At 68.9% G+C, this 111283-nt stretch carries 115 protein-coding genes, 2 tRNA genes and 3 pseudogenes (2 of these 120 only partly in view); 69 read left to right on the top strand and 51 right to left on the bottom strand.

The window, feature by feature from the left end; translation table 11 throughout:
• From ectA to BKA02_RS05545, 6 genes are all read left to right on the top strand, one after another.
• Nucleotides 1-216: the 3' end of a diaminobutyrate acetyltransferase gene (gene ectA, locus BKA02_RS05520; protein WP_179432035.1), read on the top strand. Its footprint begins 303 nt before the window's first position; 216 of the gene's 519 nt are visible here — the last part of the coding sequence; the start codon falls outside the window, past its left edge; the stop codon is at nt 214-216.
• Between the two features lie 86 nt (nt 217-302).
• Nucleotides 303-1610 (top strand): diaminobutyrate--2-oxoglutarate transaminase, encoded by a 1308-nt coding sequence (gene ectB / locus BKA02_RS05525; RefSeq protein WP_179432037.1) that lies wholly within the window; start codon nt 303-305, stop codon nt 1608-1610.
• Complete coding sequence (locus BKA02_RS05530) at nt 1607-1999, top strand: ectoine synthase (RefSeq protein ID WP_179432039.1); 393 nt, start codon at nt 1607-1609, stop codon at nt 1997-1999. The genes ectB and BKA02_RS05530 overlap by 4 nt, the downstream gene beginning before the upstream one ends.
• Nucleotides 2000-2048: 49 nt before the next feature.
• The gene (gene thpD, locus BKA02_RS05535; RefSeq protein ID WP_179432041.1) at nt 2049-2948 is read left to right on the top strand and encodes an ectoine hydroxylase; all 900 of its coding nucleotides are present in this window, start codon (nt 2049-2051) and stop codon (nt 2946-2948) included.
• Nucleotides 2949-3095: 147 nt separating this feature from the next.
• Nucleotides 3096-3554, top strand: coding sequence for a hypothetical protein (locus tag BKA02_RS05540; protein WP_179432043.1), 459 nt, complete (start codon nt 3096-3098; stop codon nt 3552-3554).
• 339 nt (nt 3555-3893) lie between these two features.
• On the top strand, nt 3894-5003 hold the full coding sequence (locus BKA02_RS05545; protein ID WP_179432045.1) for a 3-deoxy-7-phosphoheptulonate synthase: 1110 nt from the start codon (nt 3894-3896) through the stop codon (nt 5001-5003).
• On the opposite strand, the gene BKA02_RS05550 is transcribed toward BKA02_RS05545, so the two are convergent.
• Together BKA02_RS05550 and folE are read right to left on the bottom strand one after the other, a co-directional pair.
• Nucleotides 4988-6217, bottom strand: a complete 1230-nt coding sequence (locus BKA02_RS05550) for an NAD(P)/FAD-dependent oxidoreductase (protein WP_179432047.1) — start codon at nt 6215-6217, stop codon at nt 4988-4990. The two genes, BKA02_RS05545 and BKA02_RS05550, sit on opposite strands and share 16 nt — an antisense overlap.
• A 25-nt stretch (nt 6218-6242) precedes the next feature.
• Entirely contained in the window at nt 6243-6905 is a 663-nt protein-coding gene (gene folE, locus BKA02_RS05555) for a GTP cyclohydrolase I FolE (RefSeq protein WP_179432049.1), read from the bottom strand.
• 91 nt (nt 6906-6996) lie between these two features.
• Here folE and BKA02_RS05560 point away from each other — a divergent pair, with 91 nt between their 5' ends.
• Genes BKA02_RS05560 through BKA02_RS05575 form a run of 4 tightly spaced genes read left to right on the top strand, consistent with a single transcriptional unit; the run spans nt 6997 to nt 9876 of the window.
• Nucleotides 6997-7698: a helix-turn-helix domain-containing protein gene (locus BKA02_RS05560; RefSeq protein ID WP_179432051.1), complete on the top strand. Its 702-nt coding sequence runs from the start codon at nt 6997-6999 to the stop codon at nt 7696-7698.
• The gene (locus BKA02_RS05565; protein WP_179432053.1) at nt 7695-8222 is read left to right on the top strand and encodes an NUDIX hydrolase; all 528 of its coding nucleotides are present in this window, start codon (nt 7695-7697) and stop codon (nt 8220-8222) included. The genes BKA02_RS05560 and BKA02_RS05565 overlap by 4 nt, the downstream gene beginning before the upstream one ends.
• The gene (gene folP, locus BKA02_RS05570; protein ID WP_179432055.1) at nt 8219-9139 is read left to right on the top strand and encodes a dihydropteroate synthase; all 921 of its coding nucleotides are present in this window, start codon (nt 8219-8221) and stop codon (nt 9137-9139) included. Before BKA02_RS05565 ends, folP begins: the two co-directional genes overlap by 4 nt.
• The gene (locus BKA02_RS05575) at nt 9136-9876 is read left to right on the top strand and encodes a pyrimidine reductase family protein (protein ID WP_179432057.1); all 741 of its coding nucleotides are present in this window, start codon (nt 9136-9138) and stop codon (nt 9874-9876) included. The genes folP and BKA02_RS05575 overlap by 4 nt, the downstream gene beginning before the upstream one ends.
• Nucleotides 9877-9885: 9 nt before the next feature.
• Here BKA02_RS05575 and BKA02_RS05580 read toward each other — a convergent pair whose 3' ends face one another.
• Nucleotides 9886-10524, bottom strand: coding sequence for a TetR/AcrR family transcriptional regulator C-terminal domain-containing protein (locus tag BKA02_RS05580; protein WP_218844459.1), 639 nt, complete (start codon nt 10522-10524; stop codon nt 9886-9888).
• A gap of 25 nt (nt 10525-10549) precedes the next feature.
• On the opposite strand from BKA02_RS05580, the gene BKA02_RS05585 reads away from it, so the two are divergent.
• The 3 genes from BKA02_RS05585 to BKA02_RS05595 all read left to right on the top strand — a co-directional run bounded on the left by BKA02_RS05585 (nt 10550) and on the right by BKA02_RS05595 (nt 11739).
• Nucleotides 10550-11086 carry a zinc-binding dehydrogenase gene (locus BKA02_RS05585; RefSeq protein WP_246285980.1) on the top strand — a complete coding sequence of 179 codons (537 nt, stop codon included), beginning with the start codon at nt 10550-10552 and terminating at the stop codon, nt 11084-11086.
• A 147-nt stretch (nt 11087-11233) separates the two neighbouring features.
• Nucleotides 11234-11485 carry a type II toxin-antitoxin system Phd/YefM family antitoxin gene (locus BKA02_RS05590; RefSeq protein ID WP_179432060.1) on the top strand — a complete coding sequence of 84 codons (252 nt, stop codon included), beginning with the start codon at nt 11234-11236 and terminating at the stop codon, nt 11483-11485.
• Entirely contained in the window at nt 11485-11739 is a 255-nt protein-coding gene (locus BKA02_RS05595) for a Txe/YoeB family addiction module toxin (protein ID WP_179432062.1), read from the top strand. Before BKA02_RS05590 ends, BKA02_RS05595 begins: the two co-directional genes overlap by 1 nt.
• A 22-nt stretch (nt 11740-11761) precedes the next feature.
• On the opposite strand, the gene BKA02_RS05600 is transcribed toward BKA02_RS05595, so the two are convergent.
• From BKA02_RS05600 to dnaA, 12 genes are all read right to left on the bottom strand, one after another.
• Nucleotides 11762-11834 (bottom strand) — tRNA-Ala (locus BKA02_RS05600).
• Between the two features lie 47 nt (nt 11835-11881).
• Nucleotides 11882-11955 (bottom strand) — tRNA-Ile (locus tag BKA02_RS05605).
• A gap of 54 nt (nt 11956-12009) precedes the next feature.
• Nucleotides 12010-12900 (bottom strand): DUF4097 family beta strand repeat-containing protein, encoded by an 891-nt coding sequence (locus BKA02_RS05610; RefSeq protein ID WP_179432064.1) that lies wholly within the window; start codon nt 12898-12900, stop codon nt 12010-12012.
• Nucleotides 12897-13580 carry a LuxR C-terminal-related transcriptional regulator gene (locus tag BKA02_RS05615; protein ID WP_179432066.1) on the bottom strand — a complete coding sequence of 228 codons (684 nt, stop codon included), beginning with the start codon at nt 13578-13580 and terminating at the stop codon, nt 12897-12899. The genes BKA02_RS05610 and BKA02_RS05615 overlap by 4 nt, the downstream gene beginning before the upstream one ends.
• A gap of 52 nt (nt 13581-13632) precedes the next feature.
• Nucleotides 13633-14922, bottom strand: a complete 1290-nt coding sequence (locus BKA02_RS05620) for a sensor histidine kinase (RefSeq protein WP_179432068.1) — start codon at nt 14920-14922, stop codon at nt 13633-13635.
• A gap of 87 nt (nt 14923-15009) precedes the next feature.
• A complete protein-coding gene (locus BKA02_RS05625) occupies nt 15010-15414 on the bottom strand; it encodes a DUF3566 domain-containing protein (protein ID WP_179432070.1) in 405 nt (134 codons plus the stop codon).
• Entirely contained in the window at nt 15411-17960 is a 2550-nt protein-coding gene (gene gyrA, locus BKA02_RS05630) for a DNA gyrase subunit A (RefSeq protein WP_179432072.1), read from the bottom strand. Before gyrA ends, BKA02_RS05625 begins: the two co-directional genes overlap by 4 nt.
• A gap of 28 nt (nt 17961-17988) precedes the next feature.
• Nucleotides 17989-20061, bottom strand: coding sequence for a DNA topoisomerase (ATP-hydrolyzing) subunit B (gene gyrB, locus BKA02_RS05635; RefSeq protein ID WP_179432074.1), 2073 nt, complete (start codon nt 20059-20061; stop codon nt 17989-17991).
• Nucleotides 20062-20180: 119 nt separating this feature from the next.
• Complete coding sequence (locus BKA02_RS05640) at nt 20181-20675, bottom strand: DciA family protein (protein WP_179432075.1); 495 nt, start codon at nt 20673-20675, stop codon at nt 20181-20183.
• On the bottom strand, nt 20668-21852 hold the full coding sequence (gene recF, locus BKA02_RS05645) for a DNA replication/repair protein RecF (RefSeq protein WP_179432077.1): 1185 nt from the start codon (nt 21850-21852) through the stop codon (nt 20668-20670). Before recF ends, BKA02_RS05640 begins: the two co-directional genes overlap by 8 nt.
• A 69-nt stretch (nt 21853-21921) precedes the next feature.
• On the bottom strand, nt 21922-23070 hold the full coding sequence (gene dnaN, locus BKA02_RS05650; protein WP_179432079.1) for a DNA polymerase III subunit beta: 1149 nt from the start codon (nt 23068-23070) through the stop codon (nt 21922-21924).
• Nucleotides 23071-23567: 497 nt separating this feature from the next.
• Nucleotides 23568-25145 carry a chromosomal replication initiator protein DnaA gene (gene dnaA, locus BKA02_RS05655; protein WP_370467848.1) on the bottom strand — a complete coding sequence of 526 codons (1578 nt, stop codon included), beginning with the start codon at nt 25143-25145 and terminating at the stop codon, nt 23568-23570.
• A gap of 118 nt (nt 25146-25263) precedes the next feature.
• On the opposite strand from dnaA, the gene rpmH reads away from it, so the two are divergent.
• From rpmH to BKA02_RS05700, 9 genes are all read left to right on the top strand, one after another.
• Entirely contained in the window at nt 25264-25401 is a 138-nt protein-coding gene (gene rpmH / locus BKA02_RS05660) for a 50S ribosomal protein L34 (RefSeq protein ID WP_036304730.1), read from the top strand.
• 3 nt (nt 25402-25404) lie between these two features.
• Nucleotides 25405-25740, top strand: a complete 336-nt coding sequence (rnpA, locus tag BKA02_RS05665) for a ribonuclease P protein component (protein WP_179432083.1) — start codon at nt 25405-25407, stop codon at nt 25738-25740.
• The gene (gene yidD / locus BKA02_RS05670) at nt 25737-26087 is read left to right on the top strand and encodes a membrane protein insertion efficiency factor YidD (RefSeq protein ID WP_179432085.1); all 351 of its coding nucleotides are present in this window, start codon (nt 25737-25739) and stop codon (nt 26085-26087) included. The genes rnpA and yidD overlap by 4 nt, the downstream gene beginning before the upstream one ends.
• Nucleotides 26088-26090: 3 nt before the next feature.
• Nucleotides 26091-27191 carry a membrane protein insertase YidC gene (gene yidC / locus BKA02_RS05675; RefSeq protein WP_179432087.1) on the top strand — a complete coding sequence of 367 codons (1101 nt, stop codon included), beginning with the start codon at nt 26091-26093 and terminating at the stop codon, nt 27189-27191.
• On the top strand, nt 27188-27670 hold the full coding sequence (locus BKA02_RS05680) for a Jag family protein (RefSeq protein WP_179432089.1): 483 nt from the start codon (nt 27188-27190) through the stop codon (nt 27668-27670). Before yidC ends, BKA02_RS05680 begins: the two co-directional genes overlap by 4 nt.
• A 76-nt stretch (nt 27671-27746) precedes the next feature.
• Nucleotides 27747-28394 carry a 16S rRNA (guanine(527)-N(7))-methyltransferase RsmG gene (gene rsmG / locus BKA02_RS05685; RefSeq protein ID WP_343045358.1) on the top strand — a complete coding sequence of 216 codons (648 nt, stop codon included), beginning with the start codon at nt 27747-27749 and terminating at the stop codon, nt 28392-28394.
• A 416-nt stretch (nt 28395-28810) separates the two neighbouring features.
• Complete coding sequence (locus BKA02_RS05690; protein WP_179432091.1) at nt 28811-29743, top strand: ParA family protein; 933 nt, start codon at nt 28811-28813, stop codon at nt 29741-29743.
• Nucleotides 29743-30714 carry a ParB/RepB/Spo0J family partition protein gene (locus BKA02_RS05695; protein ID WP_179432092.1) on the top strand — a complete coding sequence of 324 codons (972 nt, stop codon included), beginning with the start codon at nt 29743-29745 and terminating at the stop codon, nt 30712-30714. Before BKA02_RS05690 ends, BKA02_RS05695 begins: the two co-directional genes overlap by 1 nt.
• Nucleotides 30715-30748: 34 nt before the next feature.
• Complete coding sequence (locus BKA02_RS05700; protein WP_179432094.1) at nt 30749-31084, top strand: tryptophan synthase subunit alpha; 336 nt, start codon at nt 30749-30751, stop codon at nt 31082-31084.
• A gap of 99 nt (nt 31085-31183) precedes the next feature.
• Here the strand turns inward: BKA02_RS05700 and trxA are convergent, their stop codons facing one another.
• The 5 genes from trxA to BKA02_RS05725 all read right to left on the bottom strand — a co-directional run bounded on the left by trxA (nt 31184) and on the right by BKA02_RS05725 (nt 37309).
• The gene (gene trxA / locus BKA02_RS05705) at nt 31184-31507 is read right to left on the bottom strand and encodes a thioredoxin (RefSeq protein ID WP_179432096.1); all 324 of its coding nucleotides are present in this window, start codon (nt 31505-31507) and stop codon (nt 31184-31186) included.
• 93 nt (nt 31508-31600) lie between these two features.
• Nucleotides 31601-32575 carry a thioredoxin-disulfide reductase gene (gene trxB / locus BKA02_RS05710; RefSeq protein WP_179432098.1) on the bottom strand — a complete coding sequence of 325 codons (975 nt, stop codon included), beginning with the start codon at nt 32573-32575 and terminating at the stop codon, nt 31601-31603.
• 257 nt (nt 32576-32832) lie between these two features.
• Complete coding sequence (locus BKA02_RS05715; protein ID WP_179432100.1) at nt 32833-33492, bottom strand: YigZ family protein; 660 nt, start codon at nt 33490-33492, stop codon at nt 32833-32835.
• Nucleotides 33489-35105, bottom strand: coding sequence for a murein biosynthesis integral membrane protein MurJ (gene murJ / locus BKA02_RS05720; protein ID WP_179432102.1), 1617 nt, complete (start codon nt 35103-35105; stop codon nt 33489-33491). The genes BKA02_RS05715 and murJ overlap by 4 nt, the downstream gene beginning before the upstream one ends.
• Nucleotides 35102-37309, bottom strand: a complete 2208-nt coding sequence (locus BKA02_RS05725) for a DUF6049 family protein (RefSeq protein WP_179432104.1) — start codon at nt 37307-37309, stop codon at nt 35102-35104. The genes murJ and BKA02_RS05725 overlap by 4 nt, the downstream gene beginning before the upstream one ends.
• Nucleotides 37310-37497: 188 nt before the next feature.
• Here BKA02_RS05725 and BKA02_RS05730 point away from each other — a divergent pair, with 188 nt between their 5' ends.
• From BKA02_RS05730 to arr, 3 genes are all read left to right on the top strand, one after another.
• On the top strand, nt 37498-39030 hold the full coding sequence (locus BKA02_RS05730; protein WP_343045359.1) for a class I SAM-dependent methyltransferase: 1533 nt from the start codon (nt 37498-37500) through the stop codon (nt 39028-39030).
• 172 nt (nt 39031-39202) lie between these two features.
• Nucleotides 39203-40255 carry an LLM class flavin-dependent oxidoreductase gene (locus BKA02_RS05735; protein ID WP_179432106.1) on the top strand — a complete coding sequence of 351 codons (1053 nt, stop codon included), beginning with the start codon at nt 39203-39205 and terminating at the stop codon, nt 40253-40255.
• Between the two features lie 239 nt (nt 40256-40494).
• Entirely contained in the window at nt 40495-40917 is a 423-nt protein-coding gene (gene arr, locus BKA02_RS05740) for an NAD(+)--rifampin ADP-ribosyltransferase (protein WP_179432108.1), read from the top strand.
• Nucleotides 40918-40940: 23 nt separating this feature from the next.
• On the opposite strand, the gene BKA02_RS05745 is transcribed toward arr, so the two are convergent.
• From BKA02_RS05745 to BKA02_RS05775, 7 genes are all read right to left on the bottom strand, one after another.
• Nucleotides 40941-42710 carry an alkaline phosphatase family protein gene (locus tag BKA02_RS05745; RefSeq protein ID WP_179432110.1) on the bottom strand — a complete coding sequence of 590 codons (1770 nt, stop codon included), beginning with the start codon at nt 42708-42710 and terminating at the stop codon, nt 40941-40943.
• A gap of 10 nt (nt 42711-42720) precedes the next feature.
• On the bottom strand, nt 42721-44358 hold the full coding sequence (locus tag BKA02_RS05750) for a DHA2 family efflux MFS transporter permease subunit (protein WP_179432112.1): 1638 nt from the start codon (nt 44356-44358) through the stop codon (nt 42721-42723).
• A 12-nt stretch (nt 44359-44370) separates the two neighbouring features.
• Nucleotides 44371-44832, bottom strand: a complete 462-nt coding sequence (locus BKA02_RS05755) for a DUF2871 domain-containing protein (RefSeq protein WP_179432114.1) — start codon at nt 44830-44832, stop codon at nt 44371-44373.
• A 37-nt stretch (nt 44833-44869) separates the two neighbouring features.
• Nucleotides 44870-45484: a response regulator gene (locus BKA02_RS05760; protein ID WP_179432116.1), complete on the bottom strand. Its 615-nt coding sequence runs from the start codon at nt 45482-45484 to the stop codon at nt 44870-44872.
• Complete coding sequence (locus tag BKA02_RS05765) at nt 45481-46821, bottom strand: sensor histidine kinase (protein WP_179432118.1); 1341 nt, start codon at nt 46819-46821, stop codon at nt 45481-45483. The genes BKA02_RS05760 and BKA02_RS05765 overlap by 4 nt, the downstream gene beginning before the upstream one ends.
• Nucleotides 46787-48916, bottom strand: coding sequence for an MMPL family transporter (locus tag BKA02_RS05770; RefSeq protein ID WP_246285981.1), 2130 nt, complete (start codon nt 48914-48916; stop codon nt 46787-46789). Before BKA02_RS05770 ends, BKA02_RS05765 begins: the two co-directional genes overlap by 35 nt.
• 147 nt (nt 48917-49063) lie before the next feature.
• Nucleotides 49064-50287 carry an FAD-dependent monooxygenase gene (locus BKA02_RS05775; protein ID WP_179432120.1) on the bottom strand — a complete coding sequence of 408 codons (1224 nt, stop codon included), beginning with the start codon at nt 50285-50287 and terminating at the stop codon, nt 49064-49066.
• An 88-nt stretch (nt 50288-50375) separates the two neighbouring features.
• Here BKA02_RS05775 and BKA02_RS05780 point away from each other — a divergent pair, with 88 nt between their 5' ends.
• Both BKA02_RS05780 and BKA02_RS05785 read left to right on the top strand, forming a co-directional pair.
• Nucleotides 50376-50996 (top strand): TetR family transcriptional regulator, encoded by a 621-nt coding sequence (locus BKA02_RS05780; RefSeq protein WP_179432122.1) that lies wholly within the window; start codon nt 50376-50378, stop codon nt 50994-50996.
• A gap of 131 nt (nt 50997-51127) precedes the next feature.
• Nucleotides 51128-52555, top strand: a complete 1428-nt coding sequence (locus tag BKA02_RS05785; protein WP_179432124.1) for a CCA tRNA nucleotidyltransferase — start codon at nt 51128-51130, stop codon at nt 52553-52555.
• A gap of 25 nt (nt 52556-52580) precedes the next feature.
• Here BKA02_RS05785 and BKA02_RS05790 read toward each other — a convergent pair whose 3' ends face one another.
• From BKA02_RS05790 to BKA02_RS05805, 4 genes and pseudogenes are all read right to left on the bottom strand, one after another.
• Entirely contained in the window at nt 52581-52973 is a 393-nt protein-coding gene (locus BKA02_RS05790) for a type II toxin-antitoxin system VapC family toxin (RefSeq protein WP_179432126.1), read from the bottom strand.
• Complete coding sequence (locus BKA02_RS05795; protein WP_179432128.1) at nt 52970-53341, bottom strand: FitA-like ribbon-helix-helix domain-containing protein; 372 nt, start codon at nt 53339-53341, stop codon at nt 52970-52972. Before BKA02_RS05795 ends, BKA02_RS05790 begins: the two co-directional genes overlap by 4 nt.
• A 150-nt stretch (nt 53342-53491) precedes the next feature.
• A complete protein-coding gene (locus tag BKA02_RS05800) occupies nt 53492-54562 on the bottom strand; it encodes a hypothetical protein (RefSeq protein WP_179432130.1) in 1071 nt (356 codons plus the stop codon).
• 125 nt (nt 54563-54687) lie between these two features.
• Nucleotides 54688-54996: pseudogene (locus tag BKA02_RS05805) on the bottom strand (PadR family transcriptional regulator); the annotation flags it as partial.
• Nucleotides 54997-55249: 253 nt separating this feature from the next.
• Here BKA02_RS05805 and BKA02_RS05810 point away from each other — a divergent pair.
• The 4 genes from BKA02_RS05810 to BKA02_RS05825 all read left to right on the top strand — a co-directional run bounded on the left by BKA02_RS05810 (nt 55250) and on the right by BKA02_RS05825 (nt 60768).
• Nucleotides 55250-56887 (top strand): ABC transporter substrate-binding protein, encoded by a 1638-nt coding sequence (locus tag BKA02_RS05810; protein WP_179432134.1) that lies wholly within the window; start codon nt 55250-55252, stop codon nt 56885-56887.
• Nucleotides 56888-56958: 71 nt separating this feature from the next.
• Entirely contained in the window at nt 56959-58041 is a 1083-nt protein-coding gene (locus BKA02_RS05815) for an ABC transporter permease (protein WP_179432136.1), read from the top strand.
• Between the two features lie 13 nt (nt 58042-58054).
• Nucleotides 58055-59044 (top strand): ABC transporter permease, encoded by a 990-nt coding sequence (locus tag BKA02_RS05820; protein WP_179432138.1) that lies wholly within the window; start codon nt 58055-58057, stop codon nt 59042-59044.
• Entirely contained in the window at nt 59041-60768 is a 1728-nt protein-coding gene (locus BKA02_RS05825; RefSeq protein WP_179432140.1) for a dipeptide ABC transporter ATP-binding protein, read from the top strand. The genes BKA02_RS05820 and BKA02_RS05825 overlap by 4 nt, the downstream gene beginning before the upstream one ends.
• Nucleotides 60769-60892: 124 nt before the next feature.
• On the opposite strand, the gene BKA02_RS05830 is transcribed toward BKA02_RS05825, so the two are convergent.
• Nucleotides 60893-62041 (bottom strand): hypothetical protein, encoded by a 1149-nt coding sequence (locus tag BKA02_RS05830; protein WP_179432142.1) that lies wholly within the window; start codon nt 62039-62041, stop codon nt 60893-60895.
• A 96-nt stretch (nt 62042-62137) separates the two neighbouring features.
• On the opposite strand from BKA02_RS05830, the gene BKA02_RS05835 reads away from it, so the two are divergent.
• Complete coding sequence (locus BKA02_RS05835) at nt 62138-63049, top strand: cation diffusion facilitator family transporter (RefSeq protein ID WP_179432144.1); 912 nt, start codon at nt 62138-62140, stop codon at nt 63047-63049.
• A gap of 144 nt (nt 63050-63193) precedes the next feature.
• Here BKA02_RS05835 and BKA02_RS05840 read toward each other — a convergent pair whose 3' ends face one another.
• Entirely contained in the window at nt 63194-64168 is a 975-nt protein-coding gene (locus tag BKA02_RS05840) for a hypothetical protein (RefSeq protein WP_179432146.1), read from the bottom strand.
• Nucleotides 64169-64333: 165 nt separating this feature from the next.
• Here BKA02_RS05840 and rpsF point away from each other — a divergent pair, with 165 nt between their 5' ends.
• The 5 genes from rpsF (at nt 64334) to dnaB (ending at nt 67923) form a co-directional block, all read left to right on the top strand.
• Nucleotides 64334-64699: a 30S ribosomal protein S6 gene (gene rpsF / locus BKA02_RS05845; protein ID WP_179432148.1), complete on the top strand. Its 366-nt coding sequence runs from the start codon at nt 64334-64336 to the stop codon at nt 64697-64699.
• Nucleotides 64700-64704: 5 nt separating this feature from the next.
• On the top strand, nt 64705-65202 hold the full coding sequence (locus BKA02_RS05850; RefSeq protein WP_179432150.1) for a single-stranded DNA-binding protein: 498 nt from the start codon (nt 64705-64707) through the stop codon (nt 65200-65202).
• Nucleotides 65203-65250: 48 nt separating this feature from the next.
• Nucleotides 65251-65505, top strand: coding sequence for a 30S ribosomal protein S18 (gene rpsR, locus BKA02_RS05855; RefSeq protein ID WP_071641238.1), 255 nt, complete (start codon nt 65251-65253; stop codon nt 65503-65505).
• Nucleotides 65506-65516: 11 nt separating this feature from the next.
• Entirely contained in the window at nt 65517-65969 is a 453-nt protein-coding gene (gene rplI, locus BKA02_RS05860; protein ID WP_179432152.1) for a 50S ribosomal protein L9, read from the top strand.
• Between the two features lie 574 nt (nt 65970-66543).
• Complete coding sequence (dnaB, locus tag BKA02_RS05865) at nt 66544-67923, top strand: replicative DNA helicase (protein WP_179432155.1); 1380 nt, start codon at nt 66544-66546, stop codon at nt 67921-67923.
• 290 nt (nt 67924-68213) lie between these two features.
• Here dnaB and BKA02_RS14320 read toward each other — a convergent pair.
• A pseudogene (locus BKA02_RS14320) lies at nt 68214-68558 on the bottom strand (transposase); the annotation flags it as partial.
• A 124-nt stretch (nt 68559-68682) separates the two neighbouring features.
• Nucleotides 68683-69881, bottom strand: a pseudogene (locus tag BKA02_RS05875) (IS3 family transposase).
• Between the two features lie 77 nt (nt 69882-69958).
• Here BKA02_RS05875 and BKA02_RS05880 point away from each other — a divergent pair.
• A complete protein-coding gene (locus BKA02_RS05880; protein WP_179432159.1) occupies nt 69959-70126 on the top strand; it encodes a type 2 periplasmic-binding domain-containing protein in 168 nt (55 codons plus the stop codon).
• A 155-nt stretch (nt 70127-70281) separates the two neighbouring features.
• Here the strand turns inward: BKA02_RS05880 and BKA02_RS05885 are convergent, their stop codons facing one another.
• From BKA02_RS05885 to BKA02_RS05925, 9 genes are read right to left on the bottom strand one after another with little or no spacing between them, the layout of a single operon-like run.
• A complete protein-coding gene (locus BKA02_RS05885) occupies nt 70282-71172 on the bottom strand; it encodes an NAD(P)-dependent oxidoreductase (RefSeq protein ID WP_179432161.1) in 891 nt (296 codons plus the stop codon).
• On the bottom strand, nt 71159-71551 hold the full coding sequence (pcaC, locus tag BKA02_RS05890) for a 4-carboxymuconolactone decarboxylase (RefSeq protein ID WP_179432163.1): 393 nt from the start codon (nt 71549-71551) through the stop codon (nt 71159-71161). The genes BKA02_RS05885 and pcaC overlap by 14 nt, the downstream gene beginning before the upstream one ends.
• Before the next feature lie 4 nt (nt 71552-71555).
• Nucleotides 71556-72449, bottom strand: a complete 894-nt coding sequence (locus tag BKA02_RS05895; RefSeq protein ID WP_179432165.1) for an SDR family NAD(P)-dependent oxidoreductase — start codon at nt 72447-72449, stop codon at nt 71556-71558.
• Nucleotides 72433-73260, bottom strand: coding sequence for an N-acyl homoserine lactonase family protein (locus tag BKA02_RS05900; protein ID WP_179432167.1), 828 nt, complete (start codon nt 73258-73260; stop codon nt 72433-72435). The genes BKA02_RS05895 and BKA02_RS05900 overlap by 17 nt, the downstream gene beginning before the upstream one ends.
• Complete coding sequence (locus BKA02_RS05905) at nt 73260-74039, bottom strand: enoyl-CoA hydratase/isomerase family protein (protein WP_179432169.1); 780 nt, start codon at nt 74037-74039, stop codon at nt 73260-73262. The genes BKA02_RS05900 and BKA02_RS05905 overlap by 1 nt, the downstream gene beginning before the upstream one ends.
• Nucleotides 74036-75205 (bottom strand): CaiB/BaiF CoA transferase family protein, encoded by a 1170-nt coding sequence (locus BKA02_RS05910; RefSeq protein WP_179432171.1) that lies wholly within the window; start codon nt 75203-75205, stop codon nt 74036-74038. Before BKA02_RS05910 ends, BKA02_RS05905 begins: the two co-directional genes overlap by 4 nt.
• On the bottom strand, nt 75202-76368 hold the full coding sequence (locus BKA02_RS05915; RefSeq protein WP_179432173.1) for a CoA transferase: 1167 nt from the start codon (nt 76366-76368) through the stop codon (nt 75202-75204). The genes BKA02_RS05910 and BKA02_RS05915 overlap by 4 nt, the downstream gene beginning before the upstream one ends.
• Entirely contained in the window at nt 76365-77780 is a 1416-nt protein-coding gene (locus BKA02_RS05920) for an MmgE/PrpD family protein (protein WP_179432175.1), read from the bottom strand. The genes BKA02_RS05915 and BKA02_RS05920 overlap by 4 nt, the downstream gene beginning before the upstream one ends.
• Before the next feature lie 6 nt (nt 77781-77786).
• Entirely contained in the window at nt 77787-78530 is a 744-nt protein-coding gene (locus BKA02_RS05925; protein ID WP_179432177.1) for a GntR family transcriptional regulator, read from the bottom strand.
• A gap of 324 nt (nt 78531-78854) precedes the next feature.
• Here BKA02_RS05925 and BKA02_RS05930 point away from each other — a divergent pair, with 324 nt between their 5' ends.
• The 12 genes from BKA02_RS05930 to BKA02_RS05985 all read left to right on the top strand — a co-directional run bounded on the left by BKA02_RS05930 (nt 78855) and on the right by BKA02_RS05985 (nt 90096).
• Nucleotides 78855-79811 carry a tripartite tricarboxylate transporter substrate binding protein gene (locus tag BKA02_RS05930; RefSeq protein ID WP_179432179.1) on the top strand — a complete coding sequence of 319 codons (957 nt, stop codon included), beginning with the start codon at nt 78855-78857 and terminating at the stop codon, nt 79809-79811.
• Nucleotides 79812-79880: 69 nt separating this feature from the next.
• Nucleotides 79881-80363, top strand: coding sequence for a tripartite tricarboxylate transporter TctB family protein (locus BKA02_RS05935; protein ID WP_179432181.1), 483 nt, complete (start codon nt 79881-79883; stop codon nt 80361-80363).
• 4 nt (nt 80364-80367) lie between these two features.
• On the top strand, nt 80368-81888 hold the full coding sequence (locus BKA02_RS05940; RefSeq protein ID WP_179432183.1) for a tripartite tricarboxylate transporter permease: 1521 nt from the start codon (nt 80368-80370) through the stop codon (nt 81886-81888).
• Nucleotides 81885-83246: a CapA family protein gene (locus tag BKA02_RS05945; RefSeq protein ID WP_179432185.1), complete on the top strand. Its 1362-nt coding sequence runs from the start codon at nt 81885-81887 to the stop codon at nt 83244-83246. The genes BKA02_RS05940 and BKA02_RS05945 overlap by 4 nt, the downstream gene beginning before the upstream one ends.
• On the top strand, nt 83243-84385 hold the full coding sequence (locus tag BKA02_RS05950; RefSeq protein ID WP_179432187.1) for a thiolase family protein: 1143 nt from the start codon (nt 83243-83245) through the stop codon (nt 84383-84385). Before BKA02_RS05945 ends, BKA02_RS05950 begins: the two co-directional genes overlap by 4 nt.
• 46 nt (nt 84386-84431) lie before the next feature.
• Nucleotides 84432-84836 (top strand): Zn-ribbon domain-containing OB-fold protein, encoded by a 405-nt coding sequence (locus BKA02_RS05955; RefSeq protein ID WP_179432189.1) that lies wholly within the window; start codon nt 84432-84434, stop codon nt 84834-84836.
• Nucleotides 84833-85546, top strand: a complete 714-nt coding sequence (locus BKA02_RS05960; RefSeq protein ID WP_179432197.1) for an enoyl-CoA hydratase/isomerase family protein — start codon at nt 84833-84835, stop codon at nt 85544-85546. Before BKA02_RS05955 ends, BKA02_RS05960 begins: the two co-directional genes overlap by 4 nt.
• A gap of 40 nt (nt 85547-85586) precedes the next feature.
• Nucleotides 85587-86963 carry a 3-oxoacid CoA-transferase gene (locus tag BKA02_RS05965; protein WP_179432199.1) on the top strand — a complete coding sequence of 459 codons (1377 nt, stop codon included), beginning with the start codon at nt 85587-85589 and terminating at the stop codon, nt 86961-86963.
• The gene (locus tag BKA02_RS05970; RefSeq protein ID WP_179432201.1) at nt 86960-88111 is read left to right on the top strand and encodes a thiolase domain-containing protein; all 1152 of its coding nucleotides are present in this window, start codon (nt 86960-86962) and stop codon (nt 88109-88111) included. The genes BKA02_RS05965 and BKA02_RS05970 overlap by 4 nt, the downstream gene beginning before the upstream one ends.
• The gene (locus tag BKA02_RS05975) at nt 88104-88577 is read left to right on the top strand and encodes a Zn-ribbon domain-containing OB-fold protein (protein ID WP_218844464.1); all 474 of its coding nucleotides are present in this window, start codon (nt 88104-88106) and stop codon (nt 88575-88577) included. Before BKA02_RS05970 ends, BKA02_RS05975 begins: the two co-directional genes overlap by 8 nt.
• A 53-nt stretch (nt 88578-88630) precedes the next feature.
• Nucleotides 88631-89224, top strand: a complete 594-nt coding sequence (locus BKA02_RS05980) for a DUF4286 family protein (RefSeq protein WP_179432203.1) — start codon at nt 88631-88633, stop codon at nt 89222-89224.
• A complete protein-coding gene (locus tag BKA02_RS05985) occupies nt 89221-90096 on the top strand; it encodes an amidohydrolase family protein (RefSeq protein WP_179432205.1) in 876 nt (291 codons plus the stop codon). Before BKA02_RS05980 ends, BKA02_RS05985 begins: the two co-directional genes overlap by 4 nt.
• A 287-nt stretch (nt 90097-90383) precedes the next feature.
• On the opposite strand, the gene BKA02_RS05990 is transcribed toward BKA02_RS05985, so the two are convergent.
• Entirely contained in the window at nt 90384-90611 is a 228-nt protein-coding gene (locus tag BKA02_RS05990) for an RNA-binding S4 domain-containing protein (protein ID WP_179432207.1), read from the bottom strand.
• A 250-nt stretch (nt 90612-90861) separates the two neighbouring features.
• Here BKA02_RS05990 and BKA02_RS05995 point away from each other — a divergent pair, with 250 nt between their 5' ends.
• The 5 genes from BKA02_RS05995 (at nt 90862) to BKA02_RS06015 (ending at nt 94267) form a co-directional block, all read left to right on the top strand.
• Nucleotides 90862-92238, top strand: coding sequence for a reverse transcriptase family protein (locus BKA02_RS05995; RefSeq protein WP_179432209.1), 1377 nt, complete (start codon nt 90862-90864; stop codon nt 92236-92238).
• A gap of 51 nt (nt 92239-92289) precedes the next feature.
• Nucleotides 92290-93099, top strand: coding sequence for an alpha/beta fold hydrolase (locus BKA02_RS06000; RefSeq protein WP_246285982.1), 810 nt, complete (start codon nt 92290-92292; stop codon nt 93097-93099).
• A gap of 87 nt (nt 93100-93186) precedes the next feature.
• Complete coding sequence (locus BKA02_RS06005; RefSeq protein WP_179432212.1) at nt 93187-93444, top strand: ribbon-helix-helix protein, CopG family; 258 nt, start codon at nt 93187-93189, stop codon at nt 93442-93444.
• Complete coding sequence (locus BKA02_RS06010; protein ID WP_179432214.1) at nt 93441-93818, top strand: PIN domain-containing protein; 378 nt, start codon at nt 93441-93443, stop codon at nt 93816-93818. The genes BKA02_RS06005 and BKA02_RS06010 overlap by 4 nt, the downstream gene beginning before the upstream one ends.
• Nucleotides 93819-93865: 47 nt before the next feature.
• Nucleotides 93866-94267 carry a VOC family protein gene (locus BKA02_RS06015; RefSeq protein WP_179432216.1) on the top strand — a complete coding sequence of 134 codons (402 nt, stop codon included), beginning with the start codon at nt 93866-93868 and terminating at the stop codon, nt 94265-94267.
• A gap of 3 nt (nt 94268-94270) precedes the next feature.
• Here BKA02_RS06015 and BKA02_RS14480 read toward each other — a convergent pair whose 3' ends face one another.
• From BKA02_RS14480 to BKA02_RS06030, 3 genes are all read right to left on the bottom strand, one after another.
• A complete protein-coding gene (locus BKA02_RS14480) occupies nt 94271-94651 on the bottom strand; it encodes a cupredoxin domain-containing protein (RefSeq protein ID WP_179432218.1) in 381 nt (126 codons plus the stop codon).
• A gap of 80 nt (nt 94652-94731) precedes the next feature.
• On the bottom strand, nt 94732-95655 hold the full coding sequence (locus BKA02_RS06025; RefSeq protein WP_179432220.1) for a DnaJ domain-containing protein: 924 nt from the start codon (nt 95653-95655) through the stop codon (nt 94732-94734).
• 78 nt (nt 95656-95733) lie between these two features.
• Nucleotides 95734-96147, bottom strand: a complete 414-nt coding sequence (locus BKA02_RS06030) for a hypothetical protein (RefSeq protein WP_179432222.1) — start codon at nt 96145-96147, stop codon at nt 95734-95736.
• A gap of 132 nt (nt 96148-96279) precedes the next feature.
• Here BKA02_RS06030 and BKA02_RS06035 point away from each other — a divergent pair, with 132 nt between their 5' ends.
• Nucleotides 96280-96948 (top strand): acyl-CoA synthetase, encoded by a 669-nt coding sequence (locus BKA02_RS06035; RefSeq protein WP_179432224.1) that lies wholly within the window; start codon nt 96280-96282, stop codon nt 96946-96948.
• Nucleotides 96945-97334 carry a hypothetical protein gene (locus tag BKA02_RS06040; protein WP_343045360.1) on the top strand — a complete coding sequence of 130 codons (390 nt, stop codon included), beginning with the start codon at nt 96945-96947 and terminating at the stop codon, nt 97332-97334. The genes BKA02_RS06035 and BKA02_RS06040 overlap by 4 nt, the downstream gene beginning before the upstream one ends.
• Before the next feature lie 30 nt (nt 97335-97364).
• On the opposite strand, the gene purB is transcribed toward BKA02_RS06040, so the two are convergent.
• Complete coding sequence (purB, locus tag BKA02_RS06045) at nt 97365-98756, bottom strand: adenylosuccinate lyase (RefSeq protein WP_179435257.1); 1392 nt, start codon at nt 98754-98756, stop codon at nt 97365-97367.
• A gap of 86 nt (nt 98757-98842) precedes the next feature.
• The gene (locus BKA02_RS06050) at nt 98843-99376 is read right to left on the bottom strand and encodes a low molecular weight protein-tyrosine-phosphatase (RefSeq protein ID WP_179432226.1); all 534 of its coding nucleotides are present in this window, start codon (nt 99374-99376) and stop codon (nt 98843-98845) included.
• Between the two features lie 188 nt (nt 99377-99564).
• Between BKA02_RS06050 and BKA02_RS06055 the strand changes: the two genes are divergently transcribed.
• Nucleotides 99565-99819, top strand: coding sequence for a hypothetical protein (locus BKA02_RS06055; RefSeq protein WP_179432228.1), 255 nt, complete (start codon nt 99565-99567; stop codon nt 99817-99819).
• A 57-nt stretch (nt 99820-99876) separates the two neighbouring features.
• Nucleotides 99877-101160: an alpha/beta hydrolase gene (locus tag BKA02_RS06060; RefSeq protein ID WP_179432230.1), complete on the top strand. Its 1284-nt coding sequence runs from the start codon at nt 99877-99879 to the stop codon at nt 101158-101160.
• A gap of 36 nt (nt 101161-101196) precedes the next feature.
• Here the strand turns inward: BKA02_RS06060 and BKA02_RS06065 are convergent, their stop codons facing one another.
• Complete coding sequence (locus BKA02_RS06065; RefSeq protein WP_179432232.1) at nt 101197-101598, bottom strand: phage holin family protein; 402 nt, start codon at nt 101596-101598, stop codon at nt 101197-101199.
• Nucleotides 101599-101864: 266 nt separating this feature from the next.
• On the opposite strand from BKA02_RS06065, the gene BKA02_RS06070 reads away from it, so the two are divergent.
• The 10 genes from BKA02_RS06070 to BKA02_RS06115 all read left to right on the top strand — a co-directional run.
• Nucleotides 101865-102932, top strand: a complete 1068-nt coding sequence (locus tag BKA02_RS06070; RefSeq protein ID WP_179432234.1) for a histidinol-phosphate transaminase — start codon at nt 101865-101867, stop codon at nt 102930-102932.
• A gap of 139 nt (nt 102933-103071) precedes the next feature.
• Nucleotides 103072-104199, top strand: a complete 1128-nt coding sequence (locus tag BKA02_RS06075) for a thiamine pyrophosphate-dependent enzyme (RefSeq protein WP_179432236.1) — start codon at nt 103072-103074, stop codon at nt 104197-104199.
• Nucleotides 104196-105227: an alpha-ketoacid dehydrogenase subunit beta gene (locus BKA02_RS06080; RefSeq protein ID WP_246285983.1), complete on the top strand. Its 1032-nt coding sequence runs from the start codon at nt 104196-104198 to the stop codon at nt 105225-105227. Before BKA02_RS06075 ends, BKA02_RS06080 begins: the two co-directional genes overlap by 4 nt.
• A 24-nt stretch (nt 105228-105251) precedes the next feature.
• Nucleotides 105252-106598 (top strand): dihydrolipoamide acetyltransferase family protein, encoded by a 1347-nt coding sequence (locus BKA02_RS06085; protein ID WP_179432239.1) that lies wholly within the window; start codon nt 105252-105254, stop codon nt 106596-106598.
• Between the two features lie 74 nt (nt 106599-106672).
• Nucleotides 106673-107695: a metal ABC transporter solute-binding protein, Zn/Mn family gene (locus BKA02_RS06090; RefSeq protein WP_179432241.1), complete on the top strand. Its 1023-nt coding sequence runs from the start codon at nt 106673-106675 to the stop codon at nt 107693-107695.
• A gap of 74 nt (nt 107696-107769) precedes the next feature.
• Nucleotides 107770-108591 (top strand): metal ABC transporter ATP-binding protein, encoded by an 822-nt coding sequence (locus BKA02_RS06095; protein WP_179435262.1) that lies wholly within the window; start codon nt 107770-107772, stop codon nt 108589-108591.
• A gap of 106 nt (nt 108592-108697) precedes the next feature.
• Entirely contained in the window at nt 108698-109552 is an 855-nt protein-coding gene (locus BKA02_RS06100; RefSeq protein WP_179432243.1) for a metal ABC transporter permease, read from the top strand.
• Between the two features lie 166 nt (nt 109553-109718).
• Nucleotides 109719-110141: a Fur family transcriptional regulator gene (locus BKA02_RS06105; RefSeq protein ID WP_179432245.1), complete on the top strand. Its 423-nt coding sequence runs from the start codon at nt 109719-109721 to the stop codon at nt 110139-110141.
• Between the two features lie 7 nt (nt 110142-110148).
• Nucleotides 110149-111198: a permease gene (locus tag BKA02_RS06110; protein ID WP_425487509.1), complete on the top strand. Its 1050-nt coding sequence runs from the start codon at nt 110149-110151 to the stop codon at nt 111196-111198.
• A protein-coding gene (locus BKA02_RS06115) for a TIGR03943 family putative permease subunit (RefSeq protein ID WP_179432250.1) crosses the window boundary here: on the top strand, nt 111191-111283 show its start. Its footprint extends 717 nt past the window's final position; the window shows 93 of its 810 coding nt (coding positions 1-93); its start codon is at nt 111191-111193; its stop codon lies beyond the right edge, outside the window. The genes BKA02_RS06110 and BKA02_RS06115 overlap by 8 nt, the downstream gene beginning before the upstream one ends.

The raw sequence follows: 111283 nt of genomic DNA on the forward strand, positions 1-111283 counted from the left end.
GCCTCGCCCGTCCCGGTGCGCGCCGTCGAGACGACGATCACCGATGACAACGGCGCCTCCCAGCAGCTGTTCCGCGGCTTCGCCCGGCGCTGGGACGACGCCCCCCTGACGGTCGAGCCGCTCTTCGAGAGCGCGCACCTCATCCCAGCGGGCGAGACCGGGGAGCATCACGACCCCGAACGCCTGTACACGATCGGGCCGCACCCCGTGCACTGACCGGTCCGCACATCCCCATGACCTCCGCCCGACCCGGGCGGCGTGCATTCTCCGCACGTGATCACAAGGAGGAGAAACCCCACCCGATGGATATTTTCAGCCAACTGGAATCCGACGTCCGCAGCTACTCGCGCTCCTGGCCGGTCGTGTTCGACCGCGCCGTGGGCAGCATGATGTACGACGAGCGCGGAGGCGCCTATCTGGACTTCTTCGCGGGAGCCGGCGCGCTCAACTACGGGCACAACAACCCCGAGTTGAAGAAGGTGCTCTTGGACTACCTCGGCGACGACCGCGTCATGCACTCGCTGGACATGTTCACCTCCTCGCGCCGCGACTTCCTCGAGGCGCTGCAGGAGGTCATCCTCGAGCCGCGCGGCCTCGACTACAAGGTCGTCTTCCCCGGACCCGGCGGCGCGAACGCCGTCGAGGCGGCGCTGAAGCTCGCTCGCAAGGCGACCGGCCGCGAATCGGTCGTGAACTTCACCAATGCCTTCCACGGCATGACCCTGGGAGCCCTGGCCGTCACCGGCAACTCGCTCAAGCGCGGCGGTGCGGGCGTTCCGCTCGTGCACGCGACGCCGATGCCCTACGACGACTACTTCGACGGCGACTACCCCGACTTCTTCTACTTCGAGCGCCTGCTCGACGACGCCGGCAGCGGTCTGAACACGCCTGCCGCGGTGATCGTGGAAACGGTGCAGGGCGAGGGCGGCATCAACGCCGCACGCGTGGAGTGGCTGCGCCGGCTCTCCGAGATCTGCAAGGAGCGCGAGATCCTGCTCATCGTCGATGACATCCAGATGGGATGCGGACGCACGGGCGACTTCTTCAGCTTCGAGGAGGCCGGGATCGTCCCCGACATCGTGTGCCTGTCGAAGTCGATCAGCGGCTACGGCATCCCCATGGCCCTGACGCTGATCCGTCCCGACCTGGACATCTGGGAGCCGGGCGAGCACAACGGCACCTTCCGCGGCATCGGCCCCGCCTTCGCCACGGCGGCCGCCGCCCTGCGGCGCTACTGGAGCGACGACGGGCTGAAGGCCTCGACGCTGGCCAAGGGGGCCAAGGTGGAGAGCCGGTTCAACGGCATCGTCGCCCGCTACCCGAACCTGAACCTGGTCGCCAAGGGCCGCGGCCTGGCCCGCGGCCTGCAGTTCCCCGACGGGGAGACCGCGGAGGCCGTGTGCCGCGCCGCGTTCACCCGCGGTCTGCTCATGGAGACCTCCGGTCCCGAGGGCGAGGTCATGAAGATCCTGCCGGCGCTGACCATCAGCGATGCCGAGCTGGAGCGCGGACTGGCGATCATCGAGGACTGCGTGCTCTCCGTGCTGGGGCCATCCATACCCACGTCCGAGCTGGTCGGCGCCACGACGAGCAAGGAGGACGACGCATGATCGTGCGCAGCATCGCCGAGATCACCGACACCGACGCCGACATCAAGAGCGAGAACTGGCGCAGCAAGCGCATCGTGCTCGCGAAGGAGGGCGTGGGCTTCTCGGTGCACGAGACCACGCTCTACGCCGGCACGGTGAACCGGTTCTGGTACGCGAACCACATCGAGGCGGTGTTCATCGTGGAGGGCGAGGGCGAGATCACCGACCTGGCCACCGGTGAGACGCATCCCCTCGCGCCCGGGTCGCTCTACCTGCTGAACGACCACGACGAGCACGAGGTGCGGCCGCGCACCGAGATGCGCACCGTGTGCGTGTTCAACCCGCCCGTCACCGGCCGCGAGGTGCACGACGAGAACGGCGTGTACCCGCTGGTGACCGACGCGGTGTGATCGGCGCCCGCCGTTCGCACCGATCACCGAAGAGAAGGGAGAACGATTCATGACGAACGACACGACGACCGCAGAGGACCTCTTCCCGACCCGCGTCGACGAGGTGCGGGACAACATCGCACGCAGCCAGCCCGCCGTATGGGGATCGGCCGAGACCGGCCCGTTCTCAGCCGGCGAGCTGGAGGCGCACGACGCCCGCGGCTACACCGTGCTCGACGACTTCATCACCCCTGAGGAGGTGCGGGCGTTCAGCGCCGAGCTGGATCGTCTCGCTGCGGACTCCGCGCTCAGCGGCGACCCGCGGCTCATCACCGAGCGCACCACGGGAGCCGTGCGCTCGGTGTTCGAGGTCGAGAGGCTCAGCGAGGTGATCGACGCTCTCAGTCGCAGCCCGAAGGTGCTCGATCGTGCGCGGCAGATCCTGGGTTCGGAGGTGTACCTGCACCAGACCCGGATCAACTACATGCCGAGCTTCACCGGCACCGGGTTCTACTGGCACTCCGACTTCGAGACCTGGCATGCCGAAGACGGCATGCCCATCCCCCGTGCGGTGAGCCTGTCGATCGCACTCACCGACAACTACCCGTTCAACGGCGGCTTGATGGTGATGCCCGGCTCGCACCGCACGTTCGTGCCGGCCGTGGGCGCCACTCCGGAGAACAACCACGAGGAGTCGCTCAAGGCGCAGGAGGCCGGCGTGCCCAGCCACGAGGCGATCACCGAACTGGCCGAGCAGTACGGGATCGACCAGTTCACGGGAGCGGCCGGATCCGCTCTGTGGTTCGACTCGAACATCATGCACGGCTCGGGCAACAACATCACCCCCTACCCGCGCTCGAACGTGTTCATGGTCTTCAACAGCGTGGACAACGCCCTCGTCGAGCCGTTCGCGGCCAAGGCGCCGCGTCCGTCGCACATCGCCAACCGGGACTTCACACCCCTGCGCTGACGGGGCACTGCGGCGGTCCGATCCGTTCGGACCGCCGCTTCGTCGCGGAATCGATCAGGATCCGAGAAGCGTCCGTGACATCTCGATTCTTATGCTGAGGATCACGGCCCCGGATCGTCCGGATCGCCGGAAGCCGAGGAGATGGACATGGCGGAGAAGACCGAGACGTTCAGCGCCGAAGAGCGCGCCGCGATGAAGGACCGCGTGAAGGAGAGCCGTTCGCGCTCGAGTGCGAAGAAGAAGGATCCCGAGACGGCCCGTCGCGATGGAGACGCGGAGATCGCCGAGAAGCTCGCGGCGCTCTCCGACGAGGAGCGCGCGCTGGGGGAAGCCCTTCGCACGATGGTCTCCGAGAGCGCACCGCACCTCATGCCGCGCACCTACTACGGCATGCCTGCCTGGGCCAACGAGGCCGGCAAGGTCGTGTGCTTCTTCAAGCCGAAGTCGAAGTTCAAGGTGCGCTACTCGACGTTCGAGTTCGAGGCTCCCGCCACCCTCGACGAGGGCAACGTGTGGCCGACCGCGTACGCCGTGACGGCCCTCGATAAGGCGGATCTGGCTTTCCTCGCCGAGCGCGTGCGCCGCGCCGCGGGGACGGATGGCTGAGTCCCTCCTGTCCGTGGAGGACGGATGGCTGAGGGCCACCCCCGGAATCCGGCGATTTCGACCAGTCTCCGACAGACTGAGCCGTTTCGGTCGGTGGGGCTCAGCCATCTGTCCCGCACGGCGTCGAGGCGTTCATGCATCCGTACCGAGGCGGTTCCGCGATGCGGTAACCTGACGGCATGACAACCCGTTGGTATGCGTATTTCGAGTCGGCTCTGGAGGGGCCGGCGCCCGAGTAGCGCGCACCGACACCTTCAGAGCCGACAAGCCAGAGCATTCGCTCTGGCTTTCGCCGTTTCGGCGGGCTCTGCGGGTCCGCCCCTATCCGGAACAGGACCCATGCACACCCTCACCGCCACGCCCCCCGCCCCCGTCGCCGACGACGCGACCGCCGATCAGCACGTCGCCGGTTTCACCGCCCTGCCGGCGCCGTCGGACCTCGCCGCCGACCTGCCCGTGGGCGCCGAGCGCACGAAGCTCGTGCAGCGCACCCGCGACGAGGTCCGCGCGATCATGTCGGGCGACGACCACCGGCTGCTCGTGATCGTCGGTCCGTGCTCGATCCACGACCCGGAGGCCGGGCTCGAGTACGCGGGCCACCTGGTGCGCGAGGCCGAGACGCACCGCGACGAGCTGCTCATCGTCATGCGCACCTACTTCGAGAAGCCGCGCACGACCGTGGGCTGGAAGGGCCTCATCAACGATCCGCACCTCGACGGCAGCCACGACATCGGCACCGGACTGCGCCTCGCCCGTGCGTTCCTGCGCGATGTGACCGCGCTGGGGATGCCGTGCGCCACGGAGTTCCTCGAGCCGATCAGCCCGCAGTACACGGCCGACCTCATCACGTGGGGCGCGATCGGGGCGCGCACGACCGAGAGCCAGATCCACCGTCAGCTCGCCTCGGGGCTGTCGATGCCGATCGGGTTCAAGAACGGCACGGACGGAGGCATCCAGGTCGCGCTCGACGCCGCGGCGGCGGCATCCGCCCCGCAGGCCTTCCTCGGCATCGGCGGCGACGGCAGGGCGAGCATGGTGACCACGACCGGCAACCCCGACACGGGGGTGATCCTGCGCGGCGGCTCGGACGGACCGAACTACGGCGCCGCCGAGGTGGCCCGCGTCGCCGAACGGCTGCGGGCCGCGGGGCTGCCGCCTCGGCTCGTCGTCGACGCCAGCCACGCGAACAGCGGCAAAGACCACGTGCGCCAGGCCGAGGTGGCTGCCGAGATCGCCGAGCAGCTGCGCACGACGGATGCCGAGCGCCGCGCCATCGCCGGGGTGATGCTGGAGAGCAACCTCGTCGCGGGCGCGCAGACGCTCGATGTGTCGATCGGCGGTGCGGGGCTCGTGCGCGGGCAGAGCGTCACGGATGCGTGCATGGGCTGGGAGGCGACATCGGCCGCCCTCGCGTCACTCGCCGCCGCGGTCGCTCAGAGGTCGGCGTAAGCGATGTCCGGATCGGCGAGGCGCGCGGGATCGACCGAGGTCTTGGCGACGATGAGCGGCTTGACCGCATCCGGCACGTCCCACACGTTCACGTTCATGGCGGCCTGGATGCGGTCTTCGCCGTCGAGCCAGAACGCCACGAACTCCCGGGAGGCCAGATCGCCGCGGATGACGACCCGGTCGTAGGAGCCCTCCGGCGCGTGCCCGATGTACTCCATGCCCAGGTCGTACTGGTCGCTAAAGAAGTACGGCAGCTCGGTGTACGCCGTGTCGACGCCGGTGAGGGTCGCCGCCACGGCGGCGGGCTGGTTGAGCGCGTTGGCCCAGTGCTCCACGCGCACCCGGCGATCCAGCACCGGATGCTCGTGGTTCGCGATGTCGCCGACGGCGTACACGTCGGGGTCGCTGGTGCGCAGCAGTGCGTCGACGAGCACGCCGTCGTCGACCGCGAGTCCGGCCTTCTCGGCGAGCTCCGTCACGGGACGCACCCCGACCCCGACGACGACGGCATCGGCGGGGATGATCTCGCCGTCGTCCATCCGCACGCCCGTGACGGCGCCGTCGGCGCTCTCCAGCGCGGCGATGCGCGCATCCGTGCGCAGATCGACCCCGTTCTCGCGGTGCAGGCCGGCGAAGACCTCGGCGAGCTGCGCGCCGAGCACACGCAGCAGGGGAAGGTGCGCGCCTTCGAGCACGGTCACCTCGGTACCGGCGCCGCGGGCGGCCGCGGCCACCTCGAGCCCGATCCAGCCGCCGCCGATGAGCACGAGGCGACGGCCGGGGCCGAACTCGGCGCGGATCGCGTCGGAGTCCTCGACGGTGCGCAGCACGTGCACGTGCCCGGCGTCGATGCCGCGGATGTCGAGCCGCCGCGGCTCGGATCCGGTGGCGAGCACGAGGGCGCCGTAGCCGAGCGCCGTGCCGTCGTCGAGGTCGACGCGATGAGCGGCGGTGTCGATCCCCGTCGCCCGCACGCCTTCGCGCAGGGTCACGTCGTGATCGCGGTACCAGTCCTCGGGATGCACGATGGCGTCGTCGAAGCCCGCCTTGCCCGCGAGGTAGTCCTTCGACAGCGGCGGGCGCTCGTAGGGCGGATGCGCCTCCGCGGCGACGAGCACGATCTCGCCGACGTACCCCTTCTCGCGCAGCGCCTCGGCTGTCTTGGCACCGGCGAGACCGCCTCCGACGATGGTCACGTTCTGCGGATCGCTCATGGTGTGCTCCTTGTCGTTCGTCAGGTCATGCGGGGGACAGGCCGGCGAGGGCCAGGAACTCCTGCCGCGAGCGCGGGTCGTCGCGCAGGCTCCCGAGCAGGGTCGAGGTGACGGTGCTCGTGCCTGCCGCGAGCGCACCGCGCATGGTCATGCACGAGTGCTCGGCGGCGATCACGACGCCGACAGCGCGCGGGGTGAGGTTCTGCTCCAGCCAGTCGGCGATCTGCTTGGTGAGGCGCTCCTGGGTCTGCGGCCGGCGTGCGAAGTGTTCGACGATCCGCGCGAGCTTCGACAGGCCGACGATCCGCTCCCCCGGAAGGTAGCCGACGCAGGCGCGCCCGGTGAACGGCAGCAGGTGGTGCTCGCAGATCGAGCGCACGGCGATGTCGCGCACGACGACCAGCTCGTCGTACTGCTCGTCGTTGGGGAACGTGGTGAGCGCGAACTCCCGTGGCGTGAGCATCTCGGCCCACGCCCTCGCCATGCGCCCCGGAGTCTCCGCAAGGTGCGGAGCGTCGAGCGACATCCCCAGCGCCGCGAGGAAGTCGCCGGCGGCCAGCTCGGCGCGGGCGAGGTCGGGTTCGCGCCTCGCGCCGCCGACGTGCACGGGCGCGACCGGCTCCGGGCGAAGCGGAACCGGGGCGAGCGGCGGATCATCGAGGTGCCGGGGGATCGTCGATTCCGTCATGCTCATTCCTCTAACGTCAATGAATACTTTCTTTAGATTGACACCATCCCGAGAGTTCGTCAAGATATTCTTGCGTTAGAAAGGGGATGCGATGGATGCCGGCGCTCCCGACCTCGGTCTGGATGAAGTGGGTCTGCTCGCCGACCGCGTGCGCCGCAGGCTCTACGACTACATCGCCGCCCAGCCCGCGCCCGTCTCGCGCGAAGACGCCGCGAACGCCGCGCACCTCAGTCGCAGTCTCGCCGCCTACCACCTCGACAAGCTCGCCGCCGCGGGCCTGCTCGACGTGAGCTACGCGCATCCGGAGGGGCGCGGCGGCCCGGGATCCGGTCGCCCGGCCAAGCGCTACGCCCGCAGTGCGCGCGAGGCCGCCGTCAGTCTGCCGCCGCGCAATTACGTCATGCTCGCGAACATCATCGCCTCGGCCGCCGATGCCGCCGCCCCGCCGGAGTTCCGTACGGCGCTCGCCGAGGCGGCGCGGCGCGAGGGGCGCGCGCTCGGGGAGAACGAGCCCGATGTGGGCATGGCCCTGCGCACGGCTGGCTACGAGCCCGTCACTGACGACGAAGGCGGGATCGTGCTGCGCAACTGCCCGTTCCACAGCGTCGTGCGAGAGCACGCCGAGCTGGCCTGCGGCCTCAACCACGCCTTCGTGGAGGGCACGCTGTGCGGCGCGGGCACGGATCCTGCGCGCGCCGAGCTCGCGCCCGCCGAGGGACGGTGCTGCGTGGTCGTGCATCCGGAGACTGCTGCTCCGTTGGAGACTGCCACTCCCTCCGAGGAACGGGCATGACCGCCGCATCCACCGGCCGCTTCGCCGTCATCCCCGCCGTGTACGTGTACCTGCGCCGCGGAGACGACGTGCTGCTCCAGCTGCGCGCAGGCACCGGATACATGGACGGGATGTGGGCGGCCGGCGCCGCCGGACACATCGAGCCCGGCGAGACCGCTCGCGCCGCCGCGCTGCGCGAAGCCGGCGAGGAGCTGGGCGTCGCCGTCGACGCCGGGGCCCTCACGCCACTCACGGTCATGCAGCGCACCGACGGCACGACCGCGGCGATCGAGCAGCGCGCGGACTGGTTCTTCACAGCATCCGAGTGGACCGGCACGCCGAGCATCCGCGAGCCGGGCAAGTGCGCGGGGCTCACCTGGTTCGCGCTGGATGCGCTCCCCGCGGCGATGCCCGCTTACGAGCGGCAGGTGCTCAACGGCCTGGCCGCCGGGAGCCTCCCCCTCTTCTCCGACTTCGGGTTCACCGCCGATGCCGGCATCCACCCTGCGGACGCTTCCGCGCTCGAGAAGGGAACCGCACGATGACCGACCCCACCGACGCCCCGGGGGGCACGCTGCCGCGTTTCGGCGTGCGGCGGATCGGGCGGCGCGAGTTCGACTTCGATCGTCAGGTCGCGGTCATGGCCGTGGTCAACCGCACGCCCGACTCGTTCTACGACCACGGCAAGACCTTCGCGCTCGATCGCGCGGTCGAAGCGGCGCTGACCGCCGACGGCCAGGGCGCGGACTGGGTCGACATCGGGGGCGTGCCCTTCGGACGCGGAGCGCCGATCTCGCCCGCCGAGGAGATCGACCGGGTCGTGCCCGTGATCGAGGCGATCGTTGCGGCGAGCGATGTCGTCGTCTCGGTCGACACGAACAACGGCGTCGTGGCGCGCGCGGCGATCGACGCCGGCGCCGCTGTCGTGAACGACACGAGCGGGCTGGGCGACCCCGAGATGGCGGGGGTGATCGCGGCGAGCGCCGCGCACGTCGTCATCACGCACAGCGTGGGGCCGCCGCGGGTGGAGAAACCCCCGGCGCGCTTCGACGACGTCGTGCGCGAGGTGCACGACTTCCTCGGGGCGAGGGTAGAGCGCGCCGTGGCGGCGGGCATCCCGCGGGAGCGGATCATCATCGATCCGGGGCACGACCTCGACAAGAACACCCTGCACACGCTCGAGCTCACCCGACGGTTCGCCGATCTCGCCGATCTCGGGCTGCCGCTGCTCGCGGCCGTGTCGAACAAGGACTTCGTGGGGGAGTCGATCGATCGTCCGCAGGGTGAGCGGCTGGCGGGATCCCTGGCCGCCATGGTCGCGTGCATCGAACGCGGGGCGCGCATCGTGCGGATGCACGACGTGGTGCCGTCGGTCGACGCGGTGCGGATGATCGAGGCGATCCTCGGGATGCGGCCGCCCGTCCGCGTGGAGCACAACGCGCATCCGACGAGGAACGTATGAGCGCACGCATCGACCGCATCCTGCCGACGCCCGGCGACGACCTCGACGACGAGGCGATCCTCGCGGCGTACGCACCGACGGCCGGATCGTGGTTGCGGATGAACTTCGTGTCGAGCATCGATGGCGCGGCGACGCACGACGGACGCTCCGGCGGGCTCGGCGACGAGGCCGACCAACGGGTGTTCGCGCTGCTGCGGCGGCAGGCCGACGTCGTGCTCGTGGGCGCGGGCACGATCCGCATCGAGGAGTACGACGGGTTCCGCCTCGGCGACGACGACGCGGCCTGGCGTGCGGCGCGGGGGATGCCCGAGCATCCCGTGCTCGCCATCGTGTCGGGCTCGCTCGACCTCGACCCCGCATCAGCGGTGTTCACGGATGCTCCGGTGCGGCCGATCGTCTACACCGTCGCCGCGTCGGATGCACGGGCGCGCGCCGCACTGGAACCGGTGGCCGACGTCGTGGATGCGGGCGAGCACGACATCGATCCGCGGGCGGTGCGCGACGACCTCGTGGGGCGAGGTCTCGCGCGCATCCATTCCGAGGGCGGGCCGCACCTGTTCGGCAGCTTCATCGAAGCCGGTGTCGTCGACGAGCTGTGCCTCACCCTCGCGCCCTCCCTGCAGGCCGGCGACGCGGGCCGCATCGCCCGCTCGGACACGAGCACTCCGCGCGACATGCGGCTCGCCGCGCTCCTGCGCTCAGGCGACGAGCTCTTCCTCCGCTACCGCACTCGCTGAGCAAGGATCTCACGACGCCAGGCCCGCCGTCGCCCCTGCTCCCCGGATGATCACATCCACGCAGTCGCGGAACAGGTCGTCGGGCGTGCGTCCTCCGCCGAAGTACTCCGAGATCCCCGAGACCACCATCGGGTGGTCCCGCGTGAACGCCTCGATATCGAAACCATGCGCATCCTCGGCACCCGGCCGGCCGGTCTGCTCCTCCAGCACGTGCCCCACCGTGAAGTGCTCCACCGTGAGCACGATCAGTCGCGCATGCCGCAGGGCGACGCCCTGGGCGACGAGCGCGCCGAGCGCGACCTCTGAGATCGCTGCCATGCGCACCGAGAGCTGCGAGATCGAGATGATCCGGGCGCCGTCGGGGTGCGCGAGCAGCGCACCGCGCAGTCGCAGGGCGAGCTCTGCCAACCACTCCCGCCAGTCCGTGCCGGGGGGCGGGGGTGCGAGGTCGGGGAAGTGCTGGTCGAGGATGGCATCCGCGATCTCGGTGACCAGGGCGGCCTTGTTGGGCAGGTGCCAGTAGAGCGTCGGCTGCTGCACGCCGAGCCGGCCGGCGAGCTTGCGCAGGGTCACCCCGTCGAGGCCCTCCGCGTCGAGCAGCGCGACGGCCTCAGCGACGATCTGCTGTTTGTCCAGCGCCACGGGCATCCCTCCGCGCTGACTCTATCAGCGATTGAGAGGCATCCCTATCAGTGATAGATTCAGTCCCGGTCACCGACAGGGATTCGGTGATCGGGCTCCCTGTTTCCCAGACGTCCAGCTGGACGAGCTCCGGGAGCTCGGGGCGGATGCCGTGATCAGCACCGCCGTGTCCGACGACGCGCTGCTGCAGGCCTACAAGAGCACCCGTGGCGAGGGCTTCGACGTGATCGCCGACTACCTCTGGGGCAGGCCGACCGCCGTGCTGCTGCGCGCGCTCATCCCCGACGATTTCTCGGTCGGAGCACGGTCACGGCTGATCCAGATCGGCGAGGTCGCAGGTGCGGAGGTGGCGCTGCCCGCCGCGAGTCTGCGCACGTCGGGGCTGGAGATCGTCGGCGCCGCCAAGGGCCTCACGGCCGAGACCGTGCCCGCGATCTTCGAACAGGTGCTGACCTGGACGCGGGAGGGGAAGCTGTCTTTCCCTGTCGAGAGGGTCGCCCTGAAAGACATCGAGAGCGCCTGGCAGGGCACCGATCTGCGCGGGAGGCGCATCGTCGTGACGGCGTGAGTTCGTGACCGCTCCTGGGTGGGCGATCAACCCTCCGGCGCACCGTGCTGCTCCACGGACCGCTTCCGCAGCGCAGACAGCACAGCACTTCGTCAGACTGGTACAATATTCTGGTACAAGTAATCGGAATGAGTGGAGGAGTCGGCGATGTCTATCACCGCGAGCGAAGCCCGGAAGACTCTCTTCCCGTTGATCGAACGGATCAATGCGGATCGCGAGGCAGTGGAGATCGTATCCCGTAAGGGCAATGCCGTCTTGATGCCTGCAGACGATTACGCGGCATGGCAGGAGACGGCCTATTTGTTCCGATCCCCGGCGAACGCACGCAGGCTACTCGACTCTTATGAACGGGCGCGGGCCAGCCAGGTCGAGGAGCACGAGCTCGACAGAGGCGAGTGATGCGCCTCGTTTGGGACAAGTCCGCCTGGGAGGATTACACACACTGGCAGACTGCCGACCGGCGTGTGCTGAAACGGATCGACAAGCTGATCGAGGAATGTCTGCGCGATCCATTCGAGGGCATCGGAAAGCCCGAGCAGGTGAAGTACGGTGCACAGGGATCCTGGTCACGCCGAATCACCGACGAACACCGCCTCGTCTATCTCGTCGATGGCGATGACCTCATCGTTCTTCAAGCCCGATACCACTACTAGTCAAATTCGGGTCAATCACCTGTGGAGCCTAGGAGATTCGAACTCCTGACATCCGCCTTGCAAAGGCGGCGCTCTACCAACTGAGCTAAGGCCCCGTGCTGCGCCGAGAAACCGACCCGACGGGTGTTCAGTTGTCACGGAGTGGGGCTACCAGGACTTGAACCTGGGACCTCTTCATTATCAGTGAAGCGCTCTAACCGCCTGAGCTATAGCCCCGCGTCAACCTCCAAGACTTTACCGGAGTTCGACGCATTTATGAAATCGATCCGGTCAGCGCTGAGCCTCGATCGTGAGGCCTCCGGCCGACACCTTCGCGGTGATCCGATGCGGCGAAGAACCGTTCGTATCCACCTCGGAATCGAACCTCCCCGCCGACACGTCGCGCTGCAACGCGTACTCACCGCGCGGCACCGTGATGCGCATCGATCCGGCGCTCACCTCCGCATCCAGCTCATCGGGCTGCGCACCCGTGAACAGCGCTGTCATCGTGCCCGCCGACATGGTGAGATCGGCGTCCTTCACCCCATCGAGGGTGAGATCGGCAGCACCCGCATTGACCTCCGCCTCCACCGAGGACGCCTCTGCCTCCACGCGCATGGAACCTGCCGACAGCCGCAGATCGAGCTCGTCGAACGCTCCGTGCACGGTCAGCTGACCGGCGTCGATCCTGAAGTCGGCGTCGAGGACGCCGCTCAGCTCGTCGGGCAGCGTCAACGTCACCCGCGTCTCATCGCCGAACCACCACCCCTGCCCCAACCAGGAGAAGACGCCGCGCGGGCTGGCGACGCGGAGGGTGTCGCCGTCGCGGGCCATCGTCCAGTCTCCCCGCGAATGTCCGTCGACCACCAGTTGGGCATCATCGACATCGGCGAACCGCACCGTGACCTCGGCCCCGCCCGACCTCAGCTCGAGATCGGTCACATGCGCTGCATCCAGCGCGATCCCATGACTGGCGGAATCGTCGACGAACTGCCCGGTCGCCGCGACGGCCGCGCCGCCGGTCGCGCCGATGAGCGCGAAGCCGCCGACCACGGCCGCGACGATCGTTATGACAGTGCCGGCGCCGCCGTGGCCGCCACCGGCGGGCGGGGGAGTGGAGGCGGATGCCGCGGGGGCAGGATCGTTCGCTGCGGCGGGTGGGGTGAGAGGTGTGTTCGTCATCGGATCTCTCCTAGGTTCTCGAGGTGGGCGATCGCCGCGAGCACGCGGCGGTTGCCGGATTCGTCGGGCTCCAGCCCGAGCTTCTGGAAGATGGCGGTGATGTGCTTCTCCACACTCGCCGCCGAGAGGAACAGGAGCCCCGCGATCGCCTGGTTGGACTTGCCCTCGGCGATGAGCGCGAGCACGGTGCGCTCGCGCTCGGTGAGGTCGCGCATCCGGTCGTCGTTCGTGCGCCGGGTCAGCAGCTGCGCCACGACCTCGGGATCGAGCACCGTGGCCCCTGCGGCGATGCGCTCGACCGACTCGATGAACTCGGCGACATCGGCCACCCGATCCTTCAGCAGATATCCGAGCGGTCCGGGGGCTTCTGCTCCGGCCACCCCCGTCTGCGCGGCGATGAGATCGCTCGCGTAGCGCTCCTCGACGTACTGCGACAGCACGAGCAGCGGCAGCTGCGGAATCCGGCGGCGCAGGGCGAGAGCGGCGCGGATCCCCTCGTCGACGAACGTCGGCGGCAGCCGCACATCGAGGATGCAGAGCTCGGGGTCCGTCTCATCCACCGCCTCGTCGAGGCCTGTCGCGTCGGGGAGGGCGGCGACGACGACGTGACCTGCATCCTCCAGCAACCGGATGAGGCCCTCTCGCAGGAGAACAGAGTCTTCACAGATCAGGATGCGCATGTCACGTCCTCGGCAACTCGGTTTCGACGGTGCTGGTTCACAGGCAGACAGATCAGGATGCGCATGGAACGCTCACCTCCAGGCTCGTGGGACCGCCGGTCGGGCTGTCCAGGCGCACAGTGCCGCCGGCGGCGAGCACCCGGTTCGAGATGCCGTCGAGACCGCCACCAGGAACGACCTGCGCCCCACCGAGGCCGTTGTCCTCGATGCGCGCCCACAGCGTGCCGCCGTCGCGCACCCGCACTGTCACGCGGGCCTCGCTGGCCCGGGAGTGCTTGGCCGCGTTGGTCAGCGACTCGGCGATCGAGAAGTACACGGCTGCCTCCGCATCTCTGCTGCACCGGCCGTCGAGGCGCACATCCAGCGCCACCGGGATCGGCGAGCGTCCGGCGAGAGCCGACAGCGCCGCATCCAGCCCGCGATCGTCGAGCACCGAGGCGTGGATGCCGCGGGCCAGCTGGCGCAACTCGGTGATCGCCGCCTTGGTCGAGGTGTGAGCCTCTTCGATGAGCGCCTTGGCAGCGGTCGGATCCGTGTCGATCTTCTGCTGGGCCATGCCCAGGGTCATCCCGACCGACACGAGCCGGGGCTGGACCCCATCGTGCAGGTCGCGTTCGATGCGGGTGCGCTCCACGTCGGCGGCGCGCACCGCCCCTGCCCGCTGCGCGGTGGAGGCCGTGATGCGTTCGTTCAGCTCGGCCTCCCGCGAGGGGCCGGCGATGATCGCGCGGGCGAGCACCCGGTGCAGGCGGGCGATGCCCCACAGGATCGCGAGCGAGGCGAGGACGCCGAGCCCGCCGACCAACGGGGCCCAGGCCACCGGGTAGCGCGTGCCCCATCCCGTGTCGGCATCAGCCGCGGTGAACAGCGGCGAGAACGCCGAGACGACCGACCAGCCGAACCATGATGCGATGCGCAGCACGAGCGCGCCGAGCATCACCGCGAGGGCGAAGTGCGCGAGCGCGCGCCACATCGACCCGTCGATCGCCTGCCGCCCCAGCGACCGCAGCCATCCGCCGAACCCGGGGGAGGTGCGTGGCCGGGGGCGCAGGGCCGAGAGCCCGAACCCGTACAGCCCGTCGACGCGCGCGACCTCGAACCAGGCGAGCCCGTACAGCGCGTAGACGAAGCCGACGAGCAGGATCAGCCCGATGCCGAAGACGAAGGTGAGGCCGAGGCCGGCCGCGAACAGTCCCGACAGCGCGGCGACGATCGCCGTGCCGAACACACCGAGAGCGGCCAGTTCGAGCAGGGTGACGAACAGCCGCAGCGGCGGCTTGTGCTGTGCGCCGGTCGCCGCGTGGTCAGCGACCGCGGGTCCGGGAGGCGTGGTGGTGGTCATGCCTCCACGCTAGAGTGGCGGGGGATCGGACGGTACGGAGGGATCCCTCCGACCGACTTCCGGGTTTCCCTACTCCCGAGGCAGAGGTCAGTTGGAGGTGAAGCCGACGAGAAGGCCGCCGGTCACCTTCACCGCGAGGTTGTAGATGCCCGCGATGATCGCCCCGAGCACCGTGAACACGATGAGGTTGAGGATCGCGACGACCGAGCCGAACGCCATCACCTGCGGCAGCCCCAGCACCTGCACGAGAGAGATCGACCCGTCGGTCACGCCGCTGACGATCTCGTCGGCCTTGCCGACCAGCCCCGTCGCCTGCAGCACGAGGTACATGAGGAAGAACGACACGAGGGTCGCGATCGCCAGCGCCACGGCGCCGAGGAAGGAGAGCTTCAGCGCCGACCAGAAGTCGACGTACACCAGGCGCAGGCGCACCTGCTTTCCACTGGTCCTCTTCGACGACTTCTTCGCCAGCTTGTCGGCTACCGTGCTCATTCGTCCGTGCTTTCCTCGGGGGTCTCGTTCTCGGGGGCCGCACCGTCCGTCTCGTCGGACTCTTCCGTCTCGGCCAGGCCGCGCTCGGTGTTGCGGGCGATGGCCAGGATCCGATCCTCATCGGCGGTCCGGGCGAAGACGACGCCCATGGTGTCGCGGCCCTTCGCCGGCACCTCGGCCACGGCAGAGCGTACCACCTTGCCACTGGCAAGAACCACCAAGACTTCGTCGTCCTCATCCACGATCAGACCGCCGGCGAGAGTGCCCCGATCGTCGTTGAGCTTGGCCACCTTGATCCCCTGGCCGCCGCGGCCCTGCACCCGGTACTCGCCCACCGCGGTGCGCTTGGCGTAGCCGCCGTCGGTGACGACGAAGACGTAGCCGGCATCCGACACGAGCGACGCCGAGAGCAGGCTGTCGCCCTCGCGGAACCGCATGCCCTTCACGCCCTCGGTCGCCCGGCCCATCGGGCGCAGCGCGTCGTCGGTGGCGTGGAAGCGCAGCGACATGCCGCGTCTGCTGATGAGCAGGATGTCGTCCTGCGCATCCGAGAGGAACGCGCTGACGAGCTCGTCGTCCTCCCGCAGTCGTATCGCGATCACCCCACCCTGCCGGTTGGTGTCGTAGTCGGTGAGCCGGCTCTTCTTCACCAGTCCGCCGCGGGTGGCGAGCACGAGGTACTGCGCGGCCTCGTAATCGCGGATGTCGAGGATCTGCGCGATCTTCTCCTCGGGCTGCAGGGCGAGCAGGTTCGCCACGTGCTGACCCTTGGCGTCGCGCCCCGCCTCGGGGATCTCGTACGCCTTGGAGCGGTACACCCGGCCCTTGTCGGTGAAGAACAGCAGCCAATGGTGCGTCGTGGTCACGAAGAAGTGCTCCACCACGTCATCGGAACGCAGCTGCGCCCCCTTCACACCCTTGCCGCCGCGATGCTGCGAGCGGTAGTTGTCGCTGCGGGTGCGCTTCACATAACCCTCGCGGGTGACGGTAACCACCATCTCCTCCTCGGGGATGAGGTCTTCCATCGACATGTCGCCGTCGAAGCCGTGCAGGATGTGCGTGCGACGGTCATCTCCGAAGCGGTCGACGATCGCGGTGAGCTCCGTGCGGATGATCTCGCGCTGGCGCGACTCGTCGGCGAGGATGTCGTTGTAGTCCGCGATCTGCGCCTCGAGCTCGGTGGCCTCGTCGATGATCTTCTGGCGCTCTAGGGCGGCCAGGCGGCGCAGCTGCATCGCCAGGATGGCATCGGCCTGCAGATCGTCGATGTCGAGCAGGCCCTTCAGCCCGTCGCGCGCATCGTCGACCGTGGGGGAGCGGCGGATGAGCGCGATGACCTCGTCGAGCGCATCCAGCGCCTTGAGGTATCCCCGCAGGATGTGCATCCGCTCCTCGGCCTTGCGCAGGCGGAAGCGGGTGCGGCGCACGATGACGTCGAGCTGGTGGGTGATCCAGTGCGTGATGAACCCGTCGATCGCGAGCGTGCGCGGCACGCCGTCGACGATCGCAAGCATGTTCGCGCCGAAGTTCTCCTGCAGCGAGGTGTGCTTGTACAAGTTGTTGAGCACGACCTTCGCCACCGCGTCGCGCTTGAGCACGACGACGAGGCGCTGACCGGTGCGATCGCTGGACTCGTCGCGGATGTCGGCGATGCCGCTGATCTTGCCATCGCGGGCGAGGTCGCCGATCTTCACCGCGAGGTTGTCGGGGTTCACCTGATACGGCAGCTCGGTGATCACCAGGCACGTGCGCCCCTGGATCTCTTCGACGTTGACGACGGCGCGCATCGTGATCGATCCGCGGCCCGTGCGATAGGCCTCGTGGATGCCCTTGGAACCGAGGATCTGCGCCCCGGTGGGGAAGTCGGGCCCCGGGATGCGCTGGATCAGACCCTCCAGCAGCTCCTCGCGCGGAAGACCCGGGTTGTCCATCGCCCACAGCGCCGCCTCGGAGACCTCGCGCAGGTTGTGCGGCGGGATGTTCGTGGCCATGCCGACCGCGATGCCAACCGAGCCGTTGACCAGCAGGTTCGGGAACCGCGACGGAAGCACATCGGGCTCCTGCGTCTGCCCGTCGTAGTTGTCGGAGAAGTCGACGGTCTCCTCTTCGATGTCGCGCACCATCTCCAGCGCGAGCGGAGCCATCTTCGTCTCGGTGTACCGGGGGGCCGCGGCGCCCATGTTGCCGGGGGAGCCGAAGTTGCCCTGCCCGAGCGCGAGCGGATACCGCAGCGACCACGGCTGCACGAGGCGCACGAGGGTGTCGTAGATCGCGGAGTCGCCGTGCGGGTGGTACTGGCCCATGACCTCGCCGACCACGCGTGCGCACTTGGAGAACGACTTGTCGGGGCGGAACCCGCCGTCGTACATCGCGTAGATCACACGGCGGTGCACGGGCTTGAGGCCGTCGCGCACATCGGGGAGCGCGCGGCCGACAATCACGGCCATCGCGTAGTCGAGATAGCTGCGCTGCATCTCCGACTGCAGGTCGACCTGGTCGATCTTGCCGTGCTCGTGGAAGGGCTCGGGGCGTTCTTCGTCAGTCATGTCTGTCTTTCGCGTCTCTGGTCGAGCCTCAGATGTCCAGGAACCGGACGTCCTTGGCGTTGCGCTGGATGAAGCCGCGACGAGACTCGACGTCTTCACCCATCAGCACGCTGAAGATCTCATCGGCCGCGGCCGCGTCGTCGATGGTCACCTGGCGGAGCGTCCGCGTGGTGTGATCCATCGTCGTCTCCCACAGCTCCTTGGCGTTCATCTCGCCCAGACCCTTGTAGCGTTGGATGCCGGCATCCTTGGGGATGCGCTTGCCGTTGGACAGCCCGTGCTCGAGCAGCGCGTCGCGCTCCGCATCCGAGTACACGTACTCGTGCGGCGAGTTCGTCCACTTCAGGCGGTACAGCGGCGGCATCGCGAGGTACACGAAACCGGCCTCGATGAGCCCGCGCATGTAGCGGAACAGCAGGGTGAGCAGCAGCGTGGTGATGTGCTGACCGTCGACATCGGCATCGGCCATGAGCACGATCTTGTGATACCGGGCCTTGTCGATGTCGAAGTCCTCGCCGATGCCCGTGCCGAAGGCCTGGATCATCGCCTGCACCTCTTTGTTGGCCAGGGCCTTGTCGAGCCGCGCGCGCTCGACGTTGAGGATCTTGCCGCGCAGCGCCAGGATCGCCTGCGTGTGCGGATCGCGACCCTGCACGGCCGAACCGCCGGCCGAGTCTCCCTCGACGAGGAAGATCTCGCTGATCGAGGGGTCCTTGCTCGTGCAGTCCTTGAGCTTGTCGGGCATCGCCGCCGACTCGAACACGCTCTTGCGCCGCGCCGTCTCTCGCGCCTTGCGCGCGGCCAGGCGCGCGGTGGCGGCATCGATCGCCTTGCGGATGACGTTCTTCGCCGAGGCGGGGTTGCGGTCGAACCAGTCGCCGAGCTGATCGCCGACGACCTTCTGCACGAAGGCCTTCGCCTCGGTGTTTCCCAGCTTCGTCTTGGTCTGACCTTCGAACTGCGGCTCGCCCAGCTTGATCGAGATGACCGCGGTCAGCCCCTCGCGCACGTCGTCGCCGGAGAGGTTGTCGTCCTTCTCCTTGAGCAGGTTGTTCGCCCGCGCATAGCGGTTGACGAGCGTGGTCAGCGCTGCGCGGAAGCCCTCCTCGTGCGTGCCGCCCTCGTGCGTGTTGATCGTGTTCGCATAGGTGTAGACGTTCTCGGTGTAACCGGCGGTCCACTGCATCGCGACCTCGAGCGAGATCTTGCGGCCGGAGTCCTCCGATTCGAACGAGATGATGTCTTCGGTGACGACCTCGGCCTTGCGCACGCGGTTGAGGTAGTCGACGTAGTCGACGAGGCCGCGCTCGTAATGGAACACATCGGCGCGCTGCCTGGTGACGAGGGTGCCGTCGACCTCTTCCTCCAGCGCGGCGGAGGCGCGATGGTCCTCCAGCCCGATGCGCAGGCCCTTGTTGAGGAACGCCATCTGCTGAAATCGGGTGCGCAGGGTGTCGTAGTCGAACTCGACCGACTCGGTGAAGATCGCGGGGTCCGGCCAGAAGGTGATGCTCGTGCCGGTCTGGTCGGTCGCCTCGCCCTTCTCGAGCTCCTGCTGCGGCACGCCGCCATCGGCGAAGCTGTGCCTCCAGACGAAGCCCTTCTGACGCACCTCGACCTCGAACCGGGTCGAGAGGGCGTTGACGACCGACGAGCCCACGCCGTGCAGACCGCCCGAGACCGCATAGGCGCCGCCGCCGAACTTTCCTCCCGCGTGCAGGATCGTCAGCACGACCTCGACCGTCGACTTGGTCGGGTCGGAGGAGTGCGGATCGACGGGGATGCCGCGACCGTCGTCGACGACCCGCACGCCGCCGTCTTCGAGGATGGTGACCTCGATGTTGGTGGCGTAACCGGCCATCGCCTCGTCGACGGAGTTGTCGACGATCTCCTGCACGAGGTGGTGCAGACCGCGAGGGCCCGTGGATCCGATGTACATGCCTGGCCGCTTGCGCACGGCCTCGAGGCCCTCGAGGATCTGGATCGAGTCGGCGCCGTAGTCGCCGGAGCTCTTCTCTGGCGCGGCACCGGATCCGGGTGTCGTCGAACCCCCTGGGGACCGGGTCGAATCGTGCTCGTCGGAGGGGGTTTCAGGCGTCATCTGAAGGCATGCTCCCTATCGGAAATCTTGGTATCCATCCTAGCGGGAAAGCAAGTGCTTGTCGCCTCTGTGCGGCCCTCTGCGCGTCGGAAATGCATCCGGAGGACTCGGGAATCGTCTCAGCCGTAGGTATCGCGAGGACCCCGGCCTGGAACGGCTCTGGGACCCCATTTCCAGGAGGGGACGTCTGGGCCCACGAAACGCACGTCCTTGACGCCCGCCTCCGGATACCGTCTCTCGATCTCGGTGACGATCACCGCCCGCATGTACTGCAGGTTCTTCGCCCACGCCGTCGAATCGCACTTCACGGTCAGCAGTCCGCCCTCCAGCGACACCGGCTCGGAGTGCTTGGCGGTGTCGGGACCGGCCAGCTCATCCCACTGCCGCACGAGGTCTTCACGGCTCAGCACGGCCTCCCATCCGGCGTCCTTGCTGAGCGTGCCGAGAACATCGCCCAGGGTTCCGGGGTCGCGGCCCTTCGTGAACGGCTGGTTCTCGTCGTCGACGAGGCGCTTGCGCTTCTTCCACGTCTTCGCACTGGGCTTGAGCCCGCGCAGCCGCAGGTACGTGGCGATGGTTTCGGGCACGTCGGGTACGGGTGTCGGGTCAGTCATCCGTCTCACCGTCCTCCGTCTCATCGCGCTCACGCTCGTCGGTGATCGTGCCGGCGTGGATGCGGACGACGTGCTCGTGCAGCACCTCCGGGATGTCCTCCTCCACGGCAGCGGTCACCACGACCTGTTCGTAGCCCGCCGTCAGCGACGCCAGCCGGGTGCGACGGTCGGCGTCGAGCTCGGCGAAGACGTCATCGAGGATGAGCACCGGATCGCCCGCCGGGGACTCGGCGCGCAGCAGCTCGGCCGAGGCGAGGCGCAGCGCCAGGGCGACCGACCACGATTCGCCGTGCGAGGCGTACCCCTTCACCGGCAGGTCGCGCACCCGCAGCACGAGGTCGTCGCGATGCGGACCGACCAGGGTGATGCCGCGCTCCAGCTCGGATGCGCGCTTGGCGGCGAGGGCCGCGCGGAACAGCTCCGCCGTCGAACCCGCACCCTCGGCCGCCTCTGCGTCGACGCCCTCCTCCGGATCCCCGCCACGGATGGACTGGGCCCAGTGCATCCGCGGATCGTGATCGGCACCGGCGATCGCCGCGTACGCCGCGGTGAGCGGCGGCTGCAGATCGGCGGCCAGGCGCGTGCGGGCATCGATGATCTCCGAGCCGAGTGCGACGAGCTTGTCGTCCCACACATCCAGGGTCGACAGTCCCTCGCCCTTGATCCCGCGGGCGCGCGCCGACTTGAGCAGCGCCGTGCGCTGGCGCAGCACCCGGTCGTAGTCGGCGAGGACCCCGGCCATCCGGGGGGTGCGCTGGATGAGCAGCTGGTCGGCGAATCGCCGCCGCGCGGACGGGTCGCCGCGCACGATCTGCAGGTCTTCGGGGGCGAACAGCACGACGTGCGCGTAGCGGGGCAGCTCGTTCGTCTTGGCCGGCGACCCGTTGACCCTGGCCTTGTTCGATCCCTGCCGGTTCAGCTGCACCTCGACGAGCACCCGCCGCTCGCCTACGCCGAGCCGGGCACGGATGATGGCGGCATCGCTGCCGTCGCGCACCATCGGCGCATCCGAAGAGACCCGGTGCGAGCCGAGTGTGGCGAGGAAGACGATGGCCTCGGCGAGGTTCGTCTTGCCCTGTCCGTTGCGCCCGACGAGCACGTTCGGCCCTGGCAACAGGGTGAGATCGGCGGTCGCGTAATTGCGGAAGTCCACCAGGCTCAGGTGCTCCACGATCACCGGATCAGCCTATCCTCGGCCACCGACGCGGCGACATGACGACTCGGGGAGTGCCGGTGCCGAGGGCGATCAGCGCAGCAGCAGGTTGGGCTGCAGCAGGTACTTGAACGAGTCCAGACCGGCCTGGTCGACCGAGGTCTGGCTCGTGATGAGCACGGGGCTGAGCTTGTTCGCATTGTCCGACGAGGTGAACGTCACGCGCACGAACTCGCTCTTGACCGCGCCCAGCGCCTCGAGCAGGTACTGGGGGTTCAGGCCCAGCGTCACCTCCTCGCCGGCGAGATGCGCATCCACCGACTCCGATGCGCGGGCCTGCTCGCTGCCCGAGGCATCCATCGTCACCGTGTCGGCCGAGAAGGTGAACCGCAGCGGCGCGGAACGATCGAGCACGAGCGACACACGGCGCACGGCCTCGGCGAAGTCGGCGGTGTTGACGACGGCGTAGTGATCGGTCTGCTCGGGGAACAGTCGGCGCACGGGCGGGAAGTTGCCCTTGATGAGCAGCGAGGTGACGGTCTTGTCGCCCGCGGTGAACGCGATGATCTCGCGATCGCCGGCACCGGAGAACGCGATCTCGATCGTGCCGGCGTGACCGAACGTCTTGCCGACCTCGACGAGCGTGCGGGCGGGGACCAGAGCGGTCTGCTCGCCGGCCGCCTCGCCGCGCCCCTCCCACGGCACATCGCGCAGCGACACGCGGTAGCGGTCGGTGGCGACGAGGCTCAGCTGCTGGTCGCCGACCTCGAGCTGCACACCGGTGAGCACGGGGGTGACGTCGTCGCGGGAGGCGGCGAAGCCGACCTGCGAGATGGCGGTGCTGAAGTCCTCGGCCGGGACGATCCCCGACGAGCCGGTCACCTCGGGGATCGACGGGTACTCCTCGACAGGCATCGCCGCAAGGGTGAAGCGCGCCGAGCCGCAGCGCACCGCGATGCCTCCGTCGTCGTCGACGGAGATCTCGATGGGCGCATTGGGCAGACGGCTCGCAATGTCGGAGAGCAGACGGCCGTGCACGAGGATCGTGCCCGGGTCATCGACCGTGGCCTCGATCGTCGTACGTGCAGACGCCTCGTAGTCGAAGGCCGACAGGGTCAAGCCCTTCTCGTCGGCCTCGATGAGCACGCCGGCGAGGATCGGCTGCGGGTTGCGCTGCGGCAGCAGCTTCACGACGAACGACACCGCCTCGCTGAAGACATCGCGATTGACCTGGAACTTCACGTGCGCTCCTTCGTCGTTCGTTCCACGGCAAGAGCCGCCCCATGGCGCATGCCACGGGCTCCCATGCTAGCCCCCGATCGGGCGTGATCCGTAAGCGTGCCCCGAGACGCACATGCCGAAGGGGCGTTCCGAACCGCGGATGGCTTCACAGGCATGCATCGACATCGCTCGTCCCCACCCTCGCCCCGTCGAGGTGATCGGATCGGCCTCTCCGGGTTAAGTCCTTAACAGTGTTAACACCTGTGGAGAATGTGGATAACCCTGGGGATTCCATGTCGCTCTAGGGAACTACATCCGTGTGAGATGTGGATTCCCTGCGGAAACAGTGGGATCGGGAGGGATGCCTTCCGGCGGATGCCCTGACGGTTATCCACAGGAGATGGCCGACTCTGGGGATTCCACGCCGTGGCGATTGCGCACTATCCACAGGTTATCCACAAGGGAGCAGAGGCATCGCGACGGGCTCGAAAGCGCTCTGAGGCGCAGAATGACGCGGGTCAGCGGCGACCGAGCTGCGCGGTGATCTCGGTCACCTGGTTGTAGATCGAGCGGCGCTCCTTCATGAGCTCGCTGATCTTCTTGTATGCGTACATCACCGTCGTGTGGTCGCGGTTGCCGAAGAGCTGACCGATCTTCGGCAACGACAGGCTCGTGCGCTCGCGGCACAGGTACATCGCGATCTGACGCGAGGTGGCGATCTGCTGCGACCGGCTCGAGCCGTACAGGTCGTCGACGGTGAGCTTGAAGTAGGCCGCGGTGGCCGTGATGATGTCGGTCGGCGAGACGACGTTGTCCTCGGCCTGGTCCACGATGTCGCGCAGCACGGTCTGGGCAAGCGCCATGTCGAGGTTCGAGCGGTTGAGGCTCGCATACGCCGAGACGCGGATGAGCGCACCCTCGAGCTCGCGGATGTTCGACGAGACGACCGTGGCGATGTACTCCAGCACCTCGTCGGGGATGTGCAGCGCCTCGCTCTGCGCCTTCTTGCGCAGGATCGCGATGCGGGTCTCGAGGTCGGGCGCCTGCACATCCGTGATGAGGCCCCACTCGAAGCGGCTGCGCATCCGATCCTCGAACCCGGTGAGGTGCTTGGGCGCGACATCACTGGTGATCACGACCTGCTTGTTGTGATCGTGCAGCGTGTTGAAGGTGTGGAAGAAGGCCTCCTGCGTCTCGGCACGCCCCTGCAGGAACTGGATGTCGTCGATGAGGAGGATGTCGACGTCACGATAGCGGGTCTGGAACGCGGCCCCGCGGTTGTTGGCGATCGAGTTGATGAAGTCGTTCGTGAACTCCTCGCTCGACACGTACCGCACGCGCACGCCCGCATACAGCGACTTGGCGTAGTCGCCGATGGCGTGCAGGAGGTGCGTCTTGCCCAGCCCGGAGTCGCCGTAGATGAACAGCGGGTTGTACGCCTTGGCCGGAGCTTCTGCCACGGCGACCGCTGCGGCATGCGCGAAGCGGTTCGACTGGCCGATGACGAAGTTGTCGAACGTGTACTTGGCGTTCAGGCGTGATTCGTCGCGGATGGGCGTGGGCTGCTCGATGGGGGACTCCACCCGCGCGGACTCGGCGCGGGTGCCGGTGAAGTCGGGCATCGAGATCGGCATCGTCTGCTGCTCGGCCAACTCGTGGTTCACGACGACGCGGAACGAGGTGACGTCGTCGCCGATCTCGCCGAGCGCCTCCATGATGGGCAGCCGCAGCCGCTTGTTGATCTGCGCCTGGGTGAGGTCGTTGGGAACGTCGAGGTAGAGCGTGGAACCCATGACCCCGGCGGGGACGGCGAGACTGAGGAAGCCGTGCAGCTGAGGAGTGACCCGGTCGTCGGAAGCAAGGGCGTCCAGGAGAACGTTCCAGACGGGGACCTCGGGCTGCGCGGGTGACGACATGGTGCTCCGGATGCTCTCGGAATGGCGGCGGATCGAGGGCGCGATCGGCTGTGGATAACTGCTTGTCCACGCTAGATGAGAGAGGGCTCGCAGGGCAACCTGCGGCGGAACCATGCGGCGCGTGTCATCCGCCGTGTTCGACGCATCCTGTGGATAATGTCGCGGACCGGCCCTGCGCATTTGCGATGCGGGCCGCGACGTCGTAGCCTTAATCGGTTGACTTATGCCTAATCGGCAGTCTTTTGTCCACCGTCTCCGGCCGCAGCGATCCCGGTGACAGCCCTTCCGGAGTATTCCTATGAGCAAGCGCACCTTCCAGCCCAACAACCGACGTCGTGCCAAGAAGCACGGCTTCCGCGCCCGCATGCGCACCCGCGCCGGCCGCGCCATCCTCTCGGCTCGCCGCGGAAAGGGCCGCACCGAGCTCTCGGCGTAAGCCGTGCTCGCGCGCCCGAATCGGCTCGTACGCGGCGACGACTACCGCACGGTGGTTCGTCGCGGGCGGCGATTCGGGGGCGCACGGGTCGTCATCTCCGTGCTCTTCACGGGGGAGAACCGGCCCGCTCGGTTCGGATTCATCGTGAGCAAGCAGGTCGGCAACGCCGTGGTGCGCAACACCGTGCGCCGCCGCCTCAAAGACGTCTGCCTGCGGTGCCTGCCCACCCTTCCCGACGGCACCGATGTCGTCATCCGCGCGAACCCGGCCGCGGCGTCGGCCCCGTTCTCCGAGTTGCTGAGCGACGTCCACCGCGTGCTCGCCCGGAGCACGGCGTGAGCGCGCTGCCCGCATCCGCTCGCGGAACCTCCCACCTGCACGCCCAGGATGCGCTGCGCGCGGTGCCGCTCATCCCGCGCAACCTCGCACTCGGCGTCCTCGCCGCGTACCGCGCCGTGATATCGCCGCTGTACGGCGACGTGTGCGCGTACTACCCGTCGTGTTCCGCCTACGCTGTAGGTGCGGTGCAGCAGCACGGCGCCGTCAAGGGTGCGGCGCTCTCGGCCTGGCGCATCCTCCGATGCAACCCGTGGACGCGAGGCGGCGTCGACGACGTGCGCCCGCACAAGAACTTCCCTCACGCCCTCACACCCCGGGGATTCGTGGTCCCCGCTCGAAAGGACTGATCCGTGGATCTGATCAGCACAGTCATGTGGCCGTTCAAGTTCGTCGTCGAACTGATCCTGGTCGGCTGGCACTGGCTCCTCACCACCCTCGGCATGGCTCCGGATGCGGGACTCACCTGGGTGCTCTCCATCGTGGGCCTCGTCATCGTCATCCGACTGTGCGTCTTCCCGCTGTTCGTGAAGCAGATCAAGAGCCAGCGCAAGATGATGGAAATCGCCCCTGAACTGCGAAAAGTTCAGGAAAAGTACAAGGGAAAGCGCGATCAGCTCTCCCGAGAGGCGATGAGCCGCGAGACCATGGCGCTGTACAAGAAGCACGGCACGACCCCGGTGTCGAGCTGCCTTCCGCTGCTCGTGCAGATGCCGTTCCTGCTCGGAATGTTCTACACGCTCAGCGATGTGAAGAAGCACGCCGAGGCGGGCATCGGCGGCGTCGGCATCCTCAGCACGGAGCTCACCAAGCAGTTCTCCGATGCGACGCTGTTCGGCGTCGCTCCCCTGCACACCAGCCTCATCGACGCGGTCAACACCAAGCCCTCGGGATGGGAGCTCACGGTCGGCATCCTCGTCGTGCTCGTGATCCTGATGATCGGCTCGCAGTTCTACACGCAGCTGCAGATCGTCTCGAAGAACCTCTCGCCCGAGGCGAAGACCGGCCAGGCGTACCAGATCCAGAAGATCATGATGTATGTCCTGCCGCTGGGCTTCGTCTTCTCGGGTGTGTTCTTCCCGCTCGGCGTGGTCATCTACTGGTTCGTCAGCAACCTGTGGACCATGGGTCAGCAGTTCCTCGTGCTCCGCGAGATGCCGACGCCCGGATCGGACGCTGCCAAGGCCCGCGAAGAGCGCCTCGCCCGTAAGGGCAAGGCCATCGACTCCTCGGGCAAGGTCGTTGCCATGGCCGTCTACGAGGCCGAGCAGAAGCGCCTGCTCGAAGAGGCCGAGAAGGCCAAGGCCCAGACGCCCAAGCGACAGCAGCCGATGAGCAAGAAGCGCGCGAAGAAGCAGGGCCAGTCGTCATCGAACGGGGATGGTCAGCAGAAGAAGGACTCGACAGACGACGACGGTTCCACGAATGACGAGTCGAAGGGGAGCGGAGCATGAGCGAGCAGGAGATCACTCGCACGGTCGAGGAGCTCGAGCACGAGGGTGACGTCGCGGCGGACTACATCGAGGGACTCCTCGACATCGCCGACATCGATGGCGACCTCACGCTCGATGTGAAGCAGGGGCGTCCGTACGTGTCGGTCGACGCCGACGACGATGCTCTGCGCACCATCTCCGACCCGGATGCCGTGCAGGCGCTGCAGGAGCTCACGCGTCTCGCCGTGCAGAGCAAGACCGGTGCGTACTCCCGCCTGATCCTCGACGTGGGCGGATCGCGGGACGCGCGTCGCCAGCAGCTGGAGCGTCTCGTGGACGCGGCCATCGCCCGGCTGGACGAGGGATCGACGCAGGCGTCGCTTCCGTCCATGTCGAGCTACGAGCGCAAGCTGGTGCACGACATCGTCGCCGAACGCGGGCTCGTCTCAGAGTCATACGGCGAGGGATCCGGCCGACACACCGTCATCCGCCGCGCGTGACACCGGTCGATGTTTCACGTGAAACATCGACCGGGAGGCACGGGATACGGATGACACCGAGAAGGAAGGTCGTGCGGTGACTCTGCCCAACCGCGAGCCGCAGAACTGTGAGCCGGAACCCGCGGCTGCCGCCGAGATCTTCGGTGATCGGATCGAGCTCGCACGCTCGTTCACCCGCGCCCTTGTGGAGCAGGGGGAGGAGCGCGGCCTGATCGGCCCGGTCGAGCTTCCTCGTCTGTGGACTCGGCACATGCTCAACAGTGCGATCGCCGCCCCGCTCATGCACGGACTCGTCGCCGACATCGGATCCGGCGCAGGCCTTCCCGGGATCGTGCTCGCCATTGCACGGCCCGACGTTCGCTTCACGCTCATCGAACCCATGGAACGCCGGATCACCTGGCTCACCGAACAAGTCGCCGCACTCGGACTCGACAACGTCGACATCGTGCGCTCTCGCGCAGAAGACGTCACGATGAAGGCGTCCTTCGACGTCGTCACCGCGCGGGCCGTCAGTGCCCTGCGCACCCTCATTCCCCTCACCGCTCCGCTCGTCACGCACGGGGGCGAGCTCGTGCTGCTCAAGGGCATCAATGCGGAGAAGGAGATCGCGGCAGCGGAGAAGGTCGTGCGGCGGTTCGACCTGAGTGACGTACGTGTGGAGGTGCTGGGGGAGGGCGTACTCGCGGAGACAACGCGGGTTGTTCGGGCGGTTGTTCGGGCTTAGCGCGGTTCGGGCTTGGTGCGCGGGCTCGAGGTTCTGGGGTCCTGGCTCGAGATTCGGGTCCTGGCTGGTGGTTCGGGGTCCGGGCTTCGGGATCCGTGCTTGTGGTGTAGAGCGGGGCCCCTTCACCCCGATGCACCACAAGAACGGATCCCTGCGCCCTCAGTAACGCGGGGTGCTTGCGCCCTCGGTGACGCGGACGCTTGCGGCCTCGGTGATGCGGGATGCTCGTGCCGTCAGTGAGGCGGGCGGGTTCCTGGGGCGTCGGCTCGTGCCTTTGTGGTTGGTTGGGAGATGTTTCACGTGAAACATGGGGTGTCGGGCGGTCGTCTGTTCTGTGGGGTCGGTGGGCGCGATTAGAGTAGAGGAGCGCATCGCGGCCTCGTTTGTGCCGTCTATCCCCGATCTTCAAGGAGTGGATGTTTCACGTGAAACGGTCCCCGCAGACTTCGACGCCGGGATTCGGTGCGGACACACCTCTCGCTCGTGAACTCGCGGACCTCACCGCACGACGCAAGGCGTTGGAGGGGGTGTCGGTGCGGTTCGATGGGGCGACGCGGGTCTTCACGGTGTCGAACCAGAAGGGCGGCGTCGGCAAAACGACCACCGCGGTGAACATCGCCTCGGCCATGGCGGATCTCGGTGCCACGGTGCTCGTGATCGACCTCGATCCGCAGGGCAACGCATCCACCGCCCTCGGGGTGCCGCACACGGCGGACACCGCCAGCGTCTATGACGTGCTGATCGACGAGATGCCCATCGCTGAAGCCGTGCAGGTGAGTCCGGAGTCAACCAACCTCTGGTGCCTCCCGAGCACGATCCACCTCGCTGGAGCAGAGATCGAGCTCGTCTCGCAGGTGGCGCGCGAGCACCGACTGCGCACGGCACTGCAGGAGTACCTGTCGGAGCACGACGTCGACATCGTCATCATCGACTGCCCTCCCTCGCTGGGTCTGCTCACCATCAACGCGTTCACGGCGGCGACCGAGGTGATGATCCCGATCCAGTGCGAGTACTACGCGCTGGAGGGCTTGAGTCAGCTGCTCGGCAACATCCGCATGATCCAGAAGCACCTGAACCCCACGCTGCGCCTCTCGACGATCCTGCTCACCATGTTCGACGGGCGAACCCGGCTCGCCCAGCAGGTGGCCGACGAGGTGCGGGGACACTTCACCGATGAGGTGCTCGACACCGTCATCCCGCGCTCCGTCCGCGTATCCGAGGCACCCAGCTTCGGCCAGACCGTTATCGCCTACGACGGACAGTCCGTCGGGGCGATCGCCTATCGCGAAGCTGCCGTCGAGATCGCTCGACGCGCACCGCGCACCGACACCGAGGGGAAGGGGAACTGATGGCCGCCAAGCGCACAGGACTGGGGCGGGGGATCGGCGCCCTGATCCCCACGGGAGACCAGGCCGAACGACCCGTCGATGTGTTCTTCCCCGGGGGCAAGATCGGCAAGACCGATGCGGCGGTCGCCGAGGTTCCCGAGGCCGACCTCGCCGCGGTCCCCGGCATCCACCTCATCCAGATCGATCCGCACGACATCGTGCCGAACCCGCGCCAGCCCCGCACGCACTTCGACGAAGACGACCTCGCCGAGCTGGTGCACAGCGTGCGCGAGTTCGGCGTGCTGCAGCCCGTCGTCGTGCGCCGCAACGGCGAGGGCTCGTATGAGCTCATCATGGGGGAGCGGCGCACGCGTGCCGCGCGTGAGGCCGGCCTGACGGCGATCCCCGCCATCGTCCGCGACACGGCCGACGAAGACCTGCTGCGAGATGCCCTGCTCGAGAACCTACACCGTTCCGAGCTGAACCCTCTGGAAGAGGCCTCGGCCTACCAGCAGCTGCTCGACGACTTCGGTATCACCCAGGATCAGCTGGCCACGCGGATCGGCCGGTCCCGCCCGCAGATCAGCAACACCATCCGGCTGCTCAAGCTTCCGGTGCCCGTGCAGCAGCGCGTCGCCGCGGGGGTGCTCAGCGCCGGTCACGCCCGCGCGATCCTCTCGCTCAGCGATGCCGAGCACATGCAGCGACTCGCCGACAAGATCGTCAACGAGGATCTGTCGGTGCGCGCCACCGAGGAGGCGGCGAAGAGCATCGCGTCGGCGGGGTCGACGGGCACCGTGGCACGCCCCCAGGCCGGCGCGCGGCGGGCGTACCTCGACGAGGTGTCGGGCAAGCTCGGAGACCGGCTCAACACCCGCGTCCAGATCACCCTGGGTGCAAGAAAAGGCCAGGTCAAGATCGATTTCGCGTCGATCCAGGACCTCAATCGCATCCTCGGCGAACTGGGCGAGGAGGAGTACGGCACGCGGTGAGTCCACGCCACCCAAGGCCGCGTAGGCTTGTCGGGTGAGCGAATCGACCAGGCGTGCGAGCCTCGAAGTGCTGCGCGCCGAAGCGTCGGATGAACGCTCCGTGCTCGTGCACGAACGGCTGCGCTCCGGCGAGGATCCGTGGGACTTCATGGAAGACCTCCCCACGGTCGATGAGCTCGTCGTGCACTTCTTGCGCGCGGATGCGATCGCGGAGGGCGGGGGAGGGCGCATCGACGCCGCCCGCCACTACGAACTGATGCGACGCATCGGACTCGACTATCCCGAGCTCACCCCGATCGTGTGGCGGCTGCTGGGTCAGCACGAGTCTCACCGCCGCTGGGACCGGATCGTCGGCGAGCGTCCCGCCTGATCGCGCCCGGAGTGGGCCACTCGTGTTTCACGTGAAACGTCGTCAGAAACGCGAAGAACCCGCCGCACCGAAGCGAGACGGGTTCTGCAACGAGTGAGATCAGCTGAGGAACGCGGCGAGATCCTGCTCGAGCGCGAACTTGGGCTTGGCGCCGATGATGGTCGTCGCCACCTCTCCGCCCTGGAAGACCTTCATCGCCGGGATCGAGGTGACCTGGTACTTCATCGCCAGATCCGGGTTCTCGTCGACGTTGAGCTTGAGGATGGTGATCTTGTCGGCGTTCTCGGCCTGGATCTCATCGAGAACGGGCGCCACCATGCGACACGGACCGCACCATGCGGCCCAGAAGTCGACGAGAACGGGGCCCTCGGCCTGGAGCACATCCTGCTCCCACGTGGCCTGGCTGGTTGCCTTGGCGGTCATGACTCTCCTCTTTCGATGAGTTGTTCTGTGAGTGAGTGGTGGTCCGCTCACGGGAGTGCAACGCGGATGCGCGGTGAACTGTTCCCGTGGCGGTCAGGCGGTGATGACCTCGGCGGACTCGGCTGCGGGCTTCTCGACGGATGTGTCCGCGATGTCGGCGAGGAAGTGCTCGGCATCCAGGGCCGCGACCGTGCCCGAACCGGCCGCCGTGATGGCCTGGCGGTAGGTGGGATCGATGACGTCGCCGGCCGCGAACACGCCGGGAACCGACGTGCGCGAGGACCGACCGTCGACCCAGATCGTGCCCTCGGGGGTCAGGTCGAGCTTGTCGTGCACGAGGTGCGTGCGCGGGTCGTTGCCGATCGCGACGAACAGACCCTCCAGCGGCAGCTCCGACACGGTGTCGTCGACCGTATTGCGCAGGCGCACGCCCGTGGTCTCGTTCTCGCCGAGAATCTCCTCGACGACGCTGTTCCACACGAACTCGATCTTCTCGTTCGCGAACGCCCGCTCCTGCATGATCTTCGACGCCCGCAGGGCGTCCTTGCGGTGGATGACGTACACCTTGCTCGCGAACCGCGTGAGGAACGTCGCCTCCTCCATCGCCGAGTCGCCGCCGCCGACGACCGCGATCGTCTTCTCGCGGAAGAAGAAGCCGTCGCACGTCGCGCACCACGACACCCCGTGGCCGGACAGGCGCTCCTCGCCCTCCACGCCCAGCTTGCGGTAGGCGGAACCCGTCGCATAGATGACCGTGTGAGCCTCGTGCGTCGCGCCACTGCCCAGCGTCACCGACTTCACGGGACCGTCGAAATCCAGCGATGTCACGTCGTCGTACAGCACCTCGGTGCCGAACCTCTCGGCCTGCTCCTGGAACTTCGCCATCAGATCCGGGCCCTGGATGCCCTCCGGGAAGCCCGGATAGTTCTCCACCTCGGTCGTGTTCATCAGCTCACCGCCGACCTCGACGGAGCTCGCGATCAGCAGCGGCTGCAGGTTCGCCCGTGCCGCATAGATCGCCGCGGTGAACCCGGCGGGGCCGGAGCCGATGATGATGACCTGACGCATTGCTTCTCCTCGCGTTCTACTGCCTCAACACATGGTAGCCGTGGGGCATTCCTGTGCGGCGTGGACGTCCACAGTGCTCGCTCTTCGGTGTGTGGTCGAGAGCGGGGGTGGGGCGGGTCGGGGGATGCCGGCTGCGCTCGCAGAGCGGGGCCCCGCCCGCTGCGCGGGCACCCCGATGCTCGCTCCGCCGGCATCCCCCGACCCTGACGCCGAGCCTTTGGCCGGCGTAGGTGGGAGGAGAAGTGGCGAGGATGCTGTCAGGTGCGGGAGGAGGGGAGGATGCGGGTGGAGCCGGGCAGGGGAGTGAGCGACCCGGAAGACGCTGACGCCATGGCGGCCGTCAGCGCATCCGTGGTCTGCGCGGGAACCCAGAGGGTGAAGAGGGCCTCGGCCGCGTAGACGGGCGGGTCGAGGAGGGCGTCGTGGGCGGTGGCCCAGTCGCGCAGGATGTTCTCGATGCGGCCCGCCTCGGCGTGCGGAACGGATACCCGCATCTCGCGCAGGGCACGGCGGTGCACGATCACCGCCTCATCCAGCGCGTCGGACACGGCGGTGGAGTAGGCGCGCACGAGACCGCCCGCGCCGAGCTTCACCCCGCCGAAGTAGCGCGTCACCACGGCCACGACGTCGGTAAGCTCGCGGCGGCGCAGCACCTCGAGCATCGGCACGCCCGCGGTGCCCGAGGGCTCGCCGTCGTCGGACGAGCGGGCATGATCGCCGAGAACGCCGGTGATCATGGCCGAGCAGTGGTGCCGCGCATCCCAGAGCCGCTTCTTCTCCTGCGCGATCACGGCATCGGCCTCGTCGACGGACGCGATCGGGGCGATGTGCGCGATGAATCGTGACTTGCGTTCGACGAGCTCGCGCGTCACCGCTGCGGCGATCGTGCTCGGATACGAGCGCTCCCGCGCGCTCACCGTCCGGGAAGGAAGCGCGTGAGAAGCCCCTTCGCGGCGCCGAGCTCCGGGGTGCGGACGAGGGCGAGCACGCCAAGGTACACGACGAGGGTGGCGACGCCGACGATCGCCGCACCGATCGCGCCCGACAGCTGGCTCTGCATCGTCCATCCGCTCGTGCCGCCCAGCAGCAGGAACACCCCCCAGCCGGCTGCTGCGGCCGGCACCGCGCCGAACGCGAACCGCAGCAGACCGCCCAGCCAGTTCGCCGCGCTGACCGTGCCGAGGCGGCGGTGCAGCAGCCATGTCGCCACGATCGTCTGCACGGTGCTCGACAGCGACTGTCCGAGCGCGATCGTGGCCGCGAGCGCCTCGAGCGGGATGACCCCGGCATCCAGCAGACCCTTCGCGCCGAACGCGGTCGCGACGATCAGCACGCACTGGAAGATCGTGAAGAAGAACGGCGTGCGGGTGTCGCCGTAGGCGTAGAAGGTGCGCTGGATGATGAACAGCACCGCCAGCGGGATGAGCCCGACCAGGTATGCGAGCAGCACGAGCGCGGCCGGGGGGGCGTCGGTGCCGAGCACGACGAACACGCGGGATGCCGGGATGGCTGCGGCCACGACGGCCGCCGTCGCCCCCATGAGGAAGAAGCCGAGGATGCGGATGCTGCGGCCGATGTCGGTGCGCACGTCGTCGTCGCGCCCTGCTGCGGCATGCTCGCTGAGCTGGGTGAAGTACGGGGTGCCGATCGAGTGCACGATCACCGAGTAGGGGAGCATGAAGATGAGCCACGCGTTGAGCATCACGGTGATCGAGGGGGCGTCGCCCGAGGCATCCGAGGCCACGTTGTGCTGGATGATGCCGGCGGTGAGGCTTGCGAGCGCCATGAGCATCGTCCAGCCGGCGAGCTTTCCCACGGTGCCGAGGCCCACACCCCGCCAGCGGAAGTCGGGCCGCAGGGCGAGACCGGTGCGCGGCCAGAAGACGAGCAGGATGAGCGCCTGCGCGACGATGCCCAGCGTGGCCGTGGCGCCGAGCCAGGCGATGCGATCGGGCGTCCACTGCCCGACCTGCTCCAGCGGGCCGTGGAACATCGCGTTGATGAGGAGGAACCCTGCGATGGAGATCACATTGTTCGCCACCGGTGCCCAGGTGAAGGGTCCGAAGATGCGCCGGGCATTCAGCGTCTCGCCGACGAGCGCGTAGAGGCCGTAGAAGAAGATCTGCGGCAGGCACCAGTACGAGAAGGCGACGGCGAGCGCCTGCTGCTCGGCGGGACGGTGGCCCAGGGTCAGCCATACGAGAGGACCGGCGGCGAGCATGGCGGCGGCCGTCGCGGCCAGCAGCACGACCGTGCCGAGGGTGAAGAACTTCGAGATGAAGGCGTTGCCGCCGTCCTTGTGCGCGGTGGCCTGCACGATCTGCGGCACGATCACGGCGGTGAGCACGCCGACCGAGATCAGCGAGAAGACGTCGTTGGGCAGCTGGTTGGCGATTCCGAAGGCGTCGGCGGCTTCTGAGGCATTGGCGCCGATGACGGCGACGAGCACGATGGTGCGCAGCAGACCCGTGATCCGCGAGACGAGGGTGCCGGCGGCGAGGAGCGCGCTGGCGCGGGCGAGACCGCTCATCCCGCGGCTCCGGGGCCCTGTTCCGTGGTGACTTCGCCGTCTATGCCGTTATCGGCATGTTCGGCATCCTGCGCGTCGTCGTCGTCGGACGCGACCCGCCGCCGGCGCAGCACGGTGCGCAGAATCCCGCCGCCGATGAGCAGCACGGCCACCGCGCCGAGCACGTTGAGGCCGATGCCCTCCCATTCGGCGCGCACGGTGAGTCGGGCGACCTGCGGGCTGCCGATGGCGATGCCCGTCAGGCTTGTCAACCGCATCTCGAGATCGACCTCGCCGCTGGCGATGCGCGACTCGATCGGCACCTTCAGTTGCGTCGTGCCGCTGGGCTGGCCGTCGACGTCGGTCTCGCTCTGCACGTCGATGCGGGCGTCGCTCGGCTCGGCGTGCAGTCGTACGTGCACGGGGTAGGGGAGGTCGTTGCGCAGCCATACGGGCACGTCGACGTTCGCGCTGATGAGAATGGGGTTCGAGGGCTGCAGGCCCACGGCATCCAGCGTCGTCAGCGTCGTGTCGTGCATGTCTTGCAGCGCCGTCGCGAAGGCCTCGGGTGTGCGGTTCGCGCCGACGGCGAGAAGGCGCAGCCCGCTGATGCGCTGGCGCACGGTGAGCTGGGCGGGATCGTCGAGGATGGTGGCGAACTCGCCGATGCGCTGCTCGTCTTGCAGCAGCCGGCCCACGGCCTCGGCGCGGTCGGCGGCGGATGCGCTGCTCACCTCGAGCGCGACGGGTTCGGCCGCGAGCGCCTCGGCGAGCGCGGCGGGCCGCGCGTCGCCGAACGCCGTGATCGCCGCTGACAGACCCGGGCCGCTGCGCGCCTCGTCGCGGTCGAGGCCCGCGAGCACGGGGCTGGCGGGGTCGGCGAACCACAGCAGCGCCGCGGCCTCGGTGAGAGCCGATCCGCGCGGGGCCGGGTCGGCGGCTCCGGCGGCACGGCTCAGCGCGTCCGACACGGCCGCGTCGGTGACGAGCACGGGGGCGTCTCCCACCTCGCCGCGGCCCGACAGCGCCGCATCCCCGGCGCCGGAGGCGAACGATGTGGAGGGCAGGATCGTCACGGCCGGGCGGTCCGCCTCGCCGTTGTACGCGGCGAGGCGGGTGAGGTCGTCGGCCGAGACGTCGCCGCGCGGCCACAACATGCCCCACGTCGCCGCGCCCATGCGGGTGAGCTGCTCGACGGTGGGGAGGGCGACGTCCGACGGCGCCGTCGACGGGCTGGGGGCGGGCTGGTCGGCGTCGGCGGAGAAGTTCTGCGGGTTCAGCAGCGGGTCGAGGGTGTCGAGCCCGAGCGGGGTATCGAGCCCGGCGGATGCTTGCGCGGCGACATCGGCATCGGCGGCCTGCAGCGCGAACCGGTCGTTCGGCAGCGATTCCAGCCGGTCGAGCCAGGCCGTCGCCTCACCGGGGGCCGTGGCGCCGAGGGCACGGATCGCGGCGGGGATGAGCGGGTCGAGGGCGAGCACGGCGCCCGTGCCGGTCACGGCGTCGAGCTGGGTGGTCAGGGCGCCCCGGGGGCCGGTGAGGGCGGTGAGCTCGTCGGCGGTGAGCAGCGGGCCGGCGGGGGTGGCCGTGATCGGCACGATCGTCGTCACCGCGGGACGGGATCCGCCGACCACGAGCACGCTCGACGCCGTGCTCGAGACCGCCGCGCCGCCGTTGTCGGCAGCAGCGGCGGTGTACGTCGCCCGCAGCGGGTACACACCGGGGGCGAGCTCGCCCACCTCGGCGGCGGGCACGAGGATGATGGCCGAAGAGGTGCTCTGGGGGGCGACGGCGTCGGCATCCGTGAGGCCGAGCGGCGCGAGCACGGGCGGGGCGACGTCGTGCGCGTCGCCGGCGTCGGCCGTATCCGCCTCGAGCCATGCGCGCACGGCGGTCCGGTCGGCGAGCGCCGTGCGGCCCAGTTCGAGGCGCACGGTGCCGGCGGCGAGTTCCGTGGATCCGGTGTTGTCGATGGTGAGGGTGGAGCTCAGCGGCGAACCGCTCGCGTAGGCGCCCAGGGCGTCGGGGACGAGAGTCGTGGTCACGGCCTGGGCGGCAGCGGCCGGCGTGGGGGTGGGATCCGCGGCCGCCGAGACGGGCGAGGCGGCCGCGGGCAGCGCCGCACCGCCGAGCACTCCCGCCCCGACCGCGACGACGGCGAGCAGCGTGCGCGCGACGCGGCGCCGGCGTGCGCGCGTGCGCCGCGCGGGAGGGTTCGCTGTCATGGGTTGTCGTCGGTGCCGTTCGTGGATCGGTGCCCTGGAGGGCGGGCGGCGGCCGCCGGGCGCGAAGGCGCGCGGATGCCGATCCCTGCGATTCTAGGCGTCGCACCCCCGGGAACCCTGGAGGCGTACGGGGGCCGGCCCGGGTGCGCGCGCCGGCCGTGCGCCCGCTCGCCGCGTAGAGTGTCGCCGTGCTCCGACACCTCATCCCCCGGCCCGACGCCGTGCGGGCGGCCGCCCTCGCCGCCGACCTCGACGCCGCCGACCTGCGCTCCGACCCGCTGCGCGCCGCCTGGGGCGCCGAGGCCGACGACGCCCTTGCCCGCGGCATGCGCTCGCCGCTGCTGGCGGCGCTGGGCGAGCGCGACGACCCGCTCGCCGTGCTCGGGCGCTTCTTCGTGCTCGGGATGCCGCAGCCGGCCGACGCGGTCGCCGCAGCGCTGCCGCGCACGGGCATCGACGGGCTGGAGGCTCTCGGTCTCGCCTACCGCGATGGTGCGCAGGTCGTTCCGGCGGCGCTCGTGCGCCCGCAGTCGTTCGTCGATGTCGACGGCGTGGGCGAGTGGTGGATCGCAAGCGATCTCGACGAGACGGCCCTCGGCACCGCGCTGCCGGCCGACCACGTGCTCGGTGTCGGCGGTGCGACGCGCACGCTGGCGGGGCTGGTCATGCCCGCCGCCGTCGATCGGGCGCTCGATCTGGGCACCGGATGCGGCATCCAGGCCCTGCTGGTCGCCCGCCACGCGGGGCGCGTCGTGGCCACCGATATCTCCGCCCGCGCGCTCGCGTACGCCGAGCTGAACGCCGAGCTGGCCGGCGTGCACAACATCGACTTCCGTCAGGGGAGCATGTTCGAGCCGGTGGCGGGGGAGTCGTTCGACCTCATCGTCTCCAACCCGCCATTCGTCATCACCCCTCGCGTCGAGGAGGTGACGGCGTACGAGTACCGTGACGGCGGTCTCATCGGCGATGCGCTGGTCGAGGAGTTCGTGCGGCGGGCGCCCGCCCACCTCAATCCGGGCGGCGCCGCGCAGCTGCTCGGCAACTGGGAGACGCGCGACGGTGTGCCCGGCCGCGACCGGCTGGAGTCGTGGATCGCCCCCGAGTTGGATGCGTGGGTCGTCGAGCGTGAGACGCTCAGCCCCCTGCGCTACGCGGAGCTGTGGATCCGCGACGGCGGCACCACGCCGCGCGAGGAGACGTTCGAACCGCTCCTCGATGCCTGGTGCGACGACTTCGCCGCGCGCGGGGTGACGGAGATCGGGTTCGGATACGTGCTGCTGCGCCGGCCTCCCGCCCCCGAATCCGGGGGAGCGTCCGAGAGGACGCCCGCGCCGCTGCGCCGCCTCGAACACGTCGAGCAGCCCGTGTCGAGCGCCGGGCGCGCCTTCGCCACGGGCCTGCGGGCGCACGATCTGCTCGCCGGCGGCATGCCCGAGCGGCTCGTCGTCGCGAGCGACGTCACCGAGGCTCGGCACCACATGCCCGGGCAGGATGCGCCGAGCGTGATCGAGCTGCACCAGGGCGGCGGATTCGGGCGCACCGTCGCCGTGGATCCCGCGCTCGCCGGGTTCGTCGGGGCGTGCGACGGTGAGCTCACGGTCGCGCAGATCGTCGCGGCGCTGGCTGACCTGTTCGAGGTGCCGCTCGCCGACCTGTGGGCGGAGCTGGAGCCCCGCATCCGCGCCCTGATGATCGACGGCTTCCTTCTTCCGGCGTCGTGAACACGGCGCCCGTGATCCCTCCCCGACTGGACGGCATATCCCCCAGTGCACGGGTTGTTTCCGTGAAGAAGCCGTGCACTCGGCGACAAGCCGCGCACTCGCGATGGATGCGGGTCGGGCTGGCGCGGGCATCCCGGGAATGCGGGATCAGTTCCATGCGTTCGCATAGATCGTGAAGGCTTTCGGATTCCTCTCTTTCGGGCATTACGCGGATATGCCCGGCTCTGCCACTCGTACGGCGGGCGACATGCTGCGTCAGACGATCGAGATCGCGCAGGGCGCCGACGAGATCGGCGTCAACGGCGCGTACGTGCGGGTGCATCACTTCGCTCGCCAGTCCGCGTCTCCGATGCCGTTGCTGTCGGCGATGGCGGCGACGACGACGCGGATCGAGGTGGGTACGGGCGTCATCGACATGCGCTACGAGAACCCGCTGTACTTCGCCGAGGAGGCCGCCGCGCTCGATCTCATCGCCGACGGGCGGATCGCGCTGGGCATCAGCCGCGGTTCACCGGAGACCGCGCTGCGCGGCTACGAGGCCTTCGGGTACACCGGGTCGGAGGATCCGCGGGGAGCGGACCTCGCCCGCGACAAGTTCGATCTCTTCCTCGAAGCGATCAACGGCGCGGGCGTCGTGCAGGGCGATCCGCGTCAGGTGGGCGAGGGTCGGTATCTTGCCGTCGAGCCGCGGTCCGAGACGCTGCGCGATCACATCTGGTGGGGTTCGGGCTCGCGGGCGACCGCCGAGGAGACCGGCCGCAAGGGGCTCAACCTCATGAGCTCCACGCTCGTGACGGAGGCCACCGGCCAGCCGTTCCACGAGCTGCAGCGCGAGCAGATCGACCTGTACCGCGCCGCGTACAAGGAGGCCGGCCACACGGGTGCCCCGCGGGTGTCGGTGAGCCGCAGCGTGTTCCCGCTCGTCACCGATCAGGACCGCGCGTACTTCGGCCTGCGTTCGGCGGAGAGCGGCGACCAGATCGGCGTGATCGACGGGCACCGCTCGACCTTCGGCAAGACCTATGCGGATGAGCCGGATGCGCTCATCGAGCAGTTGAAGAACGACGAGGCGGTCATGGCCGCCGACACCCTCATGATCACGATCCCCAACCAGCTGGGCCCGGAGTACAACCTGCACGTGTTGCAGGCGTTCGCCGAGCACGTCGCCCCCGCCCTCGGCTGGCGGCCGAACACGGAGGGCCCGGTCACCGGCGACCCCGTGTGATGCACCCTGTCGGGAGGACGACGCGGCCTCGGGACGAGCATTCTGCTCCACATCTCCTCCCGAACCGGAGTTCTCCTCCCGAAGTGGTGGCGCAGGACGAGGCGAAGCGCGAGTTCGACAAGGATCCCGATGAACTCCTCGTGCTCGCCATCGAGGTCGGGCACCGCCGCGACATCTATCGGTGAGCGCCGCGCCATCATCCTGCAGCCCCGAGACGACTCCGGTCGTAGGGTGAGACGATGACCGAGGCGCTGGATGAGGGACCGTTCTTCCACGGCACGATCGCCGAGCTGCATCCGGGCGATCTCTTCGAGGCCGGACGGCCTTCGAACTACAAGCCCGAGGTCGTGATGAACCACATCTACTTCACCGCCCTCCGCGACGGCGCGGGACTGGCGGCCGAGGTGGCGGTGGAGCTCGCCGACGGGGCCGGCACGCCGCACGTCTACGAGGTGGAGCCGACGGGCCCGTTCGAGAACGATCCGAACGTGACCGACAAGAAGTTCCCCGGCAACCCCACCCGCTCGTTCCGCAGCAGCGCGCCGCTGCGCGTGATCCGCGAGGTGGACGACTGGACGCGCCTCACCCCCGAGGCGCTGCAGATGTGGCGCGAGCGCCTGGCGGGCATCCGCGCGAACCCGGACGCCGAGATCATCAACTGATCGGACTTTCGCTGACCCCCGCGTCAGTCCCTCGACGGGTCGCCGAACAGCCCCTTGCCCTTCGAATGCAGCAGGTCGTACGCCTCGGAGAAGGTCTGCGGGGCCTGCGACTCGGGCAGTCCCTCGCGCGCCAGCAGCAGTCCGAGCAGACCGTGCGCGGGCGGGGTGAGCGGCTTGTGCTTGTGCAGATGCGCCGGATGCGCCGGCTTGTCCTCGGGGTTGGCCGGCGTGAACGACGGGCTCGTGTCGGGCCAGTCGGCCGGATGCCGGGGCTTGTCGAGGTTGATGACGTTGAACAGGTCGTTCGCCGTGGCATCCCGACGCGTCAGCGGCTTGAGCCCGTGCAGCCGGTTGAGGGTGGCGATCACCGATCCGTGGTGCATCTGGTCGCTGATCACGGTGCCGCTGCGCGTGTACGCCGACACGGCGATGGCCGGCACACGGCATCCGAGCCGGTCGAAGGCGAAGCCCATCTCGCCCGGGCCCGAGTCGTCGGGCGGTGTGGCCGAGGGCGGGGCGACGTGGTCGTAGCATCCCCCGTGCTCGTCGAAGGTGATCAGCAGCAGGGTGTTGACCGCATTCGATCCGTTCTCGCTCTTGCTCTCCCGCACGGCCGTGTAGATGTCGTGGATGAGCTCATCGCCCGCGCGCACATCGGAGTACGCGCTGTTGATGACGGCCGACCCGTCGACGTCGCTCTCGTGCAGGTGCCCGAACGGCGGGTGGAAGTCGTTGTGGTTGTAGATCATCCGCGGCTCGATGAAGGCGTACGCGGGCAGGCGGCCGTGCTCGACGTCGGCGTAGAAGTCGTCCATGGTGCCGAAGTGGTCGGTGCGCCAGAACTTCTCCAGCACGGGGGCGTGCAGCACCCCGGTGAACGACACCATCTGCAGCTCATCGAAGTAGATCTTCCACGGGATGCCGGCGTCCTCCAGCCGGTTGAAGATCGTCGGGGCTTTCGGGGCGTCCAACCACTTGTCGTATCCGCCGCCGTGCTTGTTGGTCACGAAGCCGTGCGAGGTGGAGGCGTGGAAGAACGAGCGGTTGCAGAAGGTCTGCGAGGGCACCGCGCAGAACCAGCTGTCGAACACGGCGAACTCGCGCGCGAGCGTCGACAGCGTCGGCAGCATCTCGGGCGAGAACGAGCCCATGATGTGCCGCGCCTTGTCGGGTTCGGGCGGAGCGCCCTTCGTCAGCCGGGTGTAGTTGCTGATGTAGTCGTCGAGGAACCCGCTCATGGTGGGCTGTTCGCCGTGCTTCGGCCCGTTGTACGGCGGCTTCATCTCGCCGGTCGAGACTCCGAAGTTCTCGGGCGGATCGATCGTGCCGAAGATCTGCGTGTTGACGTGCGGATACTCCTCGCCCGGATCCGGGTCGGGGTAGGTCATGATCCGGTCGGTCGGGCCCTCGTACACGTGCGCGGCGACGGTCGTGCCGTCGGATGCGGTGTTCGCGTAGTCGCCGAACGCGAGGCCGTCGAAGCTCTGCCCCTTGGGCAGGTTCTCCTTGGTGTAGAGGTAGCCGAGCAGGTTGTCGAAGGAGCGGTTCTCGCCCATGACGACGACGATGTGGTCGAAGCCCGGCGCGTGGCGGGGCGAGAGGGCGCCGTAGTCGTCGGCCGCCTCGAGGAATCCCTCGCGCTGGCCCATCGCGAATCCGGCGGCCGCGCCCGCGCCGCCGCCGACCACGGCGCCCGCCGCGGTGAACCCGCCGATGCGCAGGAAGTCTCGACGCGACGTCTTCTTCTTCTCGGCGGCCTGCGCCGAAGCCTTGGTCGGTCTGGTACGCCCCATGCGCTCGATCCTATTCGGGCACTGAGCGCCCCGTCTCGGATGCGCGCCGCAGACGCAGCGCTCCGATGAGTCCGAGCAGCAGGAATGCGGCCGCGATGAGCAGCGACCACCGGGTCGCGTCGGCGAACCCGGCGCTGAGGGCGTTCACGGCGGCGGTGGTCTGATCGCCCAGGGCGCTGGCGTCGCCCTGAGCGCGCAGTTGCGTGATCATCGTGCCGGCCGACTGCCGGGTGCTCTCGGCGAGCTGATCCGCCGCCGTTCCCGTGATGCCTGCCGCATCCAGCGACCTCGGCAGCGTGAGCGCGAGCGCGATCGATAGCGCGGCTCCCGCGAAGGCGGTGCCGAGGGCCGAGCCGATCTGGCGCACGGTGCTCTGGGTGGCTGAGCCCTGCCCCGAGACCTCGACGGGGATGTCGCGCAGCACGGTGCCGGTGAGCTGGGCCGAGGCGAGGCCGAGCCCCAGGCCGTAGACGGTGAGCGGGATGGCGACGAGCCACCCCGGCGAGGACGCGCTGAGCAGCAGCGCCACGGCGACCACGCCGACGACCTCGAGACCGAGCCCGATGAGCACGGTGCCCGGCGAGCCGAACCGCGCGGCGAGGTGCCGGGCCGCCGCGCCGGAGAGGAAGGCGCCCACCGCCATCGCGGCGAGCACGAGCCCTGCCCCCATCACATCGAGGCCGAGCGCGTTGATGAGGTACAGCGGCAGGACGAAGATGATCGCGAACTCGCCGACTGCGACCATGGCGGCGGTGATATTGCCCCACGAGAACGTGGAGTACGAGAACAGGTGGAGGTTGAGCAGCGCCGAGCGGCGCACCTTCTCGCGATGCCGCTCCCAGATCACGAACAGGGTCAGCGCGAGGGCGGCGACCGCGAGCGCCACGGGCACGATCGAGATCGGCGCGTCGGCGGGCCAGATCCAGCCGAAGATCGACAGCTCCGCTTTCGGCGTCCACCATCCGAGATCCGGGCCCTCGATCACGGCGAACACGAGAGCGCCGAAGCCGAGGGCGCTCAGCATCGCGCCGTCGACATCCGCACCGGGGCGCTGCGCGGAGCCGCGCGTCTCGGGCACCGTGAGCAGCGCGGCGACGAGCACGAGCGCCCCGAGGGGGAGGTTGACGAGGAAGATCCAGTGCCACGAGGTCCACTGGGTGAGCGCCCCGCCGGCGAGCGGGCCCACGGCGGCGGCGCCCGAGATCACCGCGCCCCACACGCCGAACGCCGCTGCGCGGTAGCGCCCGCGGAACACCGCGTTGACCGTGGAGAGCGTCGACGGCATGATCAGTGCGGCGCCCACGGCCTGCACGGCGCGGGCCACGATGAGCATCCCGGCATCCGCCGAGAGCGCGGCCATCAGACTGCCCGCCATGAACACGACGAGGCCCGCGAGGAAGAGGCGCTTGCGCCCCCAGCGGTCGGCGAGCTTGCCGGTGGACAGCAGGAGTGCCGCGAGGATCACCGCGTACAGGCTGTTGACCCACTGCGCATCGGTGAGGTCGAGGCCAAGATCGCCGATGATGGCGGGGAGGGCGACGCCCACGATCGTGCCGTCGAGCACGATCAGGCCGAGCCCGATCGAGAGCACGGCGAGCGCGAGCCATTCCCGGCGGGTGGGTGCGGTCTCGGTCGTGGGCGTCGTCACGGCGTCAGGCTCTCATGCCTGCGCGGAGTCCGCCGCAGCGGATCCGGCGGTCACGGCCGGCGTGCGCGAAACCACGGCGCGGCGCAGGGCGATGAACAGCACGATCATGCCGGCGGTGAGCAGGATGTGCCCGACTCCTGCGATGCCGGCGATCATGCCGCTGGATTCCTGGCCGAGCACGGTGAGGCTGCCGTGCCACACGAGCATGCCGGCGGTCACGACGAGCCCGGCGTTGTAGAGCCAGAAGAACCACGCGAACAGCTTCGGGCTGCGCGAGATCGTGAACGCCTTCTCCAGCAGCAGCACGATGAGCAGCACGATGAAGCCGAGGGTCAGCAGGTGGGTGTGCACGACGGCGAGCTGCGTGTACTGGCCCTCGGGAAAGCCGTTGGCCTTGGTGAACTCGCGGTAGAACAGGCCGGAGGCGACGCCGACGAGCATGTAGATGAACGCGGCGTTGAGCAGCTTCTTCATGGTCTTCCTTACTTCGGGACGGGATGGATGACCGGGCTCAGAGGAGCCCGGTCTCTCGGGCGACGTGGATGGCGCGCGAGCGGCTGTCGACGTCGAGCTTGGTGAAGATGTGGGCGAGGTGGCTCTTCACGGTCGCCTCCGTGACGAACAGGGCGCGAGCGATCTCCTTGTTCGACGATCCGTTGGCGAGCAGCCGCATCACCTCGATCTCGCGGTCGGTGAGCCGCGGCGGAGGGTTGCGCATGCCGCGCAGCACGCGGGTGGCGAGGTCGGGGGCGAGGAACAGGTCGCCCGCGGCGGCCCGCTGGATGCCCTCGGCGATCACCTCCGGCGCGACGTCCTTGAGCAGATAGCCCGCGGCACCCGCCTCGATCGCGCCGAGGATCTCGGCATCCCGATCGAAGGTCGTGAGGATGAGCACGGCCGGTGCCGGGTCGAGGGCGCGCAGGGCCGCGGTGGTCTGGATGCCGTCGATGCCGTCGCCCAGACGCAGATCGCACAGCACGACGTCGGGATGCAGGTGGCCGGCGAGGGTGATCGCCTCTTCTCCGGTCGCGGCTTCGCCCACGACCTGCACAGCATCCGACTCGAGCACGGCGCGCAGGCCGCTGCGCACCACGGGATGGTCGTCGACGAGCAGCACGGTGGTCATCGCTCATCCTCCTTCGCGGTGATCGTCGGGTTCCCCGCGGCGCTCGCGGCGGGGTTCGTGGCGGCGTTCGTCGCGGTCGGGTCGGCGTGGAGCGGCAGGTGCACGGAGATCGCCGTGCCCTCCCTGGGGGCGCTCTCGATGTCGAGACCGCCGCCGAGCTCGCGCAGGCGCGAGCGCATGAACCGCAGACCGTAGCTCGACGACGCCGCATCGTCGGCGCCCTCCCAGGCGGCGACGTCGAAGCCGCGGCCGTCGTCGGTGATGTCCAGCCGCACGCTCTGGTCGGCGTCGATGAGGCTCATCACCACGCGGGTCGCCTGGGCGTGCAGCCGCACGTTGGCAAGGGCAGACTGGGCCGTGCGCAGCAGCGCGACCTCGACCTCGGTGGGCAGCAGCGGCAGGGTGTCGTCGACGTGCAGCTCGGCCTGCAGTCCCACCTCGTCGTGCGCGCGGTCGAGCATCCGCCGCAGTGCCGCGGCCAGGGCGTCGTCTTCGAGCTCGGCCGGGGCGAGTGCCGCGACGATGCGGCGTACATCCGCCAGGCTGTCGCCGGCGAGCGTCTCGACCTGGGTGAGGGTGCGCGCCGCCGCCGGGTCGTCGGTGCGGCCGCCGGCGTGGGCGAGCAGGCGGATGGAGGAGAGCGCCTGCGCAATGGTGTCGTGGATGTCGCGCGAGATCCGGGTGCGCTCGGCGATGGCCCCGGACTGGCGCTGTGCGAGGGCGAGCTCGTCCTGCAGCTCGGCGGTCTCCTGCTGTGCGCGGGTGAGCGAGGCCACGAGCCGCTCGCGTTCGGCCGCATCGCGCAGCAGCTGCAGGTAGCCGCGTGAGATGCCGAAGGCGAAGACGCCGCCGATGAGGGGGCCGAAGACGTTGGCGTAGCTGGTCGTGCCGTGATGCAGGATCGGCGCGGCGATGACGACGACGAGAACCAGGGCCGAGAACGGCAGCCCCCAGCGCAGGGGCAGCAGGTGCCCTGCGAGCAGCCACAGCAGAAAGGCCAGCCAGATGAACTCGGGCGACACCGCGACGGCGGCGATCCAGACGACGGCGAACCCCAGGAGCCAGCCCACGACGAGACGGCGCGAGCGGGTCTTCGACGGCAGAATCGTGCCCGCGGTGTGCCAGGCGAGGATCGCCAGGCCCGTGATCACGGCGGTCGGGATGGCCGTGCCGTCACCGATCGCGCGGATTACGCCGATCGCGGTGAGCAGCAGGGCGATGGCGTGCTGGCCGACCTCCATCGCCCGCACGGTGGCGCTCGCCCGCAGGTGCGCGCCTCCGTCGGCGCGGGGTGGGCCCGGATCAGGCCCGGTCAGCGGCGAGTTCACGAGGCTCATGGCTCGATTCTCCTCGGGTCGGCGCGTCGCCGTGCGATTCCGGCACGCCGCGCCGCAGCGATCCGGGCCACCAGATCCGCTCGCCGACGAGGGCGAAGATCGCGGGCACGATGATGGTGCGCACCACGAGGGTGTCGACGATCACGCCCACCCCGACGATGAGCCCGAGCTGTCCGAGGGTCACCAGCGGCAGCACGCCGAGCGCCGCGAACACGGCCGCCAGCACGATGCCGGCGCTCGTGATCACACTGCCGGTGTGCGCGATCGCCTCGACCATCCCGGCCTTCGTGCCTCGAGCGGATGCCTCGGCGCGCGCCCGGTGCACGAGGAAGATCGTGTAGTCGATGCCCAGCGCCACGAGGAAGAGGAAGGCGAGTAACGGCACCTGCAGATCCAGGGCATGCTGGCCGAACAGCACCCGGCTGAGCCACGCGCCCGCGCCGATCGCGGCGACGGCGCTGGCGAGGTTCACGACGAGTAGCAGCACGGGGGCGATCAGCGAGCGCAGCAGGATGAGCAGCACGAGGAAGCTGACGGCGAGCACGAGCGGTGCGATGAGCAGCAGATCCTGCTGATTGCCGGTGCGCGCATCCAGGTCGGTCGCCACGGCGCCGCCGACCACGGCATCCGCACCGGGCAGGGCGTGCACGGCCTCGCGCAGCTCGCCGATCTGATCCAGGCTCGCCTGTGTGCTGGGGGCGTACTCGCTGGTGACCATGATCTTGGTCAGCGTGTCGTCCGTCGTGGTGCCGACCGGATGCGCGCGCACGACGCCCTCGACCTCGCCGGCCGCGGCGACCACGTCGGCAGCCTTCGCGGAGTCGGCGACGATGAAGATCGGCTGCGCCTCACCAGGGGGGAAGTGCGCGGAGAGCACCTCGAGGCCCGCGGCCGACTCGGACTGCACCCGGAACTTCTCGATCTGGTCGAGCCCGACCGAGGTTCCGAACAGTCCCGCCGCCATCACGGCGAGCAGCGCGACACCGCCGAGCAGGCTCACGACGGGTCGGGCGACGACCCGCGAGGCCACGGCGCGCCAGGCGCGCCCGGGGCGGCGGGTGTCGCCGGGGCGGGGGACGAACGGCCAGAACACCCTGCGGCCGCACACCGCGAGCAGGGGCGGAAGCAGGAACAGCACGGATGCCAGGGCGATGAGCAGGCCGATGGCCGAGGAGATGCCCAGCCCGTGCGTCCCGGGGATCACGGCGAGCCCGAGGGTGAGCAGCGCCAGCACCACGGTCACATTCGAGGCGAGGATGGCCGGTGCCGTCTTGCGCCAGGCGGTGCTCAGCGCGGCGCGGTGGTCGTCGGTGGCCAGCAGCTCCTCGCGGTAGCGGGAGATGAGCAGCAGGGCGTAGTTCGTGCCCGCGCCGAACACGAGCACGCTGATGATGCCCGCGTCGAACTGCAGCCCCCACAGCGATCCGGCCGCCGCGGTCATCCGCCCGGCCAGGCCGTCGGCCAGGGCGACGACGACGAGCGGGACCAGCCACAGCACGGGGGAGCGGTAGGTGACGATGAGCAGCACCGCGACGATGAGGATCGTCACGAGCAGCAGGGTGAAGTCAGCACTCGCGAAGGAGGAGGCGATGTCGGCGCCGAATGCGGGCCCGCCGGTCACCTGCAGGGCGAGGCCGTCGGGGGTGCTGTCTGCGAGGTCGTCGCGCAGCGCCTGGATGGTCTCGGCGGTCTCGGCGTTGGTCTCGCCGACGGTGATCGGCGTGACGAGCACGGCGGCTTTGCCGTCGTCGCTCGCGACGGGGCCGGAGGGATCGGCATCCGCGTGTTCGGCGAGCAGGGGCAGCAGCTTCTCCAGTGCCGTGGTGTCGGCGTCGGTGAGCACGTCGCCGTCGTCGCGCGAGGCGACCACGATGACCGACTGGCGATCCGCGTTCGGGAACTCGTCCAGCAGTGCGCTCGTCTGGGCCGATTCGGAGTCGGTCGGCGACTGCGCAGTGCCCTCGGGCGCCTTGGCGGAGCCGAAGGCGCCGAAGAGCATGACCATGACGAGGAGCACGACGCCGAGCGAGATCCAGGCGCCGCGACGCGAGGTGAGGCGGTCGGAGAAGCGGGGGCGAACACGGGAATCTGCCATGTCATCCACTCCAACAAGCATCGCGGCGCGGATCATCGCGCATCGGGCGGAATCGGATGTCATCCATTCGATGGAGATGGGTGTCATCCGACGGCTCGTGGCGGCACGTGCGCGACCCCGTGTGTCCCCCAGGCGCCCGTACCCGCGTCAGGCGATCTCGGCGGCGATCCTCTCGGGGTCGGGGCTCTCGGCCATCAGCGAGACGATCGGGCCGAGGGCGGCGCGCACCGTCATGACGCGCATCACGGTCTCACGCAGCCACGCCACGACCCGGCCGCGGCGGAACATGAGCTTTGCGAGCGTGCGTGAATTGGCCTGCGCCTTCTCCACGCGAGGACGCTCGCGCGCTTCCCACACCGCGAGCGACCGGCCCAGCCGCACACGATCGGTCGCGGCGAGCACGGCGGCGAGAACTCGGGCCGACTCCATCGCCATCGCCGCGCCGATCCCGGCGGTGGGCAGGAATCCGTCCGCGGCATCGCCGAGCAGCACGGCGCCGTCGACGGTCCATCGCGCCGCGCGCACGTCGTCGAGGCGCCAGAAGAACGGTTCGGGATCGTGCTCCACGGCATCCAGGGCACCGCGCAGACGCGGGCCGGGGTCGTCGAGGCGCGCACGAACGGTGCGGGCGAATGCCGCGGCATCCGGTCGCACCTCGTCTTCCGGGCCGCCGAGGAAGACGCCGATCCGATCGAGCACGGGGTATGCGCCGACGAAGCATCCATCGCCCCACAGCTCCTCGGCGAGTTCGGCATCCTCGTCGTCCTCGCTCCACACGACCCAGCCGCCCCACCCCGTGCGGCAGCGTGTGACGGGGCCCACGTCGAGGAGGGTGCGCACCGTCGACCCGATGCCGTCGGCGCCGACGAGCAGATCGACCTCGACCGTCGTCGTGTCACCGGTGTCGTCGGCGAGCGTGACGCGGGTGACGCCGTCGGCGCGCTGCATGTCGTGGGCGCTGAGCCCCGTGGTGATCGCGCAGCCGTCCGCCGTCAGCACCTCGAGCAGGGCGCCCCGATCGATGCCGCGATAGTCGCCGTACGAGGCGAGCAGGCCGCCCAGGTCGTCGGTGCGCAGGGCGCGCCCGCGGTGCGAGCGGAAACGGAACCGCCGCAGCGGCACACTGCGACGCGCATACTCGTCGTGCACGCCGAGCTCGCCGAAGACGCCGGTCGTGTTCGGCATGAGGGCGAGCATGTAGCCCGGATGCCCGGCGGGATCGATCCGGTCGACGAGGATCGGATGGATGCCGCGTCGACGCAGCAGCTGAGCCAGGGTCACCCCGGCCATCCCTGCTCCGACAATGAGGATACGCACCGCGTCGTCAGTCTGCGCGTCGATCTGCGCGCGCAGCGAGGTCTGCTCGAACACGTCGGCCTTCTTTCCGGACGGCGGTACTGGACCATCCGGTCCATAATCTTACGCGCCTGTGGACCGCATGGTCCAGTACGATCTCCTCGTGACCGATCCTCTGCCGCTGTCCGCCCCGCGCCATCGCCGACTCGTCGACGCGGCGGTCGCGGAGTTCGCCTCGGCCGGGTACGACGGCGCGTCGCTGAACCGCATCATCCGAGCGGCTGGTATGAGCAAGAGCTCCTTCTACCATTTCGTCGCGTCGAAGGCCGAGCTGTTCGACGCCGTCGTGCGCCTGCTCCTCGCCGACATCGCGCAGCGCTGGCACCCACCCACCCCTGGTGCCTTCGCCACCGACTTCTGGGGCGAGGCGGATGCCGTGCTCGCCGACCTGGCACGGCTTTCGGCAGACGATGACGCGCTGCGCGCCCTGGGCCGGCTGTTCTACCTCGATGCCCCCGCGGCCACGCCGACGGATGCGCGGATGCGGCTTCTCGACGACGTGCGCGTCTGGGTGAGGGGCGTCATCCGCGTCGGCGCCGGGTCGGGTGCCGTCCGCACCGACATCCCCGCGGAGCTGCTGGCCGACACGACCTTCGCCGTGCTCCGCGCGGTCGACGAGTGGGCTGTCGGCGGCGCGGGGGCGGGTGATCCGTCGGTCGACGAGCGCGCCGCCCGCATCCCGGGTCTTCTCCTGCGCTCGCTGCTCACAGCGCAGGAAAGCTGAACCGTCGCTCGAAGGCCGCCCCGAGTGCGCGGCTTGTCGCCGACTGCGCGGGTTCTTTCCTGAAACAGGCCGTGCATTCGGCGGGATCCCGTGCACTCGGCAAGGTCATCCGCGCCGGTACCCTGGAACCCATGCTCACCATGGCCGACGGACTCGCGCGCCTGGGCGCCCTCGCCGAGGATCCGGTCGTGCGCACCCTCGCCACGGCGTTCGCCGACGCCGGCTTCGAGTTCGCCGTCGTGGGCGGCCCCGTGCGCGATGCGCTGCTCGGCCGCGACACCCACGACCTCGACTTCACCACGGATGCGCGCCCCGACGACATCCTGCGCATCGTCACCCCCCTGTCGACCGCACAGTGGGACATCGGCCGCGAGTTCGGCACGATCGGCGCGCGGGTGCGCGGCGAGCAGGTGGAGATCACCACCCACCGGGCCGACAGCTACGACGGCGCCACCCGCAAGCCCACGGTCTCCTTCGGAGACACGATCGACGGCGACCTCGTGCGGCGCGACTTCACCGTGAACGCGATGGCGCTGCGCGTGCCCGAGGTGAAGCTCATCGACCCGACCGGCGGTGTGGAGGATCTCGTGGCCGGGCGGCTGCGCACACCCGCCGACCCCGCGATCAGCTTCGGCGACGACCCGCTGCGGATGCTGCGCGCCGCCCGTTTCAGCGCGCAGCTGGGCTTCGACGTCGAACCCGCCACGCTCGCGGCGATCGCCGAGCTGCGCGACACGCTGCGGATCGTGAGCCCCGAGCGCATCCAGGGCGAGCTCGTGCGGCTCATGCAGACCGACGATCCGGTGCGCGGCATCCGCGTGCTCGTCGAGACCGGGCTGATCGACGAGTTCCTGCCCGAGATCCCCGCCCTTCGCCTCGAAGTCGACGAGCACCACCACCACAAAGACGTCTACGAGCATTCGCTCACCGCCCTGGAGCAGGCGATTGCGCTGGAGCGCTCGCGGCATCCGGATGCGCCGGCGGATGCGACGCTGCGCCTGGCCGTGCTGCTGCACGACATCGGCAAGCCCCGCACTCGCAAGCTCGAGAGCGGCGGGGCCGTGACCTTCCACCACCACGACGTCGTCGGGGCGCGGATGGCCCGCAAACGTCTGCAGACCCTGCGCTTCGACAAGGAGACCACGGATGTCGTGGCCACCCTGATCGAGCTGCACCTGCGCTTCTTCGGCTACGCGGAGGGCGCGTGGACCGACTCGGCCGTGCGCCGGTACGTGCGCGACGCGGGCGACCAGCTCGAACGCCTGCACATCCTCACCCGCGCCGATGTCACCACCCGCAACAGGCGCAAGGCCGCGCGCCTGGCCGCCGCCTACGACGACATCGAGCGCCGCATCGCCGAGCTGAGCGCGCAGGAGGAGCTCGACGCCATCCGCCCGGAGCTCGACGGCAACGACATCCAGCGCATCCTCGGCATCCGCCCCGGCCGCGAGGTGGGGGCGGCGTACAAGTTCCTGCTCGACCTGCGCCTGGACGAGGGTGTGATCGGCCCGGATGCCGTCGAGCAGCGCCTGCGCGAATGGTGGGCCGCCCGGGGCTGAGCGCGCCTGCGAGCGCGGCGTCGGCTCAGCGCAGTTTCGGTACGACGATAGGCAACTCGTCGGCGACGAGCTCGAAGTCCTTCGGGTTGAGCGTGAGCACCCCTGCCCCGAGGGAGAGCGCGTGCCCGGCGAGCAGGGTGTCGATGCTGCGGGCGTGTGCGGGCCGGACCTTGGACACGGTGGCGGCGAGCGCCGCATACGCCTCGGCGGCTCGATCGGTGAAAGGAAGCCACGAGGGCGCGAGCAGTTGCTCGATGCGGGTGATGGTGGCACGCCGACGTCGGCGCTGTTCCGCATCCGATGCGCTCTGCACACCGAATCGAAGCTCCGCGTAACTCAGCGCGCTGACGACGAGGTCGTCCTCCGGGAGGAGAACGTCGTCGATGCGGATGAGGACGTTCGTATCGAGGAGGATCATAAGCGATCGGCGGCCCGCTCCCGTGCCAGCTGCTCCGCGCGCTCCCACGGGTCGATGAGGCTGTCGTCGAGTATCGGATTCTCGCGATCGGCCTCGAGTTCGGCGGCCCACTCACGAGCCGCGCGGAGCTGCTCCTCCGTCGGCGGATGCGCATCGATCCACGCGTTGATTTCGTCGCCTCGGATAGTCCAGGCTCGCACGCCCAGCCGCTCCCGCGCGGATGCCTCGAGGCCGCTCTCATCTCCGGAGGCGGTGCGCGACAGGATCTCGCGCACTTCGGCCTCCATGGATCGGGCGTTGCGTTTGGCGCGCGCCTTCAGCGCATCCACCACCTCATCGGGGATGTTGCGGATCGTGATCGCAGCCATGACGAACCTCCTGCAAGCATAATGCTAGCAGGATGCATCAGTGTGCGTAAGGCGCCACATCGTCGTCTTCGGGCGACGGCGGCTCTTCGCCGCGCAGTGCCGCCTCGACGAGGTGCGTCAGGTCGATGCTGATGATCCGCTCCGGCGTGCTCACGGCGCAGGGCTTTCGTCGGCCGGCGCCTCGGTGGGCTCGGCGACGGGTGTGGGCGTCGGACTGGGCACGGGCGTCGGCGCGGGGGCGGTGATGCCCCGGTCGGGCGCGCGCAGGAACGGCGGCGTCGCATCCCTCGCCGCATCCGGATCGACGGTTCCGGTGGCGGGATCGACCGGGGCGATGCGCAGGGGGTAGACGTTCCAGACGGCATCGCCGCGGGCATCGCGCAGCGGGATCAGGGCGTTCTCGCCGCCTCGCCAGTACCAGCTCTCTGCGCTGTCGTCGATCATCGCGCTGGCCTCCCCGAAGATGTCCAGGGGCGTTCCGCGGTCGGTGAAGATCTGCGCACCGGACACCAGCGCGCCGTCCGCGTCGTAGACGAAGAGGTTGCCGACCTGCTCGCCGTCGAGGGTGAGGCCGGGTGCGAAGCCCGGCTCTGCCGAGTCGGAGACGTAGAGCGGTGCGGTCACCGCGTTCCACCCCCACGGAAGCGCGATGATCGCGACGATGCTCAACACGGTGCGGATGTGGCGCCACGCACCACCGGGCAGCCACCGGCCGCGACCCCATTGCACGCTCACCACGACGAACAGCAGGAGCAGCGCCCACGCCACGAGGAACATCGGGAACGAGTTCTGGCCGGCGAGACTGTCCCGTCTGATGCCGAAGATCGCGGCCACGATCACATACAGCCCCACCCCGCGCAGCACCCACCACACCGGGCGCAGCGCGATGAGGAAGTCGAGCAGCCATGCGCCGAACGGTGAGGTGCGGATCTTCGCGAGCAGTCTTGCCCCGCCGCCCGCGATGCGCGTGCCCAGCCGCTCGCGCGGCGGCGTCGACGACCGCTCAGGCAATCCGGCAGCGACGCGCAACTCGTGCGCGTAGGCGGCCGGGTCGCCCAGCTCGAGGGCTCCCCCTGCATCCTCGGCCTGGTCTGTGAGGTCGCCCTCGAGCCCTCCGACGAGGTCGTCGATCTCCTCCGACGAGAGGTCGGCCAGCTCTGCGCGCACGGCCTCGGCGAAGGCGCGGATCCGCTCCGCGGCGGGAAGGGTGGTGTCGTTCATCGCTTCGCTCCGGTCTCGGTGTCGGTGTCGGTGGCGGTCTCGTCGGGAGAGGGATGGAACAGGGGAGGTTCGCCCGCAAAGGCGGATGCGGCGTGTGCCGGCACCCGCGCAGAAACATGCGGGGCGAGCAGCTGAGACATCGCGACGGCGAACCGCACCCAGGTGGCGCTCTGCTCGTCGAGCATCCGTTGGCCCTGGCTGGTGATGGCGTAGTACTTGCGGTGCGGGCCGCCCTCGGAGGGCACGACATAGCTGGAGAGCGCGCCGCCCGCGTACAGCCGGCGCAGGGTGCCGTACACGGAGGCGTCGCCGACGTCGCCGATGCCGACGTCGCGCAGCCGGCGCACGATGTCGTATCCGTAGCCGTCTTCATCGCGGACAACGGCGAGCACCGCGAGATCCAGCACGCCCTTGAGCAATTGCGTCGTGTCCATCGCGCTCCTCCGTCGGATTCTCTTGCTTCGCGCAGCACACTACCACGCATAACGCAGTAGTGTCGAGAAGGCACTACCGGTGTCACCTCGGGATAAGGGGATGCGCGGATCGTTGCGGAACCGAGTCCCTCGGATCGTGAGACGCGCGCCTAGGATGGATCCGTCCGCGCGACAGTGGTGTCGCGCGAGTTCCAAACCCTGGCCGCGGCGATCGCGGCCTCGGAACGCACACAGCACAGATACAGAGGTGTACATGTCACTGCACAGCACTCGCGGCCGGCTCGGCCTCGTCATCGGCGCGCTCGGCGCGTCGGCGCTCGTCCTCTCGGGATGCGCCACCAGCAGCACCGGCGGGGGCGGCGACGAGGGATCCGGCGGAGGCGGCGGCGAGATCATCGTCGGCACCACCGACAAGATCACCTCGCTCGACCCGGCGTTCTCGTACGACAACGGGTCGTTCGCCGTGATGAACCAGATCTACCCGTTCCTCATGAACAGCGACTACGGCTCGGCCGAGATCGAGCCCGACATCGCCGAGTCGGCCGAGTTCACCTCTCCCACCGAGTTCACCGTGAAGCTCAAGTCGGGACTCACGTTCGCCAACGGCAACGAGCTCACCTCCAGCGACGTGAAGTTCTCCTTCGACCGCATGGTGGCCATCAACGACCCCAACGGCCCTGCGTCGCTGCTCGGCAACCTCGCAAGCGTCGAGGCGCCCGACGACACCACGGTCGTGTTCACGCTCAAGAACGGCAACGACCAGATCTGGCCGCAGATCCTCTCGAGCCCGGCCGGCCCGATCGTCGACGAAGACGTCTTCTCGGCGGATGCGCTCACCGAGGACTCCGCGATCGTCGACGGCAAGGCCTTCGCCGGCCAGTACGAGATCACCAACTACAAGGTCAACGAGCTCATCGCCTACAAGCCCTTCGCCGACTACCAGGGTCTGCTGCCGGAGGCGGCGAACGACGGCGTGACCGTGAAGTACTACGCCGATGCGTCGAACCTGAAGCTCGCGATCGGCAACGGCGACATCGACGTGGCCTTCCGCAGCCTCTCGGCCACCGACATCGACGACCTCGCCGGCAACGACAAGGTCAAGGTCGTCGACGGCCCCGGCGGCGAGATCCGCTACATCGTGTTCAACTTCAACACGATGCCGTACGGCGCGACCACGCCCGAGGCCGATGCGGCCAAGGCGCAGGCCGTGCGTCAGGCGGCCGCGGCTCTCCTGGACCGCGAGGCGATCGCGAAGGACGTCTACAAGGACACCTTCTCGCCGCTGTACTCGTTCGTGCCCGAGGGTCTTCCCGGCGCGACCGAGCCGCTCAAGGAGCTCTACGGAGACGGCAACGGCGGCCCCTCGCTCGAGCAGGCCACGAAGCTGCTCGCGGATGCCGGAGTCACCACGCCCGTCTCGCTCAGCCTGCAGTACAACGGCGACCACTACGGTCCGTCGTCGGGTGACGAGTACGCGGCCGTGAAGGCGCAGCTGGAAGAGGGCGGGCTGTTCTCCGTCGACCTGCAGCAGACCGAGTGGGTGCAGTACTCCGACGACCGCGTCGCCGACGTGTACCCGGCCTACCAGCTGGGCTGGTTCCCGGACTACTCCGATGCCGACAACTACCTGTCGCCGTTCTTCCTCACGGAGAACTTCCTCAGCAACCACTACTCCAACCAGGAGGTCAACGACCTCATCGTCGCCTCGCAGACCGAGGGCGACGCCGACAAGCGGCTGGAGATGATCGGCCAGATCCAGGATCTCGTCGCAAACGACTTGTCGACCCTGCCGTTCCTGCAGGGCAAGCAGGTCGCCGTGGTCGGGGCCGACGTGCAGGGCACCACGCTCGACGCGTCGTTCAAGTTCCGGTACGCACCGCTGTCGAAGTAAGCCGCACGGCTCGGGGGCGTCGCGCAATCCGCGGCGGCGCCCCCGGTCGAGCGACCCGAACGAAGGACCTCATGGCTGTAGAAGCCCTCGCGCCCGACGTCGCCACCCCCGCCGTCAGACCCGCACGAGGCGGTGGCGGACTGTGGCGATACATCCTCATCCGCCTCGTCCTCATCATCCCGACCGTGCTCATCCTGGTCACGCTCGTGTTCTTCCTCATGCGCCTCACGGGCGATCCGATCACGGCGGCCCTCGGCGGTCGCCTGCCCGCCGAGCAGCTCGCGCAGCGCATCCACGACGCCGGCTACGACCGGCCCGTGCTCGTGCAGTACTTCGAGTACCTCGGCGCGATCCTCGTGGGCGACTTCGGCACGACGCTCACCGATCACCGGCCCGTCGTCGGCATCCTGCTGCAGTACGGATCGGCCACGCTCGAGCTCGCGATCTATGCGCTGATCGTCGCGTTCATCATCAGCATCCCGCTGGGCCTGCTCGCCGCCTACCGCCGCGACAAGTGGCAGGATGCGTCGCTGCGGATCATGGCGATCCTCGGATATGCGACCCCCATCTTCTTCGTCGGCCTGCTGCTCAAGCTCGTCTTCTCGGTCTGGCTGGGCTGGCTGCCCGTCTCGGGCCGGGGCAGCACCCGCACCGAACTGCTCATGAGCGGGGTGAATACGCCGAGCGGCATATATCTGCTGGATGCGATCCGCCTCGGCAACGGCGATGCCGTTCTCGACGTGCTGTGGCACGCGATCCTGCCCGCCGTCGCCCTCGGCATCCTCACCGCCGGAGTGTTCCTGCGCCTCGTGCGCACCAACGTCATCGGCACACTCGGCCAGCAGTACGTCACCTCGGGCCGGTCGCGCGGCGTGAGCGAGTACCGCCTGGTCACCAAGCACGCCTTTCGCCCTGCGCTCATCCCGATCATCACGGTCATGGGACTGCAGGTCGCGCTGCTGCTGGCGGGCGCGGTGCTCACCGAGACGACGTTCGAATGGAAGGGGATCGGCTTCATGCTGGCCGAGTACCTCAAGGCGCGCGACTTCGTGGCCGTGCAGGGCATCGTGGTGATGATCGCGGTCATCGTCGCGGTGACGAACTTCCTCGTCGACGTCGTCGCCGCCATGATCGACCCGCGAGTGCGGTACTAGGAGGGATGCCGATATGACGATCGACCGCAACCTCCCCACCCCCGACACCGCCGTGCTGGGCGCCGTGACTCCCCGCGAGCGGCGATGGCGTGAGCGTCTGCCCGTGATCTCGCAGCTGCGCCAGAGCGTCGGCCTGCAACGCGGGATGCTCATCGCCGGCCTGGTGATCACCGGATTCTTCATCGTGGTCGCCCTGCTCGCCCCGTGGCTCGCGCCGTACTCGTGGGCGCAGCAGGCCGTCGACGGGGTGAAGTTCGGCACGCAGCAGCCCCCGAACGCGACGAACCTGCTCGGCACGACCGTCTCGGGCTTCGACGTGCTCTCCCGCGTGATCTGGGGCTCGCAGACCGCGCTACTGGTGATCCTCGCCGCCATCGTGTGCTCGATCTTCATCGGCATCGCGCTGGGTGTGCTCTCCGGCTACTTCGGCGGCTGGCTCGACCGCATCCTCGTCGTCGTCTGCGACGCGATCTACGCCTTCCCCTCGCTGCTGCTCGCGATCGTCATGTCGATCGTCATCAGCCACGGACGCTCGACCCTTGCCGGCGGCATCTGGGCGACGGCGCTGTCGATCACGGTGGTGTTCGTGCCGCAGTACTTCCGGGTGATCCGATCCGAGGTGGTGCGGGTCAAGTCCGAGCCGTTCGTCGAGTCGGCGCGCGTGATCGGTGTGCCGATCGGGCGCATCCTCGTGCGGCACGTGCTGCGCAACTCGACGCGTTCGCTTCCCGTGGTCGTCACTCTCAACGCGTCCGAGGCGCTGCTGACGCTGGCGGGCCTCGGCTTCCTCGGCTTCGGCATCGAGGCGACCTCGGCCGCGGAATGGGGATACGACCTCAACCGCGCCGTGGCCGATGTGACCAGCGGCATCTGGTGGACGAGCATCTTCCCCGGTGTGGCGATCGTGCTCGTCGTGCTCGGCGTGACCCTGGTGGGCGAGAGCCTGAACGACCTCAGCGATCCGCGGCTGCGCACGCGCCGTCGCGCGGGAGGAGCATCATGACCGACGTCGCCGAGATCCAGGATCTGCGGATCGCCTTCGCCACCGACGGCGAGCCCGTGCAGGCCGTCAACGGCATCTCGTTGCGCGCGCACGCGGGCGAGGTCGTCGCGATCGTCGGAGAGTCCGGGTCGGGAAAGACCGTCACCGCCAACGCGCTGCTCGGCCTGCTGCCCGAGACGGCGACGATGTCGGGCGCCGTGGTCGTGCGCTCGCGCGAGGGCGGCGAGACGGATGTCGTGCACGCCGGCCCCGCGAAGCTGCGGGCCATGCGCGGGCGCGATGCGGCGATGGTGTTCCAAGAGCCGTCGACCGCGCTGAACCCCGTGTACTCGGTGGGGTGGCAGATCGCGGAAGGACTGCGCGCGCACGGCACGATCTCGAAGAAGGAGGCGCGTCGCCGCGCCGTCGAGATCCTGCAGCGGGTGGGCATCCCGGATGCCGCGCAGCGCGTCGACGACTATCCGCATCAGTTCTCCGGCGGGCAGAAGCAGCGCATCGTCATCGCCATGGCGCTCGTGCTGGATGCCGGGCTCATCATCGCCGACGAGCCGACGACGGCGCTGGATGTGACGGTGCAGGCCGAGATCCTCGACCTGCTGCGCACGTGTCGCGACGAGTTCGGCGCGACGATCGTGCTCATCACGCACAACATGGGCGTGGTGGCCGATCTCGCCGACCGCGTCGTGGTGATGTACCGCGGCGACATCGTCGAAGAGGCCCCGGTGCTCGAACTGTTCGCGAATCCGCAGCAGGAGTACACCCGCCAGCTGCTCGCCGCCGTGCCGCATGTCGGGCAGGGGAAGTCGGCGTCAGATGCCGTCCCCTCGGTCATCGAGCGAGCGGAGCGAGACGAAACGTCGCGAGCCGCCTCGGAACCGGCCTCGCCATCCGCCCCCGAGGGCAGCCTCATCGTCGCCGAACGGTGCGAGATCGGCTATCCCGGCCGGTTCGGCCGCGGCGGGGTCGTGGCCGTCAAGGGCGTCGACTTCCACGTCGGCCCGCGCGAGGTCGTGGGTCTGGTGGGTGAGTCGGGATCGGGCAAGACCACGATCGGCCGTGCCGTCGTGGGGCTCACCCAGGTGATGGGCGGTTCCCTGCGCGTGCTCGGGCAGGAGATGAACGGTGTGAAGACCCGCCAGCTCGGGCCTCTGCGCCCCGAGGTCGGGTTCGTGTTCCAGGATCCGGCGACGAGTTTCAACCCGCTGCTCACGATCGCGGAGTGCATCGCCGAGCCGCTGGTCGTGCACCGGAGGGTGTCGAACGCGGCCGAGGCGCGGCGCAAGGTGGACGCGCTGCTCGATGCCGTGCGCCTGCCGACGACGTTCGGCGACCGGTACCCGCACGAGCTCTCCGGAGGGCAGCGCCAGCGCGCATCCCTCGCCCGCGCCCTGGCGCTGGATCCGAAGCTGCTCATCGCCGACGAGCCCACGAGTGCGCTCGACGTGTCGGTGCAGGCCACGGTGCTGGAGCTGTTCGTGCAGCTGCAGGCCGAGCTCGGCTTCGCGTCGCTGTTCATCAGTCACGACCTCGCCGTGATCGACGCCGTGTCGGACCGGATCATCGTGCTGCAGCGCGGCGAGATCCGCGAGCAGGGCACGACGGCGCAGGTGCTGAACGACCCGCGCGACGGATACACGAAGGAGCTGCTCGCGGCCCTCCCCGTTCCCGACCCCGTCGAGCAGGCCGAGCGCCGCGCTCTGTGGCAGCAGGTGCGCCGCCGCTAGAGCCATCCGCTGCCCCTTTCCCGCTGACCCGACTTCCCGAATGCCCCGAGGCGGCAGGGTACGCCGCCGGGTCGTGCGGGTGGCGACAACGACTGACACCTCGGTACGAGGGTGAGGGCCGGCCTCAGTGCGCGAACACGCGCAGGGCCTGCAGCAGGATCCAGCCGAACACGAGCACCATGCCGACGACCGCGACCCACGATCCGGTGCGCTTCAGACGTCGTCCCTGCGGCGCGACGCCCGGCGGCGGCGCGAGCAGCGGGGCCGGGGCGGCGGGTGCGCCTGTCGCGGAGGAGGGGATTGCGGATGCCGCGAACGCGGCGGGTGCGGATTCGGCGCGCAACCGTTCGTCGCGCCAGCGCGCCCACTGGTCGAACTTCTGCAGCACGGCGCCGACCGTGCTGAACAGCTGCGCCCAGCGGGCGGGTTCGAGCGTGCTGATCTTCGCATCCTTGGCGTAGAGGAACAGCCAGTCGTCGACGATCTCGACGTCGAACTGCGAGGCGTTGTCCATGAAGCGCGCCATGATGTCGGGTGTGAACAGGTATAGCGCGTCGCGTTCGTAGCCTTCGGGGCAGTACAGGGCGAAGTACTGGTCGAAGTCGCCCTCCAGCGACAGGCGCTGGTGCTTGCCGAACCGCACAGGCAGGTTGGATCCGAACAGGCCGTTGTTCGAGACGGCGTCGAGCACGATGTTCGGCAGCGGCACATCCAGCTTGATCGCCACGTAACCCCAGTGGTGGGTGGTGGAGTTCTTTCCCGAGCCGGTCGTGTACTGGTAGTTGGCGAACTCGACGAAGCGTGGGCGCTCGCCGCGCACGAGGTCGTCGGAGCGCCTCGACCGGCCGTCATGGAAGATCATGCCCGGCAGCTGCGGATCGGCGAGCGACGGCACGTACGACATGGCGTTGGCCTCGGCGAAGGTGTGCAGGCGATACCGGCGGATGCGCGTGGCACGCCGCACCGCGATGAACACGGCGGTGCCGATGACCAGCACGGCGACGATCACGATGATGAACAGCGGAGCGGATGCCTGCCCGCTCGCGACGAGCGAGCCGACGACCGTGATCGCCACCACGAAGGCGACGACGGCCATGATCGCGCCGACGACGTATCCGAGCATGGCGGATGCGGAGGGCCCGGACGACGCGGAGGCGGATGCCTTCGATCGCCGTGCGTAGTCGGCCAGGGCGGCGCGATCGATCGGGTCGGTCAGTGGCCGTGCATCGAACGGATACGCGGCGCCGTTGCTCGCGGTCTCCGGCACAGTCATTCCTCCACGGTAACCCGTCCGTTCCGGGCGTACGGCCGCGCAGTGCTCTCTCGCATTGCTCTCCCGCAGAGGGCCGCGCACGGATAACCTGAGCGCGTGACCGTGCTCATCGCCTTCCTCGCCAACATCCTGGTCGCCATCGCCAAGACGGTGGCGGCCGCGATCACCGCCTCGGCGTCGATGGTGGCCGAGGCGGCGCACTCCTGGGCGGATGCCGGCAACGAGGTCTTCCTGATCCTCGCCGAGCGACGGGGAGCGAAGCCCAAGGACGAACGGCATCCGTTCGGCTACGGCCGCAACGCCTTCGTCTACTCGCTCATCGCGGCGTTCGGGATCTTCACCGCCGGGGCGATCGTGTCGATCATGCACGGAATCCAGCAGCTCGGAAAGGATGAGCCGGTCGAGCAGCCGATCGTCGCGTACATCGTGCTCGCGATCGCGTTCGTGCTCGAGGGCGCCTCGTTCACGCAGGCATTCCTGCGCTCGCGCTCGATCGCCCACGAGCGCGGCTCGTCGACGTGGGACTTCGTGCTCGATACGAGCGACACGACGCTGCGCGCGGTGTTCTTCGAGGATGCGGCCGCGCTGATCGGCATCCTCATCGCGGCCGGCTCCATCCTGCTGCACCAGGTCACCGGGCAAGCGGTGTGGGATGCGGTGGGCTCGATCCTCATCGGTGTGCTGCTCGCGATCGTGGCGCTGATGCTCATCCGCCGCAATGTCGCCTTCCTGGTGGGTTCCAGCCTGCCGCCCGCGGTGCGGGCACGGGCAGGGCGGGCTCTGCTGCAGCTGGAGGATGTCTCGCGGGTCACCTACCTGCACCTGGAGTTCGTCGGGCCGCACCGGCTGTTCCTCGTCGCCGAGGTGGATCTGGCCGGAGACGACCGTGAGCACGACGTGGCTCGGCGCCTGCGCGATATCGAGCGACGCATCAAGGAGCACGAGAACATCGAGACGGCCGTGCTGTCCCTCTCGGTCGAGGACGAGCCCTCGCTGACGTTCGAGTGACCGCGCGTCCCTCGGGTGCCCCGGCTCGCCCTCTCGGTGCGGTAAGCGGGCATTCTCGGGCACCCCACCGGTCGCGGCATCCGTTCGGGTGCCCGGCCAGGCCCCGGAGGGCGGGATGCGAGGGCGAAGCGGGGCACCCGGGCGTCAGCGATTGATCTCGTCGGCGTCCCAATGCAGGTCCGACCCCTCGCGGATCGGCAGGGCCTCGATCCGCTGGTCCGCGCAGAGTGCGCGGACCAGCGCGGCGGATCCGGCGATGATCGTCGAGTCGAAGTCGATCTCGCTCACCAGCACCCAGGCCTGGTCGGCGGGCCAGATCAGGCTCGGATGCTGCGCGCTGGGCGGGAACCCGTGCGCCTCCGCCTCACGATCCCGCCATGGAGCCGCCAGGATCCAGTCCGGATCGGCGAAGACCGCGGGCGCCGCGGCGAACAGCACGTGCTCGCGGGCCGGCAGCGACAGTCGCGCACCCCGCGACACGTCGTCGTCGAGGATTCCCGGATGCCAGGTCGGCTTGCGGAACGGGTTGTTGAACCGGTCGAGGAGACTCTCGCGCAGCACCTTCTCGTGCGCGGGCTCGTCGGTGAACTCCAGGAACGTGCGCCCGTTGCCCTCGCCGAGGGCGCCGACCAGTCCGCCCCACCCCTCCCACACCGCGGCGAACCCGCCGTCGGGAGACGACGTGTGCGCGACGAGGTGCGCGGTGACCGCGGCGAGCAGGCTGGGCTCCAGCTGCCCCTCGGCCGGCGAGGTGAACTCGCGTCCGTCAGGGGCGATGCGGGTGTTCCAGTCCTCCCCCGGCGGGGTGCGCACGATCCGCGCCCACTGCGCGAGCGGATGCATGGTGGTGCCGAAGGCCTCGGCCGTCGCGGCCCAGGTGGTGGCACGGTCGTCGAACAGGTCCATCAGCCGCTGCTGCTCGGCACCCGGCAGCCGCATCCACTCGTCCATCGTCGGCACGGGGCGATCGGGCAGTGACCGCACCGCGGGCGGATGGAACACCCGCGCGTACGCCTCGAAGCCGCGTGGAACGACGCTGTGCATGTCGCCGCCGAGGTCGTCGCGCAGGCGCTCGCGCAACCAGCCGCCCGCCTGCTCGGGGTCTGAGGTCCAGTGCATTCCTCCACGCTATCCGGGAGCGGCGTCAGAGCGAGCGCGCATCCGGTAGACTGTTGTGGTTGTCTGCCATGAACCGCGCCCGCGGGGATCGGCGAGGCACGTGCACACACCCTCCTGCTTCCGGGAAAGTCCCGGGAGCCGTTCTAGTCCGAAGGAGGTGGGTAAGTGACGCACCAGTACGAGCTCATGGTCATTCTGACCCCCGAGCTGGACGAGCGCCAGGTTGCCCCCAACCTCGACAAGTTCCTGAAGGTCATCACGAACGATGGTGGCTCGATCGACAACGTCGACGTGTGGGGAAAGCGCCGGTTCGCCTACGAGATCAACAAGAAGAACGAGGGCATCTACGCCGTCGTCAACTTCACCGCCACGAGCGAGGCCACCAACGAGCTCGACCGGCAGCTGAAGCTGAGCGAGCTCGTGTTCCGTACCAAGGTTCTGCGCGCCGAAGAGGCACAGGCCATGGTTGCGAACGAGGCCAAGCGCGCCGAGGCCAAGGCCGCGCGCAAGTCCAAGGCTGCGAAGGCGTAAGGCTCATGGCCGGCGAGACCGTCATCACCGTGGTGGGAAACCTCACGGCCGACCCCGAGCTGCGTTACACGCAGAACGGGCTGCCGGTGGCGAACTTCACCATCGCATCCACGCCGCGCACCTTCGACCGTCAGGCGAACGAGTGGAAGGACGGCGAAGCGCTGTTCCTCCGCGCGTCCGTGTGGCGCGAGTTCGCCGAGCACGTGGCGGGTTCGCTGACCAAGGGCATGCGTGTCGTCGCGCAGGGCCGGTTGCGCCAGCGCTCCTACCAGGACCGTGAGGGCAACAACCGCACGGCGATCGAGCTCGAGGTCGACGAGATCGGCCCGTCGCTGCGCTACGCCACCGCACAGGTCACCCGCGCCCAGTCGGGCGGAGGCCAGTCGCGGCCGCAGCAGTCGCAGCAGCAGGTCTCGGAAGAGCCGTGGTCCACGCCCGGCTCGTCGACCAGCGCCGATGCCTGGAGCACTCCGGGCAGCTTCGGCGACGACACGCCTTTCTGATCCGCGAACCCGCGGGCAGTACAACTCTTCACTCTTAAGGAAACAACCATGGCTGGAAAGTCGAGCGGCGACCGCCGCAAGCCGCGGAAGGGTGGCAAGCCCACCGCTCCCGCGAAGTCCATCCGCGTGGGTGTCATCGACTACAAGGACGTCGCGACCCTCCGCAAGTTCATCTCGGAGCGCGGCAAGATCCGCGCCCGTCGTATCACCGGTGTCTCGGTGCAGGAGCAGCGTCTGATCGCCAAGGCGATCAAGAACGCTCGCGAGATGGCGCTCCTGCCGTACGCCGGCGCCGGACGCTGAGGGGTACCGACATGGCAAAGCTGATTCTCACGAACGAGGTCGCCGGGCTCGGAAGCGCCGGTGACGTTGTCGAGGTCAAGAACGGGTACGCTCGCAACTACCTCATCCCCCAGGGCTACGCCACGGCGTGGACCCGCGGTGGCCAGAAGCAGGTCGACCAGATCCGCAACGCCCGTCAGGCGCGTGCGATCCACGACCGCGACGACGCTGTGGCGCTGAAGAACGCGATCGAGGCCGCTACGGTGCGTCTCGCCGTCAAGGCCGGATCCGAGGGCCGTCTGTTCGGCTCGGTGAAGACCGGCGACGTCGCCGACGCGGTCGAGGCCGCCGGCGTGGGCGCGATCGACAAGCGCAAGGTGCACATCACCGCTCCGATCAAGAGCGTTGGCCAGCACGAGGCGACCGTTCGTCTGCACGACGACGTGACCGCCGTGATCACCCTCCAGGTGGTCGCCGCCAAGTAGGGCGCTCAGGGGCCGTCGTACGGCCGCTGGAAAGAACCCCGGGTCTTCGGACTCGGGGTTCTTTCGTTGGCGGAGGAATAGCGGACGGACGCCCGCAGGGGCTCGATGCCCTGCATCCATGAGCTGCGCGAGGGTACACCGATGATGCCGCCGCGTCTAGAGAAAAATGGATCGTATCCGGGGCGCGCCCGAAGAAATCAGGGCTTGACTTTCCCCAGTGTTGTGCACATCTCCGTGTGTGACGAGCAACCTTCAATCCGCAGTTGAAGCGGGATCGTATCCACAGGGTGGGGAGAGAGAAAATCCCTGGTAAACCATGAAAAGAATCTAGGAATCGGGACTATCCCCAAGGGTTCTCCACAGCGCTTGTTCACAGCCTGTCCGGTGTTTCTCCCAGACTCTCCACATAGTTATCCACAGGCTCTGTTGCAGGGCTGTGTGCGGGCTCTTAGCGTGGACGCGCGAGGCGATGTCGGGGGTTCGTGATCTGCTGTGCTGATCACAGGACGACGGGTTCAGCACGACGGATTTCGAGGCGGCGCACGGGGTGCGCACCGCAGAAGGAGGCAGCGATTTGTCGATCGCCGATATCTCGGAGGAGCGCCTCGGCGGAGGGCGTGAGCACGAGCGCACACCACCGCACGACATCATCGCCGAGCAGAGCGCCCTCGGGGGGATGCTGCTGTCGAAGGATGCCGTCGCCGACGTCATCGAGACGCTGCGCGGACCCGACTTCTACATCCCCAAGCACGAGCTGATCTTCGACGCCATCCTTTCGCTGTACTCGCACGGCGAGCCCACCGACGTCATCACCGTCGGCGACGAGCTGGTGAAGACGGGCAATCTGCAGCGCGCGGGCGGCATCGACTACCTGCACACCCTCACCTCGATCGTGCCGACCGCGGCGAACGCCGGCTACTACGCGGGGATCGTGTCGGAGCGTGCCATCCTGCGCAAGCTCGTCGACGCCGGAACGCGCATCGTGCAGATGGGCTACGACGGTCAGGGCGATGCGACCGACCTCGTGAACACGGCGCAGGCCGAGATCTACTCGGTCACCGGCACGGAGACGGCGGAGGACTACGTGCCGCTCACCGTCGCCGTGGATGCCGCTGTCAGCGAGATCGAAGCGGCCAACGGGCGCGATGGCGTGATGACCGGGGTGCCCACCGGATTCCGCGAGCTCGACGACCTCACCAATGGCCTGCACGGCGGACAGATGATCGTCATCGCCGCCCGACCTGCGATGGGCAAGTCGACGCTCGCGCTCGACCTCGCACGGTCGGCGGCCATCGGCCACAACCTGCCGTCGATCTTCTTCTCCCTTGAGATGGGCAAGAGCGAGATCGCCATGCGTCTGCTCAGCGCCGAGGGCGCCGTGCCGCTGCAGAACATGCGCAAAGGCACCCTCGACCAGCGCGATTGGACCACCGTCGCCTCCACTCGCGGGCGCATCAACGACGCCCCCCTGTACATCGATGACAGCCCGAACATGACCCTCGTCGAGATCCGCGCGAAGTGCCGCCGGCTCAAGCAGCGCGTGGGGCTCAAGATGGTCATCATCGACTACCTGCAGCTGATGACCAGCGGCAAGCGTGTCGAGTCGCGTCAGCAGGAGGTGTCGGAGTTCTCCCGCGCGCTCAAGCTGCTCGCCAAGGAGCTGCAGGTGCCGGTCATCGCACTCAGCCAGCTGAACCGCGGCCCCGAGCAGCGGCAAGACAAGAAGCCCGCGATCAGCGACCTCCGCGAGTCGGGGTCGATCGAGCAGGATGCCGACATGGTCATCCTGCTGCACCGCGATTCCGTCTACGACAAGGACGTGCGCCCCGGCGAGGCCGACCTCATCGTGGCCAAGCACCGCAACGGCCCCACCGCGACCATCAACGTCGCCTTCCAGGGCCACTTCTCCCGCTTCGCCGACATGGCCGCGGGTGGGGACTTCGGCGGGGTGTAGGGATTAGTTAGAAATGTCCATTTCGCGGATGAAATGTCCACGGTGTGTCCATCTGGACATTTCTGTATGACAAGCACTTCGTGGGGTCTGTTGATGACAGACATCCACACGCCGGGAACGCGCAGCGACAGCTACTCCGGTTCCATGCCAAGCCGCTCGGCAGCGCGGTTGATTCGCTCGAACAAGCCAATCGACTCCCACGTACTGACGAGCAGTGTGTTCTCCCGACCGGCTGTCTCGTCTAGCTGTACTGACCCGGATCGTTGTTTGATTCGCCCTGAGTTTTGTTCCTATCGGGCGGCTTGGGAGACGGGTGTTCCCAAGGGTTTGTCGAGGCCAGCGTAGTAGTCGGCCTCAACCTCGACGGGAGTGCGCATGTCGAGTTCGCCGTGGAGGCGCTGGTTGTTCCACCACCACACGTATTCGAGCGTCGCGAGCTCGACCTGCTCGACCGTGCGCCACGGGCCGCGGCGGCGGATCAATTCGGTCTTGTAGAGCCCGTTGACGGCCTCGGCCATCGCGTTATCGAAACTGTCGCCGACGGTTCCGGTCGACGGCGTCGCGCCGAGCTCCTCGATCCGGTCCGTGTAGACCACGGCGAGGTAGTTCGACCCGTGGTCGGCGTGATGGACGAGCTCGTCGAGGTTCCCGTCCGCAGCCCACGCGGCCATGTTCAACGCTTGGAGCGGCAGGATGTCGGCTTTGAGCGTCGAGGCGACGTTCCGCTGGGAATGCTGAGCCTTTGGTTGACTCGTTTCCTTATCCCGCCAGGCAGGCGGGGTCTTTCATGATGGTCTCGAACTCGATCGAGGTCAACTTCCCGAGTCGGCGTTGACGTCGCCGCCGGTGGTAGCGGGCTTCGATCCAGTACACGATCGCGAGGCGAAGCTCCTCGCGGGTGGCCCATTGCTGCGGGTTGAAAACGTTCTTCTGCAGCAGGCTGAACCAGTTCTCCATCGCTGCGTTGTCCGCGCACGCGCCCACCCGACCCATCGATCCGCGGAGCTTGTGGCGCCGCAGCGTGCGCCGGAATCGGCGGCTGCGAAATTGACTGCCTCGGTCCGAATGCACGATCACCCCGACCGGGTTTCCGCGGCGTCCGATGGCGTCCTCGAGCGCGTCGACGGCCAGTCGGGCCTTCATCCGGTCGCTGATCGAGTAGCCCACGATCCGGTTGCTGAACATGTCCTTGACGGCGCACAGATACACCTTGCCCTCACCGGTTCGATGTTCGGTGATGTCGGTGAGCCACAACCGGTTCGGCGCCACAGCAGTGAACTCGCGGTTTACCAGATCGTCGTGCACGGCAGGCCCCGGCCGGCGAAGCTTCCTCCGGCCCTTGCGGCGGTGCGCGGCCGAGAACATGCCTTCCTGCGAGCACACCCGCCACACGCGCCGTTCCGACACCTGCCAGCCGTCATCGATGAGCTCGTCCGCGATGAGCCGGTACCCTTGGCAGCGGTCCTCGTCCCACACGTCTCGGGCGGCGTTGATCAGATGCGCCTCTTCCCAGTCGCGATCGCTGACCGGGTTGCGCAGCCACTGGTAGTACGCCTGCTTGGAGAAGCCGAGGACCCTGCACGCCACCGCGACCGACACCCCAGAACGGGTGCCGGCCGCGGCCAGTTCACGGACGAGCGGGAACACTATTTTGGGGACGCGGACCCGATCCGAAGGTTCGCCTGCGACAGATACGCCGCAGCCTTCCGGAGGATCTCGTTCTCCATCTCCAACTCGCGGATCCGCTTGAGCATCTTCGCCTGCTCACGCTGCCCGGTTATGTCGCCCGACGCCGCGGGCGCGATCCCGCGACCCGCCAGCTCGGCATTACGCACCCACGCCTGCAACGCCGACTTCGAGATCCCCATGTCCGCACAGACCTGCTTCTGCGACATCCCCTGCGTGAGCACCAGAGCGACCGCGTCGCGCTTGAACTCCTCCGAAAACTTCACCGGCATCACTACATCCTTCCCGCCCCGATCACTCAGATCAAAGCAGTCCCGGAGTCAACCAAAGGCTCAGCATTCCCGCTTGATTGCTCGCCGCCCGACCGCACGCCGACAGCTACGACCTGCGGCCGACCACCGACCAGACGTTCGCGACAACCGGACTGCAGCCGATCGTCGTGCTCAAAGGCGGGGAGATGGATGCCGTGCTCCGGCTCGTCGAGCGTGGCCTGGGGTCGCGGTCGTGCCCGTCATAGTGCTCATCGAAAGCCCGGGTCTGCGGTCGGCGCGGCTGGCGGACGCACCCTCACGCGCACGATCAGCTTCGTGGCACCCGCTGAACGTGGCGGCCGCAGCGATGCGTGACACCGTCGTCGTGACCGCTGCGGCGTTCGCTGAAGCACGCCCACGATCACCCGCGTCCAGAGGCTCGCAGCCTGAGAAACTTGGCGACCTCCGTGTGGTCGGCCGAGGGGCCGAGGTAGGCCGACGCAGCGGCCCATCCATCTCGCACCGCGTCAGCCACCGCCGACTGCCTGCCCTGCGAATCGAGAAGGCCGGTGGCGATCCCGACATCCTTCAACATGAGCGAAAGTGCGAAACCAGAATCGTAGGACTCGGTGCGGATGAAGTCTGGCCACTTGCGTTCCGACGAACCGCTGCGCCCGCTCGAACTGTTGAACACCGCAAGTGCCACGTCGGGCTCGACTCCGAACTCCTGCGCTGCATACACCGCCTCACTCGTCGCCCAGAGGTGAGTCGCCGACAAAAGGTTGTTGAGCGCTTTGATGGCGTGACCGGAGCCCAGCGGTCCCACCACGACCAGTCGCCCGAACACCGAGAGCAGCGGGGTGAGCTCACGCAAGCCGTCGGGTTCGCCGCCAGCCATCACCGTGAGCGTGCCGGCCATTGCCCCATTCACGCCACCCGAGACCGGCGCGTCGTAGAGTTCGACGCCGCGTGCAGCGAGTTCCGCGCCCAGCCGTGTCGTGCGCGTCGGTTCGGACGATCCCATGTCGATCACGCGCTGGCCGGGCCTGACCGCCGCCGCTACGTCCGCATCGCCGATCACAGCCTCCACGATGTCGGAACTCGGCAGCATGAGAATGACGACCTTGGCGCCCATGATGGCTTCAGCGGCGCTGCCGGCCGTGGTGATCCCTGCCCGCGACGCTGAAGCCAGCGCCTCCGCGGAGGCGTCGAACCCGATCAGCGGGTAGCCGGCGTCCTGAAGACGCAACGCCATCGGCGTGCCCATTCGGCCGAGCCCGACCAGGGCGACGTGCGTCTCAAACTCCGGCATCGTTGATCACGCCGTCAGCGATCCGGAACGACTCGAGAGCCGCAGGCACGCCTGCGTAGATCGCGGCCTGCAGCAGAACCTCTTGGATCTCCTCCGAGGTGGCACCGTTGGTGAGGGCACCTCGCACATGAGTGCGCAACTCGTGCCCGCGGTTGAGCACGGTCAGCATCGCGATATTCAGCAGGCTGCGGGTTTTCAGGGGCAAACCGTCTCGCGTCCACACGCCTCCCCAGCAGTACTCGGTCACCAGGTCTTGTATCGGCTTCGTGAATGGGTTCGTCGACGCGAGCGAACGGTCGACGTAGTCGTCGCCGAGCACCGTGCGCCGAACGGCGAGTCCGCGATCGTACGTCTCCTTGTGGGTGTCTTCGTCGAACATGTCGTCAGTGCCTTTCTGATGAGAATGCGCCGCGGTCAGCGCGATTCGGCGCGCGTTGATAGAAGGATGCGTCGAACGCAGTTGCGTCCCAGGCGCCGGCACCACCGGATGGGCGCACCGGATTCACGGCGGTGGCGCCTCCATCCACCGAGAGCACCTGTCCCGTGACGTATGAGGCGCCGTCGCCGAGGAGATACTCCACGGCAGCTGCCACCTCATCCGCTTCGCCGGCTCGACGCAGTGGGGTCGTCGATGCGCGCAGCGCCATGTCGTCGATGCCGCCGCGCGCTGCGCCGCCGCTGGCGAACAGCTGGGTGGGCACGATGCCCGGCGCGACGGCGTTCACTCGGATGCCGAGCGGGCCGCCATAGACCGCGCTCGCTCGCACGAGCCCGACGACCGCGTGCTTCGAGGTGTGGTAGGCGAAGAGGTCGGCGCTGCCGCCGAGTGAGGCGATGGATGCCGTGAGCACGATCGACCCAGTGGTACCTTGCTCCGCGAACTGGCGGAACGCGCCGCGTAGCCCGAGGAACTGTCCGGAGACGTTGACCTTCATGACCCGCTCGAACTCGACCAGCTCGATGTCGGGCAGTTCGGCGAACGACCCGAAGATTCCCGCGTTGAGCACGTGCCCGTCGATGCGGCCGAAAGCGTCCACGCCCGCGGCGAGATACCGGTCGACGGTGCTCTCGTCAGAGATGTCGCCCGCTACCGCGATGCCTGGCGTCGGCAGCTCGGCCATGAGGCGTTCGAGGCCGGCTTCATCGAGGTCGACCGCCACAACGTGGAGACCGCTGGCCGCGAGGCGCCGTGCGGCGGCTGTACCCAGTCCGCTGGCGGCGCCCGTCACGACGACGGATCGGCTCGCACGGCGCTTGCCGTCATCCGATGCGGTCATGCTGCTTCCTTCCGATGACGCCGACGAGTCCGTCGGGGCCCTCACCAGCCGGCGGATATGCGGCCAGGATTCCGGGCTGATGCCCGGTGATCACGTGTGTGACCTCGCCGGTGTCCCGCATCCGACGCGCCAGCTCCAGTGCCCGATAGTGCGCCGGCAGGTCCGCACTGATGCGGAACGGCCGGTCCAGTTCCAGCTCGTCGTCGAGATGGATGGAGTCCGAAGCCAGCAGCACGCGCCCGTCGGCGGTGTCGACGAACACGATCGACTGCCCAGGTGTGTGGCCGCCGACCCGCACCGCCGTGACCCCGGGTTGGATCTCGATACTGTAGGAGAAGGTGGTCAGCCGTCCTTCCCGTTGCGCTCGCTCCAACTCGGCCATTCCCGCGGTGCTGGCGCTAGTACTGAACAGCGGACGGCTCGCGATCGGGTCGGTCCAGAACTCGTACTCGTCCCGTGCGATGAACACGCGACTGCCGGGTAGCGCGCCGAGGTTGCCGACGTGGTCGTAGTGGCAATGGGTGACCACGACATCCGTCTGACCTTGCGGCACTAGCTCGGCCAGAACCGAACGAGGGTCGACCAGCGTGGTGCGCCCGCGGGCATCGCCGTCTGACACCCGGTATCCGGTGTCGATCACCACGGTGTGGTCGCCGTTGCGGGCGATCCAGAAGTAGTAGTCCATCGCCCCGGGACCGTCGGGCTCGCCGTAGATGCCGTGATGCAGGTAGAGGTCGCTGAGGCTGGTCGCCCAGGTCGCATACCGTACGATCAGCACCTCCCAGTGGTGCCCTACCTCGGTGCCCGCCATCAGCGGCCCTCGAAGTCAGGGTCGCGGCGCTCGCGGAAGGCCGCGCGACCCTCGGCCCGATCGCGGGTCGAGCGGATGAGCCCGAACAGGTGCCGTTCGAGCTCGAGGCCGTGCTCGAGTGGCCACTCGTCGGCGGCGCGCAGCGCTCGGAGCGTGGCGCGCACCGAGAGGGGAGCATTGCGCGCCACGCCGGCCGCCAGCTCGGCTGCCCTTGCCTGCAGTCCCGATACCGGGACGCTCTCGCTCACCAGGCCGAGTCGAAGCGCCTCGGTCGCGTCGATCCTGCTGCCGGTGAGCAGCATCCCCGCGGCTGCGGAGGTGCCGATCAGTCGTGGCAGGCGCTGCGTCGCGCCCGCGCCGGGCATACTGCCCACCGTCACCTCGGGACAGCCGAACTCGGCGTGGTCGGCGGTGATCCGTATGTCGGCCAGCAGGGCGAGTTCGAGTCCACCGCCGAGCGCATGACCGTTGATCGCGCAGATCATCGGTTTGGTGGTCTGCAGCTCGCGATGGAAGTGCTCTCGCGGTGGGCTACCGAAGAGCTCGTCGGACGCATAGTCGAAGTCGTCAAGCGCGGGGTCGCGCAGATCCGATCCGGCACAGAACACCCGATCTCCCGCGCCGGTGAGGACGGCGACGCGTATCTCGGCGGTCTCCTCGACCCATCGCCAAGCCCCGACGAGTTCGCGACGCGTTGCGGCATCCAGAGCATTGGCGGCTTCTGGGCGATCGATCGTGATCGTCGCGACCCGCCCGTCCAGCTCGGTGCGAATCGTCATCTGAGCACCTCCGCCGCTGTCAGGTCATCGATCTCCTCCTGGCTGAAGCCGGCTTCAGCCAACACCTCTGCGGTGTGCTCGCCAAGGGCGGGGAAGCCGCGCGACGGCGTCACGTCATGGTCGCTCAGCCGGAAGGGGAGCACGTTGTAGAGAAACTCGCCGACACCTTCGCGTGGCAACCGCACCCAGTGGCCGCGGTGGGCGAGCTGCGGGTCGGTCTCGATCAGGTCGCGGGCGTTCTGCACGAGACCGGCCTTCACGCCGGCTCGCTGAAGTTCGGCCATGAGCGCCTCGCCGTCGAGAACTCTGGTGTGCTTAGCGATCCCGCCCGGGTGCAGGGCCTCGGAGCGATCCGCCCCGAGCACCGCGGTCAGCGCTTGGAGATCTGCCGGCGACTGCGCCGATATAGCGATCCACCGGTCGTCTCCCGCGACGGGATAGACATCGTGCACCGGGCCAGGACCCTCATTCGCCTGGGCGCCGCTCCGGTCGCCGACACTGGCCGCCAGCATGTTCGGGCCGAGCATCGCGACGGTCGCCTCGACTTGCGAGAGCTCAAGGAGCTGGCCCTCTCCGGTCGCGGCGCGGTGGCGGAGGGCGCACAGCACTCCGAAAGCGGCGTGGCCTGGGCTCGGCACGTGGTCAGGAAAGTTGGTGGACGTGCCGATCGGGGGTCGACCGGGCTCGCCGACGAGTCCGTGCAGGCCGCTCAACGCTCCGATCGTGAGTCCGTAGCCGACGTCGGCGGCGTGCGGACCGTCGGACCCCTGCATCGACATCGTCACGTAGACGACGTCGGCTCGGCGTTCGCGCACCGCCGAGTATCCGAGCCCCAGCTTCTCCATAACGCCAGGCGCGAAGTTGTTGGCGACGACATCCGCATCCTCGATCAGGCCCAGCACCAGTTCAAGCCCCCGCGGCTGCTTGAGGTCGACGGTGATGCTGCGCTTGCTCGAGTTGCGGTCGGCGAAGTACCCACTGCGGTCGACACCGCGCTCGCCGCCCATGAACGGTGGTGAGACGCGGATCTGATCGACGCGTGTGGTGCTCTCCACCTTTACGACGTCTGCGCCGAGGTCAGCCAGGATGCGGGTCAGATACGAACCGGCACCGACCCACGAGAAATCGATCACCCGCACGTTCTTCAGCGGAGCGCCAGAGTTCATCGTGACCCCCCTGTCGATGGTTGCCGATCCTGCGGCGCGTAACGGGTCGACGCAGCGGTTCGGCTCAGCCGGTACGGGGCAGTTGGCGCGCGACCCGGTCCGTGCCGCCAATCGGATCGGGGTACGTCGACGAAGTAGCCGCGCGCCTCCAACTGTTCATCGGCAAAAACATCCTCCAGACGGTTGACGGGTGCGACCGGCACCGCGTACCGCCGTGCCGCCTCGGTCAGCTCCCGTCGGGTGTGCTGCCGCAGCATGGTCTCCACGACGTCGCGGAACAGGCGTTTCGCGGCATCGCTCTCGATGAACCCGCGTTCGCTCCAGCACTCGCCCGCGAGTGCCTCGCGGCCCTCCACCTGCCAGTCGTCGAGCCAGTTGAGGAAGCGAGCCCAGAAGGCGGAGCCGGCCGAAAGTCCTAGCATCAGGTATACATAGCCGTCGCCGCAGGCGTAGACGCCCCGCCCGACCTGGGTATCCTTCGCGCCACTGCGTCCGCGAACCGTGTGCTCGAGATCCCAGAACTGTGCGGCGTTCTCCAGACCCATGACGACACTCTCTTGCACCGAGACGTCGACGTGTCCCGGTCGCACTTCTGCGTCGAGGAGATGCGTCATCGCGCCGACGGCCGCGAACAGGCCGGCAGAGGCATAGGCGAGACCGGCCGGGGGTTGCAGCGGCCGCCCATCCCAGTAACCGCCAAGGCTCATCATGCCGCCCATCGCATTGAGCACGAGCTCATCGGCCGCGAGGTCACGCCAAGGACCGGTCCAGCCGAACGGCGTAACGGTGACAACCAGTCGGTCGGCCGACAAACGGTCCGGATCGACCCCCAGGCCGATCAGGCGTGCCGGACTGCCGCCGCCGAGCACGACATCGGCCGATCCAATGAGCTGTTGGAGCGCCGCTCGCGCCGCGGCGTCGTTCTCGGGCAGTTCCACGCAGCGTTTGGCTCCGTTGAGGTACGTGAATGCGGCCGAGGCGACGTCATCCTGAGCTTCGGCATCCTGAGTGCCGACGAGCGGTTGCCGGCGACGAGACGGATGGCCTCCTGACGGCTCCACCAGAACCACGTCAGCGCCCTGATCGGCGAACAGCTTGCCCGCGTATAGGGTTTCGGAACCGCCGATCTCCACCACAGTGAGGCCCGCGAGCGCGCTCGTCACAGCTGCACCTCCGACGGTCGAAGGTCGCGTACCAACTCGAGCACGTCGGGAACCTGCTCCAGTGTCATGAGCCGTCGCAGCACGTCGCGCGCTGCGACGGCCGGGAACCCCCCGTTCGCCGCGCAGGCGAGGAACTTCCCACGCAGCCGCTCGTCAGACAACGGCTTCGCCGGTGACCCTTCGGGATGCTCGACGGCCGCTTCCAGCACACGTCCGTCGCGGAGCGCTACGGTAACCTCGACGCGCCCGCCGGTGGCCGGGCTGCTGCGCAGCGCATCCGGGTCCTCTGGTCGCAGCATTCGTTCCTCGACGAGCTGAACCTTCTCCATCAGCCGACGAACCGCCGGTCGCCACACTGCTTCGTCTTCGAACGAGGCGAGGTCGAGCCGCCCGTCGAGCGCGGCCGCAGCGAGCGTGTACTCCATGCTGAATTTCGCTTTCAGTCCGGTCTCCGGGCGGTGGTGAATCATCGGGCGCAGTCCGTTCTTGGGCACCGCACATCTGATGGTCTCGATGTCGTCACCCGTGAACCCGTGCTTCGACCGCAGGCCGAGAATCGCGTCAAGCGGCCGAGCAGCGGCATAGCAGCAGGGGTAGAGTTTGAGTCCGGTACCCGGCTCGAGCAATGCCCACGGAGCGCCGAGGCTGCCCATCGCTTCTGGCCGAGCCTCTCCGAAGCCGTACAGGTCGAGTACGCCACCGGCACTCTCGAGCACGCCACCACTTGCTGTGGCACCCGACCTCGCCAGCATCGCGGCGGTCACGCCGTTGCGGGCCGCGAGCCCGCTGTGCAGCGGTTTCGTGCTGGTACCGAAGTTCAGCATGAGCCCGGCGACCATCGATCCTGCGATGCCGAACGCCGTGACCAACTCACGCTCGGTCAGACCGAGGACGCGGGCGGCGGCCGCCGTGGTGCCGAAGGTGCCTCCCGTGACGGTCGTGTGGTACCCGCGTTTGTAGTGCGACAGCCCGAGCGCGACACCTGTCTTGGCTGCGACCTCGAACCCGACGGCGAACACCGAGATCAACTCGGCTCCATCGACTGGCCGCCCTGCGATGGCAGCCGCCGACAGGCTCGCCGCGAGAATGGGAACGCTGAGGTGACCCGAGCCTGGCAGTGCATCGTCATAATCCAGCGCATGTCCCTGGGTGGCGTTCAGGAGTGCTGCGAGCTCCGGTGAGGCGCTGCCGCCGAGTGCCGCGGCCCACGCAGACCCAGAAGGCCGTGGGTCGCCGAGTCGTGCGTATGCGCCGATTGCCTGCCCAGCCTCGCTTGTGCGGCCCGCGAGCATCACGGCGACCGAATCGATGATCGGCGCGGCAGCAGCACGGCGCAGCGCAGGGTCAGAGGGCATCGAGCCCAGCACGAACCGGGCGGCGTCGGCGGTCAGTCCTTCGGTGGCAGGAAGCATGTGGTCCTATGCGACAGGAGTGTCCGACGGGCCGAACACGACGGCGGATGACCCAAGCGCAGCGCGAGCGGCTTCACGCACGTGGCGCACGCAGGCTCGCTCAGCGGTATCCGGATCACGTTTCTCGACAGCGGTGACGATCGCGCGCATCTCTTCCACCATGCGCGCCGGCCGGCCGCGCTGCCGCAGGGTCGTGGATCGGAACACCGTGATCCGCGCTTGCAGCCCAGTGACGATCCGCTTGATCTCGTCGCCGCCTGCGCCGACGAACAGCACCTCGTAGAAGGCGTCCTTGCCTGACACCAACTCAAGGCTGGCCGCGCCGTCCGCGACGAGTGCGGCGAGACCGTCGACGGCTTCGCGCAGTTGCCCCACCTGCGCTTCCGTCGCCCGCTCGGTGAAGCGGCGGCAAGCCATCCCCTCCAGCCGGGCTCGGATCTCGTAGAGATCGGCGGTCTCCTCGCGGGTCGGCATGTCGACTGACCAGCCGCGACCCCGCTCGGTCGTGACGAGACCTTCGGCGGCGAGCTGCTGGAGAGCCTCGCGGATCGTGGGGCGCGAAACGCCGATCGCCTCGACGAGTTCACGCTCGATCAATCGCTGACCGGGCTTGAGCTCCAGTTTGGTGATAGCGGACCGGATCTGGTCGGCGACGCTCTCGCGTACCGGAGCAACCGCATACCGGCGCGGTCCACCCAGACCGCCCAGCCCAACGGATGACGGAGGCGATTCGATGGTGGGCTCACTCATGGTGTGCCCACCCTAGCATTCGTTGTCAGACAAAGAAAACCTTCCCATGACTCGAAACTCGGAAGCAGGATCGGCAGCATCCCCCTAATTAAGGTTGGGGTGTCAAGATTTCCGCTTGCGTGCCTGCTAGCCAGTCTGTAAGTTCGTATGACAAGCGCGAACGCGCGGCAATGAGGACGGTATGGTGACGGGCCCAGGCTCCGACCCAATCGCCTCGAGCACGCATGAGCCGTTTCACACCTGGAGGCAAAGATGTCACTCAGCAGGAAGTCCGCAGCGAAGGCTCTGCGGCAGGCGGCGGTCGCGACCGTCACAGTCGCATCGATGGTCGGTCTGGCCGCGTGCTCGTCCGGCGGAGAGGCTGGGCCCGAGACGGAGGGTCCCACCAGCACATACCCGGATCGCCAGATCACGTACATCATTCCCTATGACCCGGGCGGTGCCACTGACACCGCCGGCCGCGAGTTCGCCAGCCAGCTCGGCGCCGAGCTCGGCGGCACCGTCGTGCCGATGAACCAGGCTGGGGGCAGCGGTCTGGTCGGTGTGACCGCGGCGGTCACAGCCGAGCCCGATGGTTACACGCTCGGCTTCGGCGCGCCGGGCGCGATCCTCATCCAGCCGCTGGTGGACGACAGCATCGCCACCGCGTCCACCGACAACTACACACCGATCGCGCTCACCGGCACCGGACCGTTCGCCCTGCTGGTCGGTGGCGACTCGGAGTGGAACAGCCTCGGGGACCTGGTCGACTATGCGAAGGACCACCCAGGTGAGGTGCAGATCGCGACCACCGGCGGACTGGCCATCAACACGTTTGTGATCCACGCGTTCGCGGCCGAGGCAGGCATCGATGTGACTCCGATTCCGTTCGACGGTTCGACCGAGGGTCAGCGTGCCTTGCTCGGCGGACAGGTTCAGGCGCTGGTCGCTAGCGCCTCCGGCGTCGTCGGTCAGGTCGAGAGTGGCGAGATGAAAGCCTTGGCGGTCAGCGGTTCGGAGGACTTCCACGACCTGCCCGACACGCCGACGTTCGACTCCGACGGCTACTACGTTCCTTTCGAGGGTGCCTACATGACGGTCGCTCCGAAGGGGCTACCGGATGACGTGTTGCAGCGGATTCTCGATGCGACGGCCGTCGTTCTCGATAACGACGCCTGGAAGGAGTGGTGTGCCGAGAACGGTACCACGCCGAAGAACCTCACTGGTGATGCATTGACTAACTGGATTCACGAGCAGCAGGATGCGCTGATGCCGTATCTCGAGCTCGTCCAAGGCAGTTGATTGCGGGCGGGGATCCGGCGTGAGTCGAGTCCCCGCCTCACCCGGCAGATCGATCGTAAGGAAACAACCGTGGGAATCATCGGTACCAAACGCCGCGGGCGCATCGTCGTCGGTGCTGCAGGCGCGATCATCGGGGCCATCTACCTGATCATGGCCTTTCAGTTATCGATGGGTAGACCTGCCGCCCCCGGCCCGGGTGTGTTTCCTGTCGTAGTCGGCATCTTTCTCATCGTCGCCTCGATCGGCATGATCCTCGAGGCCGTCGTCTCGTCCGCTCTCGAGGGGGATATCGAGTTCCCCCGCGGCCCGGCACTCAAACGGTTGGCCATATTCGTCGGCGGCACTCTAGCGTTCATCGTCCTGCTGCCGGTGCTCGGGCTCTTCCTGAGCGCCGCGCTCTACATCCTGCTGGTGATCAAGGCGCTCGGCCGAAAGGGGTGGCTCGTGCCGCTCATCGCCTCTGCGGCCTTGTCGGCCATCGTCGCGGTCTCGTTCGTCATACTGCTCAAAGTACCGCTGTCGATCCTGCCCCCGGCCCTCCACCTGCTCTGAAGACATGGACTCCCTCTTCGACCTGCTCGGCGGCATGGCCGCCGCTCTTCAGCCCGAGCTGCTCATCGCTACCCTCCTCGGTGCGTTCGTCGGCACGCTGATCGGCGTGCTTCCCGGGGTGGGCCCGGTCGCCGGGTCTGCGCTCGTGCTGCCATTCACCTTCCAGTTCGGGCCGGCGGTGGGCATTGCCACGGTCATCGCCATCTACCTCGGCTCCCAGTTCGGCAGCTCGACGAGTGCTGTGCTCATCAAGATCCCCGGAGAGGCCAGCTCGATCCCAGCGACCATCGACGGCTACGCCATGGCGCAGCGAGGCCGCGCCGGTGCGGCGCTGACCATCATGGCTGTCGGTTCATTCATCGCCGGCACACTCTCACTGATCGCGTTCACGTTCGTGGCACCGGTGCTCAGCGACTGGTCGCTGCTGTTCGGTCCAGCCGAGTTCTTCGCCCTCACCGCCGGCGGGCTCATCTTGCTGTCGCGGATCGCCGGCGGCAGCCTGATGTCCGGGCTCTTCCCGCTCGCGATCGGGATCGGTTTCGGCACCGTCGGCATCGAGGGCGCCAGTGGAGTGGCGCGGTTCACGTTCGGCTCGGTTCCCCTGCTGCTCGGCTTCTCCCTCGTGGCCCTCGCGGTGGGGATGTATGGCATGGCCGAACTCGCCCGTGTCGTCGAGGACCGGGACCAGGCGCGTTTCCCCAAGCCGGTGCCGTTTCGTGAACTGCTGCCGAACCGGGAGGAGTGGGGACGATCCGTCGCTCCATGGGGTCGCGGCACCGTGATCGGGTTCCTGTACGGTCTTCTGCCCGTACCTTCAGCCACCCTCGGCTCCTTCACCGCCTACCAGGTGGAGAAGTCGGTCTCCAAGAACCGCAAAGAGATCGGGAGTGGCGCGGTCGAGGGCATCGCGGGGCCCGAGGCTGCCAACAACAGTGCCGTCATCGGCGGCCTGATTCCGCTGCTCATTCTCGGTCTGCCCTTCTCGGCCACCCTCGCTCTGGTGATCTCCGCGATGCAGGTGCAGGGCATTCAACCGGGCCCGCTGCTGATCACGCAGCATCCCGAACTGTTCTGGGGTGTCGTCGGCGCGACCGTGATCGCCAACGTGGTGCTGTTGATCCTGAACGTTCCGCTGGTCGGCGTGTGGGCGTCGGTGCTCCGGATCCGCCGGCATTACCTGGTTCCGATGATCATGGTAATCGCCGTGGTCGGGGCCTACAGCTATCGCAACAGCATGTTCGATGTCTACTCGCTGTTCGTGTTCGGTCTGCTCGGCTACCTCCTGCACCGGCTCGACATGAGCCTTGCGGCGCTGCTGCTCGGCCTCGTACTCGGGCCGTTGATCGAGAAGTACTTCATCCAGGTGCTCTACCTGGGACAGGGCGACCCGTTCGCCTTCGTTTCGGGGGTCGCCGGTTTCCTTTGGGCAGCGGTTGCGATCGCCCTGCTGGCGGTCGGATTCGTCAGCATCCGGCGCAGGCTCAAGGGTCGCCGTCTGGCCCCCGCGCTGCTGGAGGACGAATGACCGCGTTCACGCTCACCATCACCGGTGACAGCATCATCAACCACCGCATCCGCGACATCGAAGACACGCGGTTTCTGCAACTGATGTCGGTGCTGCAGGACTCGACGGTGGCGGTAACCCACTTCGAGAGCCTCATCCACGACTATGCCGGCCCCGCCCTTCACCCCGCCGCCGAGGCCGGCTGGACCTGGATGCGCTCGCCCGCCGCAGTGACCGAGGAACTGGCTTGGCTCGGCATCGATGCGGTATCGCTCGCCTCCAACCACGCCGGTGACTACGGCACGGGCGGCCTGGTCAGCACCTGGGCCGCGCTCGAGCGTGCCGGCATTCCGCACGCAGGGACCGGCTCTGACCTCGACACGGCGCGGGCGCCGGCGTTCTTCTTCGATCGCGGCCGAAAGTTCGCGTTGGTATCGATGTCGAGCTCTGTGCCCGCATCGGCGATCGCGGCATCGGCGCGCGGCGGTATCGGCGGGCGATCGGGAGTGAACCCGCTGCGGTTCCAGCACCGAGTGGATACGGCGACGATGAGGCGGATCGAGCAGCTCGCCACCGAGCTGGGGTTCTGGTGCGAACAGTCGGCCACCGACCGCTGGCTCGTGCACCCGCCGGGACTGCACAACAGCATCCGCCGCTTCGAGGTCGACGACGACGTCGACGGTGCACGGATCGTCGCCGACCCCGCCGACTGGCACGGGAACCTGGCGGCGGTACGAGATGCGGCGGCGCGGTCCGACGTTGCGATCGTGCACATCCACAACCACGAATGGGACCCAGAGACCGGACTCGAGCATCCACCCGCGTTCATCGCGGAGTTCGCACGCGCGTGCATCGACGCGGGCGCGGCCGTGGTGGTCGCCGAAGGGAGCCACGCACCGTTTCGCGGGGTCGAGCTTCACCGCGACGGAGTCATCTTCTACGACCCGGGCGAGTTGTTCATGCAGTCACGCCATGTCACCCGCCTGCCGCAGGGCTTCTATGAACGTCAGCAGGCGGCGCCCGGCGACGGAATCGCCGACGTGCTGAGTGCTCGCAACGTGAAAGGACGTAGCGTGGTCAGCCCGCCCGGAGGCTACCGAGCCGGCCCGGTCGACGGCGGCTACCTCGCGACCGTCTCCTTCGACGATGCCTTCGTGGTGACCGGGGTCGAGCTGGTGCCGTACGACCGGCATCGCCTACCGGGCGAGCACGGCGACGTGCCGCGGCTCGCCCGGCCCGAGACCGCAACCGCAATTCTGTCGCGCGTCGACGAGTTGAGCGCCCCGTATGGCACCCGCGTTCGTGAGGCGAATGGCAGAGGCATTGTGGCCGCCGGGACGGACCCGGCGCGAGAGCACAGAGGAGAATTCGGAACTTGAGTATTCACGAGCGCGATCAGATTGCAATCATCGGGGTCGGCACCACATCGTTCCGCCAACTGTTCGAGAAGAAGGATGCGACGCACTCGGCATACGATCTCGCGGCTGACGCGTTCGCGCTTGCGCTTGCTGATGCGGGCATCGAGAAAGACGAGATCGACGGCCTGTTCAGCGCCCGGGTGCCTTCGTACATCCGCATGGCCGATGTCCTGGGCATCCAGCGTCCGAAGGTGCTCAACGGCTTCGACGGCGCAGGTCGGATGAGCGGCGTCTCTCTGCAGCTCGCCGCCGCTGCGATCCAGAGCGGGCTGGCAACGACGATCGCCCTCGTGTACGGCAACAACGGTCGCTCTGCGGGTGCGAAGTACGGCGGCGAGACACCGTCGCCGACCGGGCTGTACGACGCTTCGTACGGCATGACATCCCCTGGTGCGTCCCTTGCGCTGATGTGGCAGCGCTACACGGAAACCTATGGAGTGCCGGATGGCGCGCTCGCCCCGCTGGCGATGAACAATCGCTGCAACGCATCCTTGAATCCTGATGCGGTGTTCCGGGAGCCGTTCGACAAGCAGACCTATCTCGACGCGTCGTACATCGCCGAACCTCTGCGGCTGCTCGACTATTGCCTCATCAACGACGGTGGGGTCGCCCTGATCGTCACCACCGTGGAGCGGGCACGCAAGCTCGGGGGCCCGGTGGTCGTGCTCAGCGCCACCGCGGGTCGCGGTGACGTCACCAACTTCTATGCGAGCGACGACTATTGGCTGGAGTCGTCTCGCGCCGTCGCGGCAGACCTGCGTGAGAAGTCGGGCGTCGGCCCCGACCAGATCAAGTGCGTGCAGATCTACGACAACTTCACTCCCACAATCCTGTTCTCGCTGGAGGGCTTCGGGTTCTGTGAGCCGGGTGAGGGGTGGCGGTTCGTCGACCAGGACTTCGAGTCGCCCGACGCTCTCGCCATCAACACGAGCGGTGGCCACACCTCGGAGGGCTACATGCAGGGCTGGGCACTGCACGCTGAGGCGGTGCGGCAACTGCGCGGCGACTCGGCAGGCAAGCAGCTCAAGGATGTCGACGTCGTGCAGTACATCTGCGCGTCGCCGATCATCACCTCGCACATCTTCCGGCGGCTGGAGTGATCCGCGCCCACCGCACACAGGCCTGTCGCACCCAAACGGAGGACACATGACAAGCGAACCACTGACCCCGGACGAGACCTACTGGGACTACTGTTCCAGGGGCGAGTTGCGCCTGCAGCACTGCGCAGGCTGCGGCAGTTGGCTGTTCCCGCCAGGCCTGCGTTGCAACACCTGCCTGAGTAGGGACCTGCACTGGGAGCCGGTCAGCGGCCGTGCGGTCGTGTGGTCATGGTTGCGGATGCACCGCAAGTACTTCACCGATCCGGCTCTCACCCCGCCCTACCTGGTGACCATGGTGCAATTGGCGGAAGGGCCGCGGATGATCTCGTCGATCCAGACGACTGAGCGGGACCCCAGGGTCGGCGAGACCCTGCATCTCGTCTTCGACGACGTCGAAGACGCGAACGGGCACCGGCTTCCGCGGTTCGCCTACGCGGAGGCAAACCGATGACCGAGCAGTTGGTTACCGTCGAGACCCATGGTGACGTCGCGATCGTCACACTCAACCGCCCGGAGAAGCGCAACGCCGTCAATCGTGAGCTGTCGCTGCAACTACGGCGGGCGTTCGTCGCGAACGAGGAGCGCAAGGTCGTCGTGCTTACCGGCGCCGACCCGGCGTTCTGCGCCGGAGTGGATCTCAATGAGCGGCGCGATCCGAAGTGGTCGGACACCCTCGGCGCGGAAGATGCTCAGCACTGGCTGGACACCATCGAGGCGATCCGTCGCACCCCGTCGGTCGTGATCGCGGCCGTGAACGGCGCTGCTCTCGGCGGCGGGCTGACCCTGGTCAACGCCGCAGAGCTGGCGATCGCCTCCGGGCGGGCGCGGTTCGGCGCTCCCGAGCTGTCGTTCGGCAGCTTCCCAGCGCTGTCTGGTTCGAGCAGCCTGCTCACCGTGGCGCCGAAGCACGCTGCCGAGCTCATTCTCACCGCCGAGCCCGTGGACGCGTTCACCGCGCAGCGGTGGGGCATTGTCAACCGGGTCGTGTCTCACGATGAGTTGATCTTGTCGGCGCGCGAACTCGCGGACAAGATCGCCGCTTGGCCGGCTCCGACGCTCGGCTTCGCGAAGCGCGCCATCCACGAGCTCGCTCAACGGGGTTGGTCCGCGGCCCTGAACGAGGGCGTGCTGATCTCCGCTCTCACCAGGAGGCTCACGTGATGCGTGGCCGTCTTCCGAAACGCGATTGGAGAGTGAGCTGATGGATAAGGTCGTCGAGAGCGCGGCCGCCGCGGTGCGCGACATCCCGGATGGCGCATCCGTCGCACTGACCGGCTTCGGCCTCAGCAAGGGGATCGCGGCCAGCCTCATCGTCGCGCTGCGGGACCGGGGTGTACGCAACCTGACGGTAGTCTGCAACTCGCTCGGGTCATCCGGGCACCTTCGCGCCCAGCTGCTGGTCGAGAATCGGCAGGTGGCCCGCCTCGTCTGCTCGTTCTCGTCTCGCCCTGGACTGATCAGTCCTTCGGACGAGCAGATCGCCGCAGGCCTGATCGAGGTCGAGCTGGTTCCGCAAGGCATCCTCGTGGAGCGGCTCCGGGCGGCCGCCGCCGGGATGGCCGGCTTCTACTCCCCGGTCGGGGCGGGTACGCCGCTGTCTGACGGCAAGGAGAAGCGCACCTTCGACGGCCGCGAGTTCGTCTTCGAGCCGGCTCTGCCGGTCGACTACACCTTTGCCCGCGCCTGGCGCGCCGATCGCGCCGGCAACGTCCAGTTCCGCGGCAGCAACATCCATTTCAACCAGTCGATGGCGAAGGCGGCTAGGGTCACGATCATCGAGGCAGACGAAATCGTCGAGGTCGGCGAGATCCCATCCGAGGAAATCGACCTGCCTGGTGTCTTCGTCACTCGCGTGGTCCCGAGCACCGTGCGAGCCGATAGCGCGAAGGGAACCATCCGCCTGCGGCGAGCGCCCGACCAAGGCCGCGATTACGATGGTGTCACAGGCTGGACCAGGCATGAGATGGCCCAGCGTGTCATCGGGATCATTCCCGATGACAGCTACGTGAACATCGGTTCAGGGATGCCGGCGCTCATCGCGCAGAACGTGGGCGACCGGAATATCATCCTGCACGGCGAGAACGGCATCCTCGGCTATGGCCGGGCGGTCGAAGGTCCGGACGCCGACCCCGATGTGTTCGACGCCGGCGGCAACGACGTGACCGTGCGGCCCGGTACCTCGTTCTTCGATAGCGTCACCTCGTTCGAGATCGCTCGCGGCGGCCGGCTCGACTACGTCGTACTCGGCGCGTATGAGGTGGATGCCGCGGGCAGCTTCGCCAGCTACAGCCTGGGTGACCCGGTGATGGGTGGCATTGGCGGCGCGATGGACCTGGTGGCCGGCGCCTCCACGCTCGTGATCATGATGGAGCACCGCAGCAGCAAGGGTGCGCACAAGCTCATCGAGCGCTGCACGCTTCCGCTGACCGGCGCGCGATGCGTGGATGCGGTGGTCACCGATGTCGGCGTGTTCCGTCGTGGCCCGGAGGGCTTCCGCATTGAGCAGCTTGCGCCCGGGTTCACTCCCGACGCGGTGCGTGCTATCACCGGCTTCCCGCTCCTGGACCAGCAGCCATGAGCAGCAAAGGCGGAGCTTATATCGTCGGCGCGTACGAGTCTCCAGACAGGGTCATCCCTGATCGCTCGACCGCGCAGCTGACTGCCGAGGTCGCTGTCGCAGCCCTCGCCGATGCCGGTCTCACCATGGAGGATGTCGATGGCTTCGCTTGCACGGCCGACCTCGATGCGCTGCCGCTGGCGATGTCGGAGTACCTGGGCTTGCGCAACCTGCGCTGGGTCGACACCACGATGACCGGCGGGTCGTCGCCGCTCGTGCAGCTCGGTCACGCCGCTGCGGCGATCGTTCGCGGGCAGTGCGAAGTGGTGTTGATCACACTTGCGCAGCGTGCCCGCAGCGCTCCCGGCGAGCGAAACCGCGGCTTCAATCCCGAGGGCCCCTTCGAGGAGGTGTACGGCCTGAACACGATGGGCTCGTATGCCCTTGCTGCCCGGCGGCACATGTACGAGTTCGGGACGACCAGCGAGCAACTTGCGTGGGTGAAAGCCTCGGCGTCTCTGCATGCGCAGCACAATCCGAATGCTTTCATCCAGAGGCCGATCACGGTGGAGGAGGTGCTCGACTCGCCGATGCTCAGCGACCCGTTGCACCGCCTCGACAGCTGCGTCGTGACCGATGGCGCCGGCGCGGTGGTCGTGGTCAGTCCGGCCGTGAAGGCGCGGCTGAATCGCGTCGGCGCGAAGGTGCTCGGCCAGGCTGAGACGGTGAAGGGCACCGACCTAGGCCGGGTCGATCTCACCTATACGGGTGCCCGTTTCACCGGTCCCCGCGCGTTCGAGGAAGCGGGCATCAGCCCGAGCGACATCGACTACGCGTCGATCTACGACTCGTTCACGATCACCGTGATCGAAACCATCGAAGACCTGGGCTTCTGCGAGAAGGGTGATGGTGGTCGCTTCGTCGCCGACGGTGGCCTCTTGGCATCGGGCCGCCTGCCGGTGAATACCGACGGCGGGGGGCTGTGCAACAACCATCCGGGCAAGGGCGGCATGATGCGGCTCATCGAGGCCGTGCGACAGGTGCGCGGCGAAACGACACCGGCCGTGCAGGTGCCGGATTGCGAACTCGTCCTGGTTCACGGCACCGGCGGACAACTGGGGACCAGGATGGGCAGTTCGACCGTGATTCTGGGGGTGGAGGATGCTTGAGATCGTCGAGGACGGCCTGAACCTGCCGGTGCCGCCGCCGCAGATTCAGCCCGAGATGTCCGTGTTCTGGGAGGCGCTGCGCGTAGGCGAGCTACTGCTGCCGCATTGCCGCAGGTGCGAGTTCGTCGTCTGGTCTCCCCGCCCGTACTGCCCGAAGTGTGGATCATTCGATGTCGACTGGGTGTCGGCGTCTGGCGATGGTGTCGTGTACAGCTTCACCGTGAATCGTCGTGGCAAGGGGTTCAACAAGAAGTATCAGGAGATCGGCCCGTACATCGTCGCGTACGTCGAACTCGCGGAGGGGCCTCGTATTCTCACTAACATCGTGGATGCCGATGTCGACTCCGTCGAGATCGGCGTGCGAGTGCGTGGTGTCGTACATCGCGCTGGTGATGACGTCATCGTGCGGTTCCGGCCGGTGGAGGGAGAGTCTGCGCACGTCGATTCGTCGGGCGGTGCGCCATGAGTGCTTCGGGTATCCTCACTGTTCGGTTCGAGGTCGATCCGGAGGGCGAGGCAATGGTCAACCGGTGGTATGACGAAGTGCACATCGCCGAGCGCCTCGCGGTACCGAAGTTCACCGGCATCCGCCGCTACCGTTCCCTGGTGGAGCCTCTTGAGCACCTGGCGATATGGGACGTCGAGGATGCGTCCTGGCCGTTCGACCTAGCCTACCGGGCCATCCCGACTGAACTGTGGCGCGACCGGCTCGGCCACCTGCGAGGCAAGTCGACCCGCATCGGGTGGGAAGAGATATCGACCACCGCGCCACCCCGGCCGAACCCCGCCGACGCGACGGCCCCGGGCATCCGCATGGTGCTCATGGAGATTCCGCCGCAGCACGCCGCCGATTTCAACGAGTGGTACGACCAGGACCACATTCCCGAGTTGCTGAAGCGCCCGCAGTACCTGGGCATCCGGCGGTTTCACCGACTCGACTCCGACGATTACCTGGCCGTCTGGTATCTCACTGATGGCGGGTTGCATCTGAGGCCGAACTTCGTGCCCGCCGAGCCGACCGAGTGGGGGCGTCGCGTCGCCGGCTACCGGCGCCGGACCGAGCACTCGTCGTGGTTGGAGATCCCCACTGTGCTCTCGAAACACGACTCATGAGAGATCCTGCGGTGATCGTCGATGCGGGTGTGCACGTGTGGCGCGCGGAGCATCGATCTCGGCCATGGCCCCCTGGGCGCGAGGAGCCGCAGCGTGAGGAGCCGTTCGGAGTCGACGAACTGCTCGGGCTGATGGATGCGTCCGGCGTCGACCGTGCAGTCGTCGTGCCGCCGATCTGGGTGGGCGAGGACAACACCGAAGTCCTCGAATGGGCGGCGCAGCATCCACAACGGATCGCGGTCATGGGCCGCCACCCGTTCACACCGGAGACGGTCGGTCAGCTCGCCGCCTGGCGCGACCAGCCAGGCATGCTCGGCATTCGGATGAGCTATCCGAAGGCGGAGTTCGGCGACTGGCTCGACCTCGACCACGCCGACTGGTTCTGGTCGGCCGCAGCACGCGCGGGCCTGCCACTGTTCGTGCTGTGTCAGAACCAGGCCGGGCGGCTCGCGCCGATTGCGCAGCGGTACCCGCAGCTGCCGCTGATCGTCGACCATCTGGCGCTTCGCAACATCCGGCTCGATCGGCTTGCGGGCCGCGACGCAGACGCGTTCGAACGGTTCGACGAGCTGCTGGAGCTCGCACGGTTTCCCAACGTGCACGTGAAGTTCTCATCGCTGCCGACCTACTCCAACGAGCCGTACCCTTACCACGACCTCGACCTCGGTCTGCAGCGAGCGCGCGATGCCTTCGGCTCCGAGCGGATCATGTGGGCGTCCGATCTGACCCGGATGTCTCTGCTCGAGAACCCACCCGAGTACACGGAACTGCTCGGGCACGTGCGCGACGAGCTTTCCTTCCTATCGTCGGCCGAGCGCGGTGACATCTTGGGTGGCACTGCGCTGCGAGTGCTCTGGTGCACTGAGCCTTGATATACCGATTCGGGGTTGCTGGTGGTGGGCTTGTCGTTGGTGTCGCGTTTTCGAACGTTCGTGGCGAGAACTGATGCCTATGCGGCTATCTGTGACGACGATGATCGCCGGGCTCGAAGTCGCGATCTGCGCGGGAATCGCGTTCAGGGAAGAGATTCAAAGGACTTGAGAGCAGGGAAGTTCCCGCGGCAAACCGCGGTACCCGTGGCGGATAGTGACTCGGCTGGAGGACGCCGGGCGAACATGAGGGGTGGGGCGTACGCGTCGGGAGACCGGGGCGCACGGGATTACGGCTGCACGCGCGCAGTGCGGCCGTCGACGGCGACGATGTCGCCGGGGTGCAGCTGTCGGCCGCGGCGGCGCTCGGTCTCGCCGTTCACGGCGACGAGCCCGTCGATGATGGCTTCCTTGGCGTCGCCGCCCGAGTCGAGCAGGCCGGAGAACTTAAGGAACTGGCCGAGCCGGATCGTCTCGCCCCCGATGGGCACGTCGTCGATCCGCTCGGTGTTTGCCATTCCAGCATGCTAACCCGATCGGCGTCGGAGGCCCTTGCTAGCCTGGCGCCGTGCGATGGCTTGCGGACGAGGCGGGTGGTACACGCGTTGTCCCGCCCTCTCCGGGGCTACCCCGGGGTACGCAGGCTGATCAGGAACGACCGCCGCAGGCACCTCACTGCGCTTCGCGCAGACCGGCGCCCGCACTGATGGACGAGTCGTCCGCAAGTCATCGCCTTTCGTTCGTACTGCGCAGGTCGGGAGTTGCGGGATGACGGATGCGGCGACGCCCGCATCCAGGGTGCTCGCGCGCACACCGCATCCGCTGCCGCGCGATGTCGCCGCGGCGCTCGGTGATGCGTTCCTCGCCGCCGAGGCATGGGAGCGGGCGGCGCTGATCGACGCCGGCGCGGATGTCCTTGGTGCGCGGCGCCGCTGGCTCGGCCCGCTCGTGCGCGACGTGCTGACGGAGCTCGCGCGTCCGCCGAGCGACGCCCCGCGGCTGCTCGTGTCGGTGATCGTCCGCTCGTCGGCGTTCCTCGAGGCCGTGCGCAAGGCCGAGGAGCGCGGGTCGCCGCTGCGCATCCGGCACCGCGTCATCGCGCCGTCAGTGTCGCGGGAGCCGACCGGGGCGCTGCCCGCCATCGGCGACGTCACCGACCTCGCCGCCCTGCTCGAGATCGACCTCGGCCGGCTGCAGTGGCTGGCCGATGTGAAGCACTGGAACCGCCGCGCGCGCTCACCCGCTCTCCAGCACTACCGATACGAGTGGCGCCGGCGCCCCGGGCGGGTGCCGAGGCTGCTGGAGATCCCCGAGCAGCGGCTGCGCCGTGCCCAGCGCCGGCTGCTGCACGCCGTGCTCGCGCTCATCCCCGTCAACGACGCCGCGCACGGGTTCCTCCCGGGGCGCAGCGCCGCGACGGGCGCCGCCCGCCATATCGGGGCGGAGACGGTGATCTCACTCGATCTCACGACGTTCTTCGCGCGCGTGACGGCCCCTCGCATCTACGGTGTGCTGCGCCAGAGCGGGTTCTCGGAGCCCGTCGCGCACACCATGACCGGGCTGTGCACCACCGCCGTGCCGCCGGCGGTGCTCGCCGCGATGCCGCCCGGCGGATCACCCGATGAGCGGTTCGCCCTGCGCCGCGCGCTCGCCTCGACCCACCTTCCGCAAGGAGCACCGTCGTCGCCGATGCTCGCGAATCTCGCCATCCGACGGCTGGATTCTCGCCTGACCGGCTGGGCGGATGCGCTCGATGCGACCTACACGCGCTACGCCGACGACCTCGCGTTCAGCGGCGGGCCGGCGCTCGCCCGGCGTGCGGATGCGTTCATCCGCGGTGCCAGGCGCATCATCGCCGACGAGGGCCACGAGGCGAATGCGCGCAAGACGCGCGTGCGGGGCCGAGGGGTGCGGCAGAGCGTCACCGGGATCGTCGTCAACGAGCGCCTCAACGTCTCGCGTGACGACTACGACCGGCTGAAGGCGATCGTGCACAACTGCGTCGTGCACGGCCCTGCCACACAGAATCGAGGTGGGGTCGCCGACTTCCGAGCCCACCTGCTCGGCCGGATCTCGTGGGTCGAGAGCCTGAACGCGCGGCGCGGCGAGCGCCTGCGCGCCGAATTCGCCCGCATCCGCTGGTAGTGGGCTCGTTTGTGGGTTCCCCATGTCGGAGTCGGTCGTTAAGTTCGGAACATGGACGACACGACCACCCCCGAACAGCGGCCCGCGATGAGCACGGCGACCTCGGCCGACGGAACGCCGATCGCCTTCAGTGCGACCGGTTCCGGCCCGACGGTCGTGATCGTGAACGGAGCGCTGTCTGTGGCCGCCGATGCCGCGCCGCTCGCCCAGGGCCTGAGGGATGCGGGGATGCGTGCGGTGGTGTGGGATCGTCGGGCGCGCGGCGGCAGCGGCGACCGGGCGGGCTCGACCCCCGATGACGAGATCGCCGATCTCGCGGCGGTGATCGACGCGGTCGGAGGCGCGGATGCCGTGCTCGGGCACTCGTCGGGTGCGGTCCTGGCGCTCGCCGCGGCCGTCGCCGACGTCGCGACTGGAGCGCTCTTCCTCTCCGAACCGCCCATCGACTTCGACGGGACGGGTTTCGACTCCGACTTCGTCGAACGCCTGCAGGGGCTGGTCGACGACGGGCGCGACGCCGATGCGGTGGCCGCGTTCCAGCGCGACGCTGTGGGCCTGCCGGCTGAGATGGTCGAGGCCGCCCGTGCGAGCGGGCAGCTCGACGCCCTCGCTCCGCTCGCGCAGTCGGTCGTCTACGACGCCCGACTGACCCTGCGGATGCGGCAGGCGAAGCCGGCGCAGGTCTCGCCCCGTGCGCGCATGGTCGTGATCCGCGGCGAGCAGACCTTCCCGTTCCTCGTGGCCGCCGCCGACCGCCTCGCCGACGTCGTCCCCGAGGCCGAGCTCGTCATCGACCCCGCATCGGCCATGCACCGCCCCGACCCGGTATCCACCGCCCGCATCATCGCCGACCGCCTCTGACGAGCGATACGCGGCAGACCGTGTCGGGGGGAGGAGCGGTCTCGACTCGACCGGAGTCGTGAGAACCAGGTGATGTATGATTACATCATGTTGCGCACTCAGATCTCACTGACCGAAGAGGATCGACGCATCCTCGATGCCGAGTCGGCGCGCACCGGTCGATCGCTGTCCGCGCTGATCCGCGATGCCGTCACGCGGACCTATGGCTCCCGGACGGACGTGAAAGCGGATGTTCAGGCGATCGACGCCGCGTTGGGAGCATGGCGCGACCGGGATGTGGATGGCGCGGAGTACGTCGAGATCCTCCGCTCCGGCGAGCGGCTCCACGAGGCCCAGACGAAGTGAGCGTTCTGGTCGATACATCGGTGCTCATCGATGTGCTCCGTGGCGAAGCCGCCGCGGCAGAGGTCCTCCGTGACGCTCGCATGGACGGCCCGCTTCACGCCAGCGAGGTGACTCGGCTGGAAGTGCTCGCGGGCATGCGGACCGCAGAGGAGACCCGCACTCGCGCGTTGTTAGAGATCCTCGACTGGCGTCCGCTGGACGCACAGGTCGCCGAGGTAGCCGGTGAGCTCGGCAGACGATGGCTCCCAGGCAATCGCGGTATCGATGCCGCAGACCTGGCGATCGCGGCGACCGCCGTGCTTCTGGATGCGCCACTGCTCACGCGGAACGTCAAGCACTTCCCCATGTTCGCAGGGCTTTCTGCGCCGTACTGACCAAGGTTCTCGACGCGATCAGATCCGCTGATCTAGGCTCGCGAGGCATGGCCCTCGTTGATCACCTCGGAATGACCGTAGAAGACGTCCCCGCCGCGACCGCGCAGTTCGATCCCGTGCTCACCGCGATGGGATACACGCGCCGCGACGCCGAGACCTCGGTGTCGTGGGACTGCGGCACCGAGACCGAGCTCATCCTGATGCCCGCTCGCGAAGAGGGCACCGGTCCCCACCGGCACGGCAGGGTCGGCTGGCAGCACCTCGCCTTCGAGGTCGGCTCCCGCGAGGAGGTCGATCGCCTGCACGCGATCGCGGTCGAGGCGGGCTGGACGGTCGTGCGCGAGCCGAAGACCTATCCGCGCTTCACCGAGCGCTACTACGCCTCGTTCGTGGAGGACGCCAACGGCATCCGCATCGAGTTCATGCACAACCCGCCGCGCGAGGCGTAGCGGCTACTCGACGGCGCGGACCGTCAACTCCATGCCCATGGCGCGGTGATTGCTCACCGAGCACCATCCGTCGATGTGGGCCGCGACGACGCCGACATCGATCTGCGCCTGCTGGCCCGGCGGCACGCGATCCGAGCCGGTGCCGTTGTCGAAGACGAGGTCGTGGATCTGGTCACCCGTGTTCTCGAAGGTGACGACGAGCTCATCGCCGACGGGCACCTCGATGACGTCGGGTACGAAGTGCATCCCCTGCACCGACACGGTCACCTCGGTGGTGTGCCCGGTCGGCTCGGCGTCGGGGCCGCTCGCGCATCCGCTGACGGCGAGGAGGGCGACGGCGAGAACTCCCGGGAGGGTGACGAGGCGACGAGGGGAACGGCTCACGGCAACCTCCGAAGTGATCGAGCGTCGTGGATCCATCTTCGCCCACTGACGCTGAGTGTCGCGCGCGCGGGTGAGCAGACTCAGGCGAAGCGGATCGCGGCGCGCAGTCGCGTGCGCACGTCGAACAGCTCGGTGCCGCCCAGCACGCGTGAGCCCGGTGCGCCCGAGCGCAGCAGAGTTCCCAGGGCGCTGCGCCGCACGACCACCACGGGGATGCCGCGCCCACGGCCCAGCGGCATGACGGCGTCGCCGAGGTCGTCGTCGGGCAGCACGACGATCGCCCCGCCGAAGCGCACGCGGGCGGTGCGCGCGACGCCGCGGATCCGTCCGAGCAGGGCCGTGACCGGCGCCGGGCTCGTCACGTTCGCCCCCACGATCTCGCCGCCGCGGAAGCCCACGACGCCGCCGTAGTCCTCCGAGGCGACGCCGTACAGCCCCGACGAGCCGAGCACGACGTGATCGAGCTTGGTGGGGGCGCTCGCCGTCGCCCCGACGACGGTGGCCACGTCGTGCCAGGCGGTGAAGCCCATCCCCAGCTCGTCGATCATGAGCGCTGTCTCCTCCTCGGCCAGCGCGTCGGCGAGAAGTCGGCGCACTGCGCGCGGCAGCGTGCGTACGAAGGCCGCCGCATACGGATCGGGAACGGAGGCGGATCCCGCCCACTCGCGCACGAGGGCGAGGTAGCGCTCGCGATGCCACCGACCCGCCTCGCCGTATGACTGCGCGCGCATTCGCGACCCGCGACGCGCAGCCGGGGCGTACGACCCGCTCCACCCGCTCGGGGCGGAGAATCCGTGCCCGCGGTCGTACCGCGCACGCTCGCCGGGGCTGCCGATCAGCTCCCACGCCCGCTGCACCTGGAGGAACACGGCCGCGTCGCCGCCGGTGTCGGGATGGGTCTCGCGCAGCCGGACCCGGTAGGCGCGCCGCAACCCGTCGTCGTCGATCGCGGCGTCGACGCCGAGCGCCTCGTACGCCGAGACCGAGAGCGGACTGTCGAACACCGCACTCCCTCCGCCCGTCGCGCCTTCCAGGCTATCCCGTGCTTCGAGGCGTGGCGTGCCCCCTCGGCAACGGGCGGCTCAGCCGTCGAGCTGCCCGGCGCAGGGGCCGGAGGCGTCGAGCGCCCGGTACAGCGCCTCGGCGTCGAACACCGCACCCACGCCGGTGGAGGCGGAGGAGAGGGCGCTGCGCACCTGCGCGTACTCGGCGTCGCTGAATCGCTCGCGGGCGTCGTCGTACGAGGGGAGCTCGATCGTCGCACCGTCGCCGTTCTTCACCGCATCCGCATCATCGGGCAGTGCGTCGCGCAGCGCATCCGGATCGGCAGCGAGGCCCGCGGCGGCCAGCTGCGCCATCGTCTCGTACGAAGCCTGGGCGAGCACATCGTCACACGAGACAGACGGCGCGGCGGTCGAGGAGCACGCGGTCAGGGCCACGGGGAGGGCGAGCGCGGAGAGGAGGAGTGCCGGCATCCGGTGTTCTCGAGCGAGCATGCGTGCAGTCTAGGCGCGCAGATGCAAGAACGGTTGACGCGGGAAACCCCCTGCGCCCCGCACCTTGCGCCGAGCCGAGCGGCGCGGATTCCGCGCGTAGACTGGAGCGGAAACCCCTTCAGAGGATCGACCATGCCCACTGCCGCCTCCCGGACGTTCAGCGTGCGCCACGCACAGCTCGCGCGCGCCCTCTTCGCCGCGATCGCGGCGGTCATGATCACCTTCTCGCCCGACCACTCGGCCGCCGTGGGCCTGGCCGTCTTCAGCGGGTTCGCGCTGTCGACTGCTCTGCTGCTCGCGCTCGCCGCCTGGCTCGTCGCGAGCCCCGGCGGGCGCTGGCCCTACGTGCTGCTCGCCGCGATCGGCTTCCTCGCCGGCATGGCGAGCGGTGTGGCGATCTGGCGCACGACGGTGCTGTTCTTCGTCGTCGTGATCGCGTGGGGCGCGCTCAGCGGACTCGTCGAGCTGCTTGCGGGCCTGCGTGCCCGAAAGGCGGCCCTGGCCGCGGGGCAGCCGACCGATGTCGCACGCGATCACATCCTCGTCGGGGTCTTCGGGCTGCTGCTGGCCGTGGCCGTCGCCGTCGTGCCGGCCCAGTACGCGTGGGGCTACACGATCGAGGGCGCCGGCGACTTCGTGCTCACCGGCATCACCCTCGCGGTCGGCATCTTCGGTCTCTACGCCGCGTTCGTCGCCGTGTTCCTCGGGATCGCCGGCCTCTCGCCGCGCGCGGCGGCATCGTCCGCGGTCGAGGATGCGGATGCCGCCGCCACGACCGCCGAACGAGGAGGTGTCGCGTGACCGACAAGCCCACCCGTCGCGAGCTGCTGCGCCCGCTGCATCTGCTCGGCATCGGCTTCGCCTGCGGCGCCTTCGCCGCTGTCGTAACGCTCATCTCCACGGGCGCCTTCACCTCGCGCGTCGTCAACGCGGTCGCGCACGGCACCTACACCGGGCTCACGCCCTGGGGGCTCGCGCTGGTCGTCGGCGGCGGCGCATTCATCGTGACGCTGCTCCTGCTCGCGATGCTCATGCTCGCCGTCGATCCCGCGCAGGTCGTCAAGACCGTGGATCGCCCCGTGCTCTACGCCGAGGAGCCCGACGCGGCCGGATCCGAGACGACGGGCGCCGCAGACGGTGCGGCCGATCGCCCCACCGAGCCGGGCGACGATTCCACCGCTCGCTGACGCATCCCATCCGCGAGAGCGCTGCGCCCGTCAGCGGGCAAGGCGCTCGGCGAGACCGGTGTACGTTGCCGGGGTGAGCGCGAGCAGCCGCTGCTTCGCGGCATCTCCGATGTCGAGCCCCTGCACGAACTCGACCAGCTCGGCGGCTCCCACGCGGTGCCCGCGGGTGAGATCCTTCAGCAGAGCGTAGGGGTCGGTGATCGTCGAGCGGCCTGCGACGACCTCGGCGCGGATGACCGTCTGGATCGCCTCGGCCAGCACCTCCCAGTTGCCGTCGAGGTCGGCGAGCAGCACGTCGCGGGCGAGGGAGATCTCATCCAGCCCGCGGCGCAGGTTGTCCAGCGCGAGCAGGGAGTGTCCGAGAGCGACGCCGATGTTGCGCTGGGTCGTGGAGTCGGTGAGGTCGCGCTGCATTCGGCTGGTGACGAGGGTCTGCGACAGGGTCGCGAGCAGGCCGCCGGAGATCTCGAGGTTCGCCTCGGCGTTCTCGAAGCGGATCGGGTTGATCTTGTGCGGCATCGTCGACGACCCGGTCGCCCCCGCCACGGGGATCTGCGTGAAGTAGCCGATCGAGATGTAGGTCCAGATGTCGGTGGCGAGATTGTGCAGGATGCCGCCCGCGTGCCGGATGCGGTCGTACAGCTCGACCTGCCAGTCGTGCGACTCGATCTGCGTGGTGAGCCCGTTGAAGTCTAGTCCGAGCCCCTCGATGTACGCACGCGAGATCCCCGGCCAGTCGGCGTCGGGTTCGGCCGACAGGTGCGCCGACCACGTGCCGGTCGCCCCGGAGAACTTCGCGAGGTACTCGGAGGCCGAGATCCGCTCGCGCACGCGCTCCAGGCGTGAGGCGAACACGGCGAGCTCCTTGCCCATCGTCGTGGGGGTCGCGGGCTGGCCGTGCGTGCGCGACAGCATCGCCGCATCCGCGTGCTCGGCGCCCAGCGTCCGCAGTTTCGCGATCACCGCATCCAGTGCGGGCAGCCACACCCCCTGCACGGCGCGTTGCACGGTGAGGGCGTACGAGGCGGAGTTGATGTCTTCGCTCGTGCACGCGAAGTGCGTGAGCTCCGCCACGGCGTCCAGGCCCAGGGTGGAGAGCCGGTCGCGCACGAGGTACTCGATCGCTTTGACATCGTGCCGTGTGACGGCCTCCTTCTCGGCGAGCCAGTCGATCTCGGCCTGCCCGAACTCGCGGTACAGCCCGCGCAGGCGCTCCTTGTCGGCGTCGGCGAGCGGTGCCGTGCCGAACAGCGAACGGTCGGTGAGGGCGATCAGCCACTCGACCTCGACCTCGACGCGCGCGCGGTTGAGCCCCGCCTCGGAGAGGTAGTCGGCGAGCGGCGAGACGGCGGCGCGGTAGCGGCCGTCGAGCGGGCTCAGCGGCTGGTCGGGCAGAGCGGGGAGCGCGGGCTGGGAAGTCAGGGGAGTCCTCCTTATCGGGGCGCCCTCGGCGCCGGTGGCCGGATCGCGGATTCGGCGGGCGGATCAGGCCGCAAGCCGCTCTTCGATCATACCGAGCGGCGCCGACCGGCCTCTCCCGAGAGCGGGGCGGCGCGCAGCGCGGGCTCGAGCTGGCGGAACAGCGCATGCACCGCGCCCTCGATGACCGACAGCACCTCGTCGAAGGTGCGCGCATCGGCGTAATAGGGGTCGAACACGTCGAGCTCTCGTGCACTGTGATCGAACGACAGCAGTAGCGACACCTTGCCCTCCTCGGATTCGTCGCGCGCCCACTGGCGCAGGCTCCGCTCATGCGTGCGATCCAGGGCGATGACGAGGTCGTTCTCGGCGAAGGAGTCGTAGGTGAACTGCCGTGCGCGGTGCTGCGACCCGTCGTAGCCGCGGCGGGTGAGGGCATCGAGCGTGCGGGCATCGGCGCGTTCGCCGACGTGCCAGTCGCCCGTGCCCGCGCTGGAGGAGAGCACGCGATCGCCGAGGCCGTGCGCGGTCGCGATGTCGCGCAGCACCGCCTCCGCCATCGGTGAGCGGCAGATGTTGCCCGTGCACACGAAGATGACGCGGAACCGGTCCGTCTCGGTCATGGACTCATCCTGCCGCACAGTGTCAACCTGCTGCACAGAGTTTTCCTGTCGCACGAGTCAACCTGTCGCATCGGGTTTCGGGTCCGGATGCCGAAGGTCTTCCTCCCCAGGGCCGTGCTGGTCGCGGACTGTTCACCGGTGGTGCGATCCGGCCCCCGCGCTGCGGACGGATGCGCGAACGTACTGCCATGGCATACTCCTTCCTCCCCGATGAGCCCTCGTCCGCCGCCGCCTGGTCCGTCTTCGAAGCGCGCCGGCTGCTCTCCGGCGCCGTGGAGCGGCTCGAGCAGAACGGCCAGGAGCTCATCCGGCTCGCGGAAGACACCCACTGGCATTCCAAGGGCATCGCCGCGCTCAACCGGTCGCTCTCCGCACGCTCGCACGATCTGGCGTACATCGCCATGCGCGTGGGCGTCGCGGCCGAAGAACTGCCGGTGCTGTGATGCCCGCCATCGACACGCAAGGGATCGCCGCGGGCGGTCGGGAGGAAAGGACCATGGATGAGTGACATCGACATCTCGCACGGCGGGGCGATCGCCGTCGACACCGAGGTGCTGCGCGAGACGTCGTGGCGCATCCGCACCATGACCGACGAACTCGCGCGCGTCGAGAGAGATCTGCGCTGCGTGCCGGGTGTGCTCGACGGCACCCGGCTCGAGCTCGGCGGCCTGGCGGAGCAGACCGCCGCCCTGCACGACCTGGTGGCCGAGCTCGACAACGATGCGACGGGCACGCTGTTCCTCGCCGACGCGTACGAGATCGCCGAGATCCGGGCACGGGCCGCGTTGCTGGCCTCGTCGGATCCGGACGAGGCGCAGGCGCTCCTTCGCGATGCCGACCGGCTCGCGACGAGGAATCCCGCGGCGGGCGTGGGGGCTGAGCACCTGATCCGGGCCTGGCGCGACAGCGCGTCGGCGGGGTTCATCGACCAAACCCGGTGGGCGACGCTCCTCGGTACGGCCGGACCGCAGACTGCGGGCATGGTCGCAGCGTCGCTCGTGAGCATGATCAGAGGGCTCGGCAAGGGCGCGATCCCGGCCGGCACACGCCTGGCACCAGCCGAGCACAGGGTCACGATCAGGCCGATGCGGGTGAAGGGCCCCTCGGGGCCGCCCGCCGGTCTCGAAGACGCGCTGGAGCGCATCCCGTCCGAGGGCGACGCGCAGGTGCGCGTGGAGACCTACCGGATGCCGGACGGCGCGACCCGCTACCTCCTCTACGCCGGCGGCACGCGTCTGGGTCTCGACGGCACCGAGCCGTGGGACATGACCTCGAACACCGAGCTGTACCTCGACCGCACTGAGTCGGCGTCGTACCGGGCGACGATCGACGCGCTGCATGCGGCCGGCGCAGGGCCCGGAGACCGTATCGATGTCGTCGGCTATTCGCAGGGCGCGGCGATCGCGACCCATGTCGCACTGGCCGGCGAGTTCGAGGTCGGCACCGTCGTCACCTTCGGCAACCCGGTCGCCGCGGAGTTCCCCGACGACACGATGAGCGTGGCGGTGCGGCACACCGACGATCTGGTCTCTACGCTCGCCGGGGGCGACCTGGGAGCGGGCACCGGGTCGCCCGACAGCATGGTCATCGAAGGCGTGGGCGACCCCGGGCAGGGTCTGCAGGACGTGCTGCTGGCCGCGCACATGCGCGACGCCTACGGTGACACGGCGGCGAAGGCGGACGCCTCGGGCGACCCGCGCATCGACGCCTTGCGGGAGCGCTTCGCCGAGCTCGATGAGGCCGTCGACATGGTCGCGACGGAGTACGTCGCGCGCCGCGAGTGAGCGCGCTCAGCCGCGGCGGAGGCAGCCGCTCGAGGCTCAGCGCCGGTTCTTCTTGCGCTGCGGACGAAGGATGGCGCCGAAGACCGCGTTGATGATCGCGATGATCAGCGCCGCGACCACGCCCCACCAGAAGTGGTCCACGTGCAGGCCCCACCCGAACATCCCCGTGATCACGGCGGTCAGCCACAGCAGGAAGCCGTTGATGACGAGGGAGATGAGTCCGAGGGTGAGGATGTACAGCGGGATCGCCACGATCTTGACCACCGTGCCGACGATCGTGTTCACGAGCGCGAAGATCGCGCCCACGACGAGAAGCGTGAGCACGAGCTGCAGCGTCTCGCCGGGGGCGAACGGGGTGATGCCCACCTGCAGGATCGGGATGAGCGTCACGACCCAGATGGCGAAGGCATTGATGACGACGCGGATGAGGAATCTCATGGTGTGCCCAGTCTCGCACGCGGTCGTGGGAGCTGTCGCAAGATCTGCGACGATCCAGGGTCACCGGATGTGCGTGCGGAACGCTTCGGCGATCTCGGCGAGCGACGCCAGGCTCTGCGCCGTGCGGAGCACCAGGTCGAACGCCGCCTCCGTGTCCATGTCGATGACACGGGCGTTCATCTCGAGGAACGTGAGTGTGAGGATCCAGGAGAATCGCTTGTTCGCGATTCTCCGTTCCCAGGCCGCACGCTCGTAGACTCGGCGGAGTGAGCGAGCCGATCCTTCCCCGCATCCGTCCCGAGATCGCAGCCCTCCCGCCGTATCGGCAGGGCAGGCAGGCAGGGGCCGATGCGTTCAAGCTCTCCAGCAATGAGAACCCCTTCGATCCGCTGCCGCAGGTGGCCGAGGCGCTCGCGCGCACGACACCGGTCAACCGCTATCCGGATGCGACGGCGGGGGCGCTGCGCGCCCGGATCGCCGAGCGCTACGGCGTCGAGACTGATGCCGTGCACGTCGCCTCCGGCAGCGTCGCGATCCTGTACCAGCTCGTGCAGGCCGCGGCGTCGGCGGGCGACGAGGTCGTCTACGCCTGGCGCTCGTTCGAGGCGTACCCCGGTCTGCCGCTCGTGGCGGGGGCGACCGGCGTCCCCGTGCCGCTGCTGCCCGATGCCCGCCACGACCTCGACGCTATGGCCGCCGCGATCACCGACCGCACCCGCGTGGTGATCGTCTGCACGCCCAACAACCCCACCGGTCCGATCGTCACCGGCGCCGAGTTCGCCGCGTTCCTCGAGAAGGTGCCCGCCGACGTGCTCGTGCTGCTCGACGAGGCGTACGCCGAGTTCGTCACGGCCGACGGCGCGGTCGACGGCATCGCGGAGCGGATCTTCGAGGCGCACCCGAACGTCGTCGTGCTGCGCACTTTCTCGAAGGCGTTCGGGCTCGCCGGCCTCCGCGTCGGCTACGCGATCGGCCACCCGCGCGTGCTCGATGCCGCGCGCACCACGGCGATCCCGCTGTCGGTGACCTCGGCCGCCGAGGTCGCGGCGATCGCGAGCCTGGATGCCGAGGCCGAGCTGCGCGAGCGGGTCGCCGTGGTCGTCGAACGGCGCACGGCGCTGCGCGACGGCCTGCGCGCCCAGAGCTGGGACGTGCCGGATGCGCAGGGCAACTTCATCTGGCTCCCCACCGGGGCCGGAACCATGGATGCGGCGGCGGCGTTCGACGCGGCGGGCGTGATCGTGCGCCCCTTCGACGGCGACGGCATCCGCATCTCGGTCGGCGAGGAGGAGTCGATCGCTCGCGTGCTCGACGTCGCCGCATCCCTCCGCTGACGTCGCCGACCCCTCGCCACACCCGGCGGCCGAACCGCCCGAGGCCCGGAGTTCCGCGGAGTTCTCGGCGTTCCAGGCAAGTGCGAGGGTGCCCTAGGTATACGTGACCGCGCATGCCGACGCGGGTAGCGTGTGGGTCGTGACCGATGCCGATACCGCACTCGTCCGCGTCCTCGACGCCACCGGTGCCCGCGCCCCGAGTCCCGCCGCGGAGGAGTACCTCCCCCTGATCGACGCCCTTCCGGATGCCGAGCTCGAGCAGCTGCACCGCGACATGGTCGTGATCCGGGCGATCGACACCGAGGCGACCAATCTGCAGCGCCAGGGCCAGCTCGCCCTGTGGCCGCCGAGTCGCGGTCAGGAGGCCGCGCAGGTGGGATCGGCCAGGGCGGCGCGCCCGCAGGACACCCTGTTCCCCTCGTACCGCGAGCACGCGGTCACGCGCATCCGCGGCGTCGATCCCGTCGACATCATCAAGGTCATGCGCGGGCTCTCGCACGGCGGCTGGGATCCGACCGATCCCGCTGGCGGCAACACCCGCATCTATACGCTCGTGCTCGCCTCGCAGACCCTGCACGCCACCGGCTTCGGCATGGGCCTGGTCTTCGACGGCAAGTGCGGCACGGGCGACCCGGAGCGCGACGAGGCCGTCATGGTCTACTACGGCGACGGGGCATCCAGCCAGGGCGACGTGCACGAGGCGATGGTGTTCGCCGCGAGCTACCGCACGCCCGAGGTGTTCTTCCTGCAGAACAACCAGTGGGCGATCTCCGTGCCGGTGAGCACGCAGTCGCCGGTGCCGCTCGTGCGCCGCGGCGGCGGATACGGCATGCCCTCGATCCGTGTCGACGGCAACGACGTGCTCGCCAGCTACGCCGTCACCCGACGCGCGCTCGACGAGGCGCGTGCAGGGGACGGCCCGCGCGCCATCGAGGCCGTGACCTACCGGCTCGGTGCGCACACGACCAGCGACGACCCCACCAAGTACCGGGGCCGCGACGAGGAGGACGACTGGGCCACGCGCGATCCGATCGCACGGATGCGCGCCTACCTGGAGAGCCGGGGCGCCGCGGCGAGCCTGTTCGACGACGTCGACGCCGAGGCCGCGGATGCCGCCGCCGACCTCCGCACCCGCACGCTGACGCTGCCGGTGCCCGGCCCCGACGCGATCTTCGACCACGTGTACAGCGATCCGCATCCGCTCATGGCCGAGCAGAGCGCGTGGCGCGCGCAGTACGAGGCCTCGTTCGAGGAGGGCACCGCATGAGCACCGACACCGGCATCGACCCCGCCGTCGCCGAGACGTCCGCATCGAAAGGCGTCGAGACGATGCCCTTCGCCAAGGCGCTGAACGCGGGGATGCGCGCCGCGATGGAGAACGATCCGCGCGTGCTGCTCATGGGCGAGGACATCGGGCGCCTGGGCGGCGTCTTCCGCGTCACCGAGCACCTGCAGCGCGACTTCGGCGAGCAGCGCGTGCTCGACACACCCCTGGCCGAGTCGGGCATCGTGGGCACGGCGATCGGGCTGGCGATGGCCGGGTTCCGGCCGGTGTGCGAGATCCAGTTCGACGGATTCGTGTTCCCCGCGTTCGACCAGATCACCACGCAGCTGGCCAAGATCACCAACCGGCATGAGGGTGCGATCTCGATGCCCGTCGTCATCCGCATCCCGTACGGCGGGCACATCGGCGCCGTCGAGCACCACCAGGAGAGCCCGGAGGCGTACTTCACGCACACCCCGGGGCTGCGGGTGGTGTCGCCGTCGACGCCGAACGACGCGCACTGGATGATCCAGGAGGCGATCGGCTCGAACGATCCGGTGATCTTCATGGAGCCCAAGAGCCGGTACTGGGCCAAAGGCGAGGTCGACCTCTCGGCCTCGGCCGTGCAGCTGCACTCCTCGCGCATCGTGCGGCGGGGGAGCGATGTGACCCTCGTCGGGCACGGGGCCATGGTCGCCACGCTGCTGCAGGCGGCCGCGCTCGCCGAGGCGGAGGGCACGAGCTGCGAGGTCGTCGATCTGCGCTCGCTCTCGCCCGTCGACTACGGCCCCCTCCTCGACTCGGTGCGATCCACCGGCCGCATGATCTACGCGCAGGAGGCGCCGGGGTTCACGAGCCTGGGCAGCGAGGTCGCCGCGACCGTCATGGAGCGCGCCTTCTACGCCCTGGAGGCGCCCGTGCTGCGGGTGTCGGGGTACGACGCCCCGTTCCCGCCCGCCAAGCTCGAGGGCACGTATCTTCCCGACCCCGACCGCATCCTCGAGGCCGTGGATCGCGCGCTGGCCTACTGACTCTCTCCCCAAAGGATCACGAACATGAGCACGCAGACCTTCACCCTGCCGGATGTCGGCGAGGGACTGACCGAGGCCGAGGTCGTCTCGTGGCGGGTCGCCCCCGGCGACGTCGTCGCCGTCAACGATGTGATCTGCGAGATCGAGACGGCCAAGTCGCTCGTCGAGCTGCCCTCACCGCATGCGGGCACCGTCGGCGAGCTGCTCGTCGACGAGGGTCGCACGGTCGATGTCGGCACCCCGCTCATCACGTTCGTGGCCGAGGGGGCGACCGAGGGGTCCGCGCCGGATGCTCCTGCGACGGCCGCCGAGGCACCGGAAGAGGGCAGCGGATCCGTGCTCGTCGGCTACGGCTCGGGCGCGGGCGCCACATCCCGCCGGCGGAAGAAGCCCACGCGCGATGTGCGCTCGTCGGTGGGCGTCATCGCCAAGCCGCCGATCCGCAAGCTCGCTCGCGACCTCGGCGTCGATCTCGCCGCCGTGACAGCGACCGGAGCCGACGGCGAGGTGACCCGCGACGACGTCGTGACCCACGCCGAGCAGGCCAGCGTGTTCCGCAACATCGAGACGCCCGAGTGGGGCGCCGTGCGCGAGGAGAAGATGCCCGCGCCGGCGACCGCGCCGGTGGGTCTCGCACGAGGCATCGCGCCCGCGCCCGCGGGAGACCCGGAACGCACGGAGTCGATCCCGGTAAAGGGCGTGCGCAAGGCGAGCGCATCCGCCATGGTGCAGAGCGCCTACACCGCCCCGCACGTGACCGTGTGGAAGGAGGTCGACGCCACGCGCACGATGGAGCTCGTCAAGCGGCTGAAGGCCTCGCCCGACTTCGCCGACATCAAGGTCTCGCCGCTGCTCATCATGGCCCGCGCCGTGATCTGGGCCGTGCGCCGCACCCCGATGGTCAACGCCGCATGGATCGAGACCGACGACGGCGCCGAGATCGCCGTGCGCCACTACGTGAACCTCGGCATCGCCGCCGCCACCCCGCGCGGCCTGCTCGTGCCGAACATCAAGGATGCGCAGAACCTCGGCATGAAGGATCTCGCGCGAGCCCTGAACCGCCTCACGCTCACGGCCCGCGAGGGCAAGACGGCTCCGGCCGATCAGCAGGGCGGCACGATCACGATCACCAACATCGGCGTGTTCGGGATGGATGCGGGCACCCCCATCATCAACCCCGGCGAGGCAGGCATCGTGGCCATGGGCACGATCGCGCAGAAGCCGTGGGTGGTCGACGGCGAGGTGCGCCCCCGCTGGGTGACGACGGTGGCCGGATCCTTCGACCACCGCATCATCGACGGCGACGGCATGAGCCGCTTCGTCGCCGACGTCGCCGCCGTGCTCGAGGAGCCGGCGCTGCTCGTCGATTGAGCCGGCTGCGGCGGGAAGGGTGCCCGGCGCATCCGTAATTGATAATGGTTCTCATTTAGGTTAGTGTGTGACGCGTGAAGCGAACCATTCCCCTCCTTGCCGCCCTGTCCGTCTCCGCCCTCGCGCTCGCCGGGTGCGCCTCCGGTGCCGCCGCAGAGGGCGACGGCACGACATCCGGGGGGCTGACGGTGGTGGCGACCACGAACGTCTACGGCGACATCGCCGCGACCATCGGCGGCGACCGGGTCGACGTGCACTCGATCATCACCTCGGCGACGCAGGATCCGCACTCGTACGAGGCGAGCGCGCGCGACCGGCTCACGGTGCAGGATGCCGACCTCGTCATCGAGAACGGCGGCGGCTACGACGCGTTCATGGACACGCTCCTCGCCGACGCGCAGGACGTTCCCGTGATCATGGCGGTCGAGTTCTCGCACGACTACCCCGGCGCCTCGTCGCACGAAGACCACGCCGACGCGGATGCCGAAGACGCCGATCACGCCCATGACGACGCGGACCAGGAAGACGCCGATCACGACCACGGCGACCACGAGGGTCACGACCACATCGAGGGCTTCAACGAGCACGTGTGGTTCGACCCGCACACCATGATCCATCTCGCCGAGGACATCGCGCACCACCTCGGCGAGCTCGACCCCGAGGGCGCCGATGACTACGAGGCGAATGCGGCCGTGCTGATCGGCGAGCTCGAAGACGCCGAAGCGCAGCTGGACGCCCTCAAGGGCACGGCCGGCGGCGCGGGCGTGTTCATCACCGAACCGGTGCCCGGCTACCTCGCCTCGGCCGCGGGCCTGGAAGACCTCACCCCCGAGGGCTTCGCCGAGGCCGTGGAGGAGGGGCGCGACGTGCCTCCCGCCACGCTGCTCGCCGCGCTCGAGGTGATCGACGGCGGCACGGTGCGCGCCGTGCTCACCAACGCGCAGACCGGGGGCGCCGAGACGCAGAAGGTCGAAGACGCGGCGACCGCCGCGGGCATCCCCGTCGTCGCCTTCAGCGAGATCCTTCCCGAAGGAACGTCGTACGCTGAGTGGATGCGTGACGCGATCGGGTCCCTCGCCGCAGCGCTCGACGCGTGAGCGCGACGGGTGCGCGCCCCGCGCGCCCGGCCTCCGCGGGGGAGAACGGCTCCGCGTTCGACGACGCCGCTGTTCTGACGATCCGCGGCGCGGCCCTGCATCGCCCGCAGGGCCGCGGCCGCGATGACCGCGAGCTGTGGTCGGGGCTCGACCTCGACGTCGCCCCGGGCGAGTTCATCGCCGTGCTCGGGCCGAGCGGATCCGGCAAGACGACGCTGCTGCGGAGCATCCTCGGCCTGCAACCGCTCAGCGCGGGCAGCATCCGCATCGAGAGCCGACCCGTGCAGCGCGGCGACCGCCGCATCGGCTACATCCCCCAGCAGCGGCCGTTCGCCGCCCACACGAGCATGCGCGCGAGAGACGTCGTCGCGCTCGGCGTGCAGGGCCCCCGATTCGGCCCGCCCATCGCCCGCCGTGGCGACCGCGAACGGGTGGATGCGGTGCTGCGCGATGTCGGCGCCGCGCACTTCGCCGACCGCCGGGTGGGCGACCTCTCCGGCGGCGAGCAGCAACGACTGCGGGTCGGGCAGGCGCTAGTGGATCGTCCCTCGCTGCTGCTGTGCGACGAACCCCTGTCGAATCTCGACCTCGCCAACCAGCAGGGCGTCACCGACATCATCGACCGCCAGCGGCGCGAGCACGGCGCGGCGGTGCTGTTCGTCACGCACGACATCAACCCGATCCTCGGGCGGGTCGACCGCATCCTTTACATCGCCGGCGGCCGGTTCATGCTCGGCACCCCCGACGAGGTGCTGCAGACCCGCGTGCTCACCGACCTGTACGGTGCGCCGGTGTTCGTGCTGCGCGCGGGCGACCGGCTCGTGGTCGTCGGCATCCCGGATGCCGAACCGCACCACGCGCACGACCACGACGACGATCCGCGGAGCGCCGCATGATCCCCGGCCCGCACGTGCTCCCGGGATCGACGCCGGCGCCCGACGAATCGCCCCGGTTCGTCGGGAGGACGTGCCGTTCTCGGATGCTGCGCCGGGGAGGTCGCGCATGATTCCCGCACTCGACTGGGGCGATGTGTTCTCGTTCCAGGACTACGGGGCGCTCGTCGCGCTGCTGGCCAACTCGATCATCGCCGGCGCCGTGCTCGGCGTGGTCGGCGGGCTGGTCGGCGTCTTCGTCATGCAGCGCGACCTCGCCTTCGCCGTGCACGGGGTGAGCGAACTGTCGTTCGCCGGCGCCGCCGCCGCGCTGCTCTTCGGCGGCAGCGTCGTGGCCGGCTCGATCGGCGGGGCGCTCGTCGCGGCCATCCTCATCGGCCTCCTGGGATCGCGCGCGCGTGAGCGAAACTCGATCGTCGGTGTGCTCATGCCGTTCGGGCTGGGCCTGGGCATCCTGTTCCTCTCGCTCTACGACGGTCGCAGCGCGAACCGGTTCAGCCTGCTGACCGGCCAGATCGTCGCGGTCTCTTCCCCGGATCTCGGCTGGCTCATCGGCATCAGCGCTGTGGTGCTCGTCGTGCTCGTGCTCGTCTGGAATCCGTTGCGGTTCGACTCGCTCGACCCCGTCTCGGCGCAGGCCCGCGGCATCCCCACCGGCGCCATCGGCCTGGTGTTCATGGTGCTGCTCGGGCTCATCGTGGCCGTCGCCGTGCACATCATCGGCGCCCTGCTCGTGATGGCGCTGCTCGTGACGCCCGCGGCCGCCGCGATGCGCATCGCGGCGGGGCCCGTCGCGGTTCCCGTGCTCGCGGCGGTGTTCGGCTTCGTCTCGGCCGTCGGGGGCATCCTGCTCGCCCTGGCCGGCACCCTTCCGGTGAGCCCTTACATCACGACCATCTCGTTCGCGATCTACCTCGTCTGCTGGGCCGTGCAGCGCTCGCGCGAACGCGTGCGTCGCGCCTGACACCCGCTCGACTCCCCGCGAGTGCACGGCTTGTCGTCGAGTGCACGGCGTGTTTCCCGGAACAACCCGCTCACTCGGCGGGATCCCGGTCACTCGCGGAAAGGGCGGACGGATGCGCCGCGCCGGCTCCCAGCCCGGGTGGATGCGGCGGCCATAGACTCGTGGCATGGCTCAGCGCAACACCTGGCAGCGTGAGCGCGTGCGCGACGCCCTCGCGGATGCGCGGGGCTTCGTGAGTGCGCAGACCCTGCACGCCACGCTCCGCGAGGAGAACACCGGCATCGGCCTGGCGACCGTGTACCGGGCCCTGTCGGGCCTGGCCGCCTCGGGCGACGCCGACACGCTGCAGAGCCCCGACGGGGAAGCGCTGTACCGGGCGTGCGAGACCCAGGCGCACCACCATCACCTCATCTGCCGCTCCTGCGGGCTGACGGTCGAGATCGAGGCGACCGACGTCGAGCAGTGGGCGCGCCGCACGGCCGCCCTGCACGGATTCCGCGACGCCGAGCACGTCGTCGACATCTTCGGCCTATGCGGCGCCTGCGCTGGCATCGCCGATGCCGCTGCAGACCGCGCCGAGAAGGCGTGAGTCCGGCGTGACGATCACCTCACCGGGCCCCCGGCGGGAGCGGCCCGTCGGCACGGCCGTCGCGCGACCGCGCCGCCGCATCCATCCGGGTATCGCCGCCCTGCTGGGCGCCGTGGCCGTGGGCGCGCTCGTCGCGATCGACGTGTTCGCCCCTTCGCTGTTCCCCGCGGCGCTGCCCACCCGCGTGCAAGACGGGCTGACGCTCTCGCTCAGCGTGCTGTTCGAGGCCCTCCCGTTCGTCGTGCTGGGCGTGCTGCTGTCGATCGTCGTGCAGGTGTGGCTACCCGACGGCGTGATCGAACGCATCCTGCCGAAGTCCGGATGGGCGCGCCGCGCCGTGCTGTCGCTGCTCGGGATGCTCATCCCGGTCTGCGAGTGCGGCAACGTGCCGTTCGCCCGCGGCCTGATGATGCGCGGCCTCGCGCCCGCCGAGGCCCTGACCTTTCTCATGGCGGCACCCATCGTCAACCCCATCGTCATCCTCACCACGCACGCCGCGTTCGGATGGGACGGCGGCATCCTCGTCGCCCGCCTCGTCGGCGGCTACCTCATCGCCAACCTCATCGGCTGGATCTACAGCCGCCACCCCGCGCCCGACGCCCTGCTCACCTCGCATTTCCGCGACACGTGCGAGCGGGTCGCGCACGAGCCGGGCACTCCCGTGCGCCGCAGCCTCACCCAGTTCCTCATCGAACTGCGCGCCGTCATGCCCGCTCTCGTCATCGGGTCCGCGCTCGCGGGGGGCGTGCAAGTGCTCGTGCCGCGCGACGTGCTGCTGGCCATCGGCGCCAACCCGGTGCTGTCGATCGTGGCGATGATCGCCCTCGCCATCACCGTGGCGATCTGCTCCAACGTGGATGCGTTCTTCGCCCTGTCGTTCGCCTCCACCTTCTCGTCGGGGGCGCTCATCGCGTTCCTCCTCGTCGGCCCGCTCGTCGACATCAAGATGCTCGCGCTGCTGCGTACCACCTTCACCGCCCGCACGCTCGCCGGCATCGTCGCGGTGGTCATCCTCGCCGCGTTCGGGATCGGGATCGGGGTGAACGTCCTTGCCTGAGCCGCATGATGTCACCCGCGTCGACCGTCGCCGCTCCCTCGGCGGGCGCTGGCTGGGCGTGGGTCTCGCATCGGTCATCTCCGTC

This window comes from Microbacterium pseudoresistens (assembly GCF_013409745.1).
Lineage (GTDB): Bacteria > Actinomycetota > Actinomycetes > Actinomycetales > Microbacteriaceae > Microbacterium > Microbacterium pseudoresistens.

Excerpts from the sequence above, each read along its gene's own strand:
- ectB (WP_179432037.1), top strand. The coding sequence starts at position 303 with ATGGATATTTTCAGCCAACTGGAATCCGACGTCCGCAGCTACTCGCGC.
- BKA02_RS05530 (WP_179432039.1), top strand. The coding sequence starts at position 1,607 with ATGATCGTGCGCAGCATCGCCGAGATCACCGACACCGACGCCGACATC.
- thpD (WP_179432041.1), top strand. The coding sequence starts at position 2,049 with ATGACGAACGACACGACGACCGCAGAGGACCTCTTCCCGACCCGCGTC.
- BKA02_RS05540 (WP_179432043.1), top strand. The coding sequence starts at position 3,096 with ATGGCGGAGAAGACCGAGACGTTCAGCGCCGAAGAGCGCGCCGCGATG.
- BKA02_RS05545 (WP_179432045.1), top strand. The coding sequence starts at position 3,894 with ATGCACACCCTCACCGCCACGCCCCCCGCCCCCGTCGCCGACGACGCG.
- BKA02_RS05550 (WP_179432047.1), bottom strand. The coding sequence starts at position 6,217 with ATGAGCGATCCGCAGAACGTGACCATCGTCGGAGGCGGTCTCGCCGGT.
- folE (WP_179432049.1), bottom strand. The coding sequence starts at position 6,905 with ATGACGGAATCGACGATCCCCCGGCACCTCGATGATCCGCCGCTCGCC.
- BKA02_RS05560 (WP_179432051.1), top strand. The coding sequence starts at position 6,997 with ATGGATGCCGGCGCTCCCGACCTCGGTCTGGATGAAGTGGGTCTGCTC.
- BKA02_RS05565 (WP_179432053.1), top strand. The coding sequence starts at position 7,695 with ATGACCGCCGCATCCACCGGCCGCTTCGCCGTCATCCCCGCCGTGTAC.
- folP (WP_179432055.1), top strand. The coding sequence starts at position 8,219 with ATGACCGACCCCACCGACGCCCCGGGGGGCACGCTGCCGCGTTTCGGC.
- BKA02_RS05575 (WP_179432057.1), top strand. The coding sequence starts at position 9,136 with ATGAGCGCACGCATCGACCGCATCCTGCCGACGCCCGGCGACGACCTC.
- BKA02_RS05580 (WP_218844459.1), bottom strand. The coding sequence starts at position 10,524 with ATGCCCGTGGCGCTGGACAAACAGCAGATCGTCGCTGAGGCCGTCGCG.
- BKA02_RS05590 (WP_179432060.1), top strand. The coding sequence starts at position 11,234 with ATGTCTATCACCGCGAGCGAAGCCCGGAAGACTCTCTTCCCGTTGATC.
- BKA02_RS05595 (WP_179432062.1), top strand. The coding sequence starts at position 11,485 with ATGCGCCTCGTTTGGGACAAGTCCGCCTGGGAGGATTACACACACTGG.
- BKA02_RS05610 (WP_179432064.1), bottom strand. The coding sequence starts at position 12,900 with ATGACGAACACACCTCTCACCCCACCCGCCGCAGCGAACGATCCTGCC.
- BKA02_RS05615 (WP_179432066.1), bottom strand. The coding sequence starts at position 13,580 with ATGCGCATCCTGATCTGTGAAGACTCTGTTCTCCTGCGAGAGGGCCTC.
- BKA02_RS05620 (WP_179432068.1), bottom strand. The coding sequence starts at position 14,922 with ATGACCACCACCACGCCTCCCGGACCCGCGGTCGCTGACCACGCGGCG.
- BKA02_RS05625 (WP_179432070.1), bottom strand. The coding sequence starts at position 15,414 with ATGAGCACGGTAGCCGACAAGCTGGCGAAGAAGTCGTCGAAGAGGACC.
- gyrA (WP_179432072.1), bottom strand. The coding sequence starts at position 17,960 with ATGACTGACGAAGAACGCCCCGAGCCCTTCCACGAGCACGGCAAGATC.
- gyrB (WP_179432074.1), bottom strand. The coding sequence starts at position 20,061 with ATGACGCCTGAAACCCCCTCCGACGAGCACGATTCGACCCGGTCCCCA.
- BKA02_RS05640 (WP_179432075.1), bottom strand. The coding sequence starts at position 20,675 with ATGACTGACCCGACACCCGTACCCGACGTGCCCGAAACCATCGCCACG.
- dnaA (WP_370467848.1), bottom strand. The coding sequence starts at position 25,145 with ATGCGCAGGGCCGGTCCGCGACATTATCCACAGGATGCGTCGAACACG.
- rpmH (WP_036304730.1), top strand. The coding sequence starts at position 25,264 with ATGAGCAAGCGCACCTTCCAGCCCAACAACCGACGTCGTGCCAAGAAG.
- BKA02_RS05680 (WP_179432089.1), top strand. The coding sequence starts at position 27,188 with ATGAGCGAGCAGGAGATCACTCGCACGGTCGAGGAGCTCGAGCACGAG.
- BKA02_RS05690 (WP_179432091.1), top strand. The coding sequence starts at position 28,811 with ATGTTTCACGTGAAACGGTCCCCGCAGACTTCGACGCCGGGATTCGGT.
- BKA02_RS05695 (WP_179432092.1), top strand. The coding sequence starts at position 29,743 with ATGGCCGCCAAGCGCACAGGACTGGGGCGGGGGATCGGCGCCCTGATC.
- trxA (WP_179432096.1), bottom strand. The coding sequence starts at position 31,507 with ATGACCGCCAAGGCAACCAGCCAGGCCACGTGGGAGCAGGATGTGCTC.
- trxB (WP_179432098.1), bottom strand. The coding sequence starts at position 32,575 with ATGCGTCAGGTCATCATCATCGGCTCCGGCCCCGCCGGGTTCACCGCG.
- murJ (WP_179432102.1), bottom strand. The coding sequence starts at position 35,105 with ATGAGCGGTCTCGCCCGCGCCAGCGCGCTCCTCGCCGCCGGCACCCTC.
- BKA02_RS05725 (WP_179432104.1), bottom strand. The coding sequence starts at position 37,309 with ATGACAGCGAACCCTCCCGCGCGGCGCACGCGCGCACGCCGGCGCCGC.
- arr (WP_179432108.1), top strand. The coding sequence starts at position 40,495 with ATGACCGAGGCGCTGGATGAGGGACCGTTCTTCCACGGCACGATCGCC.
- BKA02_RS05745 (WP_179432110.1), bottom strand. The coding sequence starts at position 42,710 with ATGGGGCGTACCAGACCGACCAAGGCTTCGGCGCAGGCCGCCGAGAAG.
- BKA02_RS05755 (WP_179432114.1), bottom strand. The coding sequence starts at position 44,832 with ATGAAGAAGCTGCTCAACGCCGCGTTCATCTACATGCTCGTCGGCGTC.
- BKA02_RS05760 (WP_179432116.1), bottom strand. The coding sequence starts at position 45,484 with ATGACCACCGTGCTGCTCGTCGACGACCATCCCGTGGTGCGCAGCGGC.
- BKA02_RS05765 (WP_179432118.1), bottom strand. The coding sequence starts at position 46,821 with ATGAGCCTCGTGAACTCGCCGCTGACCGGGCCTGATCCGGGCCCACCC.
- BKA02_RS05770 (WP_246285981.1), bottom strand. The coding sequence starts at position 48,916 with ATGGCAGATTCCCGTGTTCGCCCCCGCTTCTCCGACCGCCTCACCTCG.
- BKA02_RS05785 (WP_179432124.1), top strand. The coding sequence starts at position 51,128 with ATGCTCACCATGGCCGACGGACTCGCGCGCCTGGGCGCCCTCGCCGAG.
- BKA02_RS05790 (WP_179432126.1), bottom strand. The coding sequence starts at position 52,973 with ATGATCCTCCTCGATACGAACGTCCTCATCCGCATCGACGACGTTCTC.
- BKA02_RS05795 (WP_179432128.1), bottom strand. The coding sequence starts at position 53,341 with ATGGCTGCGATCACGATCCGCAACATCCCCGATGAGGTGGTGGATGCG.
- BKA02_RS05800 (WP_179432130.1), bottom strand. The coding sequence starts at position 54,562 with ATGAACGACACCACCCTTCCCGCCGCGGAGCGGATCCGCGCCTTCGCC.
- BKA02_RS05810 (WP_179432134.1), top strand. The coding sequence starts at position 55,250 with ATGTCACTGCACAGCACTCGCGGCCGGCTCGGCCTCGTCATCGGCGCG.
- BKA02_RS05815 (WP_179432136.1), top strand. The coding sequence starts at position 56,959 with ATGGCTGTAGAAGCCCTCGCGCCCGACGTCGCCACCCCCGCCGTCAGA.
- BKA02_RS05820 (WP_179432138.1), top strand. The coding sequence starts at position 58,055 with ATGACGATCGACCGCAACCTCCCCACCCCCGACACCGCCGTGCTGGGC.
- BKA02_RS05825 (WP_179432140.1), top strand. The coding sequence starts at position 59,041 with ATGACCGACGTCGCCGAGATCCAGGATCTGCGGATCGCCTTCGCCACC.
- BKA02_RS05830 (WP_179432142.1), bottom strand. The coding sequence starts at position 62,041 with ATGACTGTGCCGGAGACCGCGAGCAACGGCGCCGCGTATCCGTTCGAT.
- BKA02_RS05840 (WP_179432146.1), bottom strand. The coding sequence starts at position 64,168 with ATGCACTGGACCTCAGACCCCGAGCAGGCGGGCGGCTGGTTGCGCGAG.
- BKA02_RS05850 (WP_179432150.1), top strand. The coding sequence starts at position 64,705 with ATGGCCGGCGAGACCGTCATCACCGTGGTGGGAAACCTCACGGCCGAC.
- rpsR (WP_071641238.1), top strand. The coding sequence starts at position 65,251 with ATGGCTGGAAAGTCGAGCGGCGACCGCCGCAAGCCGCGGAAGGGTGGC.
- rplI (WP_179432152.1), top strand. The coding sequence starts at position 65,517 with ATGGCAAAGCTGATTCTCACGAACGAGGTCGCCGGGCTCGGAAGCGCC.
- BKA02_RS05885 (WP_179432161.1), bottom strand. The coding sequence starts at position 71,172 with ATGCCGGAGTTTGAGACGCACGTCGCCCTGGTCGGGCTCGGCCGAATG.
- pcaC (WP_179432163.1), bottom strand. The coding sequence starts at position 71,551 with ATGTTCGACGAAGACACCCACAAGGAGACGTACGATCGCGGACTCGCC.
- BKA02_RS05895 (WP_179432165.1), bottom strand. The coding sequence starts at position 72,449 with ATGACCGCATCGGATGACGGCAAGCGCCGTGCGAGCCGATCCGTCGTC.
- BKA02_RS05900 (WP_179432167.1), bottom strand. The coding sequence starts at position 73,260 with ATGGCGGGCACCGAGGTAGGGCACCACTGGGAGGTGCTGATCGTACGG.
- BKA02_RS05905 (WP_179432169.1), bottom strand. The coding sequence starts at position 74,039 with ATGACGATTCGCACCGAGCTGGACGGGCGGGTCGCGACGATCACGATC.
- BKA02_RS05910 (WP_179432171.1), bottom strand. The coding sequence starts at position 75,205 with ATGAACTCTGGCGCTCCGCTGAAGAACGTGCGGGTGATCGATTTCTCG.
- BKA02_RS05920 (WP_179432175.1), bottom strand. The coding sequence starts at position 77,780 with ATGCTTCCTGCCACCGAAGGACTGACCGCCGACGCCGCCCGGTTCGTG.
- BKA02_RS05925 (WP_179432177.1), bottom strand. The coding sequence starts at position 78,530 with ATGAGTGAGCCCACCATCGAATCGCCTCCGTCATCCGTTGGGCTGGGC.
- BKA02_RS05930 (WP_179432179.1), top strand. The coding sequence starts at position 78,855 with ATGGTCGGTCTGGCCGCGTGCTCGTCCGGCGGAGAGGCTGGGCCCGAG.
- BKA02_RS05940 (WP_179432183.1), top strand. The coding sequence starts at position 80,368 with ATGGACTCCCTCTTCGACCTGCTCGGCGGCATGGCCGCCGCTCTTCAG.
- BKA02_RS05945 (WP_179432185.1), top strand. The coding sequence starts at position 81,885 with ATGACCGCGTTCACGCTCACCATCACCGGTGACAGCATCATCAACCAC.
- BKA02_RS05955 (WP_179432189.1), top strand. The coding sequence starts at position 84,432 with ATGACAAGCGAACCACTGACCCCGGACGAGACCTACTGGGACTACTGT.
- BKA02_RS05960 (WP_179432197.1), top strand. The coding sequence starts at position 84,833 with ATGACCGAGCAGTTGGTTACCGTCGAGACCCATGGTGACGTCGCGATC.
- BKA02_RS05965 (WP_179432199.1), top strand. The coding sequence starts at position 85,587 with ATGGATAAGGTCGTCGAGAGCGCGGCCGCCGCGGTGCGCGACATCCCG.
- BKA02_RS05970 (WP_179432201.1), top strand. The coding sequence starts at position 86,960 with ATGAGCAGCAAAGGCGGAGCTTATATCGTCGGCGCGTACGAGTCTCCA.
- BKA02_RS05975 (WP_218844464.1), top strand. The coding sequence starts at position 88,104 with ATGCTTGAGATCGTCGAGGACGGCCTGAACCTGCCGGTGCCGCCGCCG.
- BKA02_RS05980 (WP_179432203.1), top strand. The coding sequence starts at position 88,631 with ATGGTCAACCGGTGGTATGACGAAGTGCACATCGCCGAGCGCCTCGCG.
- BKA02_RS05985 (WP_179432205.1), top strand. The coding sequence starts at position 89,221 with ATGAGAGATCCTGCGGTGATCGTCGATGCGGGTGTGCACGTGTGGCGC.
- BKA02_RS05990 (WP_179432207.1), bottom strand. The coding sequence starts at position 90,611 with ATGGCAAACACCGAGCGGATCGACGACGTGCCCATCGGGGGCGAGACG.
- BKA02_RS05995 (WP_179432209.1), top strand. The coding sequence starts at position 90,862 with ATGACGGATGCGGCGACGCCCGCATCCAGGGTGCTCGCGCGCACACCG.
- BKA02_RS06000 (WP_246285982.1), top strand. The coding sequence starts at position 92,290 with ATGGACGACACGACCACCCCCGAACAGCGGCCCGCGATGAGCACGGCG.
- BKA02_RS06005 (WP_179432212.1), top strand. The coding sequence starts at position 93,187 with ATGTTGCGCACTCAGATCTCACTGACCGAAGAGGATCGACGCATCCTC.
- BKA02_RS06015 (WP_179432216.1), top strand. The coding sequence starts at position 93,866 with ATGGCCCTCGTTGATCACCTCGGAATGACCGTAGAAGACGTCCCCGCC.
- BKA02_RS06030 (WP_179432222.1), bottom strand. The coding sequence starts at position 96,147 with ATGCTCGCTCGAGAACACCGGATGCCGGCACTCCTCCTCTCCGCGCTC.
- BKA02_RS06035 (WP_179432224.1), top strand. The coding sequence starts at position 96,280 with ATGCCCACTGCCGCCTCCCGGACGTTCAGCGTGCGCCACGCACAGCTC.
- BKA02_RS06050 (WP_179432226.1), bottom strand. The coding sequence starts at position 99,376 with ATGACCGAGACGGACCGGTTCCGCGTCATCTTCGTGTGCACGGGCAAC.
- BKA02_RS06055 (WP_179432228.1), top strand. The coding sequence starts at position 99,565 with ATGGCATACTCCTTCCTCCCCGATGAGCCCTCGTCCGCCGCCGCCTGG.
- BKA02_RS06060 (WP_179432230.1), top strand. The coding sequence starts at position 99,877 with ATGAGTGACATCGACATCTCGCACGGCGGGGCGATCGCCGTCGACACC.
- BKA02_RS06065 (WP_179432232.1), bottom strand. The coding sequence starts at position 101,598 with ATGAGATTCCTCATCCGCGTCGTCATCAATGCCTTCGCCATCTGGGTC.
- BKA02_RS06080 (WP_246285983.1), top strand. The coding sequence starts at position 104,196 with ATGAGCACCGACACCGGCATCGACCCCGCCGTCGCCGAGACGTCCGCA.
- BKA02_RS06085 (WP_179432239.1), top strand. The coding sequence starts at position 105,252 with ATGAGCACGCAGACCTTCACCCTGCCGGATGTCGGCGAGGGACTGACC.
- BKA02_RS06100 (WP_179432243.1), top strand. The coding sequence starts at position 108,698 with ATGATTCCCGCACTCGACTGGGGCGATGTGTTCTCGTTCCAGGACTAC.
- BKA02_RS06105 (WP_179432245.1), top strand. The coding sequence starts at position 109,719 with ATGGCTCAGCGCAACACCTGGCAGCGTGAGCGCGTGCGCGACGCCCTC.